The following is an 82,523-nucleotide window of genomic DNA, read 5'->3' as shown; positions in this document are numbered from 1 at the left end:
GCATTTCGTGCCGAACCTGACACTGGGTCTGCCGGTAGTGCAGAGCCTGCTGAAGGCCACCGATATTCCGCTGGACTGCCACCTGATGATCGAGGATCCGGCGCGGTGGGCGCCGCCCTTTCCCCTCGGGCGCTCACCGCTGGGACGGGCCAAAACCTTTCAGGGCCTCGTAAGACTCGGCGCCGCCGCTGGTTGCGTTGGGTTTGTTCGTGGGCCGAAACCTTTCAGGGCCTCGCTGGACTCGGTGGTGCCGCTGGTTGCATTGGGATTGTGTCGTGGGCCGGGACGTTCCGGGGTCTTGCTGGACTCGGTGGCGTCGCTGGTTGCGTTGGGTTTGTTCGTGGGCCGGAGCGTTCCGGGGTTTGCTGGACTCGGCGGCGTCGCCGGCTCCATTGGGTTGTGCGTGAGCCGAAACCTACGGGTCTCGCTGAACTCGGCTGTGCCTTTGGTTGCGCTGGTTCTGTTCGTGGTGCGAATCCGTCGAGCCGGCCGGGCCGTCGAGCACCGGAGACCCGCCGCGTCGGCCCGGCGTGGGATGGAACTACGCACTGCCGGTGGCGATGGGCATCCGGACCGAGTTGCCCCATTCGGACCAGGAACCGTCGTAGTTGCGGACCGGGTCGCAGCCGAGCAGGTACTTGAGCACGAACCAGGTGTGGCTGGAGCGTTCACCGACTCCGCTGTAGACGGTGAGGGGGTCGGCGGTGGTGAGGTGGCCGTAGACGGCGTCGAGTTCGGCGCGGGGCCGGAAGCGGCCGTCGGGGCCCAGGGCGCTGGTCCAGGGGATGTTGACGGCGGTCGGGATATGGCCGCCGCGCAGGGGGCCGCCGGCGGCGGAATCACCGGAGAAACCGGCGTATTCCTGCGGTGAGCGGACGTCGACGAGGGCGGTGCCGAGCTGTTCGAGGACGTCCTCGCGGAACGCGCGCACGGTGGTGTCGTCGCGGTGGACCCGGGGATAGTGGCTGCGAGCGGGCTCGGGGGTTTCGAAGACGGTATCGCGGCTCTCGGCGATCCAGGCGTCGCGGCCGCCGTCGAGCAGTCGGACATCGGAGTGGCCGAACATGGTGAAAACCCACAGCGCATGCGCGGCGTGGGAGTTACCGTCGTTGCCGTACAGCACGATGGTGTCGTCGTGTTCGATGCCCTGGGAGCACATGAGTTCGGTGAATCGCTCACCGTCGATATAGTCACGGGTCACGGGGTCGTCGAGATCGCTGCGCCAGTCGAGCTTGCCTGCGCCCGGAACATGGCCGATGCCGTACAGGAGGACGTCGGCATTACATTCGATGATCTTGAGACCGGGGGTGCCGAGGTTTGCCGACAACCATTGCGTGGTTACCAAACGGTGTGGGCAAGCGTACGAGCCGAAGGCGGGATATGGGTCCGGGGCGACGGGCACGTTCAAGGATCCTTCACAGGAGGCGGGCAGTGCTGACGACAGGTTCGAGCCGCACTGTGGATAGTAAGTGTGACTTGACGTGAACTTGTTGCAGAGCACAAAGTCGGTGCAATGGGCGAATTAGTCGCATACGGCTCCGATAAAGTCTCCCCGAAGGAGGGGTGAGCTATGTCTGATTCTTGGCCGCGGCGACGCCTGCTTGCGATTCTCCGCAGCGCGACAGAACCCCTCGACGCCCAGCAACTGGCGCAGATCACCGGTCAGCATGTCACCACGGTGCGTTTCCACCTGGACATTCTCACCCGTGAGTCGCTGGTCCGGCAGTTCCAGCAGCCGCCACGCGGGCGGGGCCGCCCGCGCATCGGTTACCGCGCGGTCCAGCGCAGTATCGGATATCAGGACCTGGCCCAAGCGCTGGCCGATCAGCTCGGCCCCGATCCCGACCGGCAGGCGGCGGCCGGGATTGCTGCGGGCCGGGCCTGGGGCGGCAAGATCGACACGTCCGACGAACCGATCGAATCGGTGCAGGACGCGAAGGACCGGACCGTTTCCCTCATGTCGGAATTGGGTTTCGCCCCGGAACGCGACAGCGCGGGACGCGACGTCGAGGACACCGCAGTGGTCCGGCTGACGGCCTGCCCGCTGCGCGATCTGGCGCGGACCCACACCGATGTGGTGTGCGGGGTGCATCGCGGCCTGCTCGCGGAGTTGCTGGAGAGATCCGGCGCATCGGGCACGGTGGAAGCCGAACTCGTCCCGTTCGTGGCCGACGAGATCTGTGAAGTGCGATTGCGGCGGGTCGAGCCGTCGGAGCCGGCCGGCGGCCCGGAACAGAACCCGGTATCCGCGCCGTCGCGAGGTACGGCCGAACCGGGACTGATCGACGCGGCTGCCGGTCAAGCGGCGCGGGTGTCGAGAATGGCGGGGCAGGTGGTACGGCCGGCGAGTCAGCTGCCACCGGCTTCGGCGGCACCGGGCGCCGGAGTCCTACCGGCTTCGTCCGGTCCGCTCACGCCCGCTGCGCGACAGCAGGGCGGGCGGGTCTTTCGTAGCGCCGCCGATTCAGGGCCGCCCGTCGGCCCACAACCGGTCGATACCGACGCCCACTTCCTGCAGCAGTCGGCGCAACAGTGGTAGCCCGATACCGACCACACTGGACGGATCGCCCTCGATCCGGTCGACGAACCAGCCGCCCAGGCCGTCCAGTGTGAAAGCACCCGCCACCTGCAGTGGTTCGCCGGTGGCGATATAGGCGTCCAGCTCGGCCGGGTCCGGCTTTCCGAAGTGCACGGTGGTAGCGCTGCAGTCGAGAGCCTCGGCGGTCACCCCGCCGGAAACCAGCCGGAGTACGCAGTGCCCGGTCAGCAGGTCGGCGTTGTTTCCGGCCATGGCCTGCCAGCGGGCCTGGGCCACCTCTGCCGTATGTGGTTTGCCCTGGAGCTCGCCGTCGATCAGCAGCATCGAATCGCAGCCGACGACGACGAGATCCGCGGACCCGTCCCCGGCAAGAGTGGCGGCCACCGCGCGGGCCTTGGCCCGGGCCAATTCCACGACGATCTCGCGGGGCCCGGTACCGGCGGGCAGCGCGGCCGCTACGGCATCCTCGTCCACATCCGATACCCGGACGATCGGTTCGATACCGGCGGCACGTAGTACCGACCGGCGGGCCGGGGACGCGGAAGCGAGAACCAGGCGGGTCACGTCCGGCATTCTCCTGTGTTCGATATCAGAAACGCAGGTGCGACAGCTGTGGGTAGGAGTACGGCGAGAACGGCGAGCTACCGCGGTGCAGCAGCGTCGGCCGGCCCCACAGATCCTGTGGCCCGTTGTCGGCGGGCGCCGCGGCCGCGCCGGCGGCCGCAGTGAACACACAGACCAGTGCGGCGATATCTGCGTCGCTGGGCGCACCCTTTTCGATGACCAGGAACGGCTGCCGGCCGTCGGACTCGGCAGCGGGGCTCGCATCGGCAACGCTTGCGGTATCGGCCGCCAGGCCCTCGGTGGCGAGGTCCAGTTCGGCTGCGGCCAATACTTCTTCTTCTGCCACAATCGTCACAGTGCCAGATCCTCTCTCTTGCCTCGATCGGGCGCGCGTAGTTCGGCCCGATCACCTTCCACCGATCTTGTTTTCGTCGATCAGTGTGCGGCTTACTGAGCGTATCGCTGGATCACAGCGGGATGTTGCCGTGTTTCTTCGGCGGGAGGGTCACCATCTTGCGCTCGAGCAGCCGCAGGGCGGACACGATCTGGCCGCGCGTATGCGACGGCGGGATCACGGCGTCCACGTAACCGCGCTCGGCGGCGACGTAGGGATTGACCAACGTGTCCTCGTACTCGTTCTGCAGCTCCAGGCGCAGTTTCTCCACGTCGGCGCCCTCTTTGGCGGCCTCGGCGAGCCGTTTGCGGTACACGAATCCGACCGCGCCGGAGGCACCCATCACCGCGATCTGGGCGGTGGGCCAGGCCAGGTTCACATCGGCACCCATATGCTTGGAGCCCATGACGTCGTAGGCGCCGCCGTAGGCCTTACGGGTGATGATCGTGATTTTGCCCACAGTGGCCTCACCGTAGGCGTAGAGCAGCTTGGCGCCGCGCCGGATGATGCCGTTGTATTCCTGGTCCGTGCCGGGCAGGAAGCCGGGTACGTCCACCAGGGTGATGATCGGGACGTTGAAGGCGTCACAGGTGCGTACGAAGCGCGCGGCCTTCTCCGATGCGTCGATATCGAGGCAGCCGGCGAACTGGGTGGGCTGGTTGGCGACGATGCCGACGCTGCGGCCGTCGACCCGGCCGAAGCCCACGATGATGTTCATGGCGCGCTCGGCCTGGATCTCCAGGAATTCGTCGTCGTCGAGCAGGCGCCGGATGACCTCGTGCATGTCGTAGGGCTGGTTCGGCGAATCCGGGATCAAGGTGTCGAGTTCGAGATCCTCTTCGGTGAGCGAATCCTCGATCGCACCGGTGATCGGGTCCGACGCCGGGAAGCGCGGGGCCTCGGCGCGGTTGTTGCTGGGCAGGTAGGACAGCAGATCCTTGACGTAGTCGAGGGCGTCCTGTTCGCCGGAGGCCACATAGTGCGCCGTTCCCGACTTGGCCATATGGGTGTGGGCGCCGCCCAGCTCCTCCATGGTGACCTCTTCACCGGTGACGGTCTTGATGACGTCGGGCCCGGTGATGAACATCTGGCTGGTCTGATCGACCATGATGACGAAATCGGTGAGCGCGGGGGAGTACACGTGCCCGCCCGCGGCGGCACCCAGGATCAGCGAGATCTGCGGGATCACGCCGGAGGCCTGGATATTGCGGTGGAAGATCTCACCGTAGAGGCCGAGCGAGACAACGCCCTCCTGGATGCGGGCGCCGGCGCCGTCGTTGATACCGATCAGCGGGCGGCCGGTCTTGAGCGCCAGGTCCATGACCTTGACGATCTTCTCGCCGTACACCTCGCCGAGGCTGCCGCCGAACACCGTGGAGTCCTGGCTGAACAGGCAGACCTCGCGGCCGTCGATGGTGCCGTAACCGGTCACCACGCCATCGCCGAGCGGGCGCTGCTTATCGAGACCGAAGTTCACGCTGCGGTGCCGGGCCAGCGCGTCGAGTTCGACGAAGGAGCCCTCGTCGACCAGGGCGAGGATACGTTCGCGGGCGGTCAACTTGCCCTTGGCGTGGACCTTGTCGACTGCGGCCTCACCCATCGGATGCTGGGCTTCTTCCAGCCGATTCCGCAGGTCAGCCAGTTTGCCGGCGGTGGTGTGGATATCGGGCGCACCTGCCGAATCCGGCGTGGGCTGCTGCTGGACACTCGTCATGGCTCGGAGTGTAACCAGAGCCCTACCGCGCTGTTAACCCAGATCGCGCTACTCACGAGTAGTGCATGGCGATGAAAACCCCAGGTGGGTCGGTCGCCGCTGGTTGTTATGTGTACCGCAAATCGCCGCGAACAGTGTGACGACACACGAGTGACTGCCGCGCAATCCGCCCGTCCTCGCCGCTGCTCACAACACCAGCTCCGCCGCGTCCGCCGCGGAACGGATCGGCCCGCCGATGGCGCCGAATCGAGCGGACGCCGGGGTGGGGTCACGGCCGAGCTCGGCGGGCGGGGCGGTGTCGACGCCGGTGTCTCGCCGGCGCACAGGCTCGTGGGAGGGAAGATTAAATCGCTTTCCCGGCACCTACCCGAGGCAATACCCTTGTAACAGGCCGATTTTCGACCCCGAGGGGAGGTGGATCGTTATGTGGCACTGGACAACTCGCACCGGGCAGTACCCCGAAGCCGTGGCATTCACGCGGCGGGTGACCGAGCCGGAACCAACATTCACCGAACAGGTTCCCGAAACCGAATCCGAACCAGAGGAAGCCGAACCGGAAGCGATTCGGCACCCGTCACCCACCGAAGGCTTCGACCTCGCTGGATAGCCCCGCTCTGTTCACACCTTGTGCTGTGAAGGACGAACCGCCCCTCGAGCCCGCGCGCGCCGGTGCGCAAGTAGACCCAGTACCCTGCCCCTGGTGGACAGGCCTCCGTTGGATATCGAACGTTTGCGGCGCGCGCTCACCGAAACCCCGGAACTGAAGTTCTTCAGCGGGATAGACGTGGTCGAATCGACCGGCTCCACCAACGCGGATCTACTCGCGCGGGCCGAGGATCCGGAAGTCGATCGGGTGGTGCTGGTGGCAGAGGCCCAGGAGCAGGGTCGTGGGCGGCTGGCCCGGCCCTGGACCAGCCCGCCGCGCGCGCAGATCTCGCTGTCGCTGCTCGTCCGGACCGATGGGCTCGATCCCGAACTGCTCGGCTGGCTTCCGCTGCTCACCGGCACCGCGGTGGTCGACGCGCTGCGATCGACGACCGGTGTGCCGGCGACGTTGAAATGGCCCAACGATGTCCTGATCGAGGGACGCAAAATCGCGGGCATCCTCACCGAGGCCACTGCCGGCGGTCCGCGACCGGCCGTGGTGACGGGGGTCGGTCTCAATGTGAGCCTCGGTGCCGACGAACTGCCGGTCCCGCACGCGACTTCACTCACTCTCTGTGACGTGCCCGATCCGGACCGCACGGCCCTGGTTCTGGCGCTGCTGACGGAATTCGCGAATCGCTACACCGCCTGGCGCGACGCGGACTGGGATACCGTCGATCTCGCCGACGCCTATCGGGAACGCTGTGCGACGCTCGGTACCCCGGTGCGTGCGGAACTTCCGGGGGGCGGGCTGCTCACCGGAATTGCCCGCGATATCGACTCTTCGGGCCGTTTGCTGATCGGCGAGGAAGCGGTCTCCGCCGGAGATATCACTCATCTGCGCCCGAGTTGAACGCGCAGTGCCCCGAAAACCCGCGTCGCCCGAAGCAACCCGGGATTTCGGCGGTAATGTGCGGTCATGGGATATCCGGAGGATGCGCTGGCGCCCGACGAGGAGCTGATCCTGCACACCCACCCCCATTGGAAGATGCTGTTGTGGCCCGTCACCACGCTCATCGTCGCGACCGCGCTGGCCGGCTTCCTGGGTGGTCTGGTGTCGCGTACCACCGAGGCGACGACGCGTTCGGTGTTGTTGCTGCTGATCCTGGCGATCTGGCTGGCGGTGCTGGCCTGGCGGAGTGTGGGGCCGATCCTGGACTGGCGATCGACGCATTTCATCGTCACCGACCGCCGGGTACTGGTGCGCGAAGGTGTGCTGACGCACAGCGGTCTCGATATTCCGATGAGCCGTATTTCCAGTGTCCAGTTCCGGCACGGCCTGGTGGACCGGATGTTCCGGACCGGCGAGTTGATCATCGGTTCGTCTTCGGAGGAACCGCTGGCATATTCCGATATACCGAATGTGGAGCAGGTGCACGCACTGCTGTACCACCAGGTTTTCGAGGCCGCGCCGCGGCACGGTGGCTACTGAGAACGCGGTCTCGGGATCGCCGGACCGTAACCTTGTGCGCATGACCGCCGTATTGCTGGGCGAAGACGACGAGGCGATTGCCGCGCCATTGTCGCGGGCGCTGGGCCGCGAAGGATATTCGGTGACCGTGGAGAGTTTCGGCCCCGCGGTGCTGGACCGGGCGCTGGAGGGACACCATGACCTGCTGATTCTCGATCTCGGACTACCGGGGATGGACGGTCTGGAGGTATGCCGCCAGGTCCGTGCCCGCGGCGCCGAAATGGCGGTGCTGATGCTCACGGCCCGCACCGACGAGGTCGATTTCGTGGTCGGTCTCGACGCCGGCGCCGACGATTACGTCGGTAAACCGTTCCGCCTGGCCGAACTGCTCGCCCGGGTGCGGGCCCTGTTACGGCGCAGCGGGATCGGCGACGACACGGTGGAGGTCGGCGGGATCCGGCTGGAACCGGCGGCCCGCCGGGTGCTGGTCAACGGGGTGGAAGTCGGTTTGGCGAACAAGGAGTACGAGCTGCTCAAGGTGCTGATCGACCGGGCCGGTCAGGTGGTGTCGCGCGAAACCATCCTGCGCGAGGTATGGGGGGACGCCGAGCTCCGGGGTTCGAAAACCCTGGACATGCATATGTCCTGGCTGCGGCGCAAGATCGGGGACGAGGGCCCGATGGCGGAACGGCGGATCGTCACCGTACGCGGTGTCGGTTTCCGGTTGAACACCGACTGACGTGCGGCGCCGGATCCTGCGGTCGATGCTGACCGTGCTGATGCTGACCACGGTGGTGCTCGGGATTCCGCTCACCTATACCGCCTGGCTTTGGGTCGAGGACATCACCCGCAACGATCTGCGCGGCCGGCTGGAACAGATCTCCACCGAGGTCATCGGGCAGGAACGCGGCACCGGTGTGGTGCGCGGCGGTCTGGACCTGCGCACCGTGCAGCCGCTCGTTCCGGAGGGCGGCCGCCTGACGATCGTGTATCCGTCGCCGGAGGACAACGCCGCGAAGGTGGAGATCGGTGCGGTCGCCGTCGACGACCCGCTGGTGGAATCGCTGTCGATGGGCACCGACGGGTCGCTGCGACTCGAAGTTCCCGCCACGCCGATGAAGGCCCGGCAGCGGCAGGCGGTGGCCGGGGTGGGGCTGGCTGTGGCGTTGTCCCTCGGCGCGGCGATCACTGTTGCCATCGTCACCGCGCGGCGGGTCGCCGACCCGATCCGCGATGTGGCCGCCCGGGCCGCCCGGCTCACCATGGGCGATTTCCGCGCCGACCCGCGCCGGCACGGTATCGAGGAACTGGACCGGGTCTCCGATGTGCTGGATTCGGCCACCGTGGAGATCGCCGGGCGTTTGCAGCGCGAGCATGCGCTGGTGGCCGACGTCTCGCATCAACTGCGCAGCCGGCTCACCGCGGTGCGGTTGCGGCTCGACGAACTGTCCGCGCATTCCGATCCGGCGGTGGTGCACGAGGCCGAGGAGGCGATGGCGCAGGTCGACCGGCTGACCGAGGCCATCGACGATCTGGTCCGGGCTTCCCGCCACGAGGATGCCACCGACCGCGACCCGGTCCCGGTGATGGACGAATTACGCGGCATCGTCGCCGAGTGGACCCATCCGTTCCGGGAGGCCGGGCGCACGCTGTCGCTGACCGGCGACGAATCGCTGCGCGCCCCGATCACTGGTTCGCGGTTGCGGGAGGCGGTGACGGTATTGGTCGACAATGCGCTGATGCACGGCGGCGGGACCTGCATCGTCTCGGTGCGCACGGTTCGGCCGGGCCGGGATCGCGATCCGCTGGTATGTGTCCAGGTGGCCGACGAGGGGGACGGCGTCAGCGACGAATTGGCGCCGCATATCTTCGATCGCGGCTTCTCCGGCGCCGGGTCCACGGGCGTGGGGCTGGCGCTGGCGCGGGCGTTGATCGAGGCCGATGGGGGACGGCTGGAGTTGCAGCGACGCCGCCCCGCGCTGTTCGCGGTGTTCCTCGGTAAACCGCTCGCGGCGCGGCCGGAGGGCCGGCGGATCGGTGAACCCCGCTGAGGGCGCCGCCTCGGGGTCAGCGGCCGAGCGGTCGCCGGTGGTGTTCCTCTTCCACGTATTCCTCGAGATCTTCCAGCATCTGATCGACCTCGTCCGGGAAGACCCAGCGCCGCATCGCCCAGAACCGGAACGCCATCTGCAACAGGTTGCCGATGATGTAGGCGCTGATGAAATCGGCGATGTTCTCCACCATGAAGCTGACCGTGGGCTGGTGCAGCTGGAAGGCGTAGCGGGAGACGTAGAGCGGGAGCATGCTGAGCACGACGCCCACGCCGCTGACCGCGAAGAACAGCAGTGCCTCGTGATGGCGTTCCCGCCCGCCGCGATTCTTGAACGACCATTCGCGGTTGAGGATGTAGGAGGCGATCACCGCGATAACACCGGCGATGATCTTGGCCGTAACCGGCTTCTCCTCCAGAACCGTCCACTTCAGGGCATAGAAGATCCCGCTGTCGATGACGAACGTGGTGGCGCCGACGATCGCGAACTTGATCAGCTCACGATTCCGGAACGCAATATCCTGCAGGGGCTGCGGAAGGACGCGGACCACGTCGTCGACGATTGACACAAGGCCAGAGCATACCGCTAGCCACTGTTCGCGCAGGACGTGACAGTATTGTCCGACGTGAATGCTCGTAGATTCGATCCTGCGGCGATGCCGACCGTCACCATGGTCGGCGGCGGCCAGCTGGCGCGGATGACGCATCAGGCGGCGATTGCACTGGGGCAGCGGCTCCGGGTCCTCGCCGAGCGGCCCGATGATCCGGCCGCCCAGGTCAGTCCCGATGTCGTACTGGGCAGCCATACCGACCTGGACGCCCTGCGGCGCGCCGCCACCGGTTCGCATGCGCTGACCTTCGACCACGAACACGTACCCACCGAACATCTCGAGGCGCTGGTCGCCGAGGGAGTCGCCGTGCTGCCGCCGCCGCAGGCACTGCGCTACGCCCAGGACAAGCGCGCCATGCGCACCGAACTGTCCGCGCGCGGCCTGCCGGTCCCGCCGTTCACCGTGGTCGAATCCGAGGCCGACGCCATCCGCTTCGGCGACGAACACGGCTGGCCCATCGTGCTCAAGGCGATCCGCGGCGGATACGACGGGCGGGGCGTATGGATGCCTGCCGACGCAGCGGAGGCGGCGAAGATCGCCGCCGAGCAGCTCGGTACCGGAGTGGGGCTGATGGCCGAGGTCCGGGTCGCGTTGAAGCGGGAACTGTCGGCGATGGTGGCCCGCTCGCCCTACGGTCAGGCGGCGACCTGGCCCGTGGTGGAAACCGTGCAGCGGCACGGCCAATGTGCCGTGGTGATCGCGCCGGCCCCGGACCTGTCCGAGGAACTGGCAGCCGAGGCCGAAGAACTCGCGTTGCGGCTGGCCCGCGATCTGGGGGTGGTCGGGGCGATGGCGGTCGAACTGTTCGAGACCGAGACCGGGGAAATCCTGATCAACGAACTGGCCATGCGCCCGCACAACTCCGGGCACTGGGGCATGGACGGCGCCCGCACCGGACAGTTCGAACAGCATCTGCGCGCCGTACTGGACTATCCGCTCGGTGACACCAGCCCGCTGGCGCCGGTAACCGTGATGGCGAATATTCTCGGTGCGCCCGAGGCGCCGGACATGTCGATGGATGAGCGGTTGCACCATCTGTTCGCCCGGATGCCCGACGCGAAGGTGCATCTGTACGGCAAGGGCGAACGCCCGGACCGCAAGATAGGGCATGTGAACGTGCTGGGCGACGAGGTGGCCGCGGTGCGGGAACGAGCCGAGCGCGCGGCGCACTGGATGTCGCGCGCGGTATGGACCGACGGATGGGATCCGCATGAGTGACGTGGTGGCAGGCAGTATCCCGGGTTCTCCCGCGGTCGGGCTGATTATGGGCAGCGATTCGGACTGGCCCACCATGGAGGCCGCCGCCGAGGCGCTGGCGGAGTTCGGGATCCGGTTCGAGGTCGGCGTGGTCTCCGCGCACCGCACTCCGCAGCGCATGCTCGACTACGCGCGCGATGCCGCGGGCCGGGGCTTGAAGGTCCTCATCGCGGGCGCCGGCGGCGCCGCCCATCTGCCGGGCATGGTCGCCTCCGCGACCCCGTTGCCGGTGATCGGTGTTCCGGTGCCGCTGAAATACCTCGACGGTATGGATTCGCTGCTGTCGATCGTCCAGATGCCCGCCGGCGTTCCGGTGGCCACCGTCTCCATCGGCGGTGCCCGCAACGCCGGCCTGCTCGCCGCGCGCATTCTCGGCGCCGCCGACCCCGCGCTGCGGGCGCGGATGGAGCAGTTCCAGGCCGGTCTCGAGACCATGGTCCTGGAGAAGGACGAAGCGCTGCGCAAGCGTTTGCTGGGCTGAGGTCGCCGGGCTCCGCGTCGGTTCGGGTCGATTCCGCGGGATGCGTGGCTGCTGGACTTCGACCCACAGCTCCGCGGATCTCGGGACGGCGCTCGATACGGTTGGCGTATGGAAAACGAGGAAACCGTCCGCCGGTCCGGCGGTGGCGAGTTGGTACGTTTCCGGCTCGGCGTGGTCGACGAGGCGTTACGCCTGTTCGCGGACCAGGGTTACGAGGCGACCTCGGTCGACGAGATCGCCGAGGCGGCCGGTATCTCGCGGCGTACCTTCTTCCGCCAGTTCCGGTCCAAGGAGGATGTGATCTTCGCCGATCACGAAGCCCAGCTGGTCGCCGCGCAGGAGTTCCTGCAGCAGGCCCAGGGCGATCCGTGGGAGGCGGTGTGTGAGGCGGCGGTGCAGGTTTTCGAGCGGTTCACCCGCTGGCGCGATATCGCCGAACGCCGCTATCACGTGGTGCGCCGGGTACCGGCGCTGCGTGACCGCGAGATCGTGACGGTGTTCCGCTACGAGCGCTTGTTCACCGACTATCTGCGGGAGCGACTGCCCGATTCCTCGGATCTGGCGCGGGTACAGTTCACCGCCGCGGTGACCGCGACCCACAACTATCTGCTGCGCCGGATGGTCCGCGGGGAGTCGGCCGCCGGACCCGCGGATCTGCGGGCCGAGCTGAGTACGATTCCGCGGGGTGACCGGCGCGAGTCCGGCGAGGAGGAACTGGTGCTCGCGGTGTTCCGGCGCGATCTGCCGGCCCGGCATGTGGCCGAACTGCTGCATCAGCGGCTCGGTGGTTTGGCGGAAACGGCGAGTGATTGACACTGAGTGCCATCACTTGCTCGGCAAGTAGTGTTTTGCAGGCGGTATAGTGGCGGAAGATCTGACACCGAGTGCCGACGAGTGGCACCGCACCGGCAAACAGGAGTGAACCCAATGGCGGGAAACCCGGATTTCGATCTGTTCAAGCTGGAGGATTTCCACGATGAGCTGCGGTCTGCCATCCGCGCCCTCTGTGAGAAGGAGATCGCCCCGTACGCCAAGGATGTCGACGAGCATGCGCGCTTCCCCGAAGAGGCGCTGACGGCACTCAATGCCGCGGGCTTCAACGCCGTCCATGTTCCGGAGACCTACGGCGGCCAGGGCGCCGATTCCGTGGCGACCTGCATCGTCATCGAGGAAGTCGCCCGGGTCTGCGGTTCGTCGTCGCTGATCCCGGCCGTGAACAAACTCGGCACCATGGGCATGATCCTCAACGGTTCCGAGGAACTCAAGCAGAAGGTGCTGCCCGATATCGTCAACGGCGAGATGGCCTCCTACGCCCTCTCCGAGCGGGAAGCCGGTTCCGATGCCGCCGGGATGCGCACCCGCGCCCGGCAGGAAGGTGACGATTGGATCCTCAACGGGTCCAAATGCTGGATCACCAACGGCGGCAAGTCGTCTTGGTACACGGTGATGGCCGTGACCGATCCGGACAAGGGTGCCAACGGTATCTCGGCGTTCCTGGTCCACAAGGACGACGAAGGTTTCGTGGTCGGCCCGCTCGAGCACAAACTCGGTATCAAGGGTTCCCCCACCGCCGAACTGTACTTCGAGAACTGCCGGATCCCGGGCGACCGCATCGTCGGCGAACCCGGCACCGGTTTCAAAACCGCCCTGCAGACCCTCGACCACACCCGCCCCACGATCGGCGCCCAGGCTGTCGGCCTGGCGCAGGGCGCCCTGGACGCGGCCCTGGCCTACACCAAGGACCGCAAGCAGTTCGGCACCGCGATCGCCGACTTCCAGAACACCCAGTTCATGCTCGCCGATATGGCCATGAAGATCGAGGCCGCGCGGTTGATGGTCTACACCTCCGCCGCCCGCGCCGAACGCGGCGAGAAGAACCTGGGCTTCATCTCGGCGGCCGCCAAATGCTTCGCCTCGGATGTGGCGATGGAGGTCACCACCAACGCGGTCCAGCTGTTCGGCGGCGCCGGCTACACCACCGATTTCCCGGTGGAGCGGATGATGCGCGACGCCAAGATCACCCAGATCTACGAGGGCACCAACCAGATCCAGCGGGTCGTCATGTCCCGCGCCCTGCTGAAGGGGTAGTTGTCCGGGGCGGTGGCCTGGGATTCACGCTCAGGCCGCCGTCGCGGGCTGTGCAGGCCGCGCGAATCGCGGGGGAGCACCGGCCTGGCCATCGCCGGACCGGTATCGCGGGATCATGACGGACGGTGGCCCGGAGTTCGCTCCGGACTCTGTTTTCGTTCAGTCACAAGCTCGATCGGGTGGTGCCACCAGTCACAAGCTCGATTGAGTGGTCCCACGCGGAGTCGTGCCCGGTTCATCCGGCAAGGGGCTTCGAAACGAACAAGGGGGGTGCGATGCCGACGGGGGCGATCCGGGTGCCCGACCACGGGCATGGAGTGTGGTTGTCGCGTGGGTGATCGCAGATGTGGTGATCGTGGACGGCTACCCGCGGTCCGGGACACAGGCCTGGACAGGAGAGGGAAACCACCGGGCCGGTGAGGTTTTTGCGGGTGAACAGGCGTAGGTGGCGGAGTTTGATCCACGGGCCGCGGCCGCAGGAGCAGCGGGGACTGTCGGTGACCAGCGTTGCGACCCATGGGCATTCGCCGGGGACGTTCCTCCAGTGGTCGGCTATCCGCCCGTTCTCGATGGTGGTGCCGTGTAGGCAGTGCCGCGTTTCCGGGCAGCGGAAGCGGCCGGAAGTGGCTGTCGTGCAGAGCATTCCGCGGTGAATCCAGGGCTCGTTCTCGCAGTGGCAGACCGGCGTCGATGCGTTCATCGGTTGTCCTGCACGGTGTCGCCGGAAAAGGTGCGTTGCGGATGGCGGGGTAGTGCGCGCAACCCGGCGGCTACGCGGGTCAGGATTGCCGGGTCGGTGCATTCACCGAGGCGCCACAGCCGCAGTGTCGCGGCAATGGCACGGTTGGCGGGGGCTCTGGTGGGCAAGCGGGGACGATCATGGTTCATCGGGTGACCTCGTATGTTCGTCGGGCCCGCATACCGCGAATCGGTGCACGGGCGATCATGCCGTGATTTATGCTTCCTAAACCGGTGGATCAGGGTGGACCGCAGAACATTTAGGGGGGATAAACCGAGATGTTACGTCGACCCGCTGATGTGGTCAAGTCGGTATCTCTAGACTCAGGGCGTGGGTGGCACAAGCGAGTTCGAGCAAGTCCGTTCCGAGCCGGATCCGATACAGCGCGGGCGGCGGGCGACCGAACTGATCACGCTCTACCAGCAGCGAGCCGCCGAACTGGCGCGCCTGCGCAAAGAGGCGATCGAAGAGGCGCACCGAAAAGGACTGAACTACACCGAGATAGCTGAACTGCTCGGGATCACCAAAGGCCGGATCAGCCAGATCAAGTCGGGTGCGCCACCGGCCGAGCGCGCCTTCTTCGGTGTCGGGCCGGTGACGGTCGGGATCCCCCGGCGTGACGCCGGGGCGGACGATGCCGTCGACGCGAGCGACCGCGCGGCCCGCCAACTCGTCGAAAAGGTCCTGGCGCGCCTGTCACTCGCCTCGTCACGATTCGAGATCGCCCCCGACGCCGAGGATGTTCCGGCAGGGGACACGGTGGTGATCGGCGACCCCGGCTCCGCTCCGGTGGCGCAAGAACTACTCGCCGCCGACGAGGCATTGAGCCTCGAAAAGACCGACGGCGAATGGTGTCTCGTCGACAAGGCCACCGGGCTCCGGTACACCGCCCCGGCGGCGGGTGAGCCGGGACCCGATATCGGTTTCCTCGGCCGCCGCGAGGAGGACGGTCGCGTTATCGTCCAGATCGCGGGCGTGACGAGCGCCGGATCGCACGGGGTCGCGCATTGGCTGGACAGCAATGTGTCCGGGCTCTACGAGCCGGCAGCGCGCTCGGTCAGTGCGATTGTCGAAAGTGATGTCGATACCGATCTTGCGGTCACCGACAGCCGCGCGGTCGCGGGGCCGTACACAACCAGAGGTTGACCAGTACTTCGCCCGGGCATTTCGGACTGTTGGCTTCGGGGCCCGGTGTGTTGCGAAATCTGGGGAGTCGCATCACGGGAGAATGTGCGGTGAGCCGTGTATTCTGGGGCAGTCACGTGAGTGATGCTGGCGGTGGGACGCCGCTGCTACGGCGCCCCACCTGGTGGGTTGTTATCGGGCTCGCATCCAGCGGACCAGTACGAGTGCCCCGGCGATTACGGCAGCTACGCCAATGCAGATGCCATAGTCGACCGGGGCCTCACACTTTTTCCGGCGATGTGTCGCCATCCCCACCACCTCCTTCCTGGGCGCGGAGTGAGGACCTGGACCTCCGCCCCTCGGAATGAGGTGGGCTCACAGTACATCAACGCTTCGACAAGCTGTAACTCGCTGGTGCCGGGCAGTTTTCGCCGATGGCGAGCTCGGGTCGGCAGCGTCGGTGGCGCGGGTCGTTCAGCGTGGGCTCACCGCGCGGGACCCGCTGCGCTGGTGGATCATGGACGCCGTGAGCGATAGCGATCTTGTGGACGTCACCGTCAGCGGACCCGACGAAGAATGGCTGGCGGAGTTCACCCGGCGGTTGGTAACCGACAGGTTGGCGGCATGCGGGAACATCCACCCCGAGGTCCGGTCCATCTACCGGTGGCAAGGCGAGGTGGAGGATGCGTCCGAGGCCGTGGTGGTGCTGCACACCCGGGCATCGCATGTCGACGCGATCATCGAGCGCGCCAATTCCGAGCACCCGGATGAGGTGCCGCAGGTTGTCGCGGTGCCGGTGACCGGCGTGAACCCTGCGTATGGGGAGTGGATTCTGGCCGAGACCAGCTGATCAGCCGCCTCAGCGGTGGACGAGATCGGCGTACTCCGGATGTTTGCCGATGTATTCGTCCACGTACCAGCAGGTGGCGGTGACCGAACAGCCCGCCGCGCGGCTTTCGTCGAGCGCGTACTTCACCACCTGTGCGGCCACCCCGCGTCCTCGGAACTCGGGGAAGGTGATCGTGTGATGGAAGTTGCGGACCTTCGGGCTCTCGGTTTCCGCGTAGTCGGCATAGCCGGCCAGGGAGCCGTCGAGATAGATCTCGAAACGGGTATCGGCCGCATTGTGTCGGAGTTCGGTGCTCACCTCTGTTGGAACGGCCGCCCGTGCCGGGTTTGTTCCTGAAGGTGGTGATCCGGGCGCTGTCAGAGGACGGCGCCCGGGTTGAGGATCCCGTGCGGGTCGAGCGCGTCCTTGATCCGGCGGGTCAGCGCCATCACATCGGGGCCGAGCTGATCGGGTAGCCAGGCCTTCTTCAACCGCCCGACCCCGTGTTCTCCGGTGATGGTGCCGCCGAGGGTGAGGGCCAGGTCCATGATCTCGCCGAACGCGCGGTGCGCACGTTCGGTTTCGCCGGGGTCGGCGGGGTCGTGGACGATCAACGGGTGGGTGTTGCCGTCACCCGCGTGCGCGATCACCGAGACCAGGACGTCGTTGCGCCGGGCGATCTCGGCGACACCGGTGACCAGGTCACCGAGCCGGGGGAGCGGCACCCCGACATCTTCGAGCAGCAGCCGGCCGATCCGCTCGACCGCCGGGATCGCGAAGCGGCGGGCCGCGGTGAAAGCCTCGCCCTCCTCGGCATCGGCGGTTTCGAAGACCTCGGTCGCGCCGGCGGCCCGGCAGGCCTCCAGCATCACGCGGGCCTCCTGGGCGGCGTGTTCGCCGGGAGCGTCGGACCGGGCGACCAGCAGTGCCGCGGCATTGCGATCCAGTCCCATCCGCATTTCGTCCTCCACCGCGTTGATCGCGACGGAATCCATGAATTCCAGCATGGCGGGCCGCAGGGCGCCGGTGATGGCGAGGATGGCTTCGGTGGCGGCGGTGAGTGTCGCGAACGAGGCGACCACGGTGCATTGCGCGGGTTGGGCGGGCAGCAGGCGCAGGGTGAGCTCGGTGATCACACCGAGCGTTCCCTCGCTGCCGACGAACATCTTGGTCAGCGACAGTCCCGCCGAATCCTTCAACCGCGGCCCACCCAGCCGCACCACGCTGCCGTCGGCCAGTACGACTTCCATACCGAGGACGTAGTCGGTGGTCACGCCGTATTTCACACAGCACAGCCCGCCCGCGTTGGTGGCCGCGTTACCGCCGATGGAGCAGATCTCGAAGGAAGAAGGATCCGGCGGATACCACAGCCCGTGCTCGGCCGCCGCCCGCTTCACCTCGGCGTTGAAGAGCCCGGGCTGGACCACAGCGGTCCGGGTGACCGGGTCGATCCGGATATCGCGCATCCGCTCGGTGCTCAGCACGATCCCGCCGTCGAGCGCGGTCGCCCCGCCGGAGAGTCCCGAACCGGCACCGCGCGGAACCACCGCAACCCGGTGCTCATCGGCCCAGCGCAGGGTTTCGCGCACATCGGCGGTCCCGGTGGCCCGGACCACGGCGGCCGGTGTTCCGGCGCCGGGGTCCAGGGCGCGGTCCTGCCGATACCCGGCGACGATATCGGGGTCGGTGATCACGGCACCGGCGGGCAGCCGGTCGGTCAATGCGCGCAGGTCCACGCTGCCAACGGTAGCGCTCGGGCCCGGATCACACGGCCCACATCCGTACCTTCGGGTCTTCGCCGCCGGGTTCCAGGAGGTGTCCGCCACCGGGGCCCACTCCGTTCGCGTAGCGCGGGGACCGCCTGCGGCCGGTTCACGGGCTCGGGTGAGGGGAGCCGTGGTTCACGGGTCCGATTCAGCGGCCGGAACCGCCTTATGCGAGCCGGGCGTCAGCGGGCTCGTCGATTGCGGAACCGCGGGCGGCAACTGCCGTGCGGATCTCCTCTTCGACGAGGTCCGCGTTTATCTGCGCCCCGGCCATCGCGCCCGCTGCGGCGGCTGCGCCGACCTGTGCGGAGATATCGGTGACATTGCCTGCCGCCCATACTCCGGGTACTTCGGTGCGGCCGGTCGGGTCGGCCGGAATGTAGCGGCCGGCGCCGGTGGGGTGGTCGATCGCGGCCAAACCCAGATCGTCGAGGAAACCCGCTCGCGCGACCATCCGTGTTCCGACAGCGACAACATCCCGGGCGACGACCGTTCCGTCGGCGAGACGCAGACCGGTGATCCCGTCGCTGCCCGTCTCGACGGCGGTGACTTTCCCGGTCACCACGCGGATACCGCGTGCCGCCAGCCGTTCGGCGTCTTCGGCGGTGGGCTCGGGGCCGTCGTGGGTGAAGAAGACGATATCGTCGCTGAGCTGGCGGAACAGTTGCACCTGGTGCATCGCCATCGGGCCGGTGGCCAGCAGGCCGATCGCCCGGTCGCGGACCTCCCAGCCGTGGCAGTAGGGGCAGTGCACGACATCGCGACCCCAGCGTTCGCGCAGGCCGGCGATATCCGGGAGCTCGTCGGTGAGTCCCGTGGTGATCAGCAGGCGCCGGGCCCGGACGCTGCGCCCGTCGGCCAGGTCGATCGCGAATCCGTGGTCGGTTCGGGTGGCCCCGGTGATTTCTCCCGACACCACGTGCCCGCCGTAGCTGCGTACTTCTGCACGGCCGCGCGCCAGTAGCTCCGCGGGCGGCATCCCGTCGCGGGCCAGCAGTCCGTGCACTCCGTCGGCGGGGGCATTGCGGGGTTCGCCCGCGTCGATCACCGCTACCGTGCGACGGGAGCGCGCCAGCATCAGCGCTCCGTTCAGTCCGGCCGCGCCGCCGCCGGCCACCACCACGTCGTAGTCGTTGTCCAGCGAATCGTTCGCCAGTTGTTCGGTCACCTCGACCACCTCCTCCGCACCGACTATCCAGAACGAGGACGATATCGGCAAGTAAATTTGCCGAAACGACAAACCGCCGTGGTTGGGTGGGGGCACCCTGACGATCGCGAGCTCGTGGTTTGCCGAGTGCTCACCTCTCCGTCACCTGCCCCTGCGACGCTGGCCGGGTGCAGGAGGCGGCGACGACAACGGAAACGTGGGCGAGCCGGTTCGCCCGGTGGTGTGCGGCGGTGGTCGCGCGGCTGCCCTGGGGCCTGGACCGGATCGTCGCGCCGACCTTCCTCGGCTTCGCGTTGATCAACAGCTTCACCTTCGGCGTCGATCTGCTGATCCTGACCGGTATGCGCAGCGGGCTCGGTCTCCCGGGCTGGTTGTCGGTGACGGTCGGCTATATCTGTGCTTTCGCGCTGGCCTTCTACCTCAATCGCACCCTGAATTTCCGGTCGCACGCACCGGCCGGGCGGCAAGCGGTGGTCTACACCGTCGTGGTGGTGATCAACTACCTGGCGTTCATCCTGGGTGTGGGTGCGGGTCTCGCGGCGCTGGGTGTGCAGTACCACCTCTCGCGACTACTGGCGGGTGCGTGCGAAGCCGTGTACATGTACTCGGCCATGCGCTGGGTCGTTTTCCGCCGCAGCTGAATTCGGCATGTGCACATCCATTCCCTACCGGTCTGTGGTGTTCGGGTACTGCTGCTGTCGAGGCGCGTTACGCGCGCCCGCGAAGGGAGCGGATCGAATCAGCGTGTGTAGGACTGTATTTCGGTACCGGTTCGGACGACGACATCGGCATCGGTGAGCGCCCAATGCGGGGTGCCGTCGGCGCGCAAGCGGGCGGCGAGGGCATTGCCCGTACCGTCGGGGTCGGTGGGGGAGTCGAGATGCGGGACGATCGGCCGGTCGATCAATCCGAGTCCCTCCCACACCGGGTCGATACCGCAGGTCGGCGCCACTTCCCCGGGGTCGTCGGAGGTTTCCAGCCCGTGCAGGTGCGGTCCGAGCAGGCAAGCGCCCGCGCTGTAACCCGCGTACAGGAACGAATCCGCGGCGAGCAGTTCCGGGATCACGGTGTCCGCGCCGCTGCGCGCGAATTGGGCGCGGAGTACGAAGGTGTTACCGCCGCGCACCCACAGCACCGGGAACCGGGACAGGGTCCGGCGCAATTCGTCCGGACGGCCGATGTATTCGCGCAGATCCACCTCCTGTGGGGTGAAGCCCAGGTTCCGCAGCGGCACCAGTTCGCTGGTCACCGCCGCCGTGCGTGCACCTGGCCAGGAATCGCAGGCGTTGGCGATCACCGCGATCGGGCCCGGTGTGCCGGCGAGTTCGGCGAACCGGTCGTAGTGTTCGCCGAACCGGTAACTGGCCAGGAAGAGTCGCATTTCAGATGGTGAACGCCAGGTTCCGGGCCAGCTGCCGGCCCAGTTCGGCATCGCCGTGGAAAGTGATGCGGTCCAGCGCGGTTTCGGGGTCGAGGCGTCCGCCGCCGAGCCGCACCAGCAGACCCGAATCCAATTCCAGTGTCACCGTGGCCTCTCGATCGGGAGCGGTCACGTAGGCGGCGCGGTCATCGACCTCTATATGCAGTGTCCGCGCGAGAGGCCCCGTCAACCGGAGGGTGATCAGTGAACCGGCCGGTGCGCCACCGCGTTTCGCGAGTACCCGCGGCAGCGACTGGGCGAACTCCGTGAACGCCACCTCGCCACGCGCACCGCCCTCCTCGACCCGCACGCCCAGTGCGTCGGCGATATCGAGTTCGTGCATCCAGCAGTCGAACAACCGGACCCGCATGAACCGCGCATAGGGCACCTCGCCGACCGGGGACTGCGAGGGTGCCAGCCACGCCTGATCGTCCATGGCGGACAACGCTTTCCGGCGCCGATCGATCACCTCGTGGTACATCTGCAGCAGCTCCGTACCCGACAGCGGCCGCAACCGCTGCAACCAGATCTCGTTCAACGCCCCGATATCGTTGCGGACGTGCGGCAATGTCTTGACGTCGATATCGGGTGCCTGTGCGGCGCGGGCCGGCGGCTTATCGCCGAGCAGCAGCGATTCGGTGCCGACGATATGGCCGATCACATCGAAAACCGTCCAGCCGGGCAGGGGTGACGGTATCCGCCACCGGTCCTCGTCGAGCCCGCCGACCAGGTCGGCCAAGGCATCGAACTGGTCGGACAGCAGCCGGACGAGTTCGGGGCGGTCGGGGAGATCGGACATGGGCGCTGCCTTCCGTGGGCTGAGTGCTGGGCAATTCGGTGCGAAAACCGGGTCAGCCGGTATCTGTTTCGGTGGCGGTGTCCAGTGCGGCCAAACCGGCGCGGAGCGCGGCCGCGACCCGCTCCGGCTCATGCGAGCGGCGCAGTACCAGACCGGACGCGAACCGGAACTTGTCACCGTGTGTGCGGGGGAGGACATGCAAATGCACGTGGCCGACGGTTTGGAACGCCGCCTTGCCGTCGTTGATCAGCAGGTTCGCGCCGTCGGCGGCGAATGCCGGACCCTGTACCGCCCGCGCGATCCGATGCCCGACCCGGAACAGTTCGGCACCGGTTTCCGCGGCGAGTTCGGACAGGTCGGTGGCGTGGCGCTTGGGGATCACCAGGGTGTGCCCGCGGGTGATCGGCCGGATATCGAGGAACGCGCAGACGGTGTCGTCCTCGTAGACCCGGTGGGCCGGCGCGGCACCCGCCACGATCCGGCAGAAAACGCATTCGCTCACAGGGCGACTCTACGGCGTACGGCCCGGGCGGGCCCGGTGGCCGGGTGGAATTAGCAAACTTTTCAGACCTGCCGGAACGGTTCCCTCGTTGACCGTTCTGAACAGCATTTACCGATGCGAAGGTAGTGGGCCCCGCGGTGCGGATGTGACGGGCATCTCAGCTAATCTCACTTCCGTCGATGTACGGTGGCGAGGATTTCGGGCGGGGTGTTCACGAACACCCCGCCCGGCGCCGTAATCGGCGGCCGGAACAGTAGGAGAGGGAAACAGACAAGTGGAGACAACGCAGACCGTGAGCGATTCGTCGCCACGCGGGGCGCGTGTCGGTGTCGTTCGCGAAACCGCCGCGGGCGAGCGGCGGGTCGCCCTGGTGCCGAAGATCATTCCGGCCCTGGTGAAACAGGGCGTGGAGGTCGTGGTCGAAGCCGGAGCCGGACAGGGCGCGCTCATTCCCGATACCGCCTACACCGAGGCCGGTGCCACCATCGGTGATGCCTGGTCGGCCGATGTGGTCGTGAAGGTCGCACCGCCCACCGATGCCGAGGTCGCGAAACTGGCCGCGAACCAGACTCTCATCGGGTTCCTGGCGCCGCGCAATGCCGACAACCAGATCGACGCGCTGAAGAAGAAGCAGGTGCAGGCGTTCGCCGTCGAAGCGATCCCGCGTATCTCGCGCGCCCAGGTGATGGACGCACTGTCCTCGCAGGCCAATGTCGCCGGATACAAGGCCGTTCTGCTGGCGGCGTCGGAATCGACCCGCTTCTTCCCGATGCTGACCACCGCGGCGGGCACGGTGAAACCGGCGACGGTGCTGGTGCTCGGTGTCGGTGTCGCGGGCCTGCAGGCGCTGGCCACGGCCAAGCGGCTCGGTGGCCGCACCACGGGGTACGACGTGCGGCCGGAGGTCGCCGATCAGGTGCGTTCGGTCGGTGCCCAGTGGCTCGATCTCGGTATCGACGCCGCCGGTGAGGGCGGGTACGCCCGCGAACTCACCGATGAGGAGAAGGCGAAACAGCAGCAGGCCCTCGAAGACGCGATCAAGGGCTTCGACGTCGTGATCACGACCGCGCTGGTGCCGGGCCGTCCCGCGCCGCGCCTGGTGACCGCCGCCGCGGTCGCCGGAATGAAACCGGGCAGCGTGATCGTGGATCTGGCCGGTGAAACGGGCGGCAACTGCGAACTCACCGAACCCGGCGAAACCGTGGTCAAGCACGAGGTGACGATCTGTTCGCCGCTGAACCTGCCCGCCACCATGCCCGAGCACGCCAGCGAGCTGTATTCGAAGAATATTTCGGCGCTGCTGGAACTGATGCTCGCCGACGGGCAGCTGGCTCCGGATTTCTCCGATCAGGTGCTGGCCGATTCCTGCGTCACCCGTGACGCCGAACCGACAACGAAAGCCGAATGATGTACAGCGAGCTACTGGCGAATATCGCCATTCTGGTGCTCTCCGGATTCGTGGGTTTCGCGGTGATCTCCAAGGTCCCCAATACCCTGCACACCCCGCTGATGTCGGGCACCAACGCCATCCACGGCATCGTCGTGCTGGGTGCGCTGGTCACCCTGGGCCGGATGGAAGACCCCTCGATCGGGGTGCAGATCATCCTGTTCGTGGCCTTGGTGTTCGGAACCCTGAACGTGATCGGCGGTTTCGTGGTGACCGACCGGATGCTGGGCATGTTCAAAGGTAAGAAGCCCGGCGCGGGTGCCGAGAAGGCAGGTCAGTGATCCATGGACAATCTGGTCGATATCCTCTACATCCTGTCCTTCGCCCTCTTCATCTACGGCCTGATGGGGCTCACCGGCCCCAAGACGGCGGTCCGGGGTAACTGGATCGCCGCGGGCGGTATGGCCCTCGCGGTGATCGCCACGCTCATCGCGGTCCGCGATACGAGCAACTGGATCCTCATCGTCGCGGGCCTGGTGGTCGGTGTGGCACTCGGTGTGCCGCCCGCCCTGCGCACCAAGATGACCGCCATGCCGCAGCTGGTGGCGGCGTTCAACGGTGTCGGTGGCGGTACGGTCGCGCTGATCGCGTGGGCCGAATTCATCGACACCACCGGGTTCTCCACCTTCCATCACGGTGAGGAACCGACGGTGCACATCATCGTCGGCTCGCTGTTCGCCGCGATCATCGGTTCGATCTCGTTCTGGGGTTCGCTCATCGCGTTCGGCAAATTGCAGGAGATCCTGCCCGGTAAACCGATCGGCCTGGGCAAACTGCAGCAGCCGGTGAACCTGCTGCTGCTGGTGGCGGCGATCGCCGCGGCGGTGGTGATCGGTCTCGGCGCGTCCGACGGCGGCGTCACGCAGTGGTGGATGGTCGGGCTGCTGCTGGCCGCGGGTGTGCTGGGCCTCATGGTCGTGCTGCCCATCGGCGGCGCCGATATGCCGGTGGTCATCTCGCTGCTGAACGCCCTCACCGGGCTGTCGGCGGCGGCGGCCGGTCTCGCGCTGAACAACACCGCCATGATCGTGGCCGGCATGATCGTCGGCGCGTCCGGCACCATCCTCACCAACCTGATGGCCAAGGCCATGAACCGTTCCATCCCGGCCATCGTCGCCGGTGGATTCGGTGGCGGCGGTGCGGTCGCGGCTGCCGGAGGTGGTGAGCAGAAGCAGGCCAAGGCCACCTCCGCCGCCGACGCCGCGATCCAGATGGCGTATGCCAACCAGGTGATCGTGGTCCCCGGCTACGGTATGGCCGTCGCCCAGGCCCAGCACGCCGTGAAGGAGATGGCGGCATTGCTCGAAGCCAAAGGTGTGGAGGTCAAATACGCCATCCACCCCGTGGCCGGCCGGATGCCCGGGCATATGAACGTGCTGCTCGCCGAGGCCGAGGTGTCCTACGACGCCATGAAGGAAATGGACGATATCAACGGCGAATTCGGCCGCACCGATGTCGCCCTGGTGATCGGCGCCAACGACGTCACCAACCCCGCCGCCCGCGAGGATTCGGCCAGCCCGATCTACGGTATGCCGGTCCTCAATGTCGATCAGGCGAAATCGGTGATCGTGCTGAAACGTTCGATGAACAGCGGTTTCGCCGGTATCGACAATCCGCTCTTCTACGCCGACCACACCGCCATGCTCTTCGGTGACGCGAAGAAATCGGTGGGTGCGGTCACCGAGGAACTCAAAGCGCTGTAAGCGCGCGAATTCCGGCGGCCCCGGCGCGCGTTCGGTCGCACCACCGAGCGTGTGCCGGGGCCCTTTGCTGTTAGCGTCGACGAATGGCGGATCTCGGCGTAAAACTGTTGCGTACTCGCTGGTTCGTACGGGCCCCGATCTGGGCGTTCCGAGCCCGGCTCGGCTTTCTCTTCGGGGGCCGCCTACTCCTGCTGGAGCACACCGGTCGCACCTCGGGAAAAGCGCGGTATGTCGCACTCGAAACAGTGGACCGTCCCGACACCGACACCGTGATCATCGCCTCGGGCTTCGGCGAGACCTCGCAGTGGTACCGCAACCTGCTGGCCGGCCCGCACTGCCGGGTGAGCATCGCCACCCGCTACCGGGTGCCCGCGGTGGCCCGGCCGCTGGAGCCTCAGGAGACGGCCGTGGTGCTGGCCGACTACCGGATCCGGCATCCGAAGGCCTACCGGAAATTGAGCGGCATCATCGAGCAGGCCACCGGCAGGGGGATCGAGACGGTACCGATGGTCGAGTTGGCCCTCGGCTCCTGAATCCTGAGCGTCGATGATGTGCCGTCGACAAGGGAAAATATGTGGACGGTGTGGTAACCGCGGGCGGATCATGGTCGGCGATGCCCGAACGCAACGAACCACTTCGCCTGATCGAATTCGATCCCACCACCGCCGACCCTGCCGACGCTTTGCCCTGGTCGGCTGTACTCGACTCGTATTCCACGCCCCGAGACCTGCTCGACATGCTCACCCTGAGCCTCTTCGGCCGGGGCGTGCAACCGTACTACCGCAAGAAACAGCTGGATCGAGTGCGACCCGACGCCCTGCTGCGGCCGCCGGGCTCGCAGGTCTCGCGGTCGGTCGTCGAAGCCGATGCGCAGTCGACCCTGGTGCTCGGCGAGGGCTGGACCCTGCGTGCCGATCGCTGGGCCGATAAATCGGCGACACTGGAAGTGGTCGCGGTGAGCGACGAGCTGGCCGAACGTATCGTCACCGAATCGGTCCGCGACGCAGAACAGCCCGCCCCCACCGACCTGACCGCGGTGAAAATGGGCTTCTGGCATCAGGGCGACCGCGGAGCGACCCGGCGTGCCCTCGCCGTCACCACCCCCGAATGGCCCGAGATCCGGGGTAACTACAGCGGCCCCGTCGCGGGTGCGCTGGATCGGTTGATGGCGATGCAACCGGCCGATATCCGCGGCCGGTTGCTGCTCCTGCACGGCCCGCCCGGCACCGGTAAGACCACGGCCCTGCGTTCCCTCGCCCGGGCGTGGTCATCCTGGTGCCAGGCCGACTGTGTACTCGACCCGGAGATGCTGTTCGCCAAACCCGGCTACCTGATGCGGGCCGCGATGGGCGCCGAAGGCGAGGACGACGAATCCGACCGCTGGCGGCTGCTGATCCTGGAGGACTGCGACGAGCTGATCCACGCCGAAGCCAAATCCTCTTCGGGACAGGGGCTTTCCAGGTTGCTCAATCTCACCGACGGAATGCTGGGGCAAGGCCGTGACGTACTGGTCGCCATCAGTACCAACGAGGACCTGTCCCGGCTGCACCCTGCTGTGACCCGGCCCGGGAGATGCCTGGCGCAGGTGGAAATCGGCAAGCTGACCGCCACCGAGGCGCGGACCTGGCTGGGCGATACGCCTGCCGATATTCCTGCTGCCGGAGCCACGCTCGCCGAACTCGCCGCACTCCGGGACCGGGCCGAAAGTATCGCGGTGCGCACGGAATACACCGAGGGCGGGATGTATCTGTAGCGAACTCTGCCGAGCTTCTGTATCGGCCTGACCGGCGCGCTCACGCTGCCGACCCGGGCACAACGCTCGAAGCCGGTTTCCGGCGATGATGTTGTGGCACGGCTGCCGCAAGATTCCGGGACGGCGAACCGCAGATGCGCCGCCTCGTCCCGGTCGGCGCCGGTGTCGCCGTGAACGAGGCCGTAGCCCCCGGCGCTTGTGCAGATTATGGTTGGCGGAGTGGATGCATTGGCTGCACTGCTGGAGGGCCCGCGAGCCCGGGGTGCGTTCGTGCTGCGGTCGATGCTCCGCCCGCCGTGGTCGCTGCGGATCCAGGACGAATCGCCGCTGACGCTCGTCGCCGTGGTCCGGGGGTGGGCGTGGGCGCTCACCGCCGACGGCGAGCAGCGCCGGGTCGAGGCCGGGGATGTCGCGGTGTTCCGGGGGCCGCATCCCTATACCGTCGCGGACGATCCCGCGACCGAACCGCAGATCCTGATCAACCCGGGACAGGTCACCACGACTCTGGACGGTGAAGTGCTCTGCGAGACGATGAGTCTCGGGGTACGGCAGTGGGGTAACGATCCGGACGGGGAAACGGTGTTCGTTACCGGCTCCTACGAATATGTCGGCGCGGTGAGCCGGCGCCTGCTGCGTGCACTACCGCCCATGCTGGTGTTGCCGCGCGGCCGTTCCGACGATCGGCTGCTCGGCCTGCTGACCGACGAAACCGTCAAGGACCTACCCGGCCAAGGCGTAGTGCTGGACCGCCTGCTGGACCTGCTGCTCATCTCGACCCTGCGTACCTGGTTCTCCGGCACCGAGGCCCCACCGTGGTACCACGCCTACGGCGACCCACTGGTGGGGAAGGCCCTGCGGCTACTCCAGCACAACCCCGCTCACCCCTGGACCGTGGCCGCGCTGGCCCAGGAAGTCGGGTCCTCACGGGCCGCGCTGGCCCGCCGGTTCACCGAACTGGTCGGCGAACCACCCATGGCATTCCTCACCGAATGGCGTCTCGACCTGGCCGCCGACCTGCTACAGGGCACCGAGGACACGGTCGAGGCCATCGCCCGCCGCGTCGGGTACGGCAGCGCGTTCGCCTTGAGCACGGCGTTCAAACGACATTTCGGTGTCAGTCCGCGGGAGCACCGGGCCGGCGGTTCTGCCGCGGTTTCCTCGGCCAGTTGATTCGTATCCGCCCCACGGCCGGGACCGTGGCGGGAGGCCGACCGTGGCACGGGCGTCTCGCGCCCGGCCGGGGTCGGTCAGAATCGTCTCGGCGGCGCTGCCCGCCGACCGACCCGGTATCGTCGCCCGGGTGACGACGCAGTATCCGGTGCTCTGGCCGGTGCCCACCCGATGGGCCGATAACGACCACTACGGGCACGTGAACAACGTGACCTATTACGCGTACTTCGATACCGCCGTCAATGCGTGGTTGATCGACGCGACGGGCACCGATATCCGTGAGTTACCCGCGATCGGGATCGTCGCGGAAACCTCCTGCCGGTTCCACGCCTCGCTCAGCTTCCCCGACAAACTGCAGGTCGGCCTGCGAATCGCCCGCCTCGGCCGCTCCAGCATCACCTACGACCTGGCGATCTTCCGGGAAGCCGGACAGGACCTGGAACTTGCTGCCACCGGCACCTTCGTCCATGTCTACGTGGACGAGGAGACGCGTAAACCGGTCGAGATCCCCGAGGTCATCCGTAGCGCGGCCCGGGCACTGGTCACCGAGGCCCCGGGAACCTAGCGCGCTGTCCGGTGTCGCGGGCTCAGGCGCGGCGGACATCGCAGCGACGTACGGCGACGATATTGGGCACACCGTCCCGACCCTGCCCGTGTCCGGACAACAGATCGCGCCAACCGGGCCACGCGCCGTCGCTACCGCGGATCTCCACCAGTCCGAAGATCAACTCGCCGACGCTCGAATGCACCGTTTTCGGCAGCAGGATCCGGTTCCCTACGATGACGACAATGGGTATCAGCATCGCCGACGAGCCGACGGCCGGTGAGAACCCCAACTTCGCCACTAGTATGAGCAGTACCGCGAGAGCTGCGAAGAAAGAGCCGAACTGCAGGACGAAGTCGCCCAACCCGGCAAACGTACTGCGTAGATTCCGTGGCGACGGGTACCGCGTATCCCCGTCCGTCCCATGGTGTCTCGGCAGGAAATCGGCGTACCGGTCAACCCGAAGGCATCCCCCAAACTCATCGGTCGATCATGACACACCTTCCGCGGTCGTGACACGATCGAGAATGCGGCGGCAGCGCCGTCTCGGCGGTGCTCCCCGTCGACCGACCCGGTATCGTCGCCCGGGGTCGGATTCAAAACCTCCAGGGCGCGATGGAACCGGATGGTGTTCGGCAGCGTCGGTTATGGGTGATGGATCTGTTGTCGAAGTGGAGGGGGCCGAGGTGGGTTGGTCGTTTACGCGGGTGGAACGCGGAAACTGCTGCCACGTAACCGGTTCGGCCGCACTGTTCGGTGGGGTGTGCTGAGTGGGTATCGAGATCCCCGAAGCCTTGCAGTGGGTTTGCAAATACGTCGTCGGGGCCGGAGATTGGCCCGAGGGTGACGATACCGCGATGCGGCGGGTGGAGACAGCGTGGGTGACGCTGGCCGCCGACCTTCAGGAAATCGGTCCGGACGCCAACCATGCGATCGATCAGGTGCTGGCCGCGATCGAGGGTGACACAGCACAGGCGATCTCGGATCGCTGGACCGACCTAGGGCACGGCCAGGGCGCGTTCGACGGCCTGATCAAACATATCGAAACGTTGGGTGACGAGATCGGCGACGGGGCGGCCGATATCGAGCACACCAAATTGGTGATTCTGGCCAGTTTGGCGATATTCGCAGTCGAGATGGCCATCCTTCTGGCGGCCGTTTCCACCGGTGTCGGAGCACCGGCCGCGGGTGCAAAAGCAGTGGTGGCCCAAACCGCGCCCGTATCGCGGTCCGCACCGCGATCAAACAACTCCTGCAACGGCTGGTGTCGAAGGCGGCGTTGAAAGCCGCGGCCCGCGCCGGTGTGCGTGGCGCTTGGGCCGCAACTTTGGAAGAAACCGCACTCGATCTCGGCATCAAGGCCGTCCAGGTCGCGGCGGGGCGTCGCGACGAGATCGCCATGGATGATCTCACCGAGGCGGCAAGAACGCGCTGACCGCGGCCGCTACCGGCGCATACGACCGAGATGAGCCCGGCATTTCGCGGGGAGAACACGGCGGGGGTCGTGTGGGATACGGCAGTGGAGTACGTGGACGAAAACGAAAGAGAGCAGTACAGGCTAACTGTGGTGGACGGATTGATCTACGATTCGCACGGAGAATTGTTCGATACGACCGACGCGGAATCCGAAACTCCGCATAGTGGTGGCCGCGCAATATTCGTAATGGATGGGGAAGGCAATCTGTATGCCTCTAACAGTCATGGGCAGGGACGGTTTCATCATTCAAGTTTTCTGGCTGGAGAACCGGTCTCCGCGGCTGGTGAGCTAGTTGTGATTAATGGCGAGCTGCAACTCTTGAACGATTCGAGTGGGCACTATCAGCCCATGCAAGCGTATACATTGCAGGCTGCTCACCATCTGCGAAACCTGGGCGTACAAATCACCCTGGATCAAATAAATATGCGCGCGTTCTACTGATCATTGGAGGATGTAAGTGGTTAGCCCCTGGGCCGGTGTGGTCAACATTATCATTCACGGTGTTCATTCCCGCGAACTCGATGACAGTCTTGCGGATGCGGTGGCAAAGGATCTGCTCCGCCGGCCTATAGGAACCAAGACCCAGGAGGAGCAATACCAGATACTCGCTGATGGTATCCGCCAAGGGTATCCCGTGCCGACCACTCTCCCTACCACGCACAGCGCGGAAGATATGGGAGCATTCGTCGCCGAGGTCGTCCAGCGAATGGACGACGCCAGGCCCTGGCCGGTGTTGCCCTACCTCCTGCTGCCGCGTGAGGCTGTCGTAGATTTTCTGCGGTCCGGGCATCCTGTGGCGCGTATACATGCCTCATTTCATGCGGTAAGCAATGCGCTGAGACGAATTTTCTATCATGACAAGGAATACGGTGTCTATTTGCCTCTCCGGTTGAGGTCCGGAGCGGCGGTGTTGCTGGTTGCGGACTACTGGGAGAATAGCTCGGACGTTCTGTTGATCACAACGAACCAAACTGTTCCTGCCCACGAGATCGTGAGGGAACTGGTCGACGGCTCCGAGCTCGACCGGAAACAGATCCGGCTGGTTATTTCTCCCGAAGAAATCGAATATGAAAACATAGTCTATGACACCACGCCGTTGCAGCCCGAATTTCGGGGTGAACATATCCTGGGTAATCCGGTGTGGGGTAGCACGGCCGTCGACTACCTCACTACCGAGAAGGCTGCCTCATATCGGCTCTTTGCGAACCACGGAGTGGTCTACCGGAACAACGACCACACGCAACCGTTCGATACCACCCAGGCACGGACTCTCTGGACTCCCGATGGCGGCCGCGCGATATTCGTCATGGACGCCGATGGCCACCTCTACTCTTCCCCGGAACATATCCTCGGCCGCTTCCATCACTCCAGCTTCCTGGCGGGGCAACCCGTCGCCGGTGCCGGCGAAATCCAGGTCGTGCAGGGCCGCGTCCAGCTTCTTTCCGACCACAGCACTCACTACCGTCCCGCGCGGCGATTCACTCGGCAGGTAGTCGACAGCCTGCGCCGGCAGGGTATTCCGTTCGATGACAGGGCGATCGAATACCACTACCCAGAATGATCAGTTCGGCGGCAGGGGACTGAATCTGGTGAACGCAGGCTGGAGGCACCGGTCGGGGGTGGTCGATCAGTCGAGCGAGACTCCGATCGCTCGCAACTGCTGTGCTCGTTCGGGGGTGAGTCTGCCTTCCGTACGGTTACGTTCGCCAATTGGCTGACCTCGGCCGGCTGTCTCGTCCGAGCGGCCATGATTTCCGGTGACCCCGATCACGGGCCGCGTGGCGGACTCGTGGAGCAGTACCTCGCGCTGGAGAGGACCGTGCTTGCGGGACACCATCACCTGGCGCTTCAGTCGCGTACGAATACGTTGTTCGATGTCCTCGGTGCTTCCGTCGCCGAGAAACGATTCGATCAGACCGCGCGGGCATACCCGGAGGTTTGCAGCAAGCCTGGAACCAGCTATTGAAAGGAGATCACGCGGCGGGCCGCTCCATGCCCGCATGCAGGTTGAAGGCGTCGCTGAACATGCTGTCCCCGATCCTCACCGAGACCGGACAAGTGGTGAATGGTCCTGGGCGTCGTCCGTAGGTTCGGCGAGAGGGTGCATGCGACACGGGTCCGGGCGATCTGGATGGGGCACGGTGATCCTGAGCGACGTGCTGGGTATGCTGGGGACCCGTTTTACCCGGGTCATGTGCTCGGCGGATCAGCCGGGTGCGTCGGCGACGACGGCCCCAGGTCTTGGTGAAAGAGCTGAAACTGGTTGTCGTAATCCGCTGAGCGGCAACAGGATTGACGCTAAAATCGACGAGGTGTCAGATTTCGTCATGATTGCCACGTTTGTTCTCGGGTGCGCTGGCTTCATATGGCAGATCCGGATTTTTACGCATCAGGTCAAGGAGTCGCGACTAGCGGTGGAGCGTGCCACGGAAGAGGCGATCGAGGAGAATCGACGCCAATGCCGCCGGTATACGCTGGAATTCATCGGTAATACGATTGCGCGCCAGTACGACCTGTATTCGAAGGTGCACGCCGATGACGGATTCCTGGAAAGGGCGAAAGTCCCGAACAGTGAGGAGTATATGGGATTGCGCTCCTACCTCGGGTACTTGGAGAACATCGCCGCGGGCGTGAACATGGGGATCTTCGACCAAGAGGTGGTCGACCACACAGCCGGTGCGCGCCTGATCAAGGCCTGGGAGCAGTACAGCGGTTGGGTCGAAGCGGTCCGGGAGGCGCAAGGAAACAAGCGGATGTACGAGGAATTGGAAGTCCTGGTACGGCGGCTTCCCCCTCTGAATCCGCCCAATCGGGAGGAGGATGCGGCGGACGACGACACCTCGGTTGCTGACGGGGGTGCCGCGCTGGCAAGGGCCGCCGGTTCACCGCCGGAGTCCTGACAACTGCCCGCCCCGGGGGTAATCCAACAGTCCCGCCGGTTTGTCGAGCCGTCGCGCTTCGTCGATCCTGCCGAGCTCCAGAACCGCTGGTCGGTGTATCGGCCGCCGGCGCCGGACTTGCGATTGTGATTTCCCTGGGGTCAGTTGCCGGGGTTTTCCAGGGCAGCTTGGAAGCGGCGCATGCCGCGGATCCAGCGGTCGTAGTCCGATCCCTTGTTCCGGTACATCTGCAGGACTTCGGGGTGCGGGAGGATCAGGAATTCGCCCGCCGCGACCCCGGCGAGGACTGTGTCGGCGACCTCTTCGGCGCTGAGTACGGCGCCTGCGGATTTCACGGCGGTGATCGCCAACCGGCCCGCTTCGGCGTTGTTCTCCGGGATCATGCCTTCCCGGAGCAATGCCGTGTCCACGCCCATCGGGCAGATGCAACTGACGCCGATTCCCTTGTCGCCGTAGGTGATCGACAGCCATTCGGCGAAGCCTACGGCGGCGTGTTTGGAGACCGAGTACGGTGCCGAGCCCAGTTGGGTGAGCAGGCCGGCGGCGGAGGCGGTGGAGACGAAGTAGCCGCTGCCGCGTTCCAGCCAGCCGGGGACGAGGAGGCGGGCGGCGCGGATATGCGCCAGGGTGTTGACCTCGAGGGCGGCCGACCATTGCGCGTCGGTGCTGTCCAGGCCTGCGCCGCCGCCGATACCGGCGTTGGCGAAGTAGAAGTCGACGGGGCCGAAGGTGGTTTCCGCGGCCGTGATCAGCTGTGCGATCACCTCGGGGTCGGCGGCGTCGCCGCCGGCGGAGATCGCGGCGTCGCCGATCTCGTCCGCGACCTTCGCCGCGGTGGTGGGGTCGAGGTCGGCGACGACGACCTTCGCGCCGTGGCCGGCGAGCCCGCGGGCCAGTGCCGCGCCGATACCGGAGCCGCCGCCGGTGACTACGGCGGTCCGGCCGGAGAAGGTGTCGGTTGCTGTGCCTGAGAGCTCCATATCGGCACCTTATCCCTTACTGCGACACAAGCCTAGGTATGTCGCTTAATAAGCGGGTTCGTGGCGGTTCAGTCCCGCTCGGCCAGGCGGCGGAGCAGCGGGGCGGTGCGGGGGCCGACCAGTTCCTGCATCACCAGTGTCATATTGGTGCGGACCACGCCGGGGATCTTCAGGATCTGGCCGGCGATCCGATAGAGATCGTCGGCATCGCGGGCGACCACGCGGACCGTGAGATCGGTCGGGCCGGTCATACCGCATGCCTCGGTCACCTCCGGTACCTCGGCCAATTCGTCGACCACGGCGTCGAGGCGATGCTGGTCCACGACCACCGCGACGAATGCGGACAGCCGGTACCCGAGCGCGCGCGGCTGCACCCGGAGTTCGAAACTGCGCAGGACGCCGGCGGCTTCCCAGCGCGCGAGCCGGGCCTGCACTGTATTGCGGGAGAGTCCGAGCCGCGCGGCCAGCTCGACGCCGGTGGCGCGGGGGCTGGCGGTCAGTTCGAGCAGTAGTCGCGCGTCCGTGGCGTCCAGTACCGGGTCGGTGCTTTCCTGGCTGGTCATAAAGCGCAGTATGACAGCAAATGGCGGTCCAAAACCGTGCGGAATGCTCAGTTGCCGGATCGAGACTTGCGCAGTTCGCCTAGGCGTGGATGCTGTGTGTTGTAGGCCACATCAGCGCGTGACCCGCGTGAGGAGGCGAGGCCGATGCCCGGCACAACCGAGTATCCGGTGCAACTGATCCAGCCCGACGGCGCTCGGGTGCACAACCCCGAATATCAGGCCCTGGTCGCCGATATCGGACCGGATGACCTGTGGCAGCTCTACGAAGATCTGGTGGTGAGCCGGCGGATCGATACCGAGGCCGTCGCCTTGGCCCGGCAGGGCCAGCTGGGTCTGTGGGCGCCGGGGGAGGGGCAGGAAGCCGCGCAGGTCGGTTCGGCACACGCGCTACAGCCCGACGACTACGTCTTCAGCAGTTACCGCGAAGCGGCGGTCGCGTACTGCCGCGGAGTGGACCCGGGAGCTATCACCCCGATGTGGCGCGGGGTCGCGCATTCGTCGTGGGATCCGGCGGAGATCAATATGACCAACCCGGCGATCGTGGTGGGCGCGCAGGGCCTGCACGCCACCGGTTACGCCTACGCCGCCCACCTGGAAGGTGCGGAGATCGCCACCATCGCCTACTTCGGTGACGGCGCCACCAGCCAGGGCGATATCGCCGAGGCCCTGACCTTCGCCTCCACCTGGAGCGCCCCGGTCGTGTTCTTCTGCCAGAACAACCACTGGGCGATCAGCGAACCCGTACATCTGCAGAGCGCGACCCCGATCGCGCAGCGAGCGGTGGGTCATGGGATCCCGGCGACCCGGGTGGACGGTAACGATGTGCTGGCGGTCCTGGCCGTCACCCGCCGGGCCGCCGCCCGCGCCCGCACTGGTGGCGGTCCCTCCTTCATCGAGGCCATCACCTACCGCATGGGCCCGCACACCACCGCCGACGACCCGACCCGCTACCGCACCTCCGCCGAAACCGGGGACTGGGCCCGCCGCGATCCGATCCTGCGGATGCGGCGGCTGCTCGAACGCGAGGGCCTGTTCGATCCGGCCGGGCAGCGGCGGGTGGACGAACGCGCGGACGAGGTGGCGCACCGGATCCGGTCGGCCACGCTGGCCATGCCCGATCCCGAACCGCTGGAATTGTTCGACCACGTCTACGCGACACCGCATCACCTCGTCGCGGCCCAGCGCCGCGACTACGCCGAGTACCTGGCCGACGACCCGGCCGCCGGCGAGAACGTCGCGCCCACCCTGCGCGAGGAAGGAGTCCGCTCATGATCACCACATTCGCCGCGGCGCTCAACGCTGGGTTGCGCACCGCCCTGGAGGACGATCCCAAGGTGGTGCTGATGGGTGAGGACATCGGCCGGCTGGGTGGTGTGTTCCGGGTGACCGATACGCTGCAGAAGGATTTCGGCGACCGCCGCGTCATCGATACGCCGCTGGCCGAATCCGGCATCGTGGGCACGGCGTTCGGGATGGCACTGCGCGGTTATCGGCCGGTATGCGAGATCCAGTTCGACGGCTTCGTCTACCCGGCCTTCGATCAGATCGTCTCGCAGGTGGCCAAAATCCATTACCGGACACGGGGCAAGGTGAGCGCTCCGCTCACGATCCGGATCCCGTTCGGCGGCGGGATCGGTTCCGTCGAACACCATTCCGAATCGCCGGAGGCCTACTTCGCGCATACCGCGGGCCTGCGGGTGGTTTCGCCGAGCAACCCGGCCGACGCCTATACGATGATCCGCCAGGCGATCGCGCTGGACGATCCGGTGATCTTCTTCGAACCCAAACGCCGCTACTGGGACAAGGCCGAACTCGATCCCGCCGCAACGGATTCGCTGCCGCTGGACCGGGCCCGGGTCTGCGTACCGGGGTCGGACGCCACCCTCGTCGCCTACGGAGGTACTGTCGCCACCGCGATGACCGCGGCGAAAATCGCTACAGAAGAGGGCATTTCGCTCGAAGTGATCGATCTGCGCAGCCTGGCGCCACTGGATATCGACACCATCGCCGAATCGGTGGACCGGACCGGCCGGCTGATCGTGGTGCACGAAGCGCCGGTCACCGGCGGAATCGGCGCGGAGATCGCGGCCCGGATCACCGAACGTTGTTTCTATCGACTCGAAGCACCGGTCCGGCGGGTCGGCGGATTCGATATTCCCTATCCTCCGGCTAAGCTCGAAAAGCATCACCTGCCCGATCCGGACCGCATCCTGGCGGCGGTCGACAGCACACTTGCCGCCTGAGTGCCCCGCCACCCTGACGCCAGCCGGAGGTGCCCACCGTGGACGATGCCGCTACCGCCGAATCGGGCGAGATCCTGGAGTTCCGGCTGCCCGACCTAGGCGAGGGGCTCACCGACGCCGAACTGCAGAACTGGACCGTCGCGGTGGGCGACGAGGTCGAGTTGAACCAGACCATCGCCGAGGTGGAAACCGCGAAGGCGGTGGTCGCGCTGCCCTCGCCGTTCGCGGGCACCGTGGTGGAACTGCTCGCCGAACCCGGGTCGACGATCGAGGTCGGGGCGCCGCTGCTGCGGATCCGTAGCAGCACGCCCGCACCGGAGGGCAACGGTCGCACGTCGGTGTTGGTGGGCTATGGGCCGGAGACGGAGAATCAGCCGTCGCGCCGGCGCCGCATGCGTGCCGCGGCATCCGCTCCACCTGCGGAAACGACGACCGCCGGGGTCGACTACGAGGGGGGTGTCATCGGCGCGGATGCGGGGGTGGCGGACGAGACGGCCGCAGCGCCTGTGCAAGGAGCCGGTGCCGCCGAGGAAACGTCGGCCCCGGTGGGCGCGGAGCATACGGAGGCCTTTGGCGGCACCCGTGCTGATGCGGGTGCTCGTTCGCCGGCCGAGACCGCACGGGGTACTCGGCCCGATGCGGCAGCTGGGGACCGCGGCGGGGCGGCGCCGCCCGGTGCACCACACGGCGGGGACACCCTGGGCTCGGGGGTCGGCGGCGGGCGGGTCTCCGCCACCCCCGGTGCGCGAAAGCTGGCGCGGGAGTTGGGGATCGACCTCTGGTACGTGGCCGGATCCGGGCCGGAAGGCGCGGTCACCGTCGCCGATGTTCGCGGTGCGGTGCCGGTATCGGAACCCGCACCGCGCGAGCACGCCGCCGAGGAGGTCGCGCGGATCGGGCAGCGGGCCGACGGATCGGTCCGGGAGGAGCGCACGCCGATCTCCGGAATCCGGAAACGGACCGCGGCCGCCATGGTCGCCAGCGCCCGCACGATCCCGCAGGCGTCCACCTCCAGCACGGTCGATATCACGGCGTCGCTGGAACTGCTGGATCATCTGCGCGCCACCAAGACATTCGAGGGGCTGACCCCCACGCCGCTCGCCTTGGTCGCGAAATCGGTTCTTGCCGCGCTGGCCGAATATCCCGGGATCAACACCTACTGGGACGAGGCGAATTCGGAGATCGTCACCAGGTATTTCGTCAACCTGGGTATCGCGGTGGCCACCGAGCGCGGACTGCTCGTACCCAACATCAAGGACGCACAGACGCTGAGCCTGCGGGAACTGTGCCGGGAGATCGGCTGGCTGGCGCAGACCGCCCGCGACGGCCGGGCCGGGCTGTCCGAGCTGCGGGGCGGGACGTTCACGATCTCCAACGTCGGCGTTTTCGGGGTCGAATCGGGGACGCCGCTGGTCAACCCGGGTGAGGCGGCGATTCTGTGCGTCGGTGCGGTGAACTCGCGACCGTGGGTGTTCCGCGGCGAGCTGGCCGTGCGGTCGGTGGTCACGCTGACGCTGAGCTTCGACCACCGCATGATCGACGGTGAACTGGCGGCCCGGTTCCTGGCCACGGTCGCCGGTGCGCTGGAAGATCCGCTGACCCTGCTCGCCCGGATCTGAGCAGGCCCGCAGATAGGTGAACTCTGCGGTGGCCGCATGGACGCGGCAGAGCACGCGCGCGTACGGTGAAAAAACTGTTCCAGACTCTTGGACGAGGAGCTGCGGTGAACGCGGTACTGATCTCGGCTGAAGAACTCCGGGAATCAACGGAAGAAAACCTGCGCCTGCTGGACGTCCGCTGGCAGCTGGGTGACCCGGAGGGGCCTCAGCAGTACCAGAACGGCCATATCCCGGGCGCGGTGTTCGTCGACCTCGACACCGAACTCGCCGCATTACCCACCCCGGCCCAGGGCCGGCATCCGCTGCCGGACCCGGAGCAGCTCCAGAAATGCGCCCGCAGCTGGGGCCTGTGCGCGGGGGATCCGGTCGTTGTCTACGACGCCCTCGGCGGTATGTCGGCCGCGCGGGCGTGGTGGCTGTTGCGCTGGGCCGGGATCACCGATGTGCGCATCCTCGACGGCGGGCTGCCCGCATGGCTGCGCAGCGGCGGCGACCTGGCGACCGGCGTGGAACCGGATCCCGAACTCGGCGATATCGAACTCGACCCCGGCCGGCTGCCGGTGATCGATGCCGACGCCGCCGCCCGCTGGGAAGGTGTGCTGATCGATGCCCGGGCCGCCGAACGGTATCGCGGGGAACAGGAACCCGTCGATCCCCGGGCGGGGCATATCCCCGGTGCAATCAGCGCTCCGACCAGCGAGAATCTCGATGAGGACGGCTGTTTCCTGCCGGCGGAACTGCTGCGCCGCCGATACCACGACCTCGGCGGTGAACCGGTCGCGGTGTACTGCGGTTCGGGCATCACTGCCGCGCATGCGATCGCGGCACTCGCGGTGGTGGGTGTGGAGGCCGCCCTGTATCCGGGGTCGTGGTCGCAGTGGGCGCACGATTCGAAACGGCCTGTGGCGACGGGTGCCTGATCCGGCGTTGGTCCAGCGCGGTGTGGATGCGCTCGGTTGCCGGTAGCCTGCTCGCCGATATGGCCGGACGCCGGCCTTGACGCACGGCGGGTTCGAGGCGCCGATCCCCGCCGCCCCGCGGTAGCCGGGCGCACGGCCGGCTCGCGACCCACGGCGTCCGGGGCGGCGCGCGTCTCGGTGTCGTGCATATCAGTCGCACCGCGCCGTGATATCGCGCAATACCGCATGGTCCGCGCCGGTGACCGGGAGCTGGTACCGCACGGCGACCGTGAGGTACCGGCCCGCGTAGTAGCAGTGTCCCGGACGCGACGGTGGTAACCACTCGGCGGGTGTGCTGTCGCTTTTATCGGTATTGGTCGCGCGGTCGGTGGCCTGCAGGTTGTACTCGATATCGTTCGCGAAGCGGATGCGCTGCGCCGGTGACCAGGTGGCGGCTCCCATATCCCAGGCGGCGGCCAGCGGATAGATATGGTCCACGGGCAGCTGCTGGGCGTTTTCTTTGCTGAACACCATCCGATTGCCGGTATACGGATCGGCCAGGATGCCGGACTGGACGACGCAGCCCCCGGTGCCCGGGCGGAACGCGACTTCCACCAGCTGCCGGGCGAGGACATTGTTGCGGGTATCGCAGCCGTCGTGGCCGCCCGGGCCGTCGTGATCATCGGACCAGGCCGGCCCGAAAACGCACCCCTGCCCGGACCCGCAATCACGCTCGTAGCCGCCGGTGTGCGGGCGTTCGGGAACCACCCGGACCGCGGCGAGGAGTTGTTCGAGTTGAGCGCGCCCGGGGCTACCGGGTGCGGGCCGCAGGCCCGGCGGGACCGCGCAGGCGGCGAGCAGGCCGACCAAGCAGGCGGTGAGCAGTGCGGAAACCGTGTGAATCTTCCCCCGTGTCATCACGGTTACCGGTATACCCGAGGGCGCCGACAGGTTCCGGCGCCCGGTGGATCACAGCCAGGCGCGGGCCAGCAGCTCGTCGTTGTCGACCCCGCTGCTACGCGGTGGGAAACGCGTAGCGACCAGGGATTCGATATGCGCCCCGTCGTGGCCGATCACCCAGGAACCGCCGCTGTCGAGACATTCGGCGATCTTGGCGAAGGCCGTGAGCAGGAACGTGATGGCATCCTCGGGCCGATCGGTGTGGGCGAGCCGCTGCGATTCGCCGGGCCGGGACAGATCCAGCCAGACACCGCACTGGCCGTCCAGCCGCATACCGACGATCTTGCCGGCATCCACGAAGGTGAACTTCCGCCGCTCCCAGGGTGTGGTCGGCGTGTAGCTCTGCTCGAGAACCTGGAGCAGAATTGTCATACTGCTGCCCTCCGCTGTTCGATGACGCCGCTGTGTGCTGTGGGGACCGCTGTTCCGGGGCCGGTGTGCGCCGCCTGCCGCATGCCGCTGCCGGACAGCTCGCCCGGTGCGGGCTCCGCCCGGCGGGCGTGGATGGCGGATAACAGCGGTGACCAGCGGATATTTCCCAGTATGTGCCGATATGGGGGATAAATCCAGAAATGGCCCGGCGCGCCGGAGCGGGGTCCGGACGGGAGTGGGCGGGGACGGTTCACGGCGTGTCGGACCGGGCTGATTTGATGGGGCCATGCTGCACGGACTGTGGTCGCCCGGAGCCGGGCTACTGCTGTGGCGTGCCCCGGGTGAGGAGGGCGAGGCGGTCGGGGGCCTGCTCGGCTCGGTACTGGCGGAGTCGCGGTTCCGGCACCGCGCCGAAGTGCTCCTGGTGGACGAGGCCGGTGCCCGGCGGGAAACCGTCCGGGCTCACGCGCTCGTGCCCGCCGCCGCGGCCGCCGCCTTACGGCAGCGGTTGCCGGCCGCGGCCGTGGCCGGTGATCTGCGGTTCCTCGCGCACCTCGCACTCGGATTGGAAAGGTGGATACGCGCGGGCGCGGTGGTGCCGGAATTGCGGCGCGAGGACGGCCAGTGGTGGGCGCGCTGGCGGCCGGTCGGCGGACCAGGTCAGCGTGCCTGGCTGGCCGAACTCGCGGCGCTGGCACCGCCGGCGCTGCGCGTCGCGGGTGAGCCGGCCGATGTGCTCGACGATATGGTCACCGAGCTCACCGATCCGATGGTGCGCGAACTGCTCGCCGCGGATGCCCATCCACATCCGCTGGCCCACGCATTGTCGGCGGACGTTCCGGTGGAGTCGGGCAGCTACCAGGTGGCCGAAGTGCTGCGGCACTGGCGGGAGACGCTATCGTCCGGCGAACCGGAGCTGGTGTTGCGATTGCGCGAGCCGGACGGCGAATTCGCCGAAATGCCCGGGGATTCCGCGTTGTGGCGGCTGGAGGTCTGCCTGCGTGCCGACGGCGCGGCGCCGCGGCCGATTCCGGTGCCGGGAATCGCGGACGAAGTACGGACCGGCCTGGAATGGCTGGGGAAAGCGCAGCGCGCCTATCCGCGGCTCCGCGATGTCCCGGCCGATTCGCACAGCCTCGACCTGCTTCTGCCGACGGAAGTGGTGGCCGATCTGGTGGCGCACGGCGCACAGGCGTTGTCGGCCGCGGGGATCCCGCTGCTGCTGCCGCGAGCCTGGAATATCACCGAACCGACCCTGCGGCTACGGGTGAGCGGCGCCGCGGTGCCCGCCGCCCAGAGCACGGTCGGCCTGGACGGGCTGGTGTCCTACCGCTGGGAGCTGGCACTCGGCGATACCGTGCTGTCCGAGCCCGAGATGCGGCAGCTGATCTCGGTGCAATCGGATCTGGTGCGGTTACGCGGGGAATGGGTGCAGGCCGATCACGGTGCCCTCGCCGCCGCCGCGAAATTCGTCGCGCTGCACACCGGCGACAACGAGATCACTCTCGCCGATCTTCTCGGTGAGATCGCGGCGAACCAGGCCGGGCGGGTACCGCTCACCGAGGTCACCGCCGAGGGGTGGCCGGCAGCCCTTTTCGACTCCGGCCGCGCGCAGGAACCGGTGGCCGCACCGGCCCGGCTGAAGGCGCAGCTCCGCCCGTACCAGGAGCGGGGGCTGGCGTGGCTGGCCACGATGAACCGGTTGAACTGCGGGGCGATCCTCGCCGACGATATGGGTCTCGGGAAGACGATCCAGGTCCTCGCGCTGCTGCTACACGAACGCGAAGGCGTCACCACTCCGCGGCCGACGGTGCTGGTGTGCCCGATGTCGGTGGTGGGCAACTGGCAGCGGGAAGCCGCGCGGTTCGCCCCGGATCTGCAGGTTCTGGTGCACCACGGGCCCGGCCGCGCCCAGGGCGGCGATCTGGATACAGCCGTGGCCGGGGCCGATCTGGTGATCACCACCTACGCGTTGCTCGCCCGCGATATCGCCGATCTGTCGCGGCAGCAGTGGGAGCGGGTGGTTCTCGACGAGGCGCAGCACATCAAGAACGCCGCCACCCGGCAGGCGCGGGCGGCGCGGGCGTTACCGGCCCGGCATCGGCTCGCGCTCACCGGCACCCCGGTGGAGAACCGGCTGGAGGAACTACGCTCCCTCTTCGATTTCGCGGTACCGAAGTTACTGGGCAGCCCGCAGACTTTCCGTGCCCGTTTCGCCGTGCCGATCGAACGGGAGAACGATCAGAGCGCCGTCACCCGGCTGCGCGCGGTAACCTCGCCGTTCCTGCTGCGCCGTGTGAAAACCGATCCGGCCGTGATCGATGATCTTCCCGAGAAATTCGAGATGACCGTGCGGGCCAATCTCACCGTCGAACAGGCGGCGCTGTATCAGGCCGTTGTCGAGGATATGCTCGAAAAACTGCGTGACGCCAAGGGAATGGCCCGCAAGGGAGCCGTACTCGGTGCGCTCACCAAGTTGAAGCAGGTGTGCAACCATCCGGCTCATTTCCTCGGGGATTCCTCCGCCGTGCTGCGCCGGGGCGCGCATCGCTCCGGGAAGCTGGCGCTGGTCGAGGATGTGCTCGACGCCGTGCTCGCGGAAGGGGAGAAGGCGCTGCTGTTCACCCAGTTCCGGGAGTTCGGGGAGCTCATCGCCCCGTATCTCACCGAGCGTTTCGGCAGCCCGATTCCGTTCCTGCACGGCGGGGTAGCCAAGAAGCGCCGCGACGGCATGGTGGAGGCATTCCAGCGGGCGGACGGACCGCCGCTCATGCTGCTTTCGCTAAAGGCCGGCGGAACAGGGCTGAACCTGACCGCCGCGAATCATGTGGTGCATCTGGACCGCTGGTGGAATCCTGCCGTGGAGAACCAGGCCACCGACCGCGCCTTCCGGATCGGGCAGCAGCGCGCGGTGCAGGTGCGGAAACTGGTCTGCGTCGACACGATCGAGGAGCGGATCGACGAAATGATCACCGGGAAACGCGAACTCGCCGATCTCGCGATCGGAGTGGGGGAGAACTGGATCACCGAACTCGGCGACGACGATCTGGCCCGCTTGTTCAGCCTGGGCGCCGAGGCGGTGGGAGAGTAGTGGCCGATTTCGCCGAATACGGGAAACGCCGGCCGGTATCCGGCGGGGCATCGACCCGCAACCGCCGCGGCGGATTCGCCCGCAACTTCTGGGGCAAGGCGCTGCTCGAGGTGATGGAACGGCTCGCCGACCCCGGCCGGCTCGCGCGCGGGCGCACCTATGCGCGGGCGGGTCAGGTGGTGAGTTACCGCATCGAACCGGGGCTCGTCACCGCCGAGGTACAGGGCAGCCAGCCGCGCCCGTTCACCACCACCTGCGAGATCCGCCGGTTGCGGCCGGAGGAAGTGGAACTGGTGGTGGAGGTGATCCGGTCCGCGCCGGGGATGCTGGCGCGGATAGTGTCCGGCGACCTGCCCCGCGAACTCGCCCCGCATCTGGTGCCGGAAACCGCCGCCGATATCGACTTCGGCTGTAGCTGCCCGGACCCGGGCTGGCCGTGCAAACATGCGATCGCGGTCGTCTGCCTGCTGGCCGAACGGCTGGACGACCATCCCCGCGATCTGCTCGCCGTACGCGGGCTGAGTATCGACCGACTGATCGGCGGAGTCGAAACGGCCACCGAGCAGGTGGACGAAACCACCGATCCCTACGGCAACGCCCTCGAACTACCCGAGCTGCCCTCCCCCCGCGGCGGACCGGCGCTGGACGAGCTCGATCCGGCTCTGCTGCGGCGCGCGCTGCGTATGCTCTGCGCCGACGAAACCACTGCGGCCGCCGGCAACCGTGCTTTGGTCACGATGTACGCGTCGATGACCGGGAGGTAGCGCCCACGCCCGTATCGGTGGGCATCGAAAGCCGAGCCCACGCCGATCACGATCATCATGCAGCGCGACCGAATCGCCTCAGTCCAGCCGGTAGACGCGCTGGGCGTTCGTGCGGAAGACTTTCTCCAGCGCTGCGGAATCACCGAGGTGATCGGCCAGGACGGTCGCCACTGCTTCCGCGCTGTTGGTGATCGAGGTGATCGGGCGGTCGACCGGGAAGTTTGATCCCCAGATGAGGCGGTCGGCGCCGAAGGTGCCGGCGGCGTGCCGCAGCAGCGGGCCGATGCGGTCGGTGAGTTCGGCGACCGGCGTCGGGGTGCCCGCGCGCGGTACCGGATGCCCGAGAATCGGCATCATCAGGCCGCTGACCTTCGCCACCACATTCGGGGATTCGGCCAGGTCGGCGATAGCGGTGCGCCACCGTTCGAGTATTCCGGTGCGCGCATCGGTATCGCGGCCGGTGTGTTTGCCCACCGGGCCGAAGATCCCGGCGGGCGTGCCCAGGTGGTTCAGGATGATCGTGGCTTCCGGATAGCGCTGGGCGAGCGCGGTCACCGCCGGGATCTGATGCGAGTACACCCAGGCCTCGAAGGCCAGATCGCGTTCGGCGAGGGCGGCGAAACCGTCGAGGAATGCCGGGCTGCGCAAGGTGTTCGGTCCGTCGGCGAAACTACGGATTCCGGTATCCGGGTGGTGGGCGACCCCACTGCGGATACCACGTACCAGTGGCGAAGCCGACAGGTGGGCTTCGAGGAGTTCGGCGAAACCCGGATCGGCCGGGGAACCACCCCCGCTGACCGCCGCGAGTGCGGGGGTGTCCACACCGAACGGCAAGGCGGTGACCCAGCGGGTTTCCTCGGCCTTCGGCCCGGCCCACTCGACCTCGATATGCACCACCGACTCGACCGGTACCGCACCGGCGTCGGTGCGGTAGTCGGCGGGCAGATACGGACCCAGATACGCCGACGGCTCCCCGATGAACTCCCGGTCCCGCCGCGGCGCCAGCCGCACGGCGAGCCCGAGGGGCAGCGGGAGGGTGCGCAGCAGTTTGGCCGTACGACTGAACTCGCGCGGATTGCCGAACGGGTCCCACTGGTGGATATGCGCGTCGATGATCCGGATATCGCCGATGTCCACAGCGCTGCCTTCCTGCGATGATCGTCGGTTCGCGGGCCCGAGCGTAGCGCGTGACCAGCGCCGGTGGGCGGGTTTGATCTCGCGCCGCGAAAGTCGGCGTTCGGGGCGGCATACTGGGTGCTGTGGCCGAACAGGATTCGGCGCCGGAAGCGTCGCAACAGGGTGGCCGGGGTGAGTCGCGCCCTGCAGGTTTCGGTGGTCTCCGGCGTCTGGTCGGCGTGCGACGCAAGAATCCGCCGACCGTATCCGCTGGCACCGATTCCGGTCGTGGGCGATCGAAGTCTGGAATGGATAGCGGAATGACACCCGATGGTGGCGGCAGCGGCGACCCGATCGCAGATGCCGGCGTCGCGGTGGCGGCAGGTCCGGTATCCGAACGTGCCCCCGCGGCCCTGGCCGACCTGGTACGCCGGGGCGTTCTGGACGAAACCCAGTTGGGGGCGGTGGTGACGGCGCTGGCAAAGCCGGAGCCGCGGCCCACACCGGCGCGGTTGCTCGCCGAGATCGCGGCCTATGCGGGTGCCGGATTGCTGCTGAGTGGTGTGGTGCTGGTCCTGGCCGAGTCCTGGGACGATATGGCGAAGCTGGGCCGGTTCGTTTTGTTCGTGCTGGTCGCGGTGGGTGTGACGGTGGCCGGTGTGGCGACCGCGGGCGGGTGGTCGATGCTCTTCCGGCCGGCGTGGCGCCGGCCTGCCTCCACCGGTCATACCGCTCGTACGCGGCTCGCGGCGGTGTTCTTCGCGCTGGCGGCGGTGAGTATTGCGGCCGCGGCCGGGGCCATTCTGGACGACGGGAACGACACCACCGACCTCACCTGGGTGTATGCCGCCGTGGCGGGGCTGCTCGCCGCCGTCGCCGGGTATGCCGCGTTGCCCTCGTTGCTCGGGTTACTGCTGTGCGCGGGGTTCAGCGCCGCCTCGGTATCGGGCTTGCTGGACGAGGTGCTGGGGCTCGACGACCTGACCGGTCCGGGACTGCTCGTGCTCGGTTTCGGCTGGCTCGGCGTGACCCGGTTGGGTGCCGTTCTCGAGCGGTGGGCCGGTTATGTGGCCGGGGTGGTGCTGGCGGTGGCCGGGGCCCAGACCGTCGATATATCCGATCGGATGTGGCCGGCGTATGTACTCACGACCGTGGTCGCGGTGGTGTGTTTCGCTCTCTATGCCACCGATCGTTCCTGGGTGCTGAGTCTCGGCGGTGCGGCCGCGCTGACGATGGCGGCTGTGGAGGCGGTTGTGGATTGGACGGGGGAGTCGGCGGGGGCGTCCGGGGCGATTCTGGTGGTCGGTGCGGTGGTGCTGGGGATCGGTAGTTACCTGCTGACCAGGTCGGCGAAGAAGTCCGCCGAGGGATAGTTCCGCCGGGTGCCGGCTGCGGATAGGCTTTGCGCAACCACACCGATGAATCGCGGAGCGGGGTGTTTGCGCAGTTGGTGGATATCTTGCGGGGAAGTCTGGTTTGTCGTGGGGCCCGGGTGTATCGTTTTGCTTGGACGTCCAACTATTGGACGCCCGCAAGAATGATCTTCGTGTGACGGACGGCCGCAGCGCCGCGCCCGCCACCCCCGACACGAGGCAGGAATCGCATGGTTCGAGAACTCACACATTTCATCGGCGGGCAGCAGGTCCCCGGCGCGTCCGGCCGGTTCGGCGATGTCTACGACCCCAACCTCGGCGAGGTGCAGGCCCGGGTGCCGCTGGCGAGCAAATCAGAGGTCGAGCAGGCGATCGCGAATGCCGAAGCGGCGCAGCCTGCTTGGGCAGCGATGAACCCGCAGCGCCGGGCCCGGATCCTGATGAAGTTCCTGACCCTGGTCAACGACGAAATGGACTCCCTCGCCGCGCTGCTGTCCAGCGAGCACGGGAAGACCATCCCCGACGCCAAGGGTGATATCCAGCGCGGGCTCGAGGTCATCGAATTCGCCGTCGGTATCCCGCATCTGCTCAAGGGCGAATACACCGAGAGCGCCGGCACCGGGATCGATGTGTACTCGATGCGCCAGCCGCTGGGTGTGGTCGCCGGGATCACCCCGTTCAACTTCCCCGCGATGATTCCGCTGTGGAAGGCCGGCCCGGCCCTTGCCTGCGGTAACGCCTTCGTGCTCAAACCCTCCGAACGCGACCCCTCGGTCCCGCTGCGGCTCGCCGAACTGTTCCTCGAGGCCGGTCTGCCCGAGGGCGTGTTCAACGTGGTCAACGGCGACAAGGAAGCCGTCGACACCCTCCTGCACGACCCCCGGATCAAGGCCGTCGGCTTCGTCGGCTCCACCCCGATCGCGCAGTACATCTACGAAACCGCCACCGCCAACGGTAAACGCGCCCAGTGCTTCGGCGGCGCGAAGAACCATGCCATCGTCATGCCGGACGCCGACCTCGACGATGTCGCCGACCAGTTGATCGGCGCCGGTTACGGTTCGGCCGGTGAGCGCTGCATGGCGATCTCGGTGGCCGTACCGGTCGGCGAGGAGACCGCGAACCGGCTGGTCGAGAAGCTCACCGATCGGGTGCACAAGCTCAATATCGGGAAATCCGACGATCCGGGCGCGGACTACGGGCCGCTGGTGGGTCTCGACGGTGTGGACCGGGTGAAGAAATACGTCCAGCAGGGCATCGACGAGGGCGCCGAACTGGTCGTGGACGGGCGCGGGCTCACCGTGGAGGGCGCGGAGAACGGCTATTTCGTCGGCGCGACCCTGTTCGACCGGGTCACCAAGAATATGTCCATCTACACCGACGAGATCTTCGGCCCCGTGCTCAGCGTGGTGCGCGCCGAAGACTACGAGGAAGCTCTCGCGCTGGCCAACGACCACGAATACGGCAACGGCGTAGCGATTTTCACCCGCGACGGTGACGCCGCCCGTAACTTCGCGGCCCGGGTCCAGGTGGGCATGGTCGGCATCAACGTCCCGATCCCCGTGCCGATCGCCTACTACACCTTCGGCGGCTGGAAGCGCTCCGGGTTCGGCGATTTGAACCAGCACGGCCCCGATTCGATCCGCTTCTACACCAAGACCAAGACGGTGACGCAGCGCTGGCCGGCCGGGCTCAAGGAGAGCAACAGCTTCGTCATCCCGACGATGGAATGAGCATGTTCACTCTCGACGCCGACGAGCGGGCCATCCGCGATACCGCCCGGGAGTTCGCCGACGAATACCTGGCCCCGCATGCCGTGGAATGGGACCAGGAAAAACATTTCCCGGTGGACGTCCTGCGGAAATCGGGTGCGGTCGGGCTGGGCGGAATCTATGTGAGCGAGGAGTTCGGCGGGTCCGGGCTGCGCCGGCTGGACGCGGTGCGGATCTTCGAACAACTCGCCACCGGCTGCCCGGCCGTGGCCGCCTATATCTCCATCCACAACATGGCGGCCTGGATGATCGACGCCTACGGTGACGACGAACAGCGCCGCCGCTGGCTGCCCGGGCTCACCGCGATGGACCTGCTGGCCAGCTATGCGCTCACCGAACCGGGGGTGGGGTCGGATGCCGCGGCCATCACCACCCGGGCGGTGCGCGACGGCGACGACTACATCGTCAACGGCGCCAAACAGTTCATCTCGGGCGCGGGCAGCAACGACCTGTACGTGATGATGGTCCGCACCCAGGACACCGGTGCGCGCGGTATCTCCACCCTGGTGATCCCGGCCGACACCCCCGGCCTGGAGGTCGGCCCGAACGAGAAGAAGATGGGCTGGAACGCCCAGCCCACCCGGCAGGTGATCCTCACCGACGCCCGCGTCCCGGTGGCCAACCGGCTCGGCGCAGAGGGCGACGGTTTCCGGATCGCCATGAACGGGCTCAACGGCGGCCGGCTGAATATCGCGGCATGCTCGATGGGCGGGGCGCAGATCGCGCTCGACAAAACCGTGCCCTACCTGGCCCAGCGCACCGCATTCGGCGCACCGTTGCTGAACAACCAGGCCCTGCAGTTCGAATTGGCCGATATGCGGACCAAACTGGAAGCCGCCCGGACCCTGCTGTGGCGGGCCGCGGCGGCCCTGGACGCGGACGCGCCGGACAAGGTCGAACTGTGTGCCATGGCCAAACGATTCGCCACCGACTCCGGTTTCGAGGTCGCCAACGCCGCCCTGCAACTGCACGGCGGTTACGGTTACCTGGCCGAATACGGTCTGGAGAAGATCGTCCGGGACCTGCGGGTGCATCAGATCCTGGAAGGCACCAACGAGATCATGCGCCTGGTCGTGGCCCGGTCGATGACGGCGTCCGCGGTGAGCGCGTCGTGATCGCATCGGAGTCGCCGGCGTGCGTGGAAGGAACTGTATGAGCGACGAACCCGAAGTCCTGGTCGAACAGCGTGACGGCCTGGGACTCCTCACCCTGAACCGGCCCAAGGCCATCAACGCGCTGAACCACGCCATGACGCGCACCATCACCGAGCAGTTGCGGGCCTGGGCCACCGACGATTCGGTACGCACCGTCGCCATCACCGGCGCCGGTGAACGTGGGCTGTGCGCGGGTGGCGATATCGTCGCCATCCATCACGACGCCAAGGAACAGCAGGCGGCCGGGCACGTGGGGTCAGCGGCGGATTCGGCCACCGGGAAGTTCTGGCGCGACGAGTACATTCTCAACGCGCTCATCGGCCGCTTCCCGAAACCGTATGTCGCGGTGATGGACGGGATCGTGATGGGCGGCGGGGTCGGGCTGTCCGCGCACGGCAGCCACCGGATCGTCACCGAGAAATCGACCATCGGGATGCCCGAGGTCGGGATCGGGTTCATCCCGGATGTCGGTGGTACGTATCTGCTGTCGCGGGCGCCGGGCGAACTGGGCACCCATATCGCGCTCACCACGGCGCGGATGAAGGCCGGCGATGCGATCGCCACCGGATTCGCGGACTATTACGTTCCCGCCGAGCAGGTTCCGGCCCTGCTCACCACCCTGCAGACCGAATCCGCGGATATCGCGATCGCCAAATACGCGGCCGAGGCACCGGAATCGACGCTGCTCGGACAGCGGGACTGGATCGACTCCTGCTACGGCGCGGAGACGGTCGCCGAAATCGTCGCCCATCTACAGGAGCACGCCGATACCGAGGCGAATGCGGCCGCCACCGCGATACTCGGTAAATCACCGGTCGCGCTACAGGTCACCCTGCGCTCGCTGCGGTCGGCCCGCACGGCCACGAGCCTGGAGGCGGTGCTGAACGAGGAGTACCGCGTATCGATCGCCTCGCTGGCCTCGCACGATCTGGTCGAGGGGATTCGCGCGCAGGTGGTCGACAAGGACCGCAACCCGCAATGGTCGCCCGCGGCCCTGACCGAGGTCACCACCGCCCAGGTCGACGCGTACTTCGCCGAACTGGGCGAACGGGAACTGGGTTTGACGATTCCGGAGGAAAAGTAATGAGCAAGACGATCGGTTTCCTCGGCCTCGGCCATATGGGCGGGCCCATGGCGGCGAACCTGGTCAAGGCCGGATACGAGGTGCACGCCTACGACCCGTCGGCCGCGGCGCAGGAGCAGGCCCGCAAAGACAATGTGGCACTGGTGGATACCGGGGCCGCGGCCGCCACCGGTCGCGATATCGTCATCACGATGCTCACCAACGGCAAGCTGGTGCGTGATGTGTACGCCGAACTGCTGCCGGTCGCGCAGCCGAACACCTTGTTCGTGGACTGCTCGACCATCGATGTCGGTGATGCCAAAGCGGCCGCGGAGGCAGCGACTGCTGCCGGGCATCGGGCACTGGACGCACCGGTCTCCGGCGGTGTTTCGGGTGCGGCCGCCGGCACGCTCACCTTCATGGTCGGTGGGGCGGAAGCCGATTTCGCCGAGGCACTGCCGGTGCTGGAGGTGATGGGCGCCAAGGTTGTGCACTGCGGCGGCGCCGGGGTCGGGCAGGCGGCCAAGATCTGCAACAACATGCTGCTCGGAATCTCGATGATCGGCCTGTCCGAGGCGCTGGTGCTGGGGGAGAAGCTGGGACTGAGCCACCAGTCGTTCTTCGATGTGGTGTCCACGGCGTCCGGGCAGAGCTGGGCGCTCACCACCTATTGCCCGGTCCCGGGCCCGGTGCCGACCAGCCCGGCGAACAACGACTACCAGCCCGGGTTCGCCACCGCCCTGATGAACAAGGATCTGGGTCTGGCCGCGGAAGCCCTGCGGGCCAACGGGGTCCACGGTCGCATCGGCGAACTGGCGGCTGAGATCTACCGCGAGTTCAACGAAACCTCCGGCGGCCGGGACTTCTCGGCGATCATCACCGAGGTCCGCGAACGCAGCGGTGGATCGCAGACCGCCGGCTGAAGATCCTCAGAGCAGCGGCACGGTCGTGTGGGCGCCTGGCCGCACACGTGTTCGTGCCTGACCGGTAACCCCCCGACCGGCCCGGCAACTGAGGCTTCGTGCCTCAGGAGCTGGGCCGGTTCGGCTGACCCCCATCGGACCAACCCACCCCTCACGAAAAATCGAGGCCAACGGTCCAGCCCCGGTGTGGTTTCACGCCTTGGCGGTCTCGGTTTCGCGGTCCTGCGCCGTCGGTTCCGCCATCGTATTCTCCGCGTTTCCCACTGGGGAGAATGAAACACAATGGCAGGGAGCATTTCAGGGAGGAAGCCGACGTATGGCAGGGTTCATCAACAGCGCCTCCGGCGAAACCCCCGGTGGTTTCGCCGAGCAGCCCGCCGGTGACGCGGCAAGCGCGACCGGAACCTTCTGGGACCCGATGCCACACCTGTCGAATAGCCTCGGCCATACTCAGTTCACGACTTCGACTGAGCCCTGCCCTTCACCCCCCTCCGGAAAGTCCAGGCGATGGATGTTCTTTATTTCCTCAAACACAGTCCATTCGGTGACCTCGAACTGAAGTATTCGCTGCGGAGCGTCGAACGCTACATGCCGTGGGTGAGGCGGGTGGTGGTGTTCGGCGATCGGCCGGAATGGCTGGCGGGTCCGGAGAGCGGAATCTTCCATGTTCCACACGAGGCAATCGCCTGGATCGGCCCCTACAGAACGCCCGTCACGAATACCTTCCTGATGTTCTATCTCACGGCCCTGCTACCGGAACTGGACGAGGAATACATCCGCTTCGCCGACGACTTCGTTCTGATCCGCGATCTCACGCCCGACGAGGCCCGGCGGAACCGCTATCTACAGGATCTGGCGACCCTCGATAGTCGCGGCACAGGCCTGTGGAAGGACAGTCTGTGGCGGACGCATGACCTGCTCAAACGCCTCGGCTACGGCACGCTCAACTATGAAACGCATACGCCGGCCTGGTTCCGGAAGCAGTGGGTGCTGGACGCCTATCGCGATCTACGGGATTTCGTCACCGAGGACCGCTTCCAGGGCCTGATGGGCACCACCGCCATTCCGAGCCACATCCAGAAGCACTACCCGCGACCGCTGGTGCATCTCAAAACGGAGGGCAGCCGGGTGGGCTTCTATGGCAAACCCCCGGCATATGACGAGATCGTCTCCCTTACCAGCGCGGCAGAGGTAAGGTTCCTCAACTTCGACGACCCGGCGTTCGGCCCTGACCTGCAACGCTTCCTCGCTGAGCGATTTCCACACCCCTGCCGCTACGAACGGCACGAAACCGCCGCGCCCCCCTCCAGCGCCATCATCGACACCAGCAGTATGCCGGTTTCTTGATTACGGCCTGCGCGAACGACGAGCGATCCGGTGTTGTAGGTACCCTCTTTCATAGCGAACACGAACGCGGCCTCACTGCGGTCGGGACGGTAGGCCAGCGCCCCCGACATGGACATGCGTTTCCGCGAAAACCGATGCCGCAGAATCGGTGTGACACCTCGCGGCGCCCAGGTATAGTTCGGCTACCATCGTCGACAGCGGTCCGGTGTGCAGGTCACAGCCGGGACACCATTCCAGGTCGACCCGGATCCGGACGCTCGGCTTCGGCTCGGTATCGCGTGGGAACCGGTCGATCGTTTGGTTCGAGGATGCCGAATCCTGCTGGAAGAGCGGCTCCGCAGCGTGAACGAAGTATATCCCGTTTACGAGCGCTGATGATCCACGAACCACCCGACGGTCTGCTGCATTCCTCTGGTGAAGTCGACCACTGGACCGTACCCGAGCACAGTATTGATCTTGGTGAGATCCGCTGAGGCCGAGCGGACGTCTCCTGGCCGTTCATCGGTGAACGAGGGCATATGTGTGGTTATGTCTTCGCTACCCGTTACCTCCACTGTGGTCGCCTTGATCGTGTCGAACAAGTCGAGCAATGAGATCGCCCGCTGAGTGCCGACGTTGAATATCTCGCCCCCGCCACACGATGTGTCGCACGCAAGCAGGTTGGCGTGCACAATATTCGCCACGTGGGTGAAGTCGCGCTGCTGTTTGCCATCGCCGTAGATCTGGACGTCGCGGCCCTCTGTCATCGCCTGAATCCACCTCGGTACGACCGCAGAATAGGGCCCGTGCGGATTCTGCCTAGGTCCGAAAACATTGAAGTATCGCAGTCCGGTGACCGATATATTTCCCATCTCGTGATAGCAGCGAGCGAAGGATTCCGCGGCTTGCTTGCTCGCGGCATACGGCGACAGCGCGACGCCCAGTAGGTCCTCTCGGCGCACCATGTCGGGGACGTTCCCGTAGACCGAGCTGGAACTGGCGAAGATGAATCGTTCTACACCGACCGATACCGCAGTGTGCAGCAGTGTCGCCATTCCGAGGACGTTGTTTTCGGCAACCGTGATCGGGATCTGGAGCGAGCGAGGTACGGAGTTCAACGCCGCCTCGTGAAACACCGTATCTGCGCCGCGTAGCGCGTGTTCGCAGTCGTCGGGCGAGCGGATATCGCCTGTGATGAGTTCGAAGCGGTGCCAATTGCGCCCCGCCCGACGTGCGATGTCGGCGAGGTTCTCCTCCGATCCCGTACTCATGTTGTCCAGGCCCCGTACCTCGACACCGCGGTTCAGTAATGCCTCGACCAGGTGAGAGCCGATGAAGCCAGCGGCGCCGGTCACTACTGCCACCTTGGGTAGCCGACGATATGGATGGTCGATCGCGACCAGATCAAGGGTCGGCGCGGAGTCGAAATAGCCGCGCTCATCATTCCTGGGCGGGCTCGCATGTGTCCTCGGTTTCCCGGTCATGTGTTCGCTCCTGTACGTGGTCCGGTGAAATCGAGCAATACCGTCGATTCCTGACGAATCTGGACGGTATCGAAACTGTCATGATCAACCAACAGCGCAACGATATCGGCGACCCGTAACGCCTCTGATGTCAACGGGATCATGGGCCAGGCAGCCAGTTCGGGCAGTCCCGGATCGACGTGAGGATCGATCGCCTGCACAATCGCGCCGCGATTGAAGAGCTCACGTGCCACGGCGACGCTTGCGGAGTTTCGGATATCACCGATGTTCGCCTTGTAACTCAACCCCAGTAACACGATTCGAGCGCCTTTAACCTTTCGGTTTCGATCATTCAAGGCTTCTGCGATACGGTCAACGACCTGCAGCGGTGTATCGACGTTGGCTGACACCGCAGCCTCGGCCGTACGCAGCGTACGACCGAGGACCGTACGGACATACCACGTCAGATAGACGACGTCTACCGGCAGGCAGTGCCCTCCGATTCCTGGGCCAGGATGAAACGGCAGGTACCCGAACGGTTTGGTTGCTGCCCCGCGAAGACTCTCCAGCAGATCGATTCCGGAGTCACTGAATACGGCGGCCATCTCGTTCACCAACGCGATATTGACGAATCGGAACGTATTCTCGATCAGTTTCGCCAGCTCCGCTTCGCGCGTACCCCGCACCGGAACGACCTCATTGATGAACTTCTCATAGAACCGGCAGGCCCGGGCAGTCGACTCTACGTCGATCCCGCCAACCAGCTTCGGAATCTTCGCCACCGCCCATGTCGATCCCGGATCGATTCGTTCGGGGCTGAACGCAACATGGAAATCACGTCCGGCGGTCGATCCCGACGCATCGCTGAGAATAGGAACAACGACATCTTCGGTGGTTCCCGGATAGGACGTCGACTCGAGGGTGATCAGGCATCCCGGTCGCATGACAGCACCAACCATCCGTGCCGCCGCCTGTATCGCCGATATGTCCGGCGCCCCATCGATGCCGAGTGGGGTCGGCACCGCGATGACGGCGACATCAAAATCTATATCGGGAGACAGCATTTCAACCGGCTGATAGGCACCCGAAGCGGTTGCCGCCACCAACTGCTGATTCGAAACCGACTCGACGTACGATCTGCCACAGCGAAGGTCTGTCAGTCGCCGCAGATCGTTTTCCACCGCGACGACGGTCAATCCTGCATCCACCGCCGCCATCGCGATCGGAAGCCCGACGTACCCCTGGCCAACTACCACGATTCTGTGATCCGGCTCCACCCGACAAATCCTTCAACTCGCTGTGTATCTCTACCGTTCAATGCGGCGTCAGAGATCGGACAGTGCGGTAGACATACCGGCTTGCGCCTCGCCAGCCCGGTATTCCCACTGCGATATGTTCTCTTCCAAACTCGCGGAAACCCCTCCTGAACTAGGAGTACCGGGACAAGAACTTATGCAGCGGATTTGCCATGTCGCAGGGATCCCTGTCATCCCGCGTCGAAACCGCCTTGTAGATCGATATGTCGATCGCGCCACCATGTGCCCGAAAGCTCAAATCACACACCTCATCGTGCGTGTCTTCTGCCCGCTTGAACGGCACACCCGCCAGATCAGAAATAGTAATATCGGTGAAGCTGATGTTGTTCTTGTCCTGCTTCGAATCCTCGATCGCGTGCGTTGTCGCCCAAATGCCGAGCTTATAGTTCTCCCGCACAGGTTTGTCTTTCCAGGAGCACAACTTCCACCCCTCGTCGTCCTCCACATCCGAAATCGTGTTGTTACGCATCGCCGGATCTAAGCCCATTTGCCGCAGAATATCGTCGCTTACCTGGGCGCACGGATCCCGCAGGACTTGGTTCGTCGGCACCGCATCTGCACTCGTCTCCGGTGTCACCGATTCCCCGGTGGCATCACAACCGGTTAGCGTTAGGAGGGCTCCCACCGGTAACGCGACCGCTGCTGTCGTCCGATGCCCCACTACTGCTCCCGTCAGCTGCCAGATACTTCGCTCGCAAGTGTATGACGTGCCGGACCGGCGCCTGATTCCACCGAGCAATACTGGCGGTGGCTCGCTATGGCTGAGCCGTGCCCACAAGACGACCAGGAATGGGCGCGGCGTCGTCCCGAGTGAGCGACTTCAGGCAGAGAAGGCGGAACCACCTACCTGGATTCGAGCGTGAAGGCGTCCCACACATCCTGGGTGAAGATCAGCGCGGGGCCTGCCGTGTTCTTTGAGTTGCGTATATCGACATGGCCGTCCTGGACTCGGCGGCGGTGGCAGTAGGCGAGGAATTCGTGGGTGCCGCCACCGGAATCGGCGCGGAACAGCACGCTGGGTCCGGCCCGCCACGACTCGGCGTTCGTCCCTGACCTGCAACGTTCCCTGCTGAGCGATTTCCACACCCCTGCCGCTACGAATGGCACGAAACCGCCGCGACCCCCACCAGCACCATCATCGACACCAGCAGCGTGCGGTTTCTTGATTACGGCCAGGGCTCGCACGGGCGGCTTCTCCGGGAAATCGGTTCGAATTCGCCTGCGCGCCATGGAGAATTCAACGGCGCACGCCAGAATCGAACCGGTCTACCGACCCTGGTCCGCGATCCCGAGCCGTCGGAGCTGCGCTGCTATGAGTTTGTACCTCCCTCCCGAGCTCCGGTGGCTCGGCTGGATAGCGGGTGCACAGTGGCCGGACGGCGACGAGGACAAAGCCTGGGAAGTCGCCGCGGCTTGGCAGGAGGCGAGCAAAGAACTCCTCGACCTGCTCGTAAAGATCGACGACGCCAAACATGCCACCATGGAGGCCTACGAAGAGGGAGACGCCCGCACCGAAATGGGTGCCCGCTACGACATGCTGCGCAGCGGTGACCAATCGCTGGAGCAACTGGCCACCTCGATGGAAGCCCAATACGGTTCGACCTTCGATATGGGCACCGAGTTACAGGCCACCAAACTCACCATCATCGTCACCCTCTGTTGGCTTGCCATCGAAATCGCCTGGGCCTGGCTGTTTCCGCCGACCGCCCCCGCGGTGGAGGCGGCCGCGATCGCCTCCACCCGGTCGTACCTCAAGATCATTCAGGACTTTGTGCAGAAGACCATCCAGAACATCGCCCGGCGGGCGGGAGCGCCGACCACACAGCGCCATTTCTGGAAAGAGCTGGCAAAAGGCAATCCCGGCTGGCCCACCGCGAAGGGCTGGGGTGTGTACGGTGCCCGGGCCGCGGAAGGCGCGGTCGTCCCGATGGCGATCAACGGCAGTATCCAAGCCGGACAGATCGCCGACGGTAAACGACGCTCGTTCAACGGGCAGGAGTTCGGCCTGTCCGCTCTCGGTGGCGCCGCCGGAGCCATCCCGGCCCGGGAGTTCGGCCGGTACCTGGGCGAAGGTATCGAGAAGGTGGCGGGAAAATACCTGAACAATGTTGCCGGCCGGACGGCGAACGGAATGTTCATCGGCGCCATGTCCGACGGATTCGGGGCGGTATTCGGCAACTTGGCCACGGCCCTGGCCGCCGGCGGCGATTTCTCGGCGTTCACCAACGGGCCGGGCTGGGTCGGGAACTTCGCCCAGGGCGCGCTGGTGGGCGGGGCCCGCGGTGCCTCGGCTTTCAACAGCTATGTGCCACAAACGACCGACGGCTTCACCAACAGGTCGGCCTTCCGGAAAGACTCCTGGTTGCGCGGAAATGCGTGGTTCTTGTCGAAATATGAGGGGCCGGGGTTATTCGCCGGCAATGCCGGTACCGGGGACGGCGGGGGAGGGGACCGGGACGGTGGACACGAGGGGACCCGGGGAGGGAGCCCGGAGGTGAGCCGGGGAGGGAGCCCGGAGGTGAGCCGCGAGGGGAGCCGCGAAGGAAGCGAGGCGGATGGACGCGGAGTCATCGCGGCTTCGGGAATTACTCCGGGTGGTGGTGGTGAGTTCGGTGGGGGTGGTTTTGCGCCGGGTGGCAGTGCCGGATTCGGTGGTCATGGTGCAGAAGGGGCTTTCGGTGAGACCGGTGGTCCAGGACGGTCGCATTCGGCACCGGAGTTCTCGCCTTTGCCGCACAGTCACTGGTTCTCGACGACCGGGGAGACATCGGCGTGGGGAGCCGAAGGAGGCACGTCGTTCGGCGGCCCACGAGACCCCGGGCCGGGCGGCTTCGAGACCAGGGGAATCCACGACTGGGGGTCCGATACGTCCGCAGATTTGTACGACGCCACTCCGCTCGCCGGGTCGCCGGCTCCGGGAGTGGACGGGATGCGTTCGGTGTCCCCGTTGGCTGATGACGACAGTATCTTCAACCGCCCGCTGGACGGGAACGTATCGCCGTTGAGCGGTCCGGGCACGCCGGCGCCACGGGGTGATTCCGGGGTGACCGGTGGGCCCCCATCACCGTCGCGGGGCGATTCGTCGCCGACCGGCGGGCCACCGTTGTCGTCGCGAGGGGATACGCCGCCTCTACATCACCCGATACCGGTGCGCCCGCTACCGCCGCCGTCGCGGTTGCTGGAAGGGTTTGCGTTGCCGCCGTCGCGCGCGGGGTCGCCGGACTTCTCGACGACAGGGCCAGCGGATCCGTCGCGTGCGGGTGCGCCGCCGTCGGCCGCGGGGGTGCCGCCGTCGCGTGCCGGATCGTCGGATCCCTCGGTGACAGGGGCACTGCCGCCGCGTGCAGATGAGGGCGCGCCCTCGCCGCCGGACCGGGCGGCGGTGCGCTCGGTGTCCCCGTTGCCGGATGGCGACAGTATCTTCGACCGCCCGCTGGACAGGAACGTATCGCCGTTGGGCAGTTCCGGCACGCCGGCGCCGCAGGGTGATTCGTCATCGACCGGCGGGCCGCCGTTGTCGTCGCGAGGGGATACGCCGCCGCCGGGTACGCCACCGCCGCCGGGAACCCCGCCGCCGGATCCGTCGCGTGTGGGGTTGCCGCCTTCGTCTGCGGGTTCGCCCGACCCGTCGAGGCTGGGGCTGCCGCCGTCGCGTGCGGGGTCCCCGGACCTCTCGAGGGCAGGGTCGCCGTCGCTGCGTGCGGATGAGGATGCGCCGTTGCCGCCGGATCCGTCGGTGGTGCGTGGTGAGGATGCGCCGTTGCCGCCGGATCCGTCGGTGGTGCGTCGTGAGGACACGCCGCCGCCTCCGCCGCACTCACCGCCGCCGCCTCCGCCGCACTCACCTCCGGGTACGCCGTCGCCTCCTGGAACCCCGCCGCCGGGTACGCCACCCCCGCCGGGTACGCCTCCGCCGCCGGGGCCGGATCCGGACCGTCCGCCTTCGGGGCGATTGCTTCGACCGGATCGGGCGGAGCAGATCGCGCATCAGAGGTGGTTGCGCGAGCAGGTGGCACGGCTACAGCAGCACGAAGCAGAGTTGCGAGAGCAGCGCGAGCGCCGGCGGCAGTTGGATGAATTGCGGTCGATCCATGAGCAGGAGAACCAGCAAACGCCGGAGCAGCGGGAGCAGCGGCAGGCTGCGATGGACGATCTGCAGCAGCAGATCGATCACACGCTCCAGCAACAGTGGAACAGGGTGCCCGCCGGGCTGGGCGACGGCGACCGGACCCGGCCGCCGGAGATGTGGCAGGTCCTGGGATTGGAACGAAATTCGGTGGAGCACTATCAGGCTGCCCGGGCTTGGTTCGACGAGAACCGGGACCCGCATTTCATCGGCGAGGGCAAGGATGTGCGCGGTAAACCGCGACCGCAGCGCTGGCCGATGAAGGTGCCCTACCCGATCCCCGAGTTCCGGGCACCGGATTCCGCGGGTGAGGGCTGGCTACCCGAGAACGCGGTACCGGCGGGAACCGATCCGGGCGAGCAACCGCCCGACGATCCGCCGGAGCCGCCGGTGATACATCCCGAGGCGAAGGTCGACCCCGGGGCGACGATCGAGCCGGGCGCACAGGTGGATGCCGGTGCGGTCGTCGGCGACGGTGTGCGGATCGGTCGAGGCGCCGTCGTCCAGTCGGGTGTGTCGGTGGAGAGCGACGCCGTCATCGGCGCCGGCACCGTCCTGGCGCGGGGGGTGGTGGTTCATCCGGGTGCCCAGGTCGGCAACGACGTGGTGGTAGGTGAGGGCGCGGTGATTCCGTCCGGCGCGGTGGTGCCGGACGGCACGGTGGTGGCACCCGGAGAAATGTTCGGCGGCGCGGGCCGGGGGAGCTCCTCGGTCGATGTGCCGTTCACCTTGAAATGAACCGGCGTGAGCCGGCGGTGAGGAGGAGATCATGGCGGATCGCGTAGAGGTGGATCGGCGGGCGTTGGGACATGCGGCGGATCTGACCCAGGAGTTGTCGGATTCGGTGCTGGCCGTCGGGAAACGACTCCGTGACCGGCTGGACGGGATCGAGAACGACTCGACGAAGCAGCCGTGGGGTAACGATTCGATGGGCGAAAAGTTCATCAACGGTAAGAACAACGATGGGTACGGCACCTCGAAACCGAATCTGTTGGACGGTGTCGACGGGATCGGCGGCACGTTCGGCGCGTTCGCCACCGGGCAGCGCGATGCGGTCGATCAGCTGAACGAGATGGACAGCCGGTTCTGATCACCTCGAAGCCTTGGTATCGCGCCGAATTCGCATGCACGCCACCGAGAATTCAATGTCGTGCGCTGTAATCCGCAAGGGTGCGCTTCGGTGTGGAGCGCCGCCTCCCGGACCGGAAGGGACTGAGGTAGCGCGGTGGTGAACGAACGTCTGCAAGAGGATATGGCGACGATGCTGTCCGGCCTGAGTCATCAGATGCGCGGTATCGCCGAAGTTCAGAAGAAGCGTTCGTTGCTCACCGCGACAGTTCTCGCCGAGGACAAGCGGATCGAGGTGACGGTGAATGCCGACGGTGTCCTCATCGATACCAAGTTCGCCGACGATGTTCTCGACCTGACCATGGACGAGATCGCGGCGGCCGTCACCAAGGCAGTTCAGGACGCGGCGGCCCAGGTGCAGCAGAAGGCCCGGGAGCTGATGGACCCGCTGCTGACGCACCGGAACTCGATGCCGAAGTTGTCCGAGATGATCGAAGGGGCACCGGATCTCGGCGGCCTGATCCCGCAGCCGCCGCCGACGCCCACAATGTCGCCGGACTCGCCGGACTGGCCCGGCAACAAGCCGGACGAACCGGACGACGCGGGCCCTCACTCGGTGGTCGCGGACCGGGATTGACAACCACGCGCGGCGGCGAGCCCGGGCTGCCGCGCGGTCCGATGGCGCGGGCGAGGCAGTATTTCCGATAGACAAAGGTGACTCTTATGCCTCTCGATCCGGGACTCATCACAGGGCTGACGGGGCAGGTGACCGGCGGCAAGCTGGAGTTCGTGCCGGCCGACGCGCTGAAAAGTGCCCAGGCCGCCGCTGATCTGCACGATGACCTGCTGGGTATGGCGGATGCGGTTGCGCAGGTCGGCCTGAACGATCTCGCGCCGTTCGGCACGCTCAATTCCGGCCGGGAACTCGCCGAGGTCTTCAGTAAGAAAGCCACCCGGCTCAGCACCGTCCTCAACGAACACGCCAAGATCGTGCGCGAATTGGGTGATCTGTTCATCGCCGCCGGCAAAGCCTACGACAATGCCGAAACGGATTCCGCGGATGCCTTCAAAGGCCTCGGTGAGGTGAAGTTCCCGGGTAACCCGCAGTCGTACAAGCCGAGCACCGACGGCACCGACCTCGGTGAGGCCAAGGCCGATAATCAGGGTTTCGAGAGCGTATCCACCACCGAATTCCCCTCGACGATCAAGGATTTCCCGGACAAGGATCCGGGATCCGTGGTGACCGTGGAGGCCAAGGATTCGGTGACGCTCCAGGAGATGTACGACCTGGGCCAGGCCATCCAGGCGCAACCGGTGATGGACAATGCGGCCACCTGGATGTCTTTCGGTACCGACCTCGATACCAAGCTGTCCACATTCGTGGACGGTATCGCGGCCTTGAACCGGTCCTGGACGGGCTCGGGTGCGGAGGGTGCGGCCGATGCCGTCACCGCCTACCAGGAGAATATGGAACCTTTGTTCACCTCGATCGTCCAGGTGAGCAAACTGCTCGATTACACGGCGCATTGGTTGCACGAGACCAAGAAAGTCATGCCTGCGGATACGGATACGGAGTACGGCTGCGACAACCTCACCGACAATTTCCGCACCGCCCTCGAGAAGACGTATCTCACGGGTATGAAGAACACGGCGGAGAGTATGCCGCTGCTGGACGGTCCGGTCACGAAGGATGCAGGCAGCGGCAAGGGCGATGGTTCCGGTAGTGGCGACGGTTCCGGTGGTGGTAGTGGTTCCGGTAGTGGTGACGGCTCCGGCAGTGGCGATGGTTCCGGTTCCGGTAGCGGCGACGGCTCCGACAGTGGTAGCGGTTCCGGTGGTGGTAGTGGTTCCGGTAGTGGCGATGGCTCCGGCAGTGGGGCCGGTAGTGGTAGCGGTAGCGGTTCCGGCTACCAAGACGGGTACGACGACGGCTACGAGCAAGGCTACGAGGACGCGCAGAACGAGCAAGGCGCAAGCGGCTCGGGCTACGGCGGCGGAGCGGGGTCCGGTAGCGGGCCGGGCGGTAGCTCCGGTTCCGGCGGTCCGACCGGTGGTGGTGTGGGTTCCGGCCCAGGTGGGTCCGGTTCACGTGCTGGGTTGGGTTCGGGTGGGTCGGGTTCCAGCCCGTCGTCGATCCCCAATCTGTCTTCGGGGCAGTCGAGCCCGACCGGGTCCTCCGGGAAATCCGGCGGAGGTGGTTCGCAGGGCGGCGGGGGAACGGGATCGCAGATTCCCTCGATACCCGAAATGCCCTCCGCCGAGGAATTCATGGGCGGTTCTTCGGGGGCAGGTCTCGGCGGTAACAGCAGTAGCCTCGGTCCCGGCCGGAGTGGTTACGGGTCCTCCGGTGGCGGCTTGGGCGGCTCCGGTTCTTCCGGGGGCGGTAGTGAGCACGGTTCCTCCGGCGGTGGTTTCGGCGCGTTCGGGGGTGGCAAGATGCCGAAGAACCCCACGGCCGCCGATATTCTCAGCAAACTCACCGGCCTCCCGGAATCCCAGCTGCCGGAATCGCTGAAGAATCGTAAGATCACGGCGTCGGACGGTTCGGGCGACCCGAGTCTGGCCGATGCCCTGTCCGAACTCACCGGTATACCGCTGGAGGAAATGCCGGAAGAGTTGAAGAACACGCCGCTGTCGTCGCTGTACGACGAGAATTCGCCGTACGGTTCGGCGGAAACGCTGTTCGGCGAGGATTCCTCGGCCGGTGACCTGCTCGAATCGGTGACCGGTGAGGGCGGTGCGGGTGGCCGCGACTCCGGTGCTTCCAGTACCGGCGCCGGCGGATCCAGCGCGGCCGGCCAGGACCCGCTGGGTATCCTGTCCAACCTGCTCACCCAGGGCATCCAGGCATTCACCCAGCTCGGTAACGGACTTCCCGGTATGGAAGAGCTGGCTCGAATGCTCGATCCGGCCCAGCTGCAACAGCATCTACAAGGCATGCTGGATCCGGCGCGCGAGCAACTGGATCAGCTGGCCGGCGCGCTCGGTGGTGGCGGCACCGGTGGGGGTGCGGGTGTGCCGGCGGGTGCCGTTACGCCGCCGCTGTCGCCCTATCCGGAGCCGCAGAGCTCGCAATTGTTCCCCCGGGCGGCACTGGCGGGCCCCGGGACGGAGACGGCCGGCGGCTACCAGTCACCGACGGGTTCGTCGCATCCGATGGGCGGTGCACCGATGGGTGGAGCGCCGGGTGCGGGTGCCGGCAGCGCGGGCGGTCAGAACAACGAATACAAACCGGCGAAGTATCTCCAGGGCCGGGAGAACCTGGATGCGGCCTGGGATGTCCCGGATCGGGTGAAACCGGTGATCGAACCGTGAACCGTAGTTGGGAGCTCACCGACCTGGAGTTCAAGGTGCTGTGTGAGAAGCACGGCCAGCCGCACCTGCCGCGGCCCTTCACGTTCACCAGCCGGATCCGGCCGGAGAACGACTACGAAATGGCGAAGGCGGATATTCGCGGGCGGTTGCTGCGGCTGGCCGATGCGGATCTGGACGAACTCGGCAAAGCGCTGGACAAACCGGATGTCTACATCGCAGCGCAAGCCTGGACCGACGGCGATTTCGACAATCCCGCGGAGCGGACCCGTATGCTGGCAGTACGCCGCGGCGCCCGCGGCTATCTGATCTCGCAGCGGCCGGGGGAGACCATGGCACACAGTGGGGGTTTCGACGTCACCACTTGCCATCCGGAATCGCTGGGAGATGCGGTGCTCGCCGGCCTGCCTTTCGCGGGATCCGGTCGGTTGCCGGATATCCCGCTCCCGCAGAGCTCGTCGGAGTCCGGCGGGGAAAGCAGCTTCGCACCGAGCATTTCGATGGTGTCGGACAACGACGAACCCGAGGACGACGACACCTATCGAGCCAAGGCTTTCTTCGAAACCCCGGCCACCCGCAGCGGATATATCCGGGTGTATCAGGGGCGCTCGAAATTCGGTCCGCGTGGCCGGATCGATATGGGGGTGTTGTGGCGTGATCTGCCGGCCGACGGCCGCTATGTGATCCCGCTGGATCATCCGGCGCCGGTGGTGGCGGGATCGGGTACCGACGAGATGGTGAGATGGGTCGGCGAGCAGGTCGCCTTCGTGATGTCGCGGTTGGAATGGAACCGGGAGGACGAGTGACGGCCGCGCCGGGCCGAGCGCGCGATATTTTCGCCGAGGCACCGGAGGCCGCGCGCCGCTGGCTGTTCACCGATATCGAGTTCAAGGTCCTCTGCGATGATTTCCGCCGCGGCAAGCTACCCAAACCGTTCACGTTCACCAGCCGGATCCGGTCCGCGGACGCCTACGCCGCCGCCCGGGGGGATGCGCGCCGGACACTGGCTGCGCGGGCGGATCCCGCGTTCGAGGAGATGACCGGCGCGATCTCCCGGCCGGACGTGATCGTGGTGGCCCGCGGCTGGGACGAACGTGACCCGCGAACCCCGGAATCGTGCACCTACGTACACGCGGTCCGCCAGGGCCCGCGGGGCTACGTCCTGCGGCAGCGCATCGGGGAAACAACCCAGCACAGTAGAGGTTTCGACGTAATCGAATGCCCCGGCGCCGAATTGGCTGCGGCGGTGGCCGGGTTGCTACCGGCCGTGGGCGCGGGTACGCGACCCGAGTTCACGGTGGAGTCCGGTTCTGAGCCGGGCATCGGTACCGCGGAGTGCAGGACGTTTTTCGAAACTCCGGCGACCGGCACCGGATACCTGCGGGTGCTGCAGAGCAGGCTGCTTTTCCGGCTACCGGGTATCACCCAGACCTCCGCGCTGTGGCGGGACCTGCCGGGCGACGGGCGGTACCTGATCCGGTCGGTGGGGGAGCGGCAGACGGTGACCGGAATGGATCACCGGCAGTTGACCGGCTGGATCGACGGCTGGATCGGCGACATCGTGCACCGGCTGGAGAGCGGTGAATGACCGGCGCCGGTGACCTGCCGGGCCGGACTGCCGCCGCGACCCGCAAGACCCGAACGGTATCGTCACCGATATTCGTAACCGTTTCGACGAAGAGGATGTGCTGTGACCGACTTCGAGACGATTCTGCTGGAGCGTAAGGACAAGGTCGGCCTCATCACGCTGAACCGGCCCAAGGCGCTGAATGCACTGAACGCGCAGGTCCTCGACGATGTGGTCGCGGCCCTCGACGAACTCGAACGCGATGACGAGATCGGCGCGGTGGTGATCACCGGATCGGACCGCGCATTCGCCGCCGGTGCCGATATCAAGGAAATGCAGCCCAAGTCCTATATGGACATGTTCATGGACGACTACTTCGCGCGGTGGGAGCGGCTGGCCCAGTTCCGCAAGCCGACCATCGCCGCCGTGGGCGGGTACGCCCTGGGCGGCGGGTGTGAACTGGCCATGATCTGCGATCTGCTGATCGCCGCCGATACCGCCAAGTTCGGGCAGCCGGAGATCAAGCTGGGCGTTATCCCGGGTATCGGTGGTTCGCAGCGGCTCACCCGCGCGATCGGTAAGGCCAAGGCCATGGACCTGGTGCTCACCGGCCGCAATATGGATGCGGAGGAAGCCGAACGCGCGGGGCTGGTATCGCGGATTGTTCCTGCCGCGGAACTGCTCGATACCGCGCTCGAGGTCGCCGGCACCATCGCGTCGATGTCGCTGCCGGTCGCCATGATCGCCAAGGAAGCCGTGAACCGGTCCTTCGAAACCACCCTGAGCGAGGGGCTCCGGTTCGAGCGGCGGGTGTTCCACTCGCTGTTCGCCACCGCGGACCAGAAGGAAGGGATGGCGGCGTTCGTGGACAAGCGGACCGCCGAATTCACCAACCGCTGATCCCGGGGTGCGGCCGGGGCCGGTCAGGGTGCGGGCGGGGCGTCGAGAACGTCGGTCGGCACGTAGGTGCCGCGGGCCGGTTGCGCCGTACCGTTCTGTGCGGTGAGCAGACCGGCCACGGTGGCGCCCAGGCCGATGGTGACGGCCGCCGCCGCATACACCTTGCGCCGGCCGGTCACCGGCGGGCTCAGCGGCACCACCTGACCCCCCGCCCGGATATGCGCGGTACGGGTTGCGGCGGCCGGCCGCTGGGCGGCGAACAGCAGCGCCCCGCGCGCCGAGACGTACTCCGGTTCCCGGTCGCAGACCAGCGGGAGGTCGAGCAGTTCGGCCAGCCGGGTGCGTAGCCCGGGATTGCGGGCGCAGCCGCCGAGCAGGGCGACGGTTTCGGCCGGCGTCTCGGATCGTTCGCTGACCCGCCGGATCAGGTCGGCGGCCGCTGCCACGGGTTCGGCGCAGAGGTCGGTGAGATCGCTGCGCGTGATCACCGCGCGTTCGGCGGTGCCGGGATCGGCCGCGGTGACCACCCGGGCGCTGCTCAGCGCTTCCCGGTATCGCCCGGCGGCGGCCTCGTCGGTGAACACTCCCGCCCGGTCGAGCCATTCGCACAGCAGTTCGTCGTAGGTGTCGCCGCCGAGGCCGGGGCACTGGGCCGCGGCGATCACGGAATCGGTGCGGCAGTCCACCTGTGTCAGGGTGAGCCCGGACGATCCCAGGTCGAACAGCATCACCGAACCCGATACCGGTAGTTGTTCGGTGAACCGCAGGTACCGGAGCTGAGCCAGCGGCTCGTCCACCAGGGTGACCCGGCCGGTGCCCAGTGCCTCACCGACCAGTTCGACCTGTGTGTGGTCCCGGCAGGTCACGGCGGTGCCGGTGATGTACTCGTCACGCTCGCGGGCGGCGGTATGCATCCGCCGGACCGCGGTGAGCACCGGGTCGATCAGGGATGCACCGGCCGGGCGGGGAATATGGCAGCGGTCGATCGGCGGGAGGTGCGGTTGATCGGAATGGGTGAGTACGGCGCGCGCTCCCGAGGAGCCCACCGATACCCCGAGGACCAGCACCATAAACATATGGTGCGCTGTGCGGCCGGGGATGCCAAGCCGAATCACCGAGAAATTTGCTGATCGGGTGCCTGGCCGTTATTCGTTTGCTACCGATCGGGCGTACAAGGCCGACCGGTATGTTCACCGCTCAATGTTTGCCGGCCCCGTGCGCACCCTGCCGGAGCTCAGGGTTCGTGCCAGCGGGCCGGTTCCTCGCCGGTGTCGAAGTCGCCCGCGGTATGCCGGAACTCGGCCAGCAACTGCAGCAGCGTCCGTAACCGGTCCGGCGGGAGTTCCGGGCGGGCGAACACCCGCTCGTTGAGGTATTCGGTGGCCTCGGCGACCAGCGAACGCCCCGCATCGGTGATCTCGATCAGGGTTGCGCGCCGGTCGTTCGGATGCGGTACCCGGTTCACCAGGCCCGCGGCCTCGAGCCGATCCACCGAATTGGTGACACTGGTCGGATGGACCTGCAACCGCGCACTGGCCACCGCCATCGGCAGCGCGCCGGTGGTGCTGAAGTTCAGCAACTGCAGCAGCTCGTAGCGCGAGAAGGTGAGCCCGGTCGGCCGCAGCGCCTCGTCCACCCGGGCCATGACGATCTGCTGGGCGCGGACCAGTGAGGTCACGGCCGCCATCCCGTCGGCGACCGCGCCCCAGCCGTGGCCGACCCATTGACGATGGGCCTCTTGTATCGGGTCCAGGGGTAGCGGCCGGGGACGAGACATGTGTTCGATCATCGCACGGCGCCCGGGAGGCCGACCCCACCGCGCGGCCCGGCGCCGGTGGTCCGCGGGTGACGTCGCGACCGCCTGCAGGCTGTGCTCGGCAGGGTCTGCACGTTCGCTCGGCACGGTCTGCGCCGCTTCTCTCGCCGGGGCGCTGCCCGGACCGGATTCCGCGATCGCTGATCCGCTCCGCGCCCCGATTGCGATCCGCGTGATCCGAACCCTGGCCCGCGACGCCGCGTACCGGCGATGATCACCTGGTCACGCGGGCGTGGCTGAGTGGTTGAGGCAACGGTCTGCAAAGCCGTTCACGCGGGTTCGATTCCCGCCGCTCGCTCGATTCGACCGTCCGGGGCCGGGGTTCGTTCCCGGCTCCGGCCGTGGTTCGGCTTCAGCGCAACCCCGAGAAATCGCGCAGTACAACGTGATTGCGGTCGGCGAAGGTGCCCAGTGCGTAATCGGGAAGTAGTCCGAGGTACTCGCCGCGGGTCAGCGTGCTCCAGCGGCGGGCATCCGGGGTGCGGGTTTTGTAGAAGTTCACCGTGTACCCGCCCTCGTAGATCCGCAGCAGGCTGTAACCGCCGGGATACTCCTTGACCGCCGCGACCTCCAGGAATTCGACAGCACAGGCGGTATCGGGCCGGGTGCGGCGGGTGCGGTGCGTATGCCCGCTGTGCTGCAGGAAAACGCCGGGCGCCCTCTCGTACAGTTGCTGGAGCCGCAGGGCGTGCGCGCGGTCCAGGATGAATCCGGGGCCGCCGGTATTGGTCAGGCCTGCCTCGACGGTGACCGGATGGTGGCCGAAAACGATTGTGGGACGGTCTGGTTCGTTGCGCAGCAATTCGCTCATCCGGTCGAACTGCGGGGGGTCGAGCACTCCGCCGGACCCGTCGAGCGCGCTGGTGTCGAGACCGAGCAGCCGCAAACCGCCCAGTTCGTCTTCGACCAGCTGTTGCCGCGGTCCGAAAATATCGCTCCAGCAATCATGATGCCCGGCGGTACCGGGAACGGCCGGACAGCCGGCGTATTCGCCGCCCGTATGCGGGCGGTCGTGGTTGCCGCGCACGGCGAGGTAGTCGGTGCCCGCGTTGCCCCAGTGGTCGAGCCGGTCGCGTACCGCGCGGAGGTCCTCCGGAGCGGCCTCGGCGCTCAGATCGCCGGCCAGCAGCAGGGTTGCGGCGCCACGATCGGGGCGGCGCAGATCGTCGAGCAGGGCATCCAGCATCACCTGCGGGTACGGCGGCAGGCCGGGCTCCTGCCGGAAACCGGGCGGGAGATCGCCTGCCACCAAACCGCTGACTGTTTCGCCGTAGTGGATATCGTTGGCCAGAGCCAGGGTCCGCAGCAACCGGCCGGGCGGGGGTACGAGGGTGGTGAAGGTTCCGCTGGTTTCCGGGGTACCCGGTAGGCCCGTGGCCGCCGAAACCGCCGGTGTCGCCGGCACTCCGGCGCCGCGTGCTTCGAAACGGTACGTGCGGCCCGGTTCGAGACCGTCGACCTGCGCGTAGTGGAACGGGGTCGTGCCGTCGGAACCCCAGATCTGGCGGGGTGGCCGCGAACTGTCGGCGGGAGCCAGCCAGACCTCGCCGTCGGTGGGTACCGGAATGGGCCGGCCCGCCGCATCGGGTGTCCGGGTGGTCCAGGTGAGCACCGCGGAGGTATCGGTCACCGTGACGACTTCCAGGTCGGTGGCGAGAACCGGTCCCGGCTGCGCGATGGCCCGCCCGGCCACGGGAAGCAGTGCGGCGAGGCCGAGCGCACCCAGTACGGTGCGACGTGACGGGCCGCAGCAGCGCGTCAATATTCTCTCCGTTCCCCACGCCTGTCCGGTCCCCTCGATACCACCGGAAGACTATGACAAACACCGGACCGGTGCCGGGTACCGGCGCGTACGTACCGGGTCGCGAGAACGGTCAGGAATCGAGAAGCGCTGGTCATCGCGGCGCGACTAGCGTCGTGCACAACGGCCCGGGCCCAGCGGATGGTGCCGGACGATCAGGACCGAGAGGGAGGTAGGTGTATGTCGCAGGAGCAGAAGCAGGGCGGACAGAAGAAGGGCTCGCCCGGCGCGCTGTCGTTGTGGTTCCAGCGGAAGATGAACGCGCGGACCACCGGCAAGATCCGCCGCAAGGGCGGTAAGTACCTGGGCATGGATCTGCTGATCCTGCACACGACCGGCCGCCGGAGCGGGCAACCGCGGGAAACGCCGATCACCTGGTTCGCCGATGACGACGGATGGCTGGTGGTCGCCTCGGGCGGCGGTAAGCGGGATCCCGATTGGTATGTGAACCTGATGGCCCATCCCGAGCAGGCGGCCGTCGAAGTGCACGGCAGCCCGGCTGTCCCGGTGACACCGCACCGTCTGGCCGGCGACGATCGCGCGCAGGCCTGGCAGCGCATCACCGGACAGCAGCCGCGCTACGCGAAGTATCAGCAGAAATCCCCCCGGGAATACCCGGTCGTGCGGTTGGCCCGCCGCTGATCCGGGGCCTGTCGCCGGCCGATGCCATGAACGAGAAAAGCTCCCGACCGGAATTTCCCGGTCAGGAGCTTTTCTCGGCTGTGCCCTCGGCAGGAATCGAACCTGCGGCCTTCTGCTCCGGAGGCAGACGCTCTATCCCCTGAGCTACGAGGGCGGGGATCCACCCGAAGGTCCGGAAGTCCGGTCGATCGGGCGGACCACAGCGTAACGCATCAGCCGCGGTAGGGCCAAAACGTGTGGTGGCGGCTCACCCGAACGGTAGCGGTTGGGCGCCGCGGTCAGCGAGCATTGTGGTCATCAACCGGGATTCGCCCTCCTGGGCGGGCAGCATCTGACCGGCGAGTGTTTTGATCTCCGTGGTCTCGGCGTGTTCGGCGCCGTATTCGAGCATCGGCACCCCGCCCTGGTGATGCCGCAGCATCAGCTGCAGGAACAGTGTGTCCAGCTGCGCGCCCCGGGCGGCGCGGAGCTGCCGGAGTTCGTCGGTCGTGGCCATGCCCGGCATCGCGGCCTTCTCCGCACCGCCGTGGTCGTGACCGTGACCGCCGTGCTCTTCCTGCGGCATCCAAGTCATAGGCTCGCCAGTGGCGGTTGCCGGGGCGTCCCACATCTGCAGCCAGCCCTGCATCCGTCCGATCTGACCCTGCTGGGTGGTGAGAATGTCGAAGGCCAGCCGCCGGACGTCGGGGTCGGTGGAACCGTTCAGCGCGATACCGGACATCTCCACGGCCTGCGCGTGATGCGCCGACATATCCTGCGCGAACCCGATGTCCACGGGCCCGGCCGGACGGGCGTCGCCGGTGGTGTCCGGCGCCAGCAGGACACCGGCGCCGAACCCGGCCACGAGCAGGGCGATCGCACCGATGATCAGCAGCGGGACGCGTTGCGCGCGCACCTGTGCGCGCCAGCCGCGGGCCGGCTGCGCTTCATCTGCGGCGGTCTCGGTGTCCGGCATTACTGCCCGGCCCCGGGCTCCGGCTGTGCACCAGCCGGTGCCTGCTGCTGTTGCGGCAGCGTGCCCGGCATCCCCGGGATGGCCGGAATACCACCGGGCAGCCCGCCCGGTGCGCCGCCCATCTCGGTCTGGTCGGGCTGGATACCGCCGCCGTCCATCGGCACCGCGTCGGGACCCGGCTCGCTCGGGTCGTAGGCGGGCGGATTCTCGGTACCGAAGGTCGGGTTGGAACAGCTGGCGCCGACCTCGGGGTAGGCGTAGTTGTTCAGGCGCAGTGCCGTGACGAACTGGCCGATCCGCTCGTCCTCGGCGTCCGGCACGGTGAGCTGGTGCCCCCACGACTGCAGCGAAATGGGCGCTTCCTGATCGGGGTACGGGGACATGAGCATGTACTGCTCGCCGTCCACCCAGGCCTTCAGCGTGTCGACTCCGTCCTCGTCGACCTTCTCGGGGTTGTAGGTGATCCACACCGCGCCGTGTTCCAGCGAGTGGACGGCGTTCTCCTCGCGGATCGCGGTGTCGTAGACGGTGCCCATACAGTCGGCCCAGGACGCGTCGTGCGGGCCGCCGAACGCCGGCGTCTTGTCGTAGGCGACGCGCTGGGTGGCGTCGACATGCAGACCCGCCGGGTATTCCTGTATCGCCACGCCCTGGATCTGCGTGGAGGGGTCCTGGTTCTGTTCGGTCGGCGCGAACTGCTGGCCCAGCGATTCGCGCAGCTGCCGGACGTGTTCCTGCCGTTCGCGGAGCGCGGCCTGCTCCTGATACTTCGGGAGCAGGCTCGCCGCCAGCGCCCCGACGAGCGCGACGAGCACCACCACAGCGCCCACCGTGAGCCACGGGATGCGCTGCATGAGCGGTGGTTTGTTTCCTTTTTTACCGCCGCCCGCCCGGGCGGGAGCGACTTTGCCCGCTGCCTTGACGGCTTTCGCCGATTTGGCGCTGGTCCTGTTCGGCATACCGGTCCTAGCTCTTTCCCACGTGATGAACAGTGCATTGCTGCGGTGCCCACTCGCGGCGCGCACCCACTCGGACCATAGGATAGAGACTCGTGACTCCAGCCGACCTTGCAGATCTCCTTCACGCGACGGCCGCGAAGGTACTCGCCGAACGCGGACTGGACCCCGCAGTCCTGCCCGACAAGGTCGATGTGGAGCGTCCGCGTAATCCCGAACACGGTGACTACAGCACGAATGTGGCGATGCGGGTCGCCAAGAAGGCGGGGACGAATCCGCGTGAGCTGGCGGGCTGGCTGGCCGAAGCGCTCGGCGATACATCGGCTGTTGCGAGCGCGGAAGTGGCCGGTCCGGGCTTCCTGAACATCCGGCTGGCGGCGTCGGCGCAGGGCGTGATCCTGCAGCAGGTGCTGGCCGCCGGTGTGAATTACGGCACCGCGGCCGCCCTGGCCGGTACCAAGATCAACCTGGAGTTCGTCTCCGCGAACCCGACCGGTCCCGTGCATCTGGGTGGTACGCGCTGGGCGGCCGTCGGCGACGCATTGGGGCGTATTCTCGCCGCGCAGGGCGCCGAGGTCACCCGCGAGTACTACTTCAACGATCACGGCGCGCAGATCACCCGGTTCGCCGAATCGCTGGTCGCGGCCGCCACCGGCGCCCCGACACCGGAGAACGGGTACGCGGGCGCCTACATCGCCGAAATCGCCGACCAGGTCGTTTCCGCGCATCCCGGTGCACTCGACCTCGACCCCGAGCGGCGTATCGAACTGTTCCGCGCCGAGGGCGTGGAGCTCATGTTCGCCCATATCAAGAAAACGCTGCACGAATTCGGCACCGATTTCGATGTGTATTTCAACGAGAGTTCGCTGTTCGCCTCGGGTGCGGTGGAACGCGCGGTGGAGACGCTGAAGAACTCCGGCGACCTGTACTCGAAGGACGGCGCCTGGTGGATCAAGAGCTCCGAATACGGTGACGATCAGGACCGGGTGGTCATCAAGAGCGACGGCCACGCCGCCTATATCGCCGGCGATATCGCGTATCTGCAGAACAAGCGGTCGCGTGGTTTCGACCTGTGCATCTATATGCTCGGCGCCGACCATCACGGCTATATCGGCCGGTTGAAGGCCGCCGCCGCGGCGTTCGGCGACGACCCCGACAGTGTCGAGGTACTGATCGGGCAGATGGTGAACCTGCTGCGCGACGGTGTCGCGGTGCGGATGAGTAAACGCGCCGGCACCGTGGTCACCCTGGACGATCTGGTCGAAGCCATCGGCGTGGACGCCGCCCGCTATTCGCTGGTGCGCAGTTCGGTGAACTCGAGTATCGATATCGACCTGGACCTGTGGACGAAACAGGAAAGCGTCAACCCGGTCTACTACGTGCAGTACGCACACGCCCGCGCGGCGTCGATCGCCCGTAATGCCGCCGAGTTCGAATACGACAAGGTCACACCGGATTTCGCGCTGCTGGACTCCGATCTCGAAGGTGCGCTCATCCGGACCCTGGGTGAGTTCCCCCGGGTGGTGGCGAGCGCGGCCACCCTGCGCGAACCGCACCGCATCGCCCGCTACCTGGAGGAATTGGCCGGCGCCTACCACCCGTTCCAGTCCAACAAGGCCCTGCGGGTGCTGCCGATGGGCGACGAACCCGTGAGCCCGGTCAACGCCGCCCGGCTGGTCCTGGCCAACGCCACCCGGCAGGTGCTGGCCAACGGGCTCGCACTGCTCGGCGTCACCGCACCGGAGCGGATGTGACCGCCACCCACCATCGCAACGACCGACTGTTCCGGCAGTGGGTGAGGAAGGGAGACCGATGAGTGTCCATCCGGCCGGACCTCGGCACGCCGATATCCCGCATGCGCCGAATCTGCCGCAGCGCCCGGCGGATCCGCGGGAGATGATCGATCTGCCCGAGAACGTGTGGCCACGCGGCGCCACCCGCGACGCCGACGATGTGGTGCGCCTCGGCGGGATACCGGTCACCGAACTCGCCGCGAAGTTCGGTACCCCGCTGTTCGTGGTGGACGAGGACGATTTCCGGTCCCGCTGCCGCGATATGGTGCGCGCCTTCGGGACCGATTCGCGAGTGCACTACGCCTCCAAGGCTTTTCTGTGCGGCGAGGTGGCGCGGTGGGTCCGCGACGAGGGTCTGTCGCTGGACGTGGCCTCCGGTGGTGAACTGGCGGTCGCGCTGCACGCCGGGTTCCCCGCCGAACGTATTGCCGTGCACGGCAACAACAAATCCGTCGCCGAACTCGAGGCCGCCGTGGCGGCCGGGGTCGGGCATGTGGTGGTCGATTCGCTGTTCGAGATCGACCGGCTGGAAGCCGTCGCCGGTGCGGCGGGCGTGGTGCAGGATGTGCTGGTCCGCGTGACCGTCGGGGTCGAGGCGCATACCCACGAATACATTTCCACCGCCCACGAAGACCAGAAATTCGGTTTCTCCATCTCCGGCGGTGATGCCATGGAGGCCTTGGCCCGGGTTTTCGAAGCCGACAACCTGCGCCTGGTCGGCCTGCACAGCCATATCGGCTCGCAGATCTTCGAGATCGACGGTTTCGAAATCGCGGCCCACCGGATGCTCGGGCTGCTTCGCGAAGCCGTCGACACATTCGGTGTCGAACGCACCGCGCAGATATCGCTGCTCGATCTCGGCGGCGGGCTCGGGATCTCCTATCTGCCCTCGGACACTCCGCCACCGCTCGACGCTTTCGCCGAGAAACTGCGGGTCCTGGTCGCGCGGGAAGCCGAACTGGCCGGGTTGCCCGTCCCACGGATCGCGGTCGAACCGGGCCGTGCGATCGCCGGACCGGGCACGGTGACCCTGTACGAGATCGGCACCATCAAGGACGTATCCCTCGACGGTGGCCTGCGCCGCCGCTACGTCAGCGTCGACGGCGGGATGAGCGACAATATCCGCCCCGCGCTGTACCAGGCCGATTACCACTGCCAGCTCGTCTCGCGCGGTTCGCAGGCCGAGCCGGTGGTCGCCCGCGTTGTCGGAAAGCATTGCGAGAGCGGCGATATCATCATCCGCGACACCTGGTTGCCCGCCGATGCCGGGCCCGGCGACCTCGTCGCCGTGGCCGGGACGGGCGCCTACTGCTATTCCATGTCGAGCCGGTACAACATGCTGACCAGACCCGCTGTCGTCGCCGTCGCAGACGGTACGGCGCGGCTGATCCTGCGCCGGGAAACGATCGACGATCTGCTCGGTCTGGAGGTCTGATGGACGCGACGAAAGGGGCGAATATGCCCGAGGTGAGCGTGCCCGCGGTGAACGATGTCGTACCGGGCCAGTGGGGCCCGGATCGGCCCATCGGGGTCGCGGTACTGGGTATGGGCAATGTGGGCAGCGAGGTCGTGCGGATTCTGCGCGAGCATGCCGACGATCTGCAGGCGCGGGTCGGCGCACCGGTGACCCTGCGCGGGGTGGCGGTCCGCAACCTCGACCGGGACCGCGGCCTGCCCGCCGAACTGCTGACCACCGATGCCGAGGGGCTGGTCGCCCGGCCCGATGTGGACGTGGTGGTCGAGGTCGTCGGCGGTATCGACCCGGCGCGCGCGCTCATCCTGGCCGCGCTCAACGCCGGTAAATCCGTGGTCACCGCCAACAAGGCGCTGCTGGCCGATTACACCGGGGAGCTGGCCGCCGCGGCCGAACGCAGTCGCGCCGATCTCTACTTCGAGGCCGCGGTCGCCGGGGCGATCCCGGTGGTGCGGCCGCTGATCCAGTCGCTGTCCGGTGACCGGGTCAACCGGGTGGTCGGCATCGTCAACGGCACCACAAACTTCATCCTGTCCGCGATGGACGAAACCGGCGCGGATTACGGCGAGACCCTCGCCGAAGCCACCCGCCTCGGTTATGCCGAAGCCGATCCCACCGCTGATGTCGAGGGCTACGACGCCGCCGCCAAGGCCGCCATCCTCGCCTCCCTCGCGTTCCACACCCGGGTGACGGCCGCCGATGTGTTCCGGCAGGGCATCTCGACGATCACCTCCGAGGACCTGGAAACCGCCTCAGCGGTGAACTGCGCCGTGAAACTGCTCGCCATCTGCGAGCGGGTGCCGGCCGGACCGGGAGAGCCGAGCCCGGCCGAGGGCGGTAAGGAGCGGGTTTCGGTGCGGGTCTATCCGGCGCTGATTCCGCGTAAACATCCGCTGGCCACGGTCAGCGGGGCGTTCAACGCGGTGGTCGTGGAGGCCGAGAACGCGGGCCGGCTGATGTTCTACGGCCAGGGCGCCGGCGGTGCACCCACCGCCTCGGCGGTCCTGGGTGATCTGGTGATGGCCGCGCGCAACAAATTCTTCGGCGGCCGCGCTCCGGGTGAATCGGTCTACGCGGCACTGCCGATCGCGCCGATGGGTGATACCCCCACCCGCTACCACGTGAATCTGAAGGTCGAGGACCGTCCCGGTGTGCTGGCCCGGGTGGCGGGTAAATTCGCCGAGCACGGGGTCAGTATTTCCACCGTCCGGCAGGAAGGGCACGATGACCGGGCACGGCTCGTCGTCGTCACCCACCTGGCGACGGAGTCGGCGCTGGCCGAAACCGTGGCCGCCCTCGCGGATATGGAATCCGTCACATCTGTCACCAGCGTTCTGAGATTGGAAGGCACCGAAGAATGACAACAGCATCGCGCAGCGGGGCGGTGGGCGGGCCTTCCGGCGTGGCCCCGCAATCCGGCGTGCACTCCCGCTGGCCCGGGCTGATCGCCGCCTACCGGGATCGGCTCGCGGGCGCGGCCGACTGGGAGCCGGTCACCCTGTTCGAGGGTGGCACCCCGCTGGTGCCCGCCCCGTACCTGTCCGAACTCACCGGGTGCGAGGTATATCTCAAGGTCGAGGGTGCCAACCCGACCGGTTCGTTCAAGGACCGCGGTATGACCATGGCGATGACCGACGCCAAGTACCGGGGTCAGCAGGCGGTGCTGTGCGCCTCCACCGGTAACACTTCGGCCTCGGCCGCCGCCTACGCGACCCGCGCCGGCATGACCTGCGCGGTGCTCATCCCGCAGGGCAAGATCGCCATGGGCAAACTCGCCCAGGCCGTGATGCTCGGCGCCAAGGTGATCCAGGTCGAGGGCAATTTCGACGACTGCCTGGAGCTGGCCCGTAAGGTCACCTCCGATTTCCCGGCGATCGGCCTGGTCAACTCGGTGAACCCCGCGCGGATCGAAGGCCAGAAAACGGCCTCGTTCGAGATCTGCGATGTGCTCGGCACCGCCCCCGATGTGCACGCGCTGCCGGTGGGCAACGCCGGCAATATCACCGCCTACTGGCGCGGCTACCGCGAATACCACGCCGACGGCGTGACCGGGTCGCTGCCGCGCATGCTCGGGGTGCAGGCCGCCGGAGCGGCACCGCTGGTCAACGGGGCCCCGGTGAAGGAACCGGAAACCATCGCGACCGCCATCCGGATCGGCGCGCCCGCTTCGTGGAATGGTGCGGTCGCGGCCAAGGAGGAATCCGGTGGCGCGTTCCGCGCGGCCACCGACGACGAAATCCTGGAGGCGTACCGGCTGGTCGCGGCGAAGGAAGGCGTATTCGTCGAACCGGCCTCCGCGGCCAGTGTCGCCGGAGTGCTGGCCGCCCGCGCCGACGGCTGGCTCGAGCCCGGGCTGAAGGTGGTCTGCACGGTCACCGGTAACGGTCTCAAGGATCCCGATACCGCTCTGCTCGGTATGCCCGAGGTCCAGGCCATCGCGGTCGACCCGGTGGCCGTCGCCGCCCGACTCGAACTGGCCTGATCTTGGATACGCGCGAGAGCCGGCTCACCGCTCCCACCCTGCCGGCCGGGCTCACCGTCACGGTCCGGGTCCCCGCGTCCAGCGCGAATCTCGGCCCCGGTTTCGATTCGCTGGGGATGGCGCTGGGCATCTACGACGAGATCGAGGTGCGCAGCACCGATTCCGGACTGGATATCCGGGTCGAGGGCGAGGGTGCCGACGAGGTGCCCTGGGGGCCACAGCATCTGGTGGTCCGCGCCATCGAACGCGGACTGGAATCGGCCGGGGTCTGGGCCGACGGCCTGGAGGTGCTGTGCCGGAACACGATTCCGCACTCCCGCGGGCTGGGTTCCTCGGCGGCGGCCGTGGTCGGCGGTATCGCCGCCGGCTGCGCGCTGGCCGCCGAATTCGACCCGGCGCTGGCCGTCGACACCGACCGGATGGTGCAGCTCGCCGCCGAGTTCGAGGGGCATCCCGACAATGCGGCGGCCAGCGTGCTCGGCGGTATCGTCGTCTCCTGGACCGAAACCGGACCCGGCCCCGAGGCCATCGGTGATATCGCTGCGCCACAGCGGATCTACCGTGCCGTCCGCCTCGACGGGCACGCCGGCCTGCGACCGGTCGTCCTGGTGCCCGACGAGCGCTCTTCCACCGCGCAGACCCGGGGCCTGCTGCCCGAGCTGATCCCGCATCGCGACGCCGCATTCAATGTGAGCCGGGCCGCGCTGGCGGTGGTCGCGCTGACCCAGCGCCCCGATCTGCTGCTCCCGGCCACCGCGGACCGGTTGCACCAAACCCAGCGCGCACCCGCCCTGCCGCTGACGACCGCCTGGATCGACCGCTTGCGGGCCGCCGGAATCGCGGCTACCGTTTCTGGCGCCGGCCCCACGGTGCTCGCACTCGGGACCAGCGCTTTCCCCGACGAACTGCGTGCGCGAGCCGCGGCGGACGGGCTGCGGGTACTCGAGCCCGGCCTCGCGGAAGGCGTCCGGATCGCCTGACGGGCGCGTCCGCCTTGCCGAGGTTCGTAGTTGCCCGCTATCCTGGGCAAGTCCGTACATCGCGCGCATCAGACGCCGGTGCTTCATCAGGGCAATCGCTCCAGCAGGCTCCAGGCTCGAGCCTCCATGCCATGGGGGTGCCGCGCAGCCTCTGAACTGGAATGATCTCTTCCACCATTTTCCTCGGTGGCGAAGCACCCGGTCCCGGAGGGGCAGGCGATACGGCTACAAATCCGAGTCCGGCAGCGAGATCGGGCTACGGAACGAAACCCTCGACACAGCACACGGCCATCGAGGGAAGGAAAGGATCTCCGTGACAGATACGGACCTGCTCGCGACACCCGGGGTGGAATCCGACTCCGTACCCTCGGGCAACCGCGAAAGTGACTCCGGACAGATTTCGAAGATGAGCGAAAACACCGACATCGGATCGGGGCTGACTGGAATGTTGTTGCCGCAGTTGCGCGCACTGGCAGGGGAACTCGGAATTCGGGGCACCTCCGGTATGCGCAAGGGTGATCTCATCGCTGCTATCAAGGAAAACCAGGCCGGCAGACCCGCCGCAGCGGAGCGCAACTCCCGCGCGAAGGCTGCCAAGGAACGTAAGTCCGCGGAGCCCGCCGCGGCCGCGGCCACCACGGCTCCTGCCGCACCCGCCGCCGCTCCGGCCGAGGCTCCCGCGCCCGCCCGGACCGCGAACGATCGTGCCTCCACCGGCGCCGATAAGGCGTCCGGCGATATCAAGGGCGCCGAGAAGCAGGCCGCCACCAACGGTGCGGCGAATGCCAACGGCACCGCGGAGGCCGACACGTCGAAGGCCGGCACCGGCGACGCCAAGGGGGATACCAAGGCCGACGCCAAGCCAGAGACCAAATCCGCCGACGCCGAGGACACCGGCCGGGATTCCGGCCAGCGTGGCCGCGGCCGGCAGCGGCGCGGTCGCGATCAGCAGGGCAAGAGTTCCGGCGATTCCGGCGAGCCGCGCACCGACGACGCCAAGTCCGACGGCGGCAAGTCCGAGTCCAAACAGGACAGCAAGGACTCCGACCAGGGCGAACGCCGGCGGGACCGGAACCAGGGCGGTCAGCAGAACCAGGGCGATCAGCGTGGCTCCGGTGGTAACCGGGGCGGCGACGGTAACCGCGGTGGCGACGACGAAGAAGGCGGCCGCGGTCGCCGGGGTCGCCGGTTCCGCGAGCGTCGCCGTGGCCGCGACCGCGAGGGCGGCGGCGAGGCCCGCGAGCCCGAGATCCGGGACGACGACGTTCTGCAGCCGGTCGCGGGCATCCTCGATGTCCTGGACAACTACGCGTTCGTGCGCACCTCCGGCTACCTGGCCGGGCCGAACGACGTCTACGTCTCGATGAACCTCGTCCGCAAGAACGGCCTGCGCCGCGGTGACGCGATCACCGGTGCGGTGCGGGCCCCGCGTGAGGGTGAACAGTCCAACCAGCGGCAGAAGTTCGATCCGCTGGTGCGCCTGGACACGGTCAACGGCGCCGAGGTGGATTCGGCGAAACGGCGGCCCGATTTCAACAAGCTCACCCCGCTGTACCCCAATCAGCGGCTGCGCCTGGAAACGACGCCGAACAAGCTGACCACCCGGGTCATCGACCTGATCATGCCGATCGGTAAGGGGCAGCGTGCCCTGATCGTGTCGCCGCCGAAGGCCGGTAAGACCACGATCATGCAGGACATCGCCAACGCGATCGCGATCAACAATCCCGAGTGCTACCTCATGGTTGTGCTGGTCGACGAACGTCCCGAAGAGGTCACCGATATGCAGCGTTCGGTGAAGGGCGAGGTTATCGCCTCGACCTTCGACCGGCCGCCGTCCGATCACACCTCGGTCGCCGAACTGGCCATCGAACGGGCCAAGCGCCTGGTCGAGATGGGTAAGGACGTGGTGGTCCTGCTCGACTCGATCACCCGCCTGGGCCGCGCCTACAACAACTCCTCGCCGGCCTCCGGACGCATCCTGTCCGGTGGTGTCGATTCCACCGCGCTGTACCCGCCCAAGCGGTTCCTCGGCGCGGCGCGCAATATCGAGAACGGCGGCTCGCTGACGATCATCGCCACCGCCATGGTGGAAACCGGTTCGACCGGTGACACGGTGATCTTCGAGGAGTTCAAGGGCACCGGTAACGCCGAGCTCAAGCTCGACCGCAAGATCGCCGAGCGGCGCGTGTTCCCCGCGGTGGACGTCAACCCGTCCGGTACCCGTAAGGACGAACTGCTGCTCAACGTCGACGAGGCCGCGGTTCTGCACAAGCTGCGCCGTGTCCTGTCGGGGCTGGATTCGCATCAGGCCATCGATCTGCTGATCGACCGGTTGAAGAAGAGCAAGAACAACCTGGAATTCCTGATGCAGGTCTCCAAGACCGCTCCGGGAGCCCTGGACGAGTAAGTAGAGCTCTTTCGGCATGCGGGCCGATATGCTTCGGTCCCGCGCCGCAGGCCGCAGCCCGGTCAGAACTTCGCTGACCCGGCAGGTTATCGGTGGAAGCGACCTGCGCATGGCCACAGAGTAAGGCGAACCCGCCTCCTGCGCCGCCGTTTAT

General features: G+C 67.0%; 77 protein-coding genes, 2 tRNA genes and 1 pseudogene. 52 read left to right on the top strand and 28 right to left on the bottom strand.

Annotation, left to right across the window (positions count from 1 at the left end; all coding sequences use genetic code 11):
* A pseudogene (locus QH196_RS22705) lies at window positions 1-121 on the top strand (ribulose-phosphate 3-epimerase); the annotation flags it as partial.
* A gap of 420 nt (window positions 122-541) precedes the next feature.
* On the opposite strand, the gene QH196_RS22700 reads toward QH196_RS22705, so the two are convergent.
* Window positions 542-1,402 (bottom strand): sulfurtransferase, encoded by an 861-nt coding sequence (locus QH196_RS22700; protein ID WP_280417837.1) that lies wholly within the window; start codon window positions 1,400-1,402, stop codon window positions 542-544.
* A gap of 168 nt (window positions 1,403-1,570) precedes the next feature.
* Here QH196_RS22700 and QH196_RS22695 point away from each other — a divergent pair, with 168 nt between their 5' ends.
* The gene (locus tag QH196_RS22695) at window positions 1,571-2,539 is read left to right on the top strand and encodes a helix-turn-helix transcriptional regulator (RefSeq protein WP_280417836.1); all 969 of its coding nucleotides are present in this window, start codon (window positions 1,571-1,573) and stop codon (window positions 2,537-2,539) included.
* On the opposite strand, the gene QH196_RS22690 is transcribed toward QH196_RS22695, so the two are convergent.
* From QH196_RS22690 to QH196_RS22680, 3 genes are all read right to left on the bottom strand, one after another.
* A complete protein-coding gene (locus QH196_RS22690; protein ID WP_280417835.1) occupies window positions 2,465-3,103 on the bottom strand; it encodes a Maf family protein in 639 nt (212 codons plus the stop codon). The genes QH196_RS22695 and QH196_RS22690 overlap by 75 nt on opposite strands.
* A gap of 25 nt (window positions 3,104-3,128) precedes the next feature.
* On the bottom strand, window positions 3,129-3,458 hold the full coding sequence (locus QH196_RS22685; RefSeq protein ID WP_280417834.1) for an acyl-CoA carboxylase subunit epsilon: 330 nt from the start codon (window positions 3,456-3,458) through the stop codon (window positions 3,129-3,131).
* A gap of 112 nt (window positions 3,459-3,570) precedes the next feature.
* A complete protein-coding gene (locus QH196_RS22680; RefSeq protein ID WP_280417833.1) occupies window positions 3,571-5,211 on the bottom strand; it encodes an acyl-CoA carboxylase subunit beta in 1,641 nt (546 codons plus the stop codon).
* Window positions 5,212-5,911: 700 nt separating this feature from the next.
* Here QH196_RS22680 and QH196_RS22675 point away from each other — a divergent pair.
* The 4 genes from QH196_RS22675 (at window position 5,912) to QH196_RS22660 (ending at window position 9,318) form a co-directional block, all read left to right on the top strand.
* Window positions 5,912-6,709: a biotin--[acetyl-CoA-carboxylase] ligase gene (locus tag QH196_RS22675; RefSeq protein ID WP_280417832.1), complete on the top strand. Its 798-nt coding sequence runs from the start codon at window positions 5,912-5,914 to the stop codon at window positions 6,707-6,709.
* Between the two features lie 66 nt (window positions 6,710-6,775).
* On the top strand, window positions 6,776-7,288 hold the full coding sequence (locus tag QH196_RS22670; protein ID WP_280417831.1) for a PH domain-containing protein: 513 nt from the start codon (window positions 6,776-6,778) through the stop codon (window positions 7,286-7,288).
* A gap of 40 nt (window positions 7,289-7,328) precedes the next feature.
* Window positions 7,329-8,006, top strand: coding sequence for a response regulator transcription factor (locus tag QH196_RS22665; protein ID WP_068041400.1), 678 nt, complete (start codon window positions 7,329-7,331; stop codon window positions 8,004-8,006).
* Between the two features lies 1 nt (window position 8,007).
* On the top strand, window positions 8,008-9,318 hold the full coding sequence (locus QH196_RS22660) for a sensor histidine kinase (protein ID WP_280417830.1): 1,311 nt from the start codon (window positions 8,008-8,010) through the stop codon (window positions 9,316-9,318).
* A 16-nt stretch (window positions 9,319-9,334) separates the two neighbouring features.
* Here the strand turns inward: QH196_RS22660 and QH196_RS22655 are convergent, their stop codons facing one another.
* On the bottom strand, window positions 9,335-9,886 hold the full coding sequence (locus QH196_RS22655; RefSeq protein WP_280417829.1) for a GtrA family protein: 552 nt from the start codon (window positions 9,884-9,886) through the stop codon (window positions 9,335-9,337).
* Between the two features lie 87 nt (window positions 9,887-9,973).
* On the opposite strand from QH196_RS22655, the gene QH196_RS22650 reads away from it, so the two are divergent.
* The 4 genes from QH196_RS22650 to QH196_RS22635 all read left to right on the top strand — a co-directional run bounded on the left by QH196_RS22650 (window position 9,974) and on the right by QH196_RS22635 (window position 13,754).
* Window positions 9,974-11,146: a 5-(carboxyamino)imidazole ribonucleotide synthase gene (locus QH196_RS22650; RefSeq protein ID WP_280417828.1), complete on the top strand. Its 1,173-nt coding sequence runs from the start codon at window positions 9,974-9,976 to the stop codon at window positions 11,144-11,146.
* Window positions 11,147-11,192: 46 nt separating this feature from the next.
* Window positions 11,193-11,666, top strand: coding sequence for a 5-(carboxyamino)imidazole ribonucleotide mutase (gene purE / locus QH196_RS22645; protein WP_432278227.1), 474 nt, complete (start codon window positions 11,193-11,195; stop codon window positions 11,664-11,666).
* A 108-nt stretch (window positions 11,667-11,774) separates the two neighbouring features.
* A complete protein-coding gene (locus QH196_RS22640; RefSeq protein ID WP_280417826.1) occupies window positions 11,775-12,479 on the top strand; it encodes a TetR family transcriptional regulator in 705 nt (234 codons plus the stop codon).
* 114 nt (window positions 12,480-12,593) lie between these two features.
* The gene (locus tag QH196_RS22635) at window positions 12,594-13,754 is read left to right on the top strand and encodes an acyl-CoA dehydrogenase (protein ID WP_280417825.1); all 1,161 of its coding nucleotides are present in this window, start codon (window positions 12,594-12,596) and stop codon (window positions 13,752-13,754) included.
* 696 nt (window positions 13,755-14,450) lie between these two features.
* Here QH196_RS22635 and QH196_RS22630 read toward each other — a convergent pair.
* Window positions 14,451-14,621, bottom strand: coding sequence for a hypothetical protein (locus QH196_RS22630; RefSeq protein ID WP_280417824.1), 171 nt, complete (start codon window positions 14,619-14,621; stop codon window positions 14,451-14,453).
* 202 nt (window positions 14,622-14,823) lie between these two features.
* Between QH196_RS22630 and QH196_RS22625 the strand changes: the two genes are divergently transcribed.
* On the top strand, window positions 14,824-15,639 hold the full coding sequence (locus QH196_RS22625) for a sigma factor-like helix-turn-helix DNA-binding protein (RefSeq protein ID WP_280417823.1): 816 nt from the start codon (window positions 14,824-14,826) through the stop codon (window positions 15,637-15,639).
* 439 nt (window positions 15,640-16,078) lie between these two features.
* Window positions 16,079-16,468, top strand: coding sequence for a divalent-cation tolerance protein CutA (cutA, locus tag QH196_RS22620; RefSeq protein WP_280417822.1), 390 nt, complete (start codon window positions 16,079-16,081; stop codon window positions 16,466-16,468).
* A gap of 9 nt (window positions 16,469-16,477) precedes the next feature.
* Here cutA and QH196_RS22615 read toward each other — a convergent pair whose 3' ends face one another.
* The 3 genes from QH196_RS22615 to QH196_RS22605 all read right to left on the bottom strand — a co-directional run bounded on the left by QH196_RS22615 (window position 16,478) and on the right by QH196_RS22605 (window position 19,390).
* Window positions 16,478-16,765 (bottom strand): GNAT family N-acetyltransferase, encoded by a 288-nt coding sequence (locus QH196_RS22615; RefSeq protein ID WP_280417821.1) that lies wholly within the window; start codon window positions 16,763-16,765, stop codon window positions 16,478-16,480.
* Window positions 16,766-16,824: 59 nt separating this feature from the next.
* On the bottom strand, window positions 16,825-18,183 hold the full coding sequence (locus QH196_RS22610; protein ID WP_280417820.1) for an FAD-binding oxidoreductase: 1,359 nt from the start codon (window positions 18,181-18,183) through the stop codon (window positions 16,825-16,827).
* 196 nt (window positions 18,184-18,379) lie between these two features.
* Window positions 18,380-19,390, bottom strand: coding sequence for an NAD(P)/FAD-dependent oxidoreductase (locus QH196_RS22605; RefSeq protein ID WP_432278226.1), 1,011 nt, complete (start codon window positions 19,388-19,390; stop codon window positions 18,380-18,382).
* Window positions 19,391-19,548: 158 nt separating this feature from the next.
* Here QH196_RS22605 and QH196_RS22600 point away from each other — a divergent pair, with 158 nt between their 5' ends.
* Window positions 19,549-20,022: a GtrA family protein gene (locus tag QH196_RS22600; RefSeq protein WP_280417818.1), complete on the top strand. Its 474-nt coding sequence runs from the start codon at window positions 19,549-19,551 to the stop codon at window positions 20,020-20,022.
* Window positions 20,023-20,120: 98 nt separating this feature from the next.
* Here QH196_RS22600 and QH196_RS22595 read toward each other — a convergent pair whose 3' ends face one another.
* Genes QH196_RS22595 through QH196_RS22585 form a run of 3 tightly spaced genes read right to left on the bottom strand, consistent with a single transcriptional unit; the run spans window position 20,121 to window position 22,102 of the window.
* Entirely contained in the window at window positions 20,121-20,762 is a 642-nt protein-coding gene (locus QH196_RS22595; protein ID WP_280417817.1) for a Type 1 glutamine amidotransferase-like domain-containing protein, read from the bottom strand.
* Window position 20,763: 1 nt separating this feature from the next.
* Complete coding sequence (locus tag QH196_RS22590; RefSeq protein WP_280417816.1) at window positions 20,764-21,600, bottom strand: maleylpyruvate isomerase family mycothiol-dependent enzyme; 837 nt, start codon at window positions 21,598-21,600, stop codon at window positions 20,764-20,766.
* Window positions 21,601-21,652: 52 nt separating this feature from the next.
* Complete coding sequence (locus tag QH196_RS22585) at window positions 21,653-22,102, bottom strand: HIT family protein (RefSeq protein ID WP_280417815.1); 450 nt, start codon at window positions 22,100-22,102, stop codon at window positions 21,653-21,655.
* A gap of 274 nt (window positions 22,103-22,376) precedes the next feature.
* Between QH196_RS22585 and QH196_RS22580 the strand changes: the two genes are divergently transcribed.
* The 7 genes from QH196_RS22580 (at window position 22,377) to QH196_RS22550 (ending at window position 28,740) form a co-directional block, all read left to right on the top strand.
* A complete protein-coding gene (locus tag QH196_RS22580) occupies window positions 22,377-23,510 on the top strand; it encodes a Re/Si-specific NAD(P)(+) transhydrogenase subunit alpha (protein ID WP_280417814.1) in 1,134 nt (377 codons plus the stop codon).
* Window positions 23,510-23,830 carry an NAD(P) transhydrogenase subunit alpha gene (locus tag QH196_RS22575; RefSeq protein WP_033244390.1) on the top strand — a complete coding sequence of 107 codons (321 nt, stop codon included), beginning with the start codon at window positions 23,510-23,512 and terminating at the stop codon, window positions 23,828-23,830. Before QH196_RS22580 ends, QH196_RS22575 begins: the two co-directional genes overlap by 1 nt.
* A 3-nt stretch (window positions 23,831-23,833) precedes the next feature.
* Window positions 23,834-25,252, top strand: coding sequence for an NAD(P)(+) transhydrogenase (Re/Si-specific) subunit beta (locus tag QH196_RS22570; RefSeq protein ID WP_280417813.1), 1,419 nt, complete (start codon window positions 23,834-23,836; stop codon window positions 25,250-25,252).
* Between the two features lie 83 nt (window positions 25,253-25,335).
* Window positions 25,336-25,785 carry a nitroreductase family deazaflavin-dependent oxidoreductase gene (locus tag QH196_RS22565; RefSeq protein WP_280417812.1) on the top strand — a complete coding sequence of 150 codons (450 nt, stop codon included), beginning with the start codon at window positions 25,336-25,338 and terminating at the stop codon, window positions 25,783-25,785.
* Window positions 25,786-25,826: 41 nt separating this feature from the next.
* A complete protein-coding gene (locus QH196_RS22560; protein WP_280417811.1) occupies window positions 25,827-27,005 on the top strand; it encodes a DUF5925 domain-containing protein in 1,179 nt (392 codons plus the stop codon).
* A 219-nt stretch (window positions 27,006-27,224) separates the two neighbouring features.
* On the top strand, window positions 27,225-28,175 hold the full coding sequence (locus QH196_RS22555; protein WP_280417810.1) for an AraC family transcriptional regulator: 951 nt from the start codon (window positions 27,225-27,227) through the stop codon (window positions 28,173-28,175).
* Window positions 28,176-28,305: 130 nt separating this feature from the next.
* Window positions 28,306-28,740 (top strand): acyl-CoA thioesterase, encoded by a 435-nt coding sequence (locus tag QH196_RS22550; RefSeq protein ID WP_280417840.1) that lies wholly within the window; start codon window positions 28,306-28,308, stop codon window positions 28,738-28,740.
* A gap of 22 nt (window positions 28,741-28,762) precedes the next feature.
* Here the strand turns inward: QH196_RS22550 and QH196_RS22545 are convergent, their stop codons facing one another.
* A complete protein-coding gene (locus QH196_RS22545) occupies window positions 28,763-29,083 on the bottom strand; it encodes a hypothetical protein (RefSeq protein WP_280417809.1) in 321 nt (106 codons plus the stop codon).
* A 406-nt stretch (window positions 29,084-29,489) separates the two neighbouring features.
* Here QH196_RS22545 and QH196_RS22540 point away from each other — a divergent pair, with 406 nt between their 5' ends.
* The 5 genes from QH196_RS22540 to QH196_RS22520 all read left to right on the top strand — a co-directional run bounded on the left by QH196_RS22540 (window position 29,490) and on the right by QH196_RS22520 (window position 33,096).
* On the top strand, window positions 29,490-30,002 hold the full coding sequence (locus QH196_RS22540) for a hypothetical protein (RefSeq protein WP_280417808.1): 513 nt from the start codon (window positions 29,490-29,492) through the stop codon (window positions 30,000-30,002).
* Window positions 29,984-30,154 (top strand): hypothetical protein, encoded by a 171-nt coding sequence (locus QH196_RS22535; protein ID WP_280417807.1) that lies wholly within the window; start codon window positions 29,984-29,986, stop codon window positions 30,152-30,154. The genes QH196_RS22540 and QH196_RS22535 overlap by 19 nt, the downstream gene beginning before the upstream one ends.
* A gap of 84 nt (window positions 30,155-30,238) precedes the next feature.
* Window positions 30,239-30,637: a hypothetical protein gene (locus QH196_RS22530; protein WP_280417806.1), complete on the top strand. Its 399-nt coding sequence runs from the start codon at window positions 30,239-30,241 to the stop codon at window positions 30,635-30,637.
* 16 nt (window positions 30,638-30,653) lie between these two features.
* A complete protein-coding gene (locus QH196_RS22525) occupies window positions 30,654-31,757 on the top strand; it encodes a hypothetical protein (protein ID WP_280417805.1) in 1,104 nt (367 codons plus the stop codon).
* A gap of 580 nt (window positions 31,758-32,337) precedes the next feature.
* A complete protein-coding gene (locus QH196_RS22520) occupies window positions 32,338-33,096 on the top strand; it encodes a DUF4760 domain-containing protein (protein WP_280417804.1) in 759 nt (252 codons plus the stop codon).
* Window positions 33,097-33,236: 140 nt separating this feature from the next.
* Here QH196_RS22520 and QH196_RS22515 read toward each other — a convergent pair whose 3' ends face one another.
* Entirely contained in the window at window positions 33,237-34,076 is an 840-nt protein-coding gene (locus tag QH196_RS22515) for an SDR family oxidoreductase (protein ID WP_280417803.1), read from the bottom strand.
* 68 nt (window positions 34,077-34,144) lie between these two features.
* Window positions 34,145-34,639, bottom strand: a complete 495-nt coding sequence (locus QH196_RS22510; RefSeq protein WP_280417802.1) for an Lrp/AsnC family transcriptional regulator — start codon at window positions 34,637-34,639, stop codon at window positions 34,145-34,147.
* Window positions 34,640-34,783: 144 nt separating this feature from the next.
* On the opposite strand from QH196_RS22510, the gene pdhA reads away from it, so the two are divergent.
* The 4 genes from pdhA (at window position 34,784) to QH196_RS22490 (ending at window position 39,421) form a co-directional block, all read left to right on the top strand.
* Window positions 34,784-35,911 (top strand): pyruvate dehydrogenase (acetyl-transferring) E1 component subunit alpha, encoded by a 1,128-nt coding sequence (gene pdhA, locus QH196_RS22505; RefSeq protein ID WP_280417801.1) that lies wholly within the window; start codon window positions 34,784-34,786, stop codon window positions 35,909-35,911.
* A complete protein-coding gene (locus QH196_RS22500) occupies window positions 35,908-36,882 on the top strand; it encodes an alpha-ketoacid dehydrogenase subunit beta (protein ID WP_280417800.1) in 975 nt (324 codons plus the stop codon). The genes pdhA and QH196_RS22500 overlap by 4 nt, the downstream gene beginning before the upstream one ends.
* Before the next feature lie 38 nt (window positions 36,883-36,920).
* On the top strand, window positions 36,921-38,501 hold the full coding sequence (locus tag QH196_RS22495; RefSeq protein WP_280417799.1) for a dihydrolipoamide acetyltransferase family protein: 1,581 nt from the start codon (window positions 36,921-36,923) through the stop codon (window positions 38,499-38,501).
* Between the two features lie 104 nt (window positions 38,502-38,605).
* Window positions 38,606-39,421: a sulfurtransferase gene (locus QH196_RS22490; RefSeq protein ID WP_280417798.1), complete on the top strand. Its 816-nt coding sequence runs from the start codon at window positions 38,606-38,608 to the stop codon at window positions 39,419-39,421.
* Window positions 39,422-39,610: 189 nt separating this feature from the next.
* Here QH196_RS22490 and QH196_RS22485 read toward each other — a convergent pair whose 3' ends face one another.
* Together QH196_RS22485 and QH196_RS22480 are read right to left on the bottom strand one after the other, a co-directional pair.
* Window positions 39,611-40,318, bottom strand: a complete 708-nt coding sequence (locus QH196_RS22485; RefSeq protein WP_280417797.1) for an HNH endonuclease family protein — start codon at window positions 40,316-40,318, stop codon at window positions 39,611-39,613.
* A gap of 51 nt (window positions 40,319-40,369) precedes the next feature.
* Window positions 40,370-40,732 (bottom strand): hypothetical protein, encoded by a 363-nt coding sequence (locus QH196_RS22480; protein WP_280417796.1) that lies wholly within the window; start codon window positions 40,730-40,732, stop codon window positions 40,370-40,372.
* Window positions 40,733-41,018: 286 nt separating this feature from the next.
* Here QH196_RS22480 and QH196_RS22475 point away from each other — a divergent pair, with 286 nt between their 5' ends.
* Together QH196_RS22475 and QH196_RS22470 are read left to right on the top strand one after the other, a co-directional pair.
* Entirely contained in the window at window positions 41,019-43,823 is a 2,805-nt protein-coding gene (locus QH196_RS22475; RefSeq protein WP_280417795.1) for a DEAD/DEAH box helicase, read from the top strand.
* A complete protein-coding gene (locus QH196_RS22470; protein ID WP_280417794.1) occupies window positions 43,823-44,587 on the top strand; it encodes an SWIM zinc finger family protein in 765 nt (254 codons plus the stop codon). The genes QH196_RS22475 and QH196_RS22470 overlap by 1 nt, the downstream gene beginning before the upstream one ends.
* Window positions 44,588-44,665: 78 nt before the next feature.
* Here QH196_RS22470 and QH196_RS22465 read toward each other — a convergent pair whose 3' ends face one another.
* The gene (locus QH196_RS22465; protein WP_280417793.1) at window positions 44,666-45,724 is read right to left on the bottom strand and encodes an amidohydrolase family protein; all 1,059 of its coding nucleotides are present in this window, start codon (window positions 45,722-45,724) and stop codon (window positions 44,666-44,668) included.
* A 299-nt stretch (window positions 45,725-46,023) separates the two neighbouring features.
* Between QH196_RS22465 and QH196_RS22460 the strand changes: the two genes are divergently transcribed.
* The 6 genes from QH196_RS22460 (at window position 46,024) to QH196_RS22435 (ending at window position 53,332) form a co-directional block, all read left to right on the top strand.
* Window positions 46,024-47,076, top strand: a complete 1,053-nt coding sequence (locus QH196_RS22460) for a DUF2157 domain-containing protein (protein WP_280417792.1) — start codon at window positions 46,024-46,026, stop codon at window positions 47,074-47,076.
* A 230-nt stretch (window positions 47,077-47,306) separates the two neighbouring features.
* A complete protein-coding gene (locus tag QH196_RS22455; RefSeq protein ID WP_280417791.1) occupies window positions 47,307-48,806 on the top strand; it encodes a CoA-acylating methylmalonate-semialdehyde dehydrogenase in 1,500 nt (499 codons plus the stop codon).
* 2 nt (window positions 48,807-48,808) lie between these two features.
* Entirely contained in the window at window positions 48,809-49,960 is a 1,152-nt protein-coding gene (locus QH196_RS22450; protein ID WP_280417790.1) for an acyl-CoA dehydrogenase family protein, read from the top strand.
* Window positions 49,961-49,997: 37 nt separating this feature from the next.
* A complete protein-coding gene (locus QH196_RS22445; protein WP_280417789.1) occupies window positions 49,998-51,083 on the top strand; it encodes an enoyl-CoA hydratase/isomerase family protein in 1,086 nt (361 codons plus the stop codon).
* A complete protein-coding gene (gene mmsB, locus QH196_RS22440; RefSeq protein WP_280417788.1) occupies window positions 51,083-51,985 on the top strand; it encodes a 3-hydroxyisobutyrate dehydrogenase in 903 nt (300 codons plus the stop codon). The genes QH196_RS22445 and mmsB overlap by 1 nt, the downstream gene beginning before the upstream one ends.
* 507 nt (window positions 51,986-52,492) lie before the next feature.
* Complete coding sequence (locus QH196_RS22435; protein ID WP_280417787.1) at window positions 52,493-53,332, top strand: hypothetical protein; 840 nt, start codon at window positions 52,493-52,495, stop codon at window positions 53,330-53,332.
* 362 nt (window positions 53,333-53,694) lie between these two features.
* Here the strand turns inward: QH196_RS22435 and QH196_RS22430 are convergent, their stop codons facing one another.
* The 4 genes from QH196_RS22430 to QH196_RS22415 form a co-directional block, all read right to left on the bottom strand.
* A complete protein-coding gene (locus QH196_RS22430) occupies window positions 53,695-54,795 on the bottom strand; it encodes an NAD-dependent epimerase/dehydratase family protein (protein WP_280417786.1) in 1,101 nt (366 codons plus the stop codon).
* Window positions 54,792-56,051 carry a nucleotide sugar dehydrogenase gene (locus tag QH196_RS22425; RefSeq protein ID WP_280417785.1) on the bottom strand — a complete coding sequence of 420 codons (1,260 nt, stop codon included), beginning with the start codon at window positions 56,049-56,051 and terminating at the stop codon, window positions 54,792-54,794. The genes QH196_RS22430 and QH196_RS22425 overlap by 4 nt, the downstream gene beginning before the upstream one ends.
* Before the next feature lie 151 nt (window positions 56,052-56,202).
* Window positions 56,203-56,715 (bottom strand): DUF3558 domain-containing protein, encoded by a 513-nt coding sequence (locus tag QH196_RS22420; RefSeq protein WP_280417839.1) that lies wholly within the window; start codon window positions 56,713-56,715, stop codon window positions 56,203-56,205.
* A gap of 218 nt (window positions 56,716-56,933) precedes the next feature.
* Complete coding sequence (locus QH196_RS22415; protein ID WP_280417784.1) at window positions 56,934-57,104, bottom strand: DUF397 domain-containing protein; 171 nt, start codon at window positions 57,102-57,104, stop codon at window positions 56,934-56,936.
* Between the two features lie 298 nt (window positions 57,105-57,402).
* On the opposite strand from QH196_RS22415, the gene QH196_RS22410 reads away from it, so the two are divergent.
* From QH196_RS22410 to QH196_RS22380, 7 genes are all read left to right on the top strand, one after another.
* A complete protein-coding gene (locus QH196_RS22410) occupies window positions 57,403-60,954 on the top strand; it encodes a hypothetical protein (protein WP_280417783.1) in 3,552 nt (1,183 codons plus the stop codon).
* 31 nt (window positions 60,955-60,985) lie between these two features.
* On the top strand, window positions 60,986-61,306 hold the full coding sequence (locus QH196_RS22405; protein ID WP_280417782.1) for a hypothetical protein: 321 nt from the start codon (window positions 60,986-60,988) through the stop codon (window positions 61,304-61,306).
* A 135-nt stretch (window positions 61,307-61,441) separates the two neighbouring features.
* Window positions 61,442-61,921 carry a YbaB/EbfC family nucleoid-associated protein gene (locus QH196_RS22400; protein WP_280417781.1) on the top strand — a complete coding sequence of 160 codons (480 nt, stop codon included), beginning with the start codon at window positions 61,442-61,444 and terminating at the stop codon, window positions 61,919-61,921.
* A gap of 86 nt (window positions 61,922-62,007) precedes the next feature.
* Window positions 62,008-64,599 carry a hypothetical protein gene (locus tag QH196_RS22395; protein WP_280417780.1) on the top strand — a complete coding sequence of 864 codons (2,592 nt, stop codon included), beginning with the start codon at window positions 62,008-62,010 and terminating at the stop codon, window positions 64,597-64,599.
* Entirely contained in the window at window positions 64,596-65,402 is an 807-nt protein-coding gene (locus QH196_RS22390; RefSeq protein ID WP_280417779.1) for an ESX secretion-associated protein EspG, read from the top strand. Before QH196_RS22395 ends, QH196_RS22390 begins: the two co-directional genes overlap by 4 nt.
* Window positions 65,399-66,184: an ESX secretion-associated protein EspG gene (locus QH196_RS22385; RefSeq protein ID WP_280417778.1), complete on the top strand. Its 786-nt coding sequence runs from the start codon at window positions 65,399-65,401 to the stop codon at window positions 66,182-66,184. The genes QH196_RS22390 and QH196_RS22385 overlap by 4 nt, the downstream gene beginning before the upstream one ends.
* A gap of 102 nt (window positions 66,185-66,286) precedes the next feature.
* Window positions 66,287-67,063 carry an enoyl-CoA hydratase gene (locus tag QH196_RS22380; protein WP_280417777.1) on the top strand — a complete coding sequence of 259 codons (777 nt, stop codon included), beginning with the start codon at window positions 66,287-66,289 and terminating at the stop codon, window positions 67,061-67,063.
* Window positions 67,064-67,086: 23 nt separating this feature from the next.
* Here the strand turns inward: QH196_RS22380 and QH196_RS22375 are convergent, their stop codons facing one another.
* Together QH196_RS22375 and QH196_RS22370 are read right to left on the bottom strand one after the other, a co-directional pair.
* Window positions 67,087-68,133 (bottom strand): hypothetical protein, encoded by a 1,047-nt coding sequence (locus QH196_RS22375; RefSeq protein WP_280417776.1) that lies wholly within the window; start codon window positions 68,131-68,133, stop codon window positions 67,087-67,089.
* A 164-nt stretch (window positions 68,134-68,297) separates the two neighbouring features.
* Window positions 68,298-68,840, bottom strand: a complete 543-nt coding sequence (locus QH196_RS22370) for a MarR family winged helix-turn-helix transcriptional regulator (protein ID WP_280417775.1) — start codon at window positions 68,838-68,840, stop codon at window positions 68,298-68,300.
* Between the two features lie 265 nt (window positions 68,841-69,105).
* Here QH196_RS22370 and QH196_RS22365 point away from each other — a divergent pair.
* Window positions 69,106-69,177: transfer RNA gene (locus QH196_RS22365), tRNA-Cys, on the top strand.
* A gap of 54 nt (window positions 69,178-69,231) precedes the next feature.
* Here the strand turns inward: QH196_RS22365 and QH196_RS22360 are convergent.
* Window positions 69,232-70,641: a metallophosphoesterase gene (locus tag QH196_RS22360; protein WP_280417774.1), complete on the bottom strand. Its 1,410-nt coding sequence runs from the start codon at window positions 70,639-70,641 to the stop codon at window positions 69,232-69,234.
* 219 nt (window positions 70,642-70,860) lie between these two features.
* Between QH196_RS22360 and QH196_RS22355 the strand changes: the two genes are divergently transcribed.
* Window positions 70,861-71,322: a nitroreductase family deazaflavin-dependent oxidoreductase gene (locus QH196_RS22355; protein ID WP_280417773.1), complete on the top strand. Its 462-nt coding sequence runs from the start codon at window positions 70,861-70,863 to the stop codon at window positions 71,320-71,322.
* An 81-nt stretch (window positions 71,323-71,403) separates the two neighbouring features.
* Here the strand turns inward: QH196_RS22355 and QH196_RS22350 are convergent.
* From QH196_RS22350 to QH196_RS22340, 3 genes are all read right to left on the bottom strand, one after another.
* A tRNA-Arg gene (locus QH196_RS22350) sits at window positions 71,404-71,476 on the bottom strand.
* A 93-nt stretch (window positions 71,477-71,569) separates the two neighbouring features.
* Window positions 71,570-72,277: a DUF305 domain-containing protein gene (locus QH196_RS22345; protein ID WP_280417772.1), complete on the bottom strand. Its 708-nt coding sequence runs from the start codon at window positions 72,275-72,277 to the stop codon at window positions 71,570-71,572.
* On the bottom strand, window positions 72,277-73,236 hold the full coding sequence (locus QH196_RS22340) for a DUF3105 domain-containing protein (RefSeq protein ID WP_280417771.1): 960 nt from the start codon (window positions 73,234-73,236) through the stop codon (window positions 72,277-72,279). The genes QH196_RS22345 and QH196_RS22340 overlap by 1 nt, the downstream gene beginning before the upstream one ends.
* Window positions 73,237-73,328: 92 nt before the next feature.
* Between QH196_RS22340 and argS the strand changes: the two genes are divergently transcribed.
* The 6 genes from argS (at window position 73,329) to rho (ending at window position 82,369) form a co-directional block, all read left to right on the top strand.
* Entirely contained in the window at window positions 73,329-74,987 is a 1,659-nt protein-coding gene (gene argS, locus QH196_RS22335; RefSeq protein WP_280417770.1) for an arginine--tRNA ligase, read from the top strand.
* A gap of 58 nt (window positions 74,988-75,045) precedes the next feature.
* Complete coding sequence (lysA, locus tag QH196_RS22330; RefSeq protein WP_280417769.1) at window positions 75,046-76,461, top strand: diaminopimelate decarboxylase; 1,416 nt, start codon at window positions 75,046-75,048, stop codon at window positions 76,459-76,461.
* 23 nt (window positions 76,462-76,484) lie between these two features.
* Window positions 76,485-77,861, top strand: coding sequence for a homoserine dehydrogenase (locus QH196_RS22325; protein WP_280417838.1), 1,377 nt, complete (start codon window positions 76,485-76,487; stop codon window positions 77,859-77,861).
* A gap of 59 nt (window positions 77,862-77,920) precedes the next feature.
* Entirely contained in the window at window positions 77,921-78,982 is a 1,062-nt protein-coding gene (gene thrC / locus QH196_RS22320; RefSeq protein WP_416383001.1) for a threonine synthase, read from the top strand.
* A gap of 2 nt (window positions 78,983-78,984) precedes the next feature.
* Window positions 78,985-79,962, top strand: coding sequence for a homoserine kinase (gene thrB, locus QH196_RS22315; protein ID WP_280417767.1), 978 nt, complete (start codon window positions 78,985-78,987; stop codon window positions 79,960-79,962).
* A gap of 406 nt (window positions 79,963-80,368) precedes the next feature.
* Window positions 80,369-82,369: a transcription termination factor Rho gene (gene rho / locus QH196_RS22310; RefSeq protein WP_432278204.1), complete on the top strand. Its 2,001-nt coding sequence runs from the start codon at window positions 80,369-80,371 to the stop codon at window positions 82,367-82,369.
* Window positions 82,370-82,523: the final 154 nt, after the last annotated feature.

This window comes from Nocardia carnea, from assembly GCF_029868325.1.
GTDB classification, from domain to species: Bacteria; Actinomycetota; Actinomycetes; order Mycobacteriales; family Mycobacteriaceae; genus Nocardia; species Nocardia carnea_C.
Note: the sequence above shows the minus strand (reverse complement) of the source record. Positions and strands in the feature narration are given on the sequence as shown.

What these genes read in the sequence shown, in the direction of transcription:
- QH196_RS22455 (WP_280417791.1), top strand. Translation starts at nt 47,307, where the DNA reads ATGGTTCGAGAACTCACACATTTCATCGGCGGGCAGCAGGTCCCCGGC.
- QH196_RS22575 (WP_033244390.1), top strand. Translation starts at nt 23,510, where the DNA reads ATGTACAGCGAGCTACTGGCGAATATCGCCATTCTGGTGCTCTCCGGA.
- QH196_RS22370 (WP_280417775.1), bottom strand. Translation starts at nt 68,840, where the DNA reads ATGTCTCGTCCCCGGCCGCTACCCCTGGACCCGATACAAGAGGCCCAT.
- QH196_RS22395 (WP_280417780.1), top strand. Translation starts at nt 62,008, where the DNA reads ATGCCTCTCGATCCGGGACTCATCACAGGGCTGACGGGGCAGGTGACC.
- QH196_RS22345 (WP_280417772.1), bottom strand. Translation starts at nt 72,277, where the DNA reads ATGCCGGACACCGAGACCGCCGCAGATGAAGCGCAGCCGGCCCGCGGC.
- QH196_RS22570 (WP_280417813.1), top strand. Translation starts at nt 23,834, where the DNA reads ATGGACAATCTGGTCGATATCCTCTACATCCTGTCCTTCGCCCTCTTC.
- QH196_RS22680 (WP_280417833.1), bottom strand. Translation starts at nt 5,211, where the DNA reads ATGACGAGTGTCCAGCAGCAGCCCACGCCGGATTCGGCAGGTGCGCCC.
- QH196_RS22650 (WP_280417828.1), top strand. Translation starts at nt 9,974, where the DNA reads ATGCCGACCGTCACCATGGTCGGCGGCGGCCAGCTGGCGCGGATGACG.
- QH196_RS22640 (WP_280417826.1), top strand. Translation starts at nt 11,775, where the DNA reads ATGGAAAACGAGGAAACCGTCCGCCGGTCCGGCGGTGGCGAGTTGGTA.
- QH196_RS22635 (WP_280417825.1), top strand. Translation starts at nt 12,594, where the DNA reads ATGGCGGGAAACCCGGATTTCGATCTGTTCAAGCTGGAGGATTTCCAC.
- mmsB (WP_280417788.1), top strand. Translation starts at nt 51,083, where the DNA reads ATGAGCAAGACGATCGGTTTCCTCGGCCTCGGCCATATGGGCGGGCCC.
- QH196_RS22595 (WP_280417817.1), bottom strand. Translation starts at nt 20,762, where the DNA reads ATGCGACTCTTCCTGGCCAGTTACCGGTTCGGCGAACACTACGACCGG.
- QH196_RS22375 (WP_280417776.1), bottom strand. Translation starts at nt 68,133, where the DNA reads ATGGTGCTGGTCCTCGGGGTATCGGTGGGCTCCTCGGGAGCGCGCGCC.
- QH196_RS22510 (WP_280417802.1), bottom strand. Translation starts at nt 34,639, where the DNA reads ATGACCAGCCAGGAAAGCACCGACCCGGTACTGGACGCCACGGACGCG.
- QH196_RS22565 (WP_280417812.1), top strand. Translation starts at nt 25,336, where the DNA reads ATGGCGGATCTCGGCGTAAAACTGTTGCGTACTCGCTGGTTCGTACGG.
- QH196_RS22410 (WP_280417783.1), top strand. Translation starts at nt 57,403, where the DNA reads ATGAGTTTGTACCTCCCTCCCGAGCTCCGGTGGCTCGGCTGGATAGCG.
- QH196_RS22340 (WP_280417771.1), bottom strand. Translation starts at nt 73,236, where the DNA reads ATGCCGAACAGGACCAGCGCCAAATCGGCGAAAGCCGTCAAGGCAGCG.
- QH196_RS22460 (WP_280417792.1), top strand. Translation starts at nt 46,024, where the DNA reads ATGACACCCGATGGTGGCGGCAGCGGCGACCCGATCGCAGATGCCGGC.
- QH196_RS22480 (WP_280417796.1), bottom strand. Translation starts at nt 40,732, where the DNA reads ATGACAATTCTGCTCCAGGTTCTCGAGCAGAGCTACACGCCGACCACA.
- QH196_RS22590 (WP_280417816.1), bottom strand. Translation starts at nt 21,600, where the DNA reads ATGTCCGATCTCCCCGACCGCCCCGAACTCGTCCGGCTGCTGTCCGAC.
- QH196_RS22485 (WP_280417797.1), bottom strand. Translation starts at nt 40,318, where the DNA reads ATGACACGGGGGAAGATTCACACGGTTTCCGCACTGCTCACCGCCTGC.
- lysA (WP_280417769.1), top strand. Translation starts at nt 75,046, where the DNA reads ATGAGTGTCCATCCGGCCGGACCTCGGCACGCCGATATCCCGCATGCG.
- QH196_RS22695 (WP_280417836.1), top strand. Translation starts at nt 1,571, where the DNA reads ATGTCTGATTCTTGGCCGCGGCGACGCCTGCTTGCGATTCTCCGCAGC.
- pdhA (WP_280417801.1), top strand. Translation starts at nt 34,784, where the DNA reads ATGCCCGGCACAACCGAGTATCCGGTGCAACTGATCCAGCCCGACGGC.
- QH196_RS22475 (WP_280417795.1), top strand. Translation starts at nt 41,019, where the DNA reads ATGCTGCACGGACTGTGGTCGCCCGGAGCCGGGCTACTGCTGTGGCGT.
- rho (WP_432278204.1), top strand. Translation starts at nt 80,369, where the DNA reads ATGAGCGAAAACACCGACATCGGATCGGGGCTGACTGGAATGTTGTTG.
- purE (WP_432278227.1), top strand. Translation starts at nt 11,193, where the DNA reads ATGGGCAGCGATTCGGACTGGCCCACCATGGAGGCCGCCGCCGAGGCG.
- QH196_RS22665 (WP_068041400.1), top strand. Translation starts at nt 7,329, where the DNA reads ATGACCGCCGTATTGCTGGGCGAAGACGACGAGGCGATTGCCGCGCCA.
- QH196_RS22405 (WP_280417782.1), top strand. Translation starts at nt 60,986, where the DNA reads ATGGCGGATCGCGTAGAGGTGGATCGGCGGGCGTTGGGACATGCGGCG.
- QH196_RS22500 (WP_280417800.1), top strand. Translation starts at nt 35,908, where the DNA reads ATGATCACCACATTCGCCGCGGCGCTCAACGCTGGGTTGCGCACCGCC.
- QH196_RS22450 (WP_280417790.1), top strand. Translation starts at nt 48,809, where the DNA reads ATGTTCACTCTCGACGCCGACGAGCGGGCCATCCGCGATACCGCCCGG.
- QH196_RS22355 (WP_280417773.1), top strand. Translation starts at nt 70,861, where the DNA reads ATGTCGCAGGAGCAGAAGCAGGGCGGACAGAAGAAGGGCTCGCCCGGC.
- QH196_RS22445 (WP_280417789.1), top strand. Translation starts at nt 49,998, where the DNA reads ATGAGCGACGAACCCGAAGTCCTGGTCGAACAGCGTGACGGCCTGGGA.
- QH196_RS22325 (WP_280417838.1), top strand. Translation starts at nt 76,485, where the DNA reads ATGCCCGAGGTGAGCGTGCCCGCGGTGAACGATGTCGTACCGGGCCAG.
- QH196_RS22435 (WP_280417787.1), top strand. Translation starts at nt 52,493, where the DNA reads ATGGATGTTCTTTATTTCCTCAAACACAGTCCATTCGGTGACCTCGAA.
- QH196_RS22430 (WP_280417786.1), bottom strand. Translation starts at nt 54,795, where the DNA reads ATGACCGGGAAACCGAGGACACATGCGAGCCCGCCCAGGAATGATGAG.
- QH196_RS22670 (WP_280417831.1), top strand. Translation starts at nt 6,776, where the DNA reads ATGGGATATCCGGAGGATGCGCTGGCGCCCGACGAGGAGCTGATCCTG.
- QH196_RS22515 (WP_280417803.1), bottom strand. Translation starts at nt 34,076, where the DNA reads ATGGAGCTCTCAGGCACAGCAACCGACACCTTCTCCGGCCGGACCGCC.